This window comes from Xanthobacter albus (genome assembly GCF_043194895.2).
Lineage (GTDB): Bacteria > Pseudomonadota > Alphaproteobacteria > Rhizobiales > Xanthobacteraceae > Xanthobacter.
Genome location: NZ_CM195532.1, coordinates 3,574,124 through 3,686,888, shown reverse-complemented (window position 1 = coordinate 3,686,888; position 112,765 = coordinate 3,574,124). Strand labels below are relative to the sequence as shown.

Sequence of the window (112,765 nt, the reverse complement as noted above, 5' to 3'; positions counted from 1 at the left end):
GGGGCGCATGTCTCTCGCGCTGGTGGCGGCGCGCTTGCCCCATGAGGACGACGAGGGGGCCTCCATCCCGGCCTATCTCGCCGTGCTGCTCAAGGATGCCGAGGACGCCGGGAGCCCGGCGGACTTTGCCCAGGACATCGCCGATGCCGCGGCACGCCGCCAGCTCATTGCCCTCGCCGAATCCCTCCTCAAGGGGGTGAAGGCGGGCGAGAAGGGGCCCATGGACCTTGCCGCCGAGGCGAATGCCGGCCTCACCGATGTGATGCAGGTGGCAAGCCCCAAGCGCCCGCGCCGGCTCTCCGAGGTGGTGGCCAAGGTGGCGGGCGCGGCGAAGATGGCCAGTGAGCGCGACGTGCTGCCCGGCTTCGGCGCGGGGCTGCCCAGCCTGGATGAAATCCTCGGACGCATCCTGCCCGGCGATCTCATGTTCCTGATGGGCGCCCAGGGCGACGGCAAGTCGGCGCTCGCCATGCAGGTGGGCATGCACATTGCGCGCTCCGCTCCGGTGCTGGTGGTGCAGCTCGAAATGACGGCCGAGCAGGTGGGCGCTCGCGAGCTGGCGGCGGCCTCTGGCATCACGGTGGGCGACATCCAAGAGGGCGCGTTCGATTTCGCCCAGCGCGACGCGATCCTGGCGGCGCAGAAGCGCTTGGAGGTGCCCGAGCTGATGGTGCTGGACGACACCAAGCTCACCATTCGCCAGATCCGCTCCCATTGCATTGCCATGAAGCGGACGCGCGGGCTGGGTGCACTCATCATCGACCAGCTCGACAAGATCCGCCCCGAGGGCCGGCACAAGGACCGGTTCGAGCGCCTCGCCGAGGTGACCGGTGATCTGAAGGTGCTGGCCAAGGACCTGATGGTCCCGTTGATCGTGCTTGCCCAGCGCACCCGCGGCGGCCAGCGGCGAGAGGACCCGACGCCCCATCTCCTCGACGCCGATGCACCGAGCATCGAGCGCGACGCGGACATCGTGCTGGCGGTCTGGCGCCGGGAGACCTGGCTCCGGGCTAACCGGCCGAACGAGAAGGCCGGCGGCGAGGCCATGGACAAATGGGAAGCGGACATCCGGCGGTTCTCGGGTTCCGCCCAGATCATCACCCTGAAGCATCGGCGCCGGAAAACGTTCGAGGAGCGAACGCTGAAGTGGATCGGAGAACTCACGCGTTTCGAGGAACTGGAATGATGACCGAGAAGCTCATCGCGGATGCCCGCACAGCCCGCGCCCGAAAAGGCTACCAGAATAGCCTTGGTCAGCATCTGGAGCGGGAGCAGGCGCGGGCCGACATGTACGACATGCTCGATTTCGTGCTGGAGAAGGACACGAAGGGAGCGCGGCGCATCGCTGCCATCCAGGAGCGCGTTGCGGCCGCGCAGCTTGCTGCACGCCGCGCTGGCGATCCCTTGAACCTGACCGGTCACACCAAGCCGGCGAAGCCTTCGAAGGCAGAGCGCAAGGCCACAGCGAAGGTAGAGCGCCGGCAGACGGAGACGGTGGTCGATGCCGACGGCATCTTTCGGCGCGTCGAGGTGAAAGGCATCTCGCTCCGCGGACTCGATCAGCACCAGATCCGGGCGGCGGACGACTTCGAGCGAGATTGGAATTCCGCATTCAAGGGGCTCGGCTCCCGTGGGTTCGAACCGGCGGTGGATGGCGGCGGCCACGGGAGCAGGGAGCATCTCGCACGCGTGGAGGCTCAGGGCCGACTGCGGAAGCTTGAGGCCATCCTCGGGGGGCGGGACTGGGTCATCCTGAAGGCTGTGGTGCTATGCGGCGCCGGCCCGGCCGAGGCACACCGCAGGGGCGGCCCGCAGCATGTGGTTGTGAGCCATGAGATTAGGCGGGTGCTGAACCGGGTGGCCGGCTTCTATCGCCCCGGCGCACGGCACCGTGACGCCATGCTGGATGCATGCGCGAGCATCGTGAGGGAGATGGAGCGCGAGGTGTCGGTATGAGCCCTCGGGGTGGTGTGTCGACGCGCGCTCTGCATACGAGATGTTGACACAGGGACTCGGTTCGTGATTCGTTCTCTATATCGCCAACGAATCGCTCTTGCGCCGCCCCCGAGATGGCGCAACGCCCCGCCGCCGAGTTTGCGCCCTCTTTCGCGGCGGCGGGGCACCCAGGTTTCGCGCTCCGGCGCGTGAGTTCGACGCGGCCGGCGGACAAGGCTTTGGCCCGTGAGCAAGTAGGCCCTCCGGCGGGAGGCGTAGCGGGGAGATCGCGGCCCGCACCATGAGGCTGCGCCAGCGCCCGTCGAGTGACCGCCGCAGCCGAACGCAAGCCGGGGTGGGTAGCGAGTGGCCGAGTCCGCGTCGACCTCAAGACCATGGTTCCCCCAGGGCTGCCAGGGCTGACCTCCCGGCGCATCATTTCGCAAATGCCTTCGCTCTCGGGATGGCACACAAGAGCCCCGAGAGATGCTGGCATGCTCCACGGCCTCGGGTGGCAGCCCGAGGCCGTTTCATTTTCGGGATGTCACATGGACGACTTGGAGCGCAAAGCCGTGTTCCTTTCCACCCTACACCGCCTGCGCCAGACCATCGATGCTGAGCCCGGCGAGTTCGCATCCATGCTGATGGAAGCGGCGATGCTCTTGGCCCCTGAGATGTTCGATTTCGGGGATGACGATGATGACGACGCCATGTGTGAGGTCATGCAGTGACCTGTCTGCGCTGCCTCAAAGCGCGCCGGGCCCTCGCTGAGGCGGCCAAGGCCGGGGTGAAGGGTGACATGGAGACGGCTGCGTACCAGGCACGCGCCGCCGGCGTGCAGATCGCGGCGAAAGTGAAGGACGCTCTCGCGAAGCCGAAATGACCAGCAAACCGAAAGCAGACTGGGACGCCATCGAGCGGGAGTTCCGCGCCGGGCAACTTTCCAACCGTGAGATCGCGGCCCGCTTCGGTGTCACCGAAGGCGCCATCCGCAAGAAGGCGAAGGCGGCCGGGTGGGAGCGAGACCTCGCGGACAAGGTGCGCAATGAGGTGCGCGCCAAGCTGGTACGCATCGACGGTACGCAGTCGGGTACGCAGCAAGAACGTGCGAAGGCGGACAGGGAGATCGTGGAGATGGTCGCCCTGCGCGGGGTCGAGGTGCAACTCTCTCACCGGCGCGACCTTCAGAAGCTCCACGCGCTGAAGCGGATCATCGTCGAGCGGCTGGAGACGTATCTGTTGGGGGGCGTCCCGGACGGGCCGTGCATGGGGGACAAGGAGAGCCCCGGCGACCTCCTGGAGAAACTCTCCCGTGTCACCTCGCGGTTGATCCCCTTGGAGCGGCAGGCACACAGCCTCGATGATGACGCGGTTCGCGTTGAGCACACCGGCCGCGGCGGCGGCGTGATCGAAGTTGCCGCGTTGACCTCCGACGAACTGCGGGAGCGCTTGAAGGAACGTGGCCTCCCAACCCGGATTTTCGACCAGTGACCTCGATCTGCTGGAGCAGCTTGCCGTCCACGAGGCGCGAGATCGGTTCTGGGCCTACCGGCAATACCTGACCCCGAGCATCAAGATCGGGTGGTGGCAGCGGGAAGTCGCGGGTCATCTCCAGCAGTTCAAGGCGGACCTTCTGGCGGGCGCGGCGCCCATGCTGGTGATCCAGGCCCCGCCGCAGCACGGCAAGTCGTTCCAGGTGATCGAGTGGGTCTCATGGTTGGTGGGGCATGCCCCGGACCTGCGATGCATTTACGCCAGCTTTTCCGAGCGCCTGGGGGTGAGGGCGAACCTCCGGCTCCAGAGGATTTTCGACGGGGCGAAGTATAAAGGGTTATTCCCCGGTACGCGGATCAATTCCTCCAATGTCGTGACCCTCTCGGGTCAGCACCTGCGGAACCGAGAGATCCTCGAATTCGTGGACCGCGAAGGTTATTTTCGCAATACAACGGTGCGCGGCCCAATTACCGGCGAAGGGCTCGACCTCGGCATTATCGACGACCCCATCAAGGGCCGAGAGGAGGCGAACAGCCAGACCATCCGGGATAAGACCTGGGACTGGCTGATGGACGACTTCTTCACCCGCTTCTCGGAACACGCCGGGCTGCTGGTGATCCTCACCCGGTGGCACATCGACGACCCCATCGGGCGGCTGATCGAGCGCGAGCCCAAGGTGAAGGTGCTGCGCTATCCCGCCATCGCGGAGGTGGACGAGCCGAACCGCCGCGCCGGCGAGCCGCTGTTCCCGGAGCACAAGAGCCTCGACTTCCTGCTCCAGCGCAAGGCGCTGATGTCGGCCGGGAACTGGGAGGCCCTGTACCAGCAGAACCCCATGCTGGACGGGGGCAACCTGTTCAAGAGCGAGTGGTTCCTGGAGCACGACGAGCCGCCCCGGCTGAAGTGGCGCGCCATCTATGTGGACACCGCCCAGAAGACAAAGGAACGCAACGATTTCAGTGTCTTCCAGCACTGGGGGCAGGGGATCGACGGCAAGGCTTATTTGCTCGGCCTGACCCGTGGCCGGTTCGAGGCGCCCGAGCTGGAGGCGACGGCCCTGCGCCTGTGGAGCGAGGCGGCGAAGCTGGACCGGGATCGCTGGGGGGTGCTTCGGAAGATGGCGGTGGAGGACAAGGTGTCCGGCACCGGCCTCATCCAGGCTTTGAAGCGCAAAGCCATCCCCGTGTCACCCATCCAACGCGACCGCGACAAGTACACCCGGGCCCTGGACGTCGTTCCGTCCATCGCGGCCGGGCTGGTGAGCATTCCGAAATCGGCGCCGTGGAAGCGAGATTTCATGAGCGAAGTCCTGGCCTTCCCCGACGGCGCCCATGACGACCAGGTGGACCCCATGATGGATGCGGTGAGCGACATGTGCGGAAGTCCGCAACTGGTCATCCCCGACAGTGCCCTGGCGCGCTCGCGCGGGGTGCGCCTGTGACGGAGGCCCAGGACAAGCGCCGAGAGCGGAACCGGCGCTACTACGAGAGCCAGAAGGCCAAGAAGGAGGCGTCCCGCTCTGTGCGCATCGGCGACATGGCGCTGGCGCGCTCCCGGCAGAAGCCAAGGGCTGCTATCCCGAACATCTTCGCGCCAGCAGTGCCCCCCAGGAGCGTTGCGGCGGGCATGGCGCTCGACGGCGCCTACAACGAGACGCTCGGCTGGGCGCTCGGAGGACTGACCCAGGAGAGCGGCGTCACCGGGTTCCTGGGCTACCCCGTCCTGGCCGAGCTCGCCCAGCGCCCCGAATACCGGCGGATCTCCGAGATCATCGCCATGGAAATGACGCGCCGGTGGGTGCGCATGAAAGCGGATGGCGACGACGACAAGACGGACAAGATCAAGGCCATCGAGGAGGCCATGGCCCGCCTTTGCGTGCGCGATGTGTTCCGTGAGGCGGTGGAGCAGGACGGCTTCTTCGGGCGCGGTCACGTCTTCCTCGATTTCGGAGTGACGGACGATCGGGAAGAGCTGCGCCAATCCATGGGCGACGGCCAAGGCGATCTCAGCCGCCTGAAGGTGGCCAAGGGATCGCTGCGCCGGCTCAAGGCGGTGGAAGCCGTCTGGTGCTATCCGAACGATTACAACTCCTTCGACCCGTTGCGGCCGGATTGGTTCAAGCCCACGACGTGGATGGTGCAGGGCAAGGAGGTTCACGCCTCCCGGCTCCTGACCATCATCGGGCGCGAGGTGCCGGATCTGCTGAAGCCAGCCTACAGCTTCGGCGGGCTGTCGCTGTCGCAGATGGCGAAACCCTATGTCGACAATTGGTTGCGCACGCGCCAGTCAGTGGCGGACCTCATCTCGTCGTTCAGCGTCTTCATTTTGAAGACCAACCTCGCCGACAAGCTCACGATGGACCCGAACGGCGACGAGCTGTTCAAGCGCGCGGATTTCTTCAACAACCTCCGGGACAACCGTGGCCTCATGCTCACGGATAAGGAGCTGGAGGACTTCGCCAACGTCTCGACCAGCCTTGCCACATTGGACGCGCTCCAGGCCCAGACCCAGGAGCACATGGCCTCTGTGTCCGGCATTCCGTTGGTTAAGCTCCTCGGCATCCAGCCGGCCGGGCTCAATGCATCGTCCGAGGGCGAGCTGGAATGCTTCGAAGCCTGGATCCATGCGCTCCAGGAATCGATGCTGTCCGCACCGCTCCGCACCGTGCTGGGCTTCATCCAGCTCTCCCTGTTCGGCGCCGTGGACCCGGCCATCACCTTCGCCTGGGAACCGCTGAAGCAGGTCACCGAAAAGGACGCCGCGGAAATCCGCAAGATCAACGCGGAGACGGGGCAAGTCCTGATCGCCGGCAAGGTCATCTCGCCGGAGGAAGAGCGCCAGCGCATCGCCTCCGATGATGACTCGATCTACGACAGCATCGATGTGGCCGCGGCGCCGGGCGAGCGCCTGACGCCGGTGGAGAAAGCGACGATCGCGGCGGGCATCACCGGTGCCATCGTGCAGGCCGAAAGCTCCGGGCTGGTGGATACGCCGCTCGCTATGGAGGAGCTGCGCAAGCTCGGGCAGGCCACCGGCGTTTGGACCTCCGTCACTGAGGCGGACATCGTCGAGGCGAAGCTCGCCCCGCCGCCAGCTCCAGGGGGTTTTGGTGGGCCGGGCGCTCCTCCTTTTGGCCAGGACGAAGGCTTCAAGGAAGAGGACCACCCCAGGGGCGATGACGGGCAGTTCTCCGATGGGGCCGGTGAAGGCGGGCGCGATGGAGATGACGACGACGAGCGTGATCTCGACGATGACGGCGCGCCCCCGCCACCGTCCACGCTCTCGTCGTCGGAGCAAGCAGCATCCGTCGCCGCAGCGATTGGCGCCCGCGATGACCCTTATCAGGCCGTGGATGCGGAGCTCGGGGGGGTGATCGGACTGGGCGACCTCTTGTCGGACCATGAGCGCGACCTTCGGCGCGCCGCGCTGTTCGAGGCGAAGAACGCGGCGCTTGATGAAAAGGTGGCGCGTGGCACGACCATTGTCCTTGATGACCCCAGCGAACTGAGCGAACGCGATGCGGAGAAGATGGAGCGCTTCGTCGGCGCCCATTTCACACGCGACACGATGGGCGATGCCCTCGGCGCTCCCCTTGCCGCGGTCGCGAGCCGCCATGCTGATGACTTAACGGCTCTCGCGGGGTCCTTTCGGGATCGTGTCTCGTCGGAGGGGTTCGCAGGCAAGGACAGCCCTTGGAGCCCGGATGATTGGGAATCCGACCAATGGGCAAAACACGAAGACGATGAGGACTATGCCGGCCCGACGCCGGAAGAGACCGAAGCCGCGCGCCGCGAGGTGGAAGACCCCTGGATCGCCAAGACTTTCGGTGATGAGCTTTCGCTGGGACTGAAGGAGGCGATGACGCGCTTCGTCCGGCAAGACGAACTCGCCCCGGCAGCATTCACCGCGGACTTGCAGCGCTCCTTTTCTGGGCTCTCTGGCGGCGATGTGAAGGCGAGGATGGGATCGCCGTTCTTCGAGGCTCTCGCTGGGATGCGCAGCATCCGAGGGGCTGACTTTCAAAAGGTCGATTATTCCGGGGGCGATGACGACGAGTATTTCGCTCGGTACGCCGGCCTCGTGAAAGCTTCGCCTGAAGATGCCGCGCGTCTTGCCCCGAAGCTGACGGAGCGCATCGCCGCCTATCTGGAGCGGGCGCGCAAGGAGGGCACCTCCCGCCCTTTTGATGGTGGCATGGACGCGGGATGGGAAGAGGACGAACATCCGCGCGACGACGCGGGCAAGTTTACAGCCGGAGCAGGAAGCTCTGGCGGTGGAGGCAAGGTGAAGACGCAGGCTGAAGCCTCCGCAGCAAACCCGCGCACCGATGGCGTCCCGCGCGAGGCGGGAGAGGTGGTCGCATCCTTCACCAGCGATGCGGAGATGAAGGCCCATCCTGCTTATGCCGCGGCGAAGGCGGGCGACCAGGATGCGGCGCTCGACGTCGTGTCCGACCTCGTGAAGCCGGAGATGATCGAGCAGGCCCGCCAGCGCTTCGGCAGGGATGTGGTCTATGCGCCGGTCCACGCTGAGGAAGCGACTGGCAAGAACAGGTTGCCCACGGCGCTGGCGGCACTTTATGCCAGCGAGACTGGCGCGCATGCTGATGGCTCTATCGTCCAGGCAAACCGGGCCTTCCACACCGGCGCGAAGGCCATGGACCGCATGATCGCCCGCCCCCTATTCGAGGGTGAGGTAAAGCCCGGCGCCCGGTATGTGATCGTGGACGACGTGACGGTCATGGGGGCGACGGTCGCGGAGATGGCGCACCATATCCGCGCCGGCGGCGGAGAGGTGGCGGGCGTGGTCACGCTTGTGAATGCGGGCCGATCCGGTAGAATGGCCACCGCACCGCACCGCATCCGCGAGATCGAAAGGAGGTTCGGTGATGTCGTCCGACAAGAACTCCACATCGACCCCCGCGCTCTTACCGCGGACGAAGCCCAGTTCCTCCTCAACTTCCGAGATGCTGACGCCCTCCGAGATCGAATCTCTTCGGCGCGAGATGAGCGAGTCGCTCGACTATCTTCTAAAGAAGGTCGAGGCCCGGAAGGCGGAGCGGGAGAAGGCCGACAAGGCGGCCTGACCGGGAAGGGGGAGTGATGCTCCCCGCCCTGGAACTTGCCTTCGACAAGGCTAAGCCGAAGACCCCTGAGCAAAAGGCGTTCAAGCGGTCGAAGGCAACCGAGAAGCGCTATGCCAAGGCACTGCGCTTGGTGGCGCAGCACGTCCAATCCATCGTGGACGCCTTCGATCCGACGCCGGCCAACCCGGAGGATCCTGTTGATCCGGCCTTGTCAGCACAGATCGAAACGGCGCTGAACCGATACGCTCAGCAGTTGGACGATTGGGCCTTCGCTGTCGCCGATCGGATGGTGAAGGAAGTCGCAGCCCGAGACGAATCCTCGTGGTTCGAGGTGTCCCGCAAGATGGGGCGCGCCCTGCGCAAGGAGATCGCGGAGGCGCCCACGGGCCGGGTGATGCGGGAGCGCCTGGAAGCACAGACCGCGCTCATCACCTCCATCCCGAGGGAAGCGGCGGAGCGCGTTCGCAAGCTGACGCTTGAAGGGATCGTCCAGGGCACCCGGCCGGCGCAGATCGCCAAGGAGATCATGAGGTCGGGCGAGGTCGCCGAGAGCCGCGCCATGCTCATCGCACGGACCGAGGTGAGCCGGACAGCGACCGAGCTGACGCGGGCGCGGGCCGCATATATCGGCAGCACACATTTCATCTGGCGGACGGCCGGAGATTCTGACGTGCGGCCGACGCACCGCGCGCTGAACGGTAAGGTGTTCCGCTGGGACGACCCGCCGGAATGCGATCCGGGTCATCATGCTCTTCCGGGCGCGATCTGGAATTGCCGGTGCTATCCGGAGCCCGTCATTCCGGCCGAATACGACTGAGTTCCGCTTCCAGCTCCTCGATCCGCGCCACCAGTCGCTCGATACAGTCGGCCGCCCACCATTGTAGGTCGTCCTCGGCGAAGTGCTTCTTCATCAGGCCCAATTTGAACGCGGCCTCTGGCATGTCCTCGTTCAGTTCGTCGGTCTCTTCCTGAGCGGCTTCGCGGAGCATTTCCACCAACACATCCGGCGGAAGCGGCTCCAATCCATCGGTTGCAGGCTTTTGCATTCGTCCTCCTCGCGCGCCGGGGCGAGACGATAGCCCATTTCCTCATGAGGTCCAGAGCATGAAAGCCGAGGGTTTCGCCTTCGACCGGGCATCCGTGCGCGCCTACGACGCCGATGGGCGGCTCCATGTGCAACGGACCCCGATCAGCAAGGCCAACGTCTGTCCCTACTACGGGCGGGAGATCCCGGATTTCGATGGTCTCGGGCTCGATCCGGAGAAGGTTTATCAGCTCTACCGGGACCCCGACGAGCTGGCGCAGGCGGCGCCGACCTTCAACAACCTGCCGCTGCTGTCGCGGCATGTCCCGGTCACGGCCGACAGCCACCAGCCCGACCTGGTGGTCGGCTCCACCGGCACCGACGCCGTGTTCGATGCGCCGTTCTTGGCAAACAGCCTCGTCATCTGGGCCCGCGATGCCATCGGCGGCGTGGAGAGCAATGCCCAGAAGGAACTGTCGAGCGCCTACCGCTACCGCGCCGACATGACCCCCGGAGAGATCGACGGGGAGCCCTATGACGGGGTGATGCGGGACATCGTGGGCAATCACGTTGCCCTGGTGGTCGAGGGCCGCGCCGGGCCCGACGTTGTTGTCGGCGACTCCAAGGAGAACTCACCTATGGGCAAGACCGTGCTGTCGCGGAAAGCCGTGCTCGCGCAGGGGGCCGTGATGGCGTGCCTTGCGCCCAAGTTGGCCGCTGATGCGAAGATCGACATCACCCCGGCTTTTGCCGGCGTGACCGCGAAGAACTACGTGTCGAAGAAGCCGACCATCATCGCTGAGATCACCAAGCGGGTGTCCGGCAAGCTGGCGCAGGACGCCGACCTGGAGAACCTTCCGGGCGTGCTTGATGGGCTGGACGACATGACGCCGGACGAGCCGGTCCCGCTGCTGGCCGATCCCGTGAAGGATGCCGAGCCGGCGGACCCGCTGGCGGAGCTCAAGGCGCAGGTAGCGGCTCTCACCGAGGCCGTGGCGCGCATGCAGAAGGCCGATGCGCCGGCCCCGAAGGTCGCTCTTGGTGGCGATGAAGACCCCGATGAGGAGGAAGAGACGGTGGACAAGCCCGCCATGGATGCGGCCATCGCCGCCGCGGTGATGGCCGTGGAAGACCGTGCCAAGGCCGTCCGCGAGGCTGAGAAGGCGATCCGCCCCTATGTGGGCGAGCTGGCCGTGGCGCAGGACAGCGCTGATGGCGTGTATCGCGTCGCCCTGGAGATGCTGGGGGTCGATGTCACCGGCGTGCACCCCTCCGCCTATCCGGTGATCCTGAAGCACCAGCCGGTCCCTGGCGCTGCGGTGCGCAAGCAGGCCATCGCCCAGGATGCGGCGGCGGCCAAGGGCTTCGCTGATCGGTATCCCGACGCCAGCCGCATCCGCATCGCCTGAGCCCGGAGGAGCAAATACCCATGGCTAATTTCCAGACCCAGGTGAACACGGTTCCGGCGCCCGCCGTTGCCGGCGACTTCGCCACCACCAACCCCCGCTATTCCCTCCCCGCCGGGCCGGGCGGCCTCGTCGCCGGCGCCTCCGGTGTTACCGTGGGCCTGTTCGCGTGGCTCTCTTCGAGCACCGTGGATACTGATGGCGCCCCGGCTCTGGTGAATAACACCGGCTCTGGCGTCCCCGCAGGCATCGTGCCGCGAGAGCAGCAGGCACTCATCACCACCTACCTTCAGGAGGCCGGCAATCTGGTCCCCGCTGGTTTCCCGGTCTCGGTCCTGTCGGGCGCGGACCTGTGGGTGAAGAATGCCGGTGCCTCCGCGGTGACGGTGGGCATGGTGGCCTTCGCCAAGACTGCCGATGGCACCGCCTCCTTCGCCGCCGCCGGCGCGACCGTGTCCGGCAGCGTCGAGACGGCGTGGGTCGCGCGCTCGGCCGGGGCGGCCGGCGAGCTCATCAAGATCAGCCGCCTGCCCTGAGCCAGGAGACAAGCACCATGACTTTCCACAACATCCAGGACGCGAAAACTGCGTGGGCGGCTGACTCATCGATGCTTGAGCAGCTCGGTGCAGTCCTCCCCGACGTCGTGGCGTACACGACCGAGGCCGCGAAGCGAGACTTCTCCCTCGCGATGGACGCTCTGCCCGCGCTCTCCACCTCTCCGAACTCCGGCATCCCGGCGTTCCTCACCACCATGGTGGATCCCCAGGTCTTCAAGATCCTGTTCGCTCCCACCAATGCCGCGAAGATCCTAGGCGAAGTCCGCAAGGGCTCGTGGACGGATCAGACCGCCATGTTCCCCGTGGTCGAGCACACCGGTGAGGTGGCGAGCTACGGCGATCATTCGGATAACGGCCGGGCCGGCGCGAACACCGCCTTCCCTCAGCGGCAGAGCTACCTCTACCAGACCATCGTCGAGTACGGTGAGCTGGAACTGGAGCGCGCCGGCCTCGCGAAGATCAACTACGTGAGCGAGTTGGACGCCGCAGCGGCGACCACCATGAACCGCTTCCAGAACCTCACGTATTTCTACGGGGTTTCCGGGCTGCAGAACTATGGCCTCCTCAACGACCCGAATCTCTCGGCGTCGCTGAGCCCTGCCACGAAGGCGTCGCCGGCCTCCGGCAACACCTGGTTCAACTCCGGCGCTCCGAACTGCACCGCGAACGAGGTCTACAACGACATCCTCGCTCTCTTCACCGCACTGGTGGCGCAGACCGGCGGACTGGTGGATGCCGAGACGCCGATGGTTCTGGCGATGTCGCCGGCCTCCCATGTGGCTCTGAGCTTCACCAACAGCTTCGGCCTGACCTCGATGGACATGCTGAAGAAGTCCTATCCCAACATCAGGATCGAGACGGCTGTCCAGTATGGCGTGAAGTCGGCCTCCAATCCCCAGGGGGTGAGCGGCGGCAATCTGATGCAGCTCATCGCCACCAGCGTCGAGGGCCAGGAGACTGGCTACTGCTCGTTCAACGAGAAGATGCGCACGCATCCGATCATCCGGCAGCTCTCCGCCTTTCGGCAGAAGCGCACCGGCGGCACCTGGGGGGCGATCATCCGCCAGCCCTTCGCCATCACTTCCATGCTCGGCATCTGAGCCGGTCATTCCCCTCACAGCAGCCGGCCGGGCCCATCGCGCCGGCGTTTTTTATGGAGGCCACATGGCCGGAACTGTCTCCGTGGCGTGCAAGCTCCCCAATGGGCTTGCCCTGCGCGTCTTCAAGATGATCCCGCATTCCGAGCCCGTGATGGGCGGCGGCACGCGGGAAACTGAGATCGCAGTCCAGCTCGGCGAAACTGTCGTTCTCAAGGGCTATGCCGCGCCATTCGGCATGGCGCCCGACGCCCCGGTGGCGGGCGGCTATGCCGTCACCGTGGGGGTGGACGCCGACTTCTGGGCGACTTGGCTCGGGCAGAATGCGGAGCACCCCGCCGTGAAAAATGGCCTCATTTTCGCCGCCGAGCGTGTCGACTCCATCCAGAAGCAGGCGAAGGAGCAGGCGGAGATCAAGTGCGGACTGGAAGCCCTGGACCCCGAGAAGCCCATGCGGGGGGTTGCCAGGGCGGAAGCCAAGGCGGCCTGACATGGTCGATTACGCCACCTTCGTCGCGGTCTTCCCGGAGTTCGCGAGCCCCGCGACCTTTCCCGAGGCGCAGGTGGCGTTCTGGCTGGGGCAGGCGCCCAATCAGCTCAGCGCGCGGCGCTTCGGCGCCAACTTCGAACTGGCCTGCATGCTGTTCGCGGCGCACAACCTCGCGCTGGGCGCCAAGGACGCGAAGGCGGCGGCGTTCGGTGGCGTTGGCGGGGGCGCCTCGGGCGTGACGTCCTCCAAGACGGTGGACAAGGTGACGGTGTCCTATGACACCGGCGCCACCACCATCGCCGGCGCCGGCGCCTGGAACGCCACCAGCTACGGCACCCGCCTCTACAAGATGATCCAGGCGGCCAACACCGGCCCGTACTACATCCCCAACCGGCGGGCTCGGATCACCTGAGGCCTGTCGCTATCATGAAGATCCAGACAACCAAGAACAAAGTCTCCGGGGTTATCGCCAGCCTAAAGGGTCTGACAAAACAAGATGTTCTTGTTGGCATCCCGGATGAGAATGCCCCTCGAACCGAGGCCGAGGAAGAGGCCCGGAGGGGAGAGCCGATCAACAACGCGACCATCGGCTACATCAATGAGTTAGGGTCTCCCGCAGGGAACATCCCAGCCCGTCCCCACCTCATGCCCGGCATCGATCGCGCGAAGGACAAGATTGCCTCCCACCTGGTGACCGGCGCGAAAGGTACCCTCTCTGGGGTCGCAGACGCAGCATCCATCGCCCTCGAAAAGGTGGGCCTGGAAGCGACGTCTGCTGTGAAGATGGTCATCACCGAGGTCATCCCGCCCCCGCTCGCAGAGCGGACCCTTGCTGATCGAAAAGCCAGAGGCCGGACCGGTGAGACGCCGTTGATCGACACCGGACAATACCGCAACTCGATCACCTACGTCGTGCGGCCGAAAGGGAAATAATGCCATTTCTTGACGTCTCGGACGTGCTCGCCGATCCGATGTTCGCGGACGCTCTCGTGCTCTATCGGACGACAGAAGCCATCGGCTCCAATGGGCGGGTCACGTCAACCGAAGTACCCTCGAATATCTCGGCAGTGGTGACGTCGGCCAATGGCAAGGAGCTTGAGCGCTTGCCGGAGGCCGACAGGATCAAGGGCGGAATCATCGTCCACACGCAAGCGCGCCTGGTTGCCGGCGGTGGAGACCTTGCTCCGGACGAGTTGCTATACCTCGGGGATCGCTATGTCGTGGTGGGCGTCAACGACTACAGCCGTTACGGGACGGGGTTTGTTGCGGCGCTCTGTGTGCTCAAGCCGATGATCCCGGCATGAGCAACTCTTCGGCTACCGGTGGCTATCTGGCGCCATCAACCCCCGCGCCGCTCTATGACGATGCCCTTACCGATGCGCTGCAGGCCATGGTCGTCGGCATCACCGGCCTTCCGGGTACGCTTGTGCGTCCCCGGTGGCAGGCAACGCCGCCGAAGATGCCGGAGATCAACGTGGATTGGTGCGCCATCGGGGTCACCGGGTTCACCCCGGATGCCTACGGCGCACAGATCCATTCTCCGTCTGGGGATGGCTCTACCACCCTCTACCGGACCGAGGTCCTTGAGGTCCTCGCATCATTCTACGGCCCCAGCAGGTTCGGCAACGCAACGCTGTTCAGCGACGGGCTTCAGATCCCACAGAACTGGGAGATGGTCGCGCCCATCGGCATCGTCTTCGTCGAGGGCGGCGCTCCACGCGGTGTGGTCGATCTCCTCAACACAAAGTGGGTGCAGCGCGCGGACATCTCGGTTGTCTTCAGGCGCCAAGTGTCTCGCACCTATCCCATCCTCAACGTCCTATCCGGCGTCGGCTCCATTCAAAGCGACAGGCCGGATGACCAGAGTTTCGATACGGAGAACTGACCGATGGCGAAGGGCTTGCCCGTAACACAGGTCGTGAACGTCACGGTCACGATCTCCCCCACTGCCGCCCCCACTCGCAATTTTGGCGCGGGCCTCCTGATCGGGATCACAGACGTGATCGACGTGGCACAGCGCCTGAGGTCCTATGCGAGCCTCGAAGGCGTTGGGGGCGATTTCGGGGTGTCCGATCCCGAATATGCCGCTGCGGCCCAGTTCTTTTCGCAGGACCCGCAACCCTCTCTGCTCTACATCGGCCGTTGGGCCCAGACGGCAACAAGAGGCATCCTGGTCGGCGGGGTTCTTTCCACAGCGGAACAGCTGTTGCCGTCATGGACCTCGATCACCACCGGATCGATGAAGCTCGACATCGATGGATCGACGCGCACGCTGTCGAACCTGAACTTTTCGACCGCGCTGAACATGCCGGGCGTCGCCGCGATCATCGATACGGCCCTATCGTCCTGGGCGGATTGCATATGGGACTCGAACAGCAACCAGTTCATCATCAAGAGCCTATCGACCGGCACGAGTTCAACCGTCGGCTATGCCTCGTCGACGGGGACTGGGGTGGACATCTCCGCGAAATTGAAGATGCTCAGCGCGACGGCGGATCGAGCGGTGTCGGGGGTCGCGGCTGAAACGCTGGCGTCTGCCATCTCATCCTTCGCCGACACCTCTGGCGACTGGTATGCGGCAATCGTGTTGCCTCAGGTGACGACGGACGTTGCGCTCGCGGCCTCGGCCGTGGTGGAGGGGCTGGGTAAGAAGCGGGTCATCGGGTATACGATCACGTCGACCACGGCACTTTCGACATCGTCCACCACCGACCTTGCCTATCTACTCAGTTCGGTAAAATACAAGCGCTCGTGGACGCAGTACAGTTCTTCTGATGCCTACGCTGTCGCATCGTTCTTTGGTCGTGCGGCAACGGTGGACTTCACGGGGAGCAAGACCGCCCTCACCATGAAGTTCAAGCAGGAGCCCGGCGTCACTCCTGAAACGCTTACGGTCACGCAGGCGAGCGCGCTTGACGCCAAGCACTGTAACGTGTTCGTCAAATACGACAACTCGACCGCCATCATCCAGCAGGGCTGGATGGCGAACGGCTACTTCTTCGACGAAGTGCACGGCACCGACTGGCTGGAGAACTACATCCAGACCGAAGTCTGGAACCTGCTCTACACGTCGAGGACCAAGGTGCCGCAGACCGACGAGGGCATGGGCCTCATCAAAGCCCGGATCGAAAAGTGCTGCCAGCAGGCCGTGGAGAATGGCCTCGTCGCTCCTGGCATCTGGAATGCGGCCGGCTTCGGCACCCTGGCGCAGGGGGACAACCTCCCCGCAGGGTACTACGTCTACGCCCCTCCTGTCTCGTCCCAGTCCCAGGCTGACCGTGAGGCCCGCAAGTCGGTGCCGTTCCAGGTGGCGATCAAGCTCGCCGGGGCTGTGCACTTCGTCACCATCGCTGTCTACGTCAACCGCTGAGGCCCGTCATGGCGACTTACAGCTTCATGAGCGTGACCGCGTCCATTGATGGGCCCGGTGGCGCGTTCTCCCTCGGATACGGAGCGGGCTCCGCCGAAGAAGGCATTACCATCGCCCGCATCGAGGACAAAAACACGATGATGCTTGGGGCCGATGGGACCCCGATGCACTCGCTGCATGCGGGCGAGGGCGGGATCATCACCATCCGGCTGCTCAAGGTGTCGCCGGTCAACAACCTGCTGATGTCGATGTACAACTACCAGCGCTCCGGCCCGGCGTTCTGGGGGAACAATGTCATCTCCGTGCAGGACATCTTCCGAATGGACAGCTCCACGCTGAGTTCCGTCGCCTTCAAGAAGGTGCCCGATATCACCTACGCGAAGGATGGGAACACGCATGAGTGGACGTTCGATGTGGGCCGCATCGCCGGCTTCCTGGGCGCCGGAATCTGAGGACTGAGCCATGGATTTCGAGATCAACGGCGTCTCCTATCGCTCTGACCGCATGGATGCCTTCCGGCAGTTCCACGTGGCCCGCAAGCTCGCCCCGGTGGTGTCCGAGGTGGTGCCCTTCTTGGCGCGCGGCGTCTCGCTGGATAGCGGGCTGTCTGACCTGGAGCCGGTCATGAAGGCCATCGCAGCGATGCCGGAGGAGGATTGCAACTACGTTCTCCAGTCGTGCCTGTCTGTGGTGCGCCGGCAGCAGGGGCAGGGTTATGCGCCTGTCTGGAATGACGGAGCACAGCGCATGATGTTCGCGGATGTCGATCTGCCGGTCATGCTGCAGATCGCTGCGCGTGTGCTCCAGGACAACCTCTCCAGTTTTACCGGCGCCCTTCCGTCCGCTTCGACCGTGGCGGTGCGGTAGGGCCAGATGTCGAGTTGGTCAGCTTGCCCAACGGCGAGGACTGGCTGATGCGCCCCGTCCTTGAGCGCCTGTGCACGCTCAGGGAGCTGAGGGACGGAACATACGATCTGTGCGACGTGGCGACCCTGAATGACGCCATCGCAGTGCGCGACGAGAATATGCGGCGCGTGAATGCCGCCATGTCTCGGGGGTGATGATGACCGAGACGATCAAGGACTATCTCGTCACCCTTGGCTTCAAGGTGGAAAAAGGGGAAGAGGCGCGGTTCAAGGATATCCTGAGCGGCGTTGCCAAGACGGCCGCGGGCATCGCCGCGGCACTTTCGGCGGCCGGCGTCGCAATTACGGCGACCGTGCTGAAGGTCGCCTCTGACTTCGACAGCCTGTATTTCGCGGCCATGCGGTCAAATGCGACCGTCGCGAGCATCAAGTCCCTCTCCTATGCCCTGTCTCAGGTGGGCGGGTCGAGCGGGCAGGCGGCCGCAGCCATCGACGGGGTGGCGACTGCGATCCGCACAAGTCCCGGCATCGAGGGGCTTCTCAATTCGCTTGGAGTCGCCACCCGCGAGAACGGGCGGCTGAAGGACACGGCCGCAATCATCGACGGCATCGTCGAGACCCTTGGGAAGAAGCCTTACTACGTCTCGGCCCAGATCGCCGGCGTTCTGGGTATCGACGAGAAGTCGTTCCAGGTTCTCGTCACCCAGTGGCCGAAAATCAAGGCGTTCCAGGACGAGTACAACCGTCAGGCCGCCAGTCTTGGCGTTGATCCAGATAAGGCCGCGGAGAGCTCCAACCGGCTGATGACGTCGTTTCGCCAGCTGTCCACGACGGTCAGCTTGGTGATGGACAAAATCGTCACGGATCTCCAGCCCGTCCTATCTCAATATCTGAAGGAGTTCGGCGAGTGGGTCGCCTCTCATTCCGAAGAGATCAGATCCGCGATCCTCATGATCGTCGAGGCGGTCGTCGGCCTGGTGAAGGACCTCGCGGCGTTGGCGAAAGCGCTGTCTCCAGTCGTGGACAAGTTCATCGCCATGTCGGAGGCGCTTGTTGGGCCTAACGGGCTCAAGGCGGCGCTGGATGCGGTCATGATCTTCATGGTGGGGACGTGGCTCGTCCGTATGACGGCCGTTCTAGCCACACTCATGCGCCATCCTGCGTTTATCGCGTTAGCCGCCATTGCCGGGATCAGCTACGACATTTTCGGCATGACCGATCAGCAGAAGCTGGACGTCGGATCGGGGGTCAACGACGCGATCAACGGGAAGGCGGCGGATCCGGACAATTGGTGGACGCGCGGGCAAAATTGGGTGCGTGAAAAGTTCGGGATGGGGCCCGTCGATAACAAGGGCGCCCCCAAGCAGGGCGCAGATGGTAAGCAGGGGGCGGACAGTTCCGCTGATAGGCAGAAAGACGGGATAAATCCGGAGCTGCAACAACGCTTCCAGAAAATGTTGGATGGGGCACCCGACTACGTCAAGAATGGCGTTAGGGTCACATCAGGATATCGCTCTGAGGACCGGCAAAGGCAGTTGTGGGAAGAGGCGCTCAAGAAATACGGCTCTGCCGAAGAAGCAAGAAAGTGGGTGGCGCCGCCGGGGCGGTCACAGCACAACAAGGGAGAGGCGTACGACCTCCAGTTCGATAGCCCGGAAGCGAGGGCGTGGGTCCACGAGCACGCGAATGAGTATGGACTGAAGTTCCCGCTCCCAAATGAAAACTGGCACATGGAGCGCAGCGATGGGCGCGAGGGGAGGGGCAACGAGGCGGATCAGAAACGCGAGCAGCGCTCGGATGCTGGACCCGTTCCGGAGCAGAGAACTCAGGACGAGCGTCTCGCTGTGGCTGCCCCCGTCCTGAAGATTCCCGAGGGCTTCGGCGCCGATCTGATGCAAAAGCAGGCGCTTCTCATGGGCGGTAGCCTCCAGAGCGCCCTTGTCTCCCCTGTATCGCGGTCGGTCTCCATCTCTCAGGAAACGAAGGTGAACATCACGGGCAGTAAGGACCCGCAGGGCACGTCGGATGCCGTGACGAGCGCGCAGCAGCGGATCAACGCGGATCTCTTCTCCAACGGCCGCTCCGCATTCGCATGAACGACCTGCGCGAGTTCTTGGTCTCGATCGGCTGGGCTGTCGATGAGGCCGGCGAGAAGAAGTGGCTCCAGGCGATCCAGGGGATCGATAAGCTCGCTAAGGGCATCGCGGCCGCCCTTGCGGGCGCCGCCGCTGCGGTCACCGCCATTGTGGTCAGGACCGCCGACGCATATTCCGTACTCGCGTTCTCGGCAGAACGGACCCTGTCGGCGGCGTCCAATCTACAGGCTCTCACCTATGCGCTCAGGCAGCTTGGGATGGGATCTGGAGCGGCCGGGAGAGTCATGGATGGCTTCGCCAAGCGTCTCCGCACCCTACCCAGCACAGAAGGGGTGTTGCGCGCCATAGGCGTCCAGACGCGCGCCAATGGCGTGCTGCGGGACACGACCGATCTCTTGCTTGACGCCGTCGTGGCGCTTGACGGGCGCGACTATGTCCAGGCGGCCAATATCGCGGCCCAGCTGGGCATTTCGGAGAGCGACTACAGCCAGCTCAGGGGAAAGGCCAGTGAGATCCGCCGGCTGAAGGCTGAAGCGCTCGATATGAGCCAGGGGATCAACGGGCAGGGCGCTGTGGCCTTCATGGCGAGCTACCGCCTGCTCGTGGCTCAATTCGAGCTGACGGTGGATGCGCTTGTGACCTCGGTCGCACCCGCCGTCGCGCCGATCATTGATGACCTCGACGTGTGGATTAAGAGGCATGCCGAGCAGATCGTGGCTTTCAGCCGTTGGCTCGTGGAAGCGGCGGTGGCTCTGGCCCGAGAGTTGGCCAACGTCATTGCGAAATTGGCAGAGGTGTGGGGGGCGGCGCGGGACATGATCCGCTCCGCCACAGGGCGGGATGGACTGGTGTCCGCGATGGAGGCCGTCGGCGGGGCCTATCTGGCGGCAGTGGCACTGCGGATGGGCGGTCCGGTTGGCATGCTGGCGGCGGCCATCCTGGCGCTGGCAGGGATGATCCTGGCGACGACCTCCGCTGACGCGCAGACGGCGGCGCCGGCGAAGCCGCCACCGACGCCGCGCGGGTTTTGGCGCCGCATGCGGGATAAGGCGTCCGGATGGCTGGGTGGTTCTTCCGGCGGCAACGGAGGTCATGGCGGGGCCGGCGGTGGCAATTCTTCGGGTGGTGGAGCGAGCAGTGGCGGGGGTGGAAACTCGAATGGGTGGGGCGCAGGGGCGCCTGGAGATTTCGCACCGTCGTCTGACGCGGAATCCTCTGGCGTGCTTGCTGCGGATCGCCAGAAATTCGCGGATGAACTGAAAGATCCGGAGGTCGCCGCCCGTTTAGCCGCTTATGTGGAAGCAGAGGTCGGGGGGCAGGGCGAGAAGGCTCAGAGGGCCTTCATCGAAAGCATCATGAATCGCGCAGATGCGAGAGGGCAGACACTGCGTAAGACGTTGGATGGGTCCTACTTCCCGCGCGAAACCCACGAAAGAGCCAGACGGTATTCCAGAGATCCCAGGATTCAGGAGAAGCACAAAAAGGCAATCGAGGCTGTCCTCGGCGGCTCGAACAGCTCTGGCTACGCAACCGGCAACGCCTCGGGTAGCGTCGGCTTCGCTGGGGGGCCTCGCACCTCAAGCTATGGAGGTGAAAACTTCGGGATCGAAGGTCCAGACCTCAAATGGGCCCGCCGCAAGCGAGAACAGGTCGAGGGTGGAAAAGCGAGGAACAAAGACGGGCATCAGCAAGACCAAGGCGGTCGTGACGAGCCCAGGGACGACCTACCCAAGCCGAGGGACGACCGCCGATCCGCGCTTGGGGCTGATTCCCGTACCGACAATGTCAATGGCACGCCCTTCTCCCTACAGGACCGGTTCGCGGCCGCGCCCCTAACCGCCTCGCCTGAAGAGGCCTTCGACGGTCGCATCAAGCAGGTGACGGAAATCAACGTGGACGGCGATGCCGACCCGAACGAAACGGCGAGCTCTGTGGAGCGGGCGCAACGGCGCACCAATGACACGATGATTGATGCTGCCGGCAAGCAGCTGGTGTGAGGATGCATGGCGGAGATTGTCGAAACAATCATCGGCGGCCTGGGAGCACTGCTGATTGGGTCGCAGCGCATGATCGGCGGGATACGGCCCAACATCGTGCTGGAGGAGGTGGGGCGTGACACCACGTTCATTACCAACCACCCGGTCGAAAAGGGCGCGGCCATCTCCGACCATGCTTTCATGATGCCGGTCGAGGTCGAGATTCGTTGCGCGTGGTCGGATAGCTCCGGCGGCTACCAGGGCTATTCGCGCCAGATGTATGAGGCCCTTCAGGGGCTTCAGATCGCGCGAGAGCCATTCACGGTGGTCACCGGCAAGCGCATGTACAGCAACATGCTGATTGCAGGCCTTGAGATCACGACCAACGCCACGGCGGAATTCGCGCTGCTGGCCCGCATCTTCTGCCGGGAAGTCATCATTGTGTCCACGCAGACCGTCTCGGCCGGCACGGCGTCCGGCTCCGGTTCGCCTGGAACACAGGCCAATCCGGGTCGGACGAGCTCTAGCAGCAGCGGGGGTACGGTCCAGCCTAAGGAGGCCGGAGCCATCCCGGTGTCGTCAGGTGGCATGGCCGTCGCTTGAGGGCTATTGCGTGCACTTTGTCAGATCGAATGCCGAGAGCATCCCTCGTGTGAATTGGATGTGGACACGATCATCGTCCTTGAATGAAACGATCCCGCTTTCGTCTCCGCTCTGTCCCTTCACTTCGCAAGTGGCGCCGAACTTGTATTCCCCGGCTTTGGCCGGCTCCGATCTCGTGAATTGGCACTGCGCAGCCTGATATTTGATATCGAGGCGCCCGCTCCTGAACTCGACTACGCCAAAGCCCCGTAATGTGTGCATATTGAGAGCGGGGTTATCCAAGCTCCCGGAGCTGTAGAGTTGGCAAGCCTTGCGGTCACGAGCCCAGACGCCTTCAAGCCGGGCGCTGAGGCCTGTTCGCGGTGCTGGTGCAGTGCATTTCGTGAATGTCCCGTTCAGACCGTCGAAGTCGATTAAAATCTGCGTCGCACTTTTCATCACCAGAAGGATTTGCCCGGTGTTGACGTGCCCTTCGGTTGAACAGGCGACCGGAGAATGCCAGCCGACGCTCGTCTGCTTCCAGCTGACGAACTGACAATGCCGATCTGCGACTTGCACAGAAGTGGCGTCGAAGTGCAGGGTTTCGAGTGCGGGTAGCGAGGGGCAGCTTGTGGACCACGTGCCGCGGATCTCAGGGCCTTCGGCACGGCCGGCCTGGGGCCAAAACATCGGGAGGACTGCAATCGCAGCAGCGATCATCCAGGTTCTAGGCATCTGCTTTCCTTCGAGAGGGTATGGTCCGGGTGCTGGCTCTCCTATTGCGCCCCCGCCAACGGTGAGGCTGGCCAAACCCACCCCGAGTGCAATGATCTTTGTCATCGGCGACCACCTGCTATAGGGATGAGAGTTCGTCATGGTGAAGGAGGGCCACATCGTTGGTAGCCGCAAGTTGGCGCGCCGATGCGGTGAACCCGGACTTCGAGACAACAGCGGCCTGGGTGGCGCCGTAGTGGACGCGGGCGGCGGCCACCTCCTGGACAGCCTTATTCCCCACGGCTCCTGCATAGAATTTGCATTGGATCACGACGACTTCGGGGCCGCGCCGGGCGATCACGTCTGCTCCCTGGTCGCCGCTGGCCGGGGTTAAAGAAACGTCCCAGCCTTGGTCCTTCAGAAGGTCCCCCACGAAGACCTCGTATTCGAGGCCGTTTCGAACTGTCGCTTCCGTATGGCGGAGGGCGCCATTTGCGGTGATATCATCGCAGCGCTGTTCGATAATGCCACGTATATGTGGCGCATATTTAGGCTTGGTTGCGAGGTGTGGTATTGTCGGATTAACAAAATTTGTTATGAACTTGTCTAGTTCCTTGTTCCATTTTGTTGGGTTGACAAGGCCATATTCGTCTGGCGCTGTGAGCTTAACCTTGTTGCGGGCCAGTATTGCGTCTCGGTTTTGGTCGCATGCTTTCAGGATCGCGGCTTCGATGGTCCGATGCTCTTCGTTTTTTTTGGCTTTGCGCATCATCCAGATAACGAGGAGAAACGCGCCGACGCCGCCCGCCACGATGAGCCCCGCTCCGGCCTCACCTCCGCCCGTGATATCCTGAAGTCGCCCCCATAAGCGTTTGGCGAAATCCATCGCTCCGCCGAGCACGCTTCCGACCATAAAAATCACGAAGAGCACAACAAACCCTTCGGCTGAGCTGCCCTTGCGCCGCCGTCCCATCATGCCCCCCCAAAAAAATGCGGCACGCACCATAGTTCAAGCTCAATCGGAGGTGGAGTCAGTTTTAACTGGGGGCGCCAGCCAAGCAGCCACAGCTTCGCGAATGGCATCCGACCTCGCCATGCCGCGCCGAGCCGCCTCTTCCTCAAGAGCCGCGCGTGACCTTGACCGGCAGCCGCGCCGTGATGGTGGGGTCTGTGATGGCCAGGATGCCAGCAGACCAGCTTCCTCTCCGGTTCCCGCAGGGGCTGCGGGACCAAATCAAAAAAGCGGCGGCGACGAACCGCCGGAGCATGAACGCAGAAATCGTGATTGCGCTGGAAAAGATCTTCGGTGCGGTCGAATCCACTCCGCCGAACCAGAAATGAACATGCCGAACGGGTGTTACCAGCGCCCGCGCGGCCTCGCCAAGCTCATGGGCCCTCCCGTGGCGCGGGTGGCGTGACATGGCAGGGCGGATCTTCGGGGCCGCCAGCCTCATGTCGCCGCGTCACCACGGGGAGGGCATTTGCAATCGTGGCCCCTACTTTTCGCCATCATCAGCTGCCGTTTCCTTCGCCTCGCCCTTATCCACACAAGTGGCGGTCTTCTTCATGATCGCCTCAACCTGCTTCTTTGATTTGCACACGTTTTCGCACGGGATGCCGTCGTCATCGCGGTCGGCCGCAGTGTAGCCATCGCACCACATTTCGACGGCTTCAGCGCACGTCTTGGCGGACTTGCAGCTCTGAGCGAGCGCCCCGCCCGGCAAGGCAATAAGCGCCAGCGCTATAATCACTCGGTACATGCGCCCCTCCATTCCGCGAGAAGAGGAGCATGTTTCGCAACCAAAAGTCGAGTCGGCCCTAGTCGCGTTGCACGTGGCGGACGGCTCTCCATGCGGGGTATGACCGTTGGCAACCTTTGAAATCCCATTGCCCGGCGGGAACACGACTTTCACCGTGACCCTGGGCTCGACTGACTATCGTTTCAGCCTGACCTATCGGGACGCAAAGGAAGCAGGGTGGGTGCTGGATATTGCCGACCTCGAAGGGGCCGTCATCGCCGCCGGTATCCCGCTCGTGACGGGCGCGGACCTACTGGCGCAATACCCCTATCTCGGCATTGGAGGGCAGCTGGTGGTGGGAACGACTGGCGATCCCTATGCGATCCCGACGTGGGCCAACCTGGGTGACGCCTGCAAGCTCTATTGGATACCGAACGAATGACGCGCCAATGGATTCGCCGTGTCAATCTGACCGTCGGGAGCTCTGGATCTGCTACGGACTTGTCGGAAATGCGTATCCGGTTTTCCGTCCGTCAGGGCGATGTCGCTACGCCTAATAATGCCGAACTTATTATCACGAATTTGTCGCAGGCTACGGCGAATAAAATCAAAAAGGAATATAATTCAATCGTTCTTGATGCGGGATATGATGGGAACGTTGCGTCGATTTTCGAGGGCGAAATCGTACAAGTTCGTATCGGGCGCGAGAACCCAACAGATACCTACGTGAACATCATCGCCAAGGAAGGGCATCTGGCCTTCAACTATGGGTTCGTGCGCAAATCTCTGGCGGCGGGTCACACGTACAAGGATCAGGTGGACACTTGCCTGGAAGCTCTGAAGGAGCATGGCATCACCGCAGGGTACATCGCTGACCTCGGGATGATGAAGATGCCGCGTGGGAAAGTGCTGTTTGGTATGGTCCGCGATCAGTTGCGTGCGATTTGTCAGGCAACAGGAGCCTCTTGGAGCATCCAGGGTAAGAAGCTCCAGATCGTGAAGAACGATGCCTACAGGCCGGGAGATGTCATCGTCTTGAATTCCCGCACAGGCCTTATCGGTATGCCGGTGCAAACGCTTGGTGGCATTGAAGCTCGGTGCCTCCTGAACCCGCAAATCAGGCCGGGCCGGCGAATCCAGATCGACCAAGCCAGCATCCAAGAGGCTGCCTTCACGACGAACTACCAGAATGCGCAGAACTACCTAATCCCAGAGACTGCTGTGGACGGGATCTACAAGGTCATAACGGTTGACCATTCCGGGGACACCAGGGGTAACCCATACTATTCCGACATTGTTTGCGTTAGCGCGAGTGGAAAAATAATTCCGAAATCGCTTTCGGATCGCGGGGTAAATGTGTTCCCGGAGGACAAGTAGATGGACAATCGGGCACGTTTCGATGACTATCTTGAGGCTGTGACTACTCTTGTGGAAGGACGGCTTGCGAGCGTCCACACAGCCGTCCCGTGCACCATAGTCAGCGTGGACAGGGAAAAGCAGACAGCGGTCCTCCAGCCCACCATCAAAGCCCGGCGCATGAAACCGGACGGGTCACAAGAGTGGGTTTCCTATCCGCCGATCTCGGATGCGCCCATGCAGTTCCCTACTGGAGGCGGCGTCGCAATGACGTTCCCGGTGCGGGCGGGGGACGAATGCCTGGCCGTTGTGCCGTCCCGGTCACAGGATGGATGGCAGCAGTCTGGTGGCGAGCAGCAGCAGGTTGACCTGCGAATGCACGATATTTCCAATGCCTTTTGCCTGCTGGGTTTCAGGTCCAATCCCAACGCTCTCAAGAGCGTGCCGGATGATGCGGTGCAGATCCGCACCGATGACGGGAACACGGTCATCTCGTTGAAGGGAGATGAGGTGAGCGTGAAGGCATCGAGCAGCACCCACGTCGTCACGCCAAGCACCATTACGAGCACGGTCGGCTCCACGTCAGTCAAAGTGTCGGCCAGCCGGGTCGATCTCGGTGGAGAAGGGGGGCAGAAGGTGATGACCGAGGGTGGGCCGAGTTCGATTGTCTACGCGAAGGTTTGAGCCATGCGGTACCGCAAGCTCGACGGTGATCGGGACATGGTGTTCGGCCATGGGAGCGCGGACTACTGGCGAGATGTCGCCGAGGCGCCGGCTCAAGCGGTCATGACGCGGCTTCAGCTCCGGCTGAGGGAATGGATCATGGACACGTCCGCCGGCACCCCATGGGACACGGAAGTGCTGGGCAAATACACGACGGATACGCGTGATGGTGTGGTCCGCGCGCGCGTGCTCGGAACGCAGGGTGTGACGTCATTGCAGAGCTACTCAAGCGCGTTCGACCCGGATGCCAGGGCATGGAGCGCGATTGTGGAGCTCAATACCAAATACGGCGCGATTACGGTTAGATTTCCGCTGTAACCAAAAGCATAAGGCATGCGTAGTTCTGATCGGCACACGACGGCGCATGGATGAATCATGGCAATTGTCTGCACTGTAGACGCGACGGGCATTCATGCGCCGGAGCTAAATTCGATCCGTACGTATCTTGTTGGAAAATTCAAGGCGATCTACGGAGACGACGTCTATCTCGAAGCGGATAGCCAGGACGGGCAATGGATAGACATCATTGCATTAGCCCTTCATGATGCCAATGCGATGGCCGTATCGGTCTACAACGCATTCTCTCCGTCTACCGCTCAGGGCGCGGGCCTGTCGAGCGTTGTGAAGATCAACGGAATCGCCAGGAACGTCGCGAGCCGTTCGACGTGCGACGTCCTTATCGGGGGTACGGCAGGGACGACCATTTCAGACGGGCAAGTCCGCGACGAGAACGGAGTGTCGTGGGCTTTGCCGGGGGCGGTGGTGATCCCCGTGTCGGGGCAGATCACGGTAACTGCAAGCTGTCTCGTCCTTGGGGAAATTTCGGCGGCTCCTGGGGCTCTTGGCACGATCGCTACTCCAACGCGAGGATGGCAGACCGTCACGAACCTACTCGCCGCCACCGAAGGCGCGCCGATTGAATCGGATGCAGAGCTGCGCTTGCGCCAGCGCGTGTCCACGGCTCTTCCGTCGCGGTCAATCGGCGATGGTCTGCTGGGTGCGGTCCTGTCATTGCCCGGCGTGAAGCGGGCGAAGCTCTACGACAACGATCTGGACACCACGGATGCAAACGGCATCCCAGGCCACACGATAGCTCTGGTCGTAGACGGCGGCGACGCGGCGGAGGTCGCGCGTGAGATCCTGACGCGGAAGGGGCCTGGGTGCGGCACCTACGGCACGACGTCGGAGGCGGTCCTCGACGCATACGGGATGCTGCGGACGGTACGCTTCTTCCGGCCCTCTGACGTGCCGATCACGGTGTCTATCACGATAAAGGCAATCGCAGGGTACACGAGCGCGATCGGTCTGAAGATCGTCTCGCAGATTGCAGATTACATCAATGGCCTGGATATCGGAGAAGACCTCTATCTCGGCCGCCTCTACGTCCCCGCGAATTTGAGTGACGCCAGCTCCGCCTCCACTGAAACCTACAACGTGCTGTCGATCCTGATAGCGCGCGACGGCGCTGCCCTGTCCGGCAGTAACATCGTGATGACTTATAACGAGGCCGCGGTGTCGTCCTCAGCTCTCATCAATTTGACGGTGACCTGATATGGGGGCGCCATTCAACGACGAGGACTACACGGGCCTCATCACGTCCTATTTCCGCGGCAAACCGCGGTTCACGCAGACTGTCCAGTACAGTGTCCACCCATTGTCTGAGGTCCAGTCATTTCTGGATTTCCTTCCCGCGCAATTCGACCTCGACACCGCGATCGGCGTGCAACTCGATCAAGTCGGGGAGTGGGTTGGTCGCACACGCGCCGTGAATATCCCAATCGCCAGCGTGTGGTTCTCTTTTAATATCGACTGGCTCGGGATTAACCAAGGGGTCTGGAAGGGCAAATACGACCCCGATGTTGGGTTCTCGTCACTGGATGATGAGACATATCGGCGCCTCCTCAGAGCGAAAATAGCAGCAAATAGTTGGGATGGAACGGTCGAGAGCGCGAAGAGTGCGCTGGATCTCCTGTTCATTGATGACGGCACATACATGTTTATTGAGGACCGGCAGGACATGAGCATGGTCTTCGGGATCGCAGGCGCGATCCCCAATGCGGTTGTGCTGTCACTGTTCACGAATGGCTATGTGCCTCTCAAGCCCACTGGCGTCCGCGCCATCTATCGCGTGACCTCTCGCGAGGGGGCCGCGATCTTTGGCTTCAATGTCAATAATCAGTACGTGGCCGGAATCAATCAGGGCGCATGGGGTGTCCTCCCGGACCAAGCCCTTCGTGTCGCGCCGTTGTTGGGCACCCCGAATTATGCCTCGTCAACTAGCAACGACATTGTGCTGCCAATCAACACGATTGCGGGCGCCACCTATCGGATAACGAACCTCTCCGTTCGGGATGGTTCGACAATCGGCACCACTTACATCACGGCGACCGGGGGCACTTCCTATTTCACCTTCAGCGAGGCTGCGCAAATCGCAGCCTATGGCGCCATTGCGCAATCGGTGAACATCCTCGTGCGTCGCGCTATCGGTGCGGATTACAGCAATGCCGGCATTGTTCAATACGACATGCTGGCGCCTCAGGCCATCGGCGGGGTGGCGCCGACGCTTGCGCTCGATGTGCCGCGCAATCGGTGCTTTGTGAGCGGTTCTGGGGTGACTCTGGCCGCTGCGTTGATGCGAGTGGGCGCCGCGAAGGTTGTGGTGGGACCAGATGGCGCGCCCATGACGGTGTCGGCCAACACCCTCGCGTTCGATTATTCGAGCGGCCGGCGGCGGCTGCTGCTGGAGGGCGCAGCCACCAACCTCTTCGTGGGCTCTGCCGCCCCCGCAGCGGCGCAGGGCTTCACGGTGACGGCGCAGCCCTACACGGTCTCGTTCTCGGGCACCGGCGCCATCGCCTTGAGCGGGGCGGCGAGCGCCGCGGTGACGGGCACCGGTGCCAATGTCCGCACCACCTACACCTTCACGCCGACGGCTGGAGCCCTCACGCTCACGCCCTCCGGCAGCGTCACCAATGTGCAGGTGGAGGTGGGCACGCGGGCCAGCTCCTATATCGTCACCACCACGGCGGCGGTAACGCGGGGGGGCGATATCTGCCAGCTCACTCCGGCGGCGCTCGCGACGCTGTCTGTGGCAGGCCCGTGCACCGTGGCGTGGCGTGGAAGCTGCTCTCAGTCCAGCTATGCGGCGCTGATGTCGCTCTCTGGCCAAGCGCTGATCCGGCGCTCGACGGATGGCCTGCAGGTGCTCGCCCTGGTGCCGCTCGCGCTTGGCGCCGGCCTCGCGGTGACATCAATGGGCACCGCGCCCTTCGGCCTCGCGCTCGGTTGGGATGGGGCCGGCGGCCTCGCCAGCGTCAACGGCGGGGCGGCATCCGCCAATGCGCAGGTGCCGAGCGGGACGATCTCCTCCGGTCATATCGGCTGGTCGAGCGGCGTGAGCGGCTGGATCGAGCTGGACGAGCTTGTGATCTGGCCGGTGAAGGGTACCACGGCCGCCGTGCAGGCCCAGAGCCGCGTCTGGAGCTGATGTCGCCCGCTGACGCCATGCGTCTTCTTCGCGAAAATCGAAACAGGTGAAAAATGGCAATAAACCAATTTCTCCCGTTCGGAACGGGAGCGAATGCCGATGTTTTGAACTACGCCGACTACTCGGCGCTTGGCTTCCGCTTCAGCGGGTTTGGGACAGGCACTGCTATCTCGACCCAGCTGAACACTGTCTGGCGCCAAGGTGCCATGGGGGCGCATGTCCTTGCGCAGTTCACTGTGGACTCGTTGAATGCCGACGTGCCCGACAACGGGGTGAGCTATCTTCCGTCCTACAAGGCCGCGATCCGCTCTCAAGGTCTCAATTACGCAGTGGCCGCCGGGACGCCGAACGCCATCACTGTGACACTCAGCCCCGCGATATCTGTGGCGCCCGCAGCTGGCCTTATGCTGCGGCTGCTGATCGCAACGGCGAACACGGGCGGCGTGACTCTCAACGCCGGTTGGGGGGCTGCTGCAGTCGTCACACAGAAAGGGGCAGCGGTTGCTGCCGGCGACCTGCAAGCGGGCGCCATCGTCACCGTGATCTGGACCGGCACCGTATGGATGCTGGCGGGTATCGCTTATTCCGAGCCCGCTGCCGGCTCGCTGCTCACCGTGAGGATGATTACAGCCAGCGGCACCTACACCCCGACGGTGGGTACCCGTTGGATCATGGTCGAGGTCATCGGCGGGGGAGGTGCGGGCGCTGGAATTCCAACAATGGGCGCTGGACAGTATGGATGCGGCGCCGGCGGGTCCAGCGGCACCTATGCCAAGGCCATTTACACGTCTGGGTTCGGCTCTGTGGCTGTCACCATCGGATTTGGAGGAGGCGGATCTACCGGCCCGGGTGGCAGCGGCGGAACCACCTCCTTCGGATCATTATTGTCATGTCCGGGTGGGTACGGCGGCCAGCAGACGTCGACGACGACAGGATTCGTCTACGCATCTTATGGGGTTCCTTCGGGGCCTCCTTCCGGCAGCGGAATATTCTATTCGCTCTATGGAGGGGTGTCTCCCAACGATGCATGGGCCTCCGCCAGTGCTGGCGTTGCGCTCGCCGGCCACGGCGCAGCGTCGCCGCTGGGGTGCGGCGGCGGTGTAACCGCGCCAGCAAACGCGACCGGCTACGGCGCTGCCGGTGGTGGGAGGAGCGGAGCTAACACCGTCGGCGCGGCTGGTGGCGACGGTGCTCAGGGCTGTATCATCGTGTGGGAGTATAACTGATGGCTTTTGCACGCCTCTATGATGTGGACGGCCGGTCGGTCGTCGCGGAGATCATCGATCCGCCGGGCCCGGTGGGAGAGTATTACGCGGCCGAGTTCCTCGCGGGCCTGATGCCGGCACCGTCCGGGGCCTGCGAAGGGTGGGTGCTGGAGGGGGGCGAGCTTGTGCCGCCGCCTGCCCCCGAGCCTATGCCCGCCGCTGACCCGCTGGTGTCCGGCCGCGCGGCCAAGCTGGCGGAGATCGCCGCCGTCGCCGAGGCGCTCCTCGCCGCAGGCTATCCCACCGGCGGCCTGCATATCGCCGTGGATGACGGCGCCCGCGCCGATCTTACTGCCATGGCTGCGACCGCCCTCGGGGCCGCCGGTGGCGCCCTGCTGTGGCCCGCCGCCTATGCTGCCGGCTGGATTACCACCGAGAACGTCCGCATCCCCCTGCCGGCTCCGGCTGATGGGCTCAACCTCGCGGCAGCGGTCGGCGCCTGGTACGCCGCCCTTGTCCAGCATCGGCGCGACCTCAAGGACGACGCGCTTTCGGCACCCGATCTTGCCGCCCTAGCTGCCATCGACGCAGGCGCCGGCTGGCCGGACTGACAACCTCTCATTCTTTTCGCTTCACCACGCTGACCGCAGCCGCCTTTGGGCGGCTTTTTCTTTGCCCGAAAGGACCTGTCATGAATGACAATTTCGCACCGGCTCTCGTCTGCGTGCTCGTGCACGAGGGCGGCAAGGACGACGATCCGCGCGATCCTGGCGGCCGCACCGCCTACGGCATCATCCAGCGCCGCTACACCCAGTACCGCAAGGCCAAGGGCCTGCCGGCGCGCGACGTGTGGCTCATCACGCCGGACGAGCGCGAGGAGATCTATCGGACCTATTATTGGGATGTCTGCCGCGCCGCAGACCTTCCGGCCGGCCTCGACTATTGCGTCTTCGACGCCTGTGTGAACAGCGGAGATGGGCAAGCCGCGAAGTGGCTTCAGCGCGCGCTCAATGACGTGCGCGCGAAGAGCGGGCAGGGCGCCATCGCGGTGGATGGCCGGATCGGCGACGGCACGGTGCAGGCCGCCAATGCGATCGACGATGTGGATGCGGTCATCGCGGCGCTGTCGGATCGGCGGCTGGCCATGCTCCAGAACCTGAAGACGTGGAAATATTACGGCAAAGGCTGGGGCCGCCGCGTGGCTGAGGTGAAGAAGCTGTCCCAGGCCATCGCGCGCGGTAGCGTCGCGGCGCCCACGCCGGCCGGCTGGGTCACGGCGCCACAAGCGCCCATGACCACGTCGCCCAAGGCGATGCTGTCCGATGCGAAGCCGCTTCCGAGCCCAGACAAGGGCACCATCGCGGCGGCCGTTGGCGGTGCATCGTCGGCGGTGTCCACCACCACGACGGCCCTTCAGTCGGCTCAGGGCATCCACCCGACCATTGATGCCGCCCTGCATGTCCTCATCATCCTCGGCATCCTGGCGACGCTTGCGGGTGCGGCCTGGGCGGCGTGGGCCAATCGGCGCGCGAAGCAGATGGCCGATGCGCTCGACCTTACTGCGCCCGCGCCCGCGGCCGCCGTGAACGACAATGCCGAACCGGATCATCCCGCCGCGGCGCCGGGAGAAGCGGCGTGATCCAGCTTATTCTCTCCTTCGTGCCCTGGTGGCTCTACGCCGCCGGGGCTGTCGCGGCCTACATCGCCGCCCGGCGCTATCTCGGCGAGAAGATCGCTCTGCTCTATGCCATCGCCGCAGCGGCCTGGGTTGCCATGGACTATGGCGGCGACGCGCGCGAGGCATGGCTCCGCGCTGAGGGCCAGAAGGCCGCCGCGCAGGCCGATGCCACCATCTCAGCCGCTGCGAACAAGTCCGCGGCCGAGCTCCAATCCCATCTCGATGCCAAGGCGCGCCAGCTCAAGGAGGCGACCGATGCGCTGGAAACTCTCGCCGGCCGTCCCGGCTGCTCTGCTGACGATGTTCTTGACCGCCTGCCAGGATGGAGTGGCCGTCCTTAGGCGTGACCTGCCGCCGCTTCCGACGGTCTGCGCGTCGGTGCCCACGCCGGACATCCGCGGCGGCGAGGATGCAAGGGTGGCGCTGGCGAAAGTCGCCGCCGCCTTCTTGACGGCTAACGGGCACATCGCCGCGTGCCGGAATTGGTACGAGGATGTGCGCCGGAGCTACGCGGAGGGCCGCCTGTGACGACCGAACTCGACGCCGCCAGCGTGCAGATCGCCGAGGACGAAATGCGCCGGATCATCCGCGATGAGATGAGCGAGGGCCGGTCCCGCTCTTTGCGCTGGGACGGGACCATCAACCTCGGCCACCTGCTCACCATGGGAGCGATGATCGGCGGCATGCTGCTCACCTATTCGACCTTCGACAAACGGTTGGCGCTGGTGGAGGCGGGGATGACGCGGCAGACCGAAGTGCTGGACCGTACCATTCGTACGGACGAGCAGCTCCGCGCGATTCGGGAGCGTCTCGACAAGTTGGAACGCGGACGGTGAATGCACAGTCCCGCACCTACGTGCCCCTCAACTAGGAGGCCGCCGCCGACGGCGGCCTCTATCTGGTCATCCAAATGTTAAATTTTCATGCTTACGCCAGATATAGATAGCAATGTTCCCATTGCTACAAGTATCCAGAATGCTCCAGCGGCTATCGGAAGCGACATTGCAAATGTTCCGCCTTGATTCCGGGCGTCAATATCTCCGCCTCCAGATATATCGGGCAATTTATATTCATCTGCCTTAGCTTTATGACTCTGCGTAAATAGTTCGCGCATTTTCACTTGTGCAGTAATCGCGGTTCCTATTCCCTTGTGTGCCCAAAAAGCAACCGCGGTTCCTATTATACATAGTATAAATAAATAAGTCTGATACTTTGAATTAATATTTGACATTCTTTCAAGTGTAGATTTTGGGTCTGTAATTTCTGATAATTTTGCCATTACCTCAAAATATTTTTGTATGGAAAATCCAAAAGTCGCAATCAGAACTGATTGCATTGTAATAAACCACGATGTCCTGTGGTTTATTAGTGCATTTTCGTGCTCTTCATATGAGCGAAACGCCTTCCATATTTCCAGATAATTTTGATCCATGCTGGTGGTCCTAACGTGTTCGGCCGTAAGGAAATTGGCGCGATCGTCGTATGGAAGTGATTGCGCCTACCTCTCCGGTTATTGGTGCTTTGTCGGCGCGGGTGTGGCCATCAGAAAAACGGCGGCCGGATGCACAGTCTCACGCAGATCCTTGCGCATCTTTGTGTTGCTGAGCTTCGGCGGATCAGCGAAGCCGCTGCGGCGCGGCGTGGCCACATCATTCCTGTCCGGTGCAAGAGCGCCGAAAAAGCGGACGGGGTGCGGTATGACCTCGCCAGTTCGACCATGAGCCAAGGTGAGAGTGTTCTGCGCGATGAACGACCGGTAGGCGTCGCGCAGAAGGCAATGGGCGCGGATCTGGAGCTTCTCTCTCTTCTACAGGCCGCGGCCTTCTCCATGATGTCCCTGGTGCTCACCTCGCCCTTGCAGCCGCGGTATTCGATGCCGAACATACCGCCGATGATCGCATCGTCATCAGGCAGTGTCGGCGCGCCGTGATCGTCGGCATCGACTGCCGGGCCTGAGCGCATCGCTCCCGGAAAGGCTACAGTTCGGCGCCCCATTTGATCCCCCGCAACAGCCATCGGCTGTATCCCAAATGCCAAGGTTGCATGGGTGTGCGGGTGCGCGCAAGGAGGTCAGGAACCACTGGCCGCTGACGCGCTCATGCACTGGAGGCACGAGTCGAGCGGAGCGCAAGGCCCCACCCGACTCTGGCTCATTTCGATCAGGGCATGATGAGATGAGCGCGCACTTATAGGCCGTGGGCACTGCGCTTCGCAACTGCGTGCTCATTCCCTATCGTAATGTCAAAAATCTATGAGGCGCAGGAATATGGCACGTGCGACGGCATGCGTCTTGTTATTCGCATGTAATTTTTTCATGCAGGTGCGAATGTGTGTTTCGACGGTATCCGCTGATATCGACAGTATATCCGCCGTGTCCTGCACTGTCTTGCCCATTGCGGCCCAGCTCAGGACTTCCCGCTCTCGGTCCGTGAGCGTGGGTACTTCACTCCGTGCGCTGGCTCGCAAACGATCGGCGGCACCCTTGGCGACATCGGAAAGCTCGACAGCGCGCTGCGCCCAATAAATCAATATCATATGGAGATACGCGCGCTTCTCCTCAATCGATCGCCTGAAGTCCGATGGCTTCTCCGACCAAAATAGCGTGCACACGGAAGAATAGGGGCGCCCGACCTTATCGACATAATGAAATGGGATTACCAATCCTTCCTTATACCCGTGGTCGTGCGCGATATCGAACGTCTTCCTGGCGCCAGGTATCCGCCGACCCAGGCGAGGCGGCAGCGGCACGGCGCCCCACGTGAAGGGGGTATTGGTGCGACGAACTACAGGAAGGACGGGGTCCACGGCCAGCAATCCCTCGCTCCGATAGTCCGTGTCGAAGGCCGAGGTGATCGAGTTAACGACAGTCGGATTCAGGTCTCCGACCCGCAATGCGTCGACGAAGGAGAAAGCCGCGAATCCGCAATCCTCTGCGACTGATTGAAGGATTATCTTAAGCGCTTCCACACTCGTCGCTGTCTCGATGTCGCTGATGACATCCTCGATTGGTTGGGGCATTTGGAATCCCAAAACTCACGGTTTTCCGTGATACCGGCGACCATCTGTCTTTGCAATCCTCCGCGGCGCGGCGGGGGATTTCATATGCAGGATCGAAGACTAAGGGCTTTATTCTTTCGTTCTGGGCAAAATCCAGTTCTAACTGGACGGATACTGGAATTTCGAAAAGGCGTATTCGTCGATCGCCTGGGCTGGAAATTGAATGTCGTCGATGGTCTCGAACGCGATGAATTCGATCATTCGGGGACTCTCCACTGCGCACTTCTGAGAGGCGCTCAGGTGGTGGGTGCGTTTCGCGCGATCCGCTGCGATCGACCCTACTTGAGCGCGTTCGTGTTTCCGAAGCTCGCGCAGTCCGAACCCTATCCTTCGACGTGGGACGCCTGGGAGATCAGCAGGTTCGCGGTGGTGGATCGAGTGGCGAGCTGGCCGCTCTATGCCGCGATGCTGAACTTCGGCTGGGCACGCCAAGCGCGCGCCCTGGTCGCCCTAGTGGATCTCGGTCATGAGCGCATGCTCGGACGCCTCGGGATCAAGGTGCATCGATACGGCGATCCGGCATCCGTCGGAACCGATCGCGACGGGCGCCCCATCGTGGCCGTAGCAGGCGAAATTCCCCTTCGAGAGCAGAGCCCCGCGCTGCATGCCGCAGTAGCCCATGCCTTATCTAATTTGGAGCTGAACGATGAAACACTGGTTCTCGGACCTGATCGCGTTTCAGCGTGATCCCCTGGGCTTCTTCCTCGATCGGGGATGCAAGGCTCAAGATCCCCTCGTGCCGCTGTCCATGGGCCCCTATGCGGTCATGCTCGTTGCGGACCCGACCCTGATCAAGCCGATCATGAAGGCGCCCGAAGCGGAGATCGATAAGGGCCAGCTCATATACAAGCTACGGGAAATCATCGGGAAAAGCTCGATGACGCTTTCCGGGGAAGCACATCGCGAAAGACGGGCCGCTCTCCACGCGCAGCTCGCCCGCGGCCTTGCCTCGACGTATGTGCCGCAAATCTCGGCCCTGACCCGACACCAGGCAGCCGTGCTGGCGCGGGAGGAGGAGTTCGACGCGCATCACGTCACCTCGAGGCTGACCTTGCGGGTGATCTGCAACATCCTCTTCGGCCCCGACGTGTTGAGCGCCGCCGAGGAGAGCATCCTGGTCGAATCCATCAAGCTCGTGGAGGATGACCTAGCGGCGGACATCTTCAAGGTTCTCCCTGACCTGCCATGGGTTGGCAGGCGCAAGAAGGCCAGGATGCGGCATGGCCGAGCGATGATGATGCACGTTGTGCAGCGGGCGAAGGAGAGAGCTGGGGATGCCAGCGTCCTTCGCGCACTTGAGGACCTGAACCTCACCGAGGAAGAGATGGGCGACGAGGTCCTGCTGCTGCTGCTCGCCGGGCATCACACGACAGGAACGGCGGGCGCGTGGCTGCTCCATCATTTGGCGCGCGATCCGAAGGCCGCCGAGGCGATCGCGGAAGAAGCCATCTCCGTCAGCGATTCCGCAGGCGAGCTCGTGCCGGATCGACTGCCGCATGCTGCTCGTAGCCTGGCCTTCGTCCGCGAGGTCCTGCGTCTCTACCCATCGGCTTGGTGGCTGTCCCGGGAAGTGCGTCAGCCGCTGGAACTCGGCGGGCGGAAGCTGAAGGCCGGCACCTCGTTGCTGATCTCCCCATGGCACATGCACCGCGATCCACGGAACTGGGATGCTCCGAGCGAGTTCAGGCTCGACAGGAGCTTCGGAGGGCCGGCCTACCTACCATTCGGATCTGGTCCACGTGCGTGTGTCGGGATGGGTGTCGGATTGCTGGAGCTCCAGATCTTGGCCCTGGAGTTTGCCGCGGCTTATGAGCTCAAAGCCTTAGACGGAGAGGTTGGCGGCCCGAAGCCCTCCATCACGCTGGTGCCCCCCCCTCTTCGGCTGTCGCTCAAGCCGCGGGACACCCACTTTGCGATGGCGGCGGCACAATGACCATAGGCGACATTAGGTTTGATGCGGCGCTCCCATCGGAGCGAGATAGCGCGCGCGAACTGGCCGCATTTCTGGACTACGCGAAGTCGGACGTGCTGCGTATTGATCGCGAAGCCGCGGCGTTGCTGATACTCGCCATCTCCCGACTGCGCTCGATCGCTGACGGGAGCACCGAGCCTCTATCTCCAAAGCATTGAGGCGGTCGCGTAACCTATTGCCCGACCGCGTCCTTCACGCACTTTGTGGTGAAGCTGGTCTGCGCTGCGCCATGGAGCTTCTTGTCGGCCGCCTGGGTGTTGCAACTCGTTTTGGCGTCCTTCTGGCACTTGCCCAAAAAGCTGCTGCGGGCGGCGCCGGCGAGCTTTTTCGCATCGGCAGTGGTAACGCAGCTATCGGCCAGCGCCGATGTGGCGGTGAGGAATCCCAAGAGGGCGGCGAGAATGATGGTGCGCATGGCCTCGGTTCCGTCTTGATAGTGAGCGGACAATAACACGATCAGATCACGCGCCGAAGATGGCCCGCCAAAGCCTCATCAGCGGATCTGCGAGCACCAATGCCCATACCGCCGCGCCGGCCATTGTGAGGCCGCTCCAAGCGGCTACGCGTTGCCAGCGCGGCGCATCAGGCGATGTCCAAGGCTTGCGGTTCATCGCGCGTCTTGACGCTCAGCGACGCCAGGACGCGCATTTGCCGTTCGACTTCCTATAGCCCGGCCCGCCACGGGAGCCGCAAGCGACCTTTTCGGCAACGTCCGGAGCAGCCTTGGCAACCACACCGGCCGGGATCTGCGGGGCCGAGAGCACGCGGGCTTCTGCACCCAGCGTCATCCCGAACATCGCGACGGCGCCGACAATAAGAACTCGAGTCATGAGATCACCCCTGTTACCCGTCCCTATGGTTGCAGTGGCGCATGGTGATGTCCATAGGTGGTCATGACGTTTATCGGCGCGCTTGTTTCCGTAGGTATGCGCCCACACCACAGCGCTTCTGCTTGACACATGATTAGTGGCGTCGGGGGGCGCCTGCGTATGTTTCGAAATTGCCTGTAACCCATTGGGCGGCAATGTGCGTGAAACTGTCGCGATTTTTGAAATGAGGCGTTGAAATATAAGGCGAAAAAGGCGGATTTGCAGTCCGCTGCGTAACCACTCCGCCACGTGGCCTCACGAAGTGCGCTTCTTACGGTGCCGGATCGTCCGGCGCAAGGCCGGGCTGTGGATTTCCACGGGCTTTGGCGTGATCTGCGCTACGGGCGCGCCGGGCGCGCATCCAACCGGACCTCCGGGCGTGTGGACGACCCGCCTGCTCTGCCTGTGGTGTCCTTGCGTGGGCGCGGTTTCGGCAGTGAATTGAACACCTGCGAGGTATTGCGGACATGATGAATGACGTTCATTACCGCCCTGCAGAAGCTGGTGGTTGCCATGGAAATCGTGTAGTATGTATAATAATACCGTCTAAATCTGGTTGAGAGCTGACGCAGAGTTAGATAAATCGCCAGCAGTCAACTTCCGGTCAGTCTGCCCACCGTCGGGTATCCCATGCGTATTCGGTTTAGTTTTCCGCGTATCATCGCTGCCGTCATTGTATTTGTGCTATCGGTGGTGTGTTATTGGGGATACCTTGAATACTCATTCTTCCTGTCGCGGCAGGATGCAATGGAGTCTGGGCGGCTGCGGGCGCAGCAGATCAGCGAGGCGGCGCGGCAGCAACTTTCAGCCACGTTCCGTGGGGCTGACTATTTGTTGCAGAATGTGCGTAGGGACTACGCGCGTGCTTCTGAGAATTTTGGGCTTCTTACCACCCAGGCGCTCGCGCTGTTGCCGGCATCGGCCGAGGCGCAGATCGCGGTCTATGATGCCGGGGGGCGCCTCGTCGTCTCCAGCGGCGTCGCTCCGGTTTGGGCCGACATCTCCGCGATGCAGTTCTTCGAGGTGCTGCGGATGGAGCCCCTGGACGATCGCCTCGCCGTCGGGGAGGCGGCGCGCATGCCCGGAGCGACGCGCTGGGCGGTCCCGCTGGCCCGCCCGATCCTGACGGAGGAAGGACTCGCGGGCGTCGCCGTGATGACGGTCTCGCCGAAGTTCCTTTCCGACGAGCTGGCCCTTGTGATCCTGGGCAATGACGACACCGTGGGCGCGGTTCACATTCCGGACGGCACCTATCTCGCCCGCAGCAGCGAGATCGATGCGCTGATGGGGCGCGCGGTGAAGAGCTCGCGCCCCTATCTACGGCCGGACGCACCGGCGCAGGGGGTCTTCACGGGGGTGGCGACCCATGAGCCGATCGAGCGCATCTATGCCTGGGCACGGCTGCGGAACCTGCCGGTGGTGATCTTCGTGGGCCTCTCCACCGCCGATCTCCTGGCCCCTCTCGACGAAGCCATCACCGCCCATCGCTGGACCAACCTGATCGGGACACTGGCGCTGGTCGGTCTTGTCGCGGGTCTCGCCTTCCTCGCGTTTCGGGACATTCGCCAGCGCGCAGCCCTGGTGCGCCAGGAAGCGCTCTACCATGCGCTGTTCGACCAGAATCACTCGGTGAAGCTGCTTTCCGATCCTCGGGATGGTCGCATCCTGGCCGCGAATTCCGCGGCGGCGAGCTTCTACGGCTACAGCCGCGAGCGGCTGGCCAGCATGAACATCTCCGACATCAACTGCCTGTCGCGCGAGGAGATCGTGCACGCCATGTCGGAAGCCACGCTGGGCGAGCGGCCTTCCTTCGTCTTTCCGCACCGGCTCGCGTCCGGCGAGATCCGCATGGTGGAGGTCTTCTCGGGGCCCATCACGGTCGGTGGCACCACGGCGCTCTATTCCATCATCCACGACGTGACCGACCGCTTCGAGCTGGAGCGCAGCCTGCGCGAGAGCGAGGCGCGCTACCGCGGCATCTTCGAGGCCGTGCCGGCGGGCCTCATCCTGGTGGATGAGACCGGCGCCATCACCGCATGGAACGACCGGACACTCACCGTCCTGCGAACCGACGCACCCAGCCTGGTGGCGCGCAGCAGCGCGCTGCTGGATGCCCAGGGCGAGGTGGTGCCCCGCGAGCGGCGCCCCTCCGTGCGCTGCCTGTCCGAGGATATCTCGGAGGAGCTTTTCTCCATCCGCGACGACAAGAATCGCCTGTTCTGGCTCAGCGTCGAGAGCCGCCGCTTCAGTGCCGGCGGTGACGCGCCGAAGGGCGCCATCCTGGCGTTCTCCGACATCACCCGCGCCGTGCAGCTCGAAAGGGAAGCGCTCATCAGCGAGCGCGTGTTCGAGGCGGCGGCCGAAGGCATCATGGTTACCGACCGCCGGTGGGAGATCATCCGCGTCAACCCCGCCTTCCACGAGATCACGGGGTACCAGCCGGCGGAGGTGATCGGCCAGAAGCCGAAGATGCTGGCCTTCAGGCGGAACGGCCTCAGCTTCTACAGGCCGATCTTAAAGAGCCTCGCCGCCAAGCGCAGGTGGGAAGGCGACATCACGAACCGGCGCCGCGACGGCGGTGTTTCCGTGGAGCGCACCGTGGTCAGCGCCATCGTGCAGCCCGACGGCCGGCTCACCGGATATGTCACGCTGTTCTCGGATGTCACTGCCCGCAAGAAGCAGGAAGAGGAGATCTGGCTGCGCGCGAACTTCGACCCGCTCACCGGCTTGCCGAACCGCACCCTGCTCGCCGACAGGATCGAGCTGATCCTGGGCCGGAGCCGCCACGACGCGCGGCTGGTGGGCGTGCTGTTCGTCGATCTCGACCGCTTCAAGCCGGTGAACGATCGCTGGGGCCATGCCGCGGGCGACGAGCTGCTGCGTCTGGTGGCCCGCCGGCTCTCCGGCGCCGTGCGCGCCGAGGATACGGTGGCGCGGGTCGGCGGCGACGAGTTCGTGGTCTTCCTGCCGACGGTGGCGGGCGAGGCGGACGCCATGACGGTGGCGGGGAAGCTGCTCGACCTGCTGCAGGCGCCGTTCATGCTGGCGGAGGGCGAGGCGCGCATCTCGGCCTGCGTCGGCGTCGCGGTGGGGCGGGCCGGCGCGGTCAGCGCCGAGAGCCTGATCCGCCGCGCCGATGCGGCCATGTACCGTGGCAAGACCAGCGGACGCTCACGCGTGGTCGCCTTCGCCGAGCACGAGGACCTGCACGAAGCCTGATGCCGCGGCCTCAGGCCTCCTCGGGCAGCGGCGCGATGCGCGTGCTGTCCTCGCCCTTGTGCACGGCGATGCCCATGCGGAAGCTCATGGCCATGCGCTCGGCATGGGCGATGGCGCGCGATGCGGCCTCATGGTCCAGCACGCGCCGCGCCACCGGCCGGAACAGGCTGAGCCAGCGGGCGAAATGGGTGTCGCCCACGGGGCCGAGCATAAGGTGCGGCGGCAGGGGCCGCCCATCATACCTCTTGCTCCTGCGCAGCACCGAGGACCAGAAATCGCACATCTTGGCGAGGTGCGCCGGCCACGCGTCGGGCGCGATCTTCGCGTCGAACACGGGGCCGATGAGCGGGTCCGCGCGCACGGCATCATAAAAAGAGTACACGAGGTCCCGGATCGCCTCCTCGGAAGGAGCGTCCGGCGTAGGCTGGGCCAGGGGAATGCTGTCGGTCATGGCGGTCCTCTCCGGCGGAACTGAAGGTCACGCAGATGGTGCGTCGGAAATGCGCCGGCGCAAGGTCCGTGCGCCCGTGTGCGACGCGCTGCCACGGCGGGGCCCGCTGGCGCCTTGCAAAAGAGGCGGCAATGTGGCTCTTGAAGCCGAGCTGACCCGCCGGGCCGCATCGCCAAGGCGCCCGGGCATGGTGGTCCGGAGGGAAGACATGATCGATTTCGTCGAGCTTCGCCGCGGCATGGTGGACGGGCAGGTCCGCACCAACGACGTCACGGACCATCGCATCGTCGGCGCCATGCTCGATATTCCGCGCGAGAAGTTCGTGCCGCCGGCGCTGAAGTCCCTCGCCTATATCGACGATGATCTCGAGATCCGCCCTGCTTCCGGCTCGGCCCCCGCCCGCTACCTTCTGGAGCCCATGATCCTCGCGCGCCTCGTCCAGCTTGCGGACGTGGATGAGAAGGACCACGTGCTCGATGTCGGCGCCGGCACCGGCTACGGCGCCGCCCTGCTGTCGCGTCTCGCCCAGCAGGTGGTGGCGCTGGAGGAGGACGCGGAGCTGGCCGCAGCCGCCGACAAGACCCTGTCCGATCTGGGCGTCGGCAACGTGGCGGTGATGCAGGGGCCGCTGGCGGCCGGCTGGCCCGCGGAGGCCGACTATGACCTCATCGTCATCGAGGGCGCGGTGGAAGTGATTCCCGATCGCCTGTTCGCCCAGCTCAAGGAGGGTGGGCGCCTGGTCGCCGTGATCGGCGAAGGCGGGGCGGGGCGTGCCACGATTTTCACCAAGATCGCCGGCCACCCCAGCGAGCGCGTCGCCTTCAACGCGGCGGTGCCGCTTCTGCATGGCTTCAAGGCGGCTCCCCGCTTCGTTTTCTGAGCCACCTGTGGCGCGTTTGCCGCGGTAATCCGAAAAGCGACGGGGGAATCGAACCACTCGGTTTCGTCTCCCTCGCGGTGCAGATATCTTGCTGCTTCGTTACCGCGCGGCGGGTGCGCAGGGCGCATCGGGTGGCGTGCCGTGCCCGGTCCAGGAGATGTAGATGTCGGTTGCGACAAGCATTCGCCGAAACGTTGTCGCTTTCCTGGCGGGATTCGGGGGCATGGCGCTGTCGGTTGCGATGGCGCAGGCCCAGTCGCTCGATTCGGCGCTCGCTTCCGCCTATGTGAACAACCCCACGCTTAACTCCCAGCGCGCCGGAACCCGCGCCACCGACGAGAACGTGCCGAAGGCCCTCTCTGGCTATCGGCCCACCCTGTCGGGTTCGGTCGCCGCCGGCTTCGAATCGCAGCGCCAGAACGTCACCGGCAATGGCGTCTCGAGCGGAAATATCTGGGCGCGCCAGTTCGCGCTGACAGCGACACAGACCATCTTCAACGGCTTCGTCACCGGCAACTCGACCCGCTCGGCCGAAGCGCAGGTGCGCGGATCGCGCGAGACGCTGCGCAACACCGAGCAGTCGGTGCTGCTGAACGGCGCCACCGCTTACATGAACGTCATTCAGGCCATCGCCCTGCTGGACCTTCAGCGGCAGAATCTCGCCGCCCTGGAGCAGGAACTGCGCGCCACCCGCGACCGTTTCAACGTGGGCGAGGTGACCCGCACCGACGTCGCCCAGGCCGAGGCCCGTGTCGCGGACGCGCAGTATCAGGTCAGCCAGGCGATTGCCGACCTCTCCTCGGCCAAGGCCGTGTATCGCCAGGTGATCGGCGTGGAGCCCGGCACGCTGACGACTCCGAAATCCATCGAGTGGATGATTCCCGGCACCCTGGCGAAGGTGATTTCCTCCGGCCTCGGCACCCATCCCGCGGTCAAGGCGTCCGAGTTTGCGGTCGATACGGCGCTGTTCCAGGTGAAGGTGGCCGAGGGCGCGCTTGCGCCGACCCTGCAGCTTCAAGGGCAGCTCTCGCAGAGCTATGACACCTCGCTGTCGTTGCAGTCGCAGGGTACCGCCGCGGTGGGCCTCAACCTGAGTGTCCCGATCTATCAGGGCGGCCAGGAATACGCGAACATCCGCCAGGCCAAGGAACTGCTGAGCCAGGCCCGGATCGAGGTGGACGTGAACCGCGACGCCATCCGCTCCCAGGCGGTGCAGTACTGGGGCGCGCTGGAGGCCTCCAAGGCGCAGATCCAGGCGGCCCAGGCGGCGGTTGCCGCCAATACCCTGGCGCTCGAAGGCGTGCGCGAGGAGTGGCGGGTCGGCCAGCGCACCACCACCGACGTGCTGAATGCCCAGCGCGAGCTGACCAACTCCCGTTCGGCGCTGGTGACCGCGCAGCGCGACCGCGTGGTCGCCGCCTATTCGCTGATCTCCATCATCGGCCGCCTCGACGCCGTGTCGCTGAAGCTGAAGGTGAACGTCTACAATCCGGCGGTGCACTACGAGCAGGTGCGCGACAGCTGGGCCGGCGTGCGCACGCCCGACGGTCAGTAGGGGACAGGAGGCGTCGGCGCTGGCAAGGGGCCAAGCGCCGGTGTCATAATCCAGAAGCTGATGATTCTGGTCAGCGGGGCGTGAGGCCGTCCGGCCGGCGCCCGTCGTTTCCGGCCGAGGTCGCGACATGCCTGCAAATCCGAAGGCGCAAGAGCCGTCGATGGAGGAAATCCTCGACTCCATCCGTCGCATCATCGCCGACGACGACCCCGCCGAACTGGATTTGCCGCACCCGCAGCCGATGATGCCCGTGCGTCGCGGCACCATGGAGCACGGCCCGAGCCAGAATGGCGATTCCGGCGCTCGCCGGGGTTCCCCCACCCAGCCCCATCGTCTCTATGGGCGCGCGCCCGGCAGCGCCGCATCCGCGCAGCCGGAGGCGCCGCGCGGGGGCTATTCCCGGCAGGACATGGATGACACCCGGTTTGTGCCGGCACCGAACCGGGACGGGCGCTCGCCGTCCGCGGGTGCGCAGGCCGTGCGTGGCGCCGGCTTAGACGGGCGCGGGACCGTGAGGCCGGAGACGCCGTCCTGGGGCAATGTGGCGCGCGGAAATCCGCCACCGCCCCTCGTAGCTCAGCCGGCGGCGGCTGTCGCGGCCGAGCGCAGTGCCTGGAGCGGCGAGGTTGTCGCGCGCGGCGGCGGGCCGGGTGACGTCGTCCGCGAGGTGCGGCCGGCGGCCTTCGATGGCCGTGCGGGCACGCCTGCTGCGGCGGATGCGCGGCGTTCCACCGTCGCGGCTCCGGTGCGGGCGGCGTTCGATCTGCCGCCGGTCCGCCCACAGGCCAATGGCGAGAGCGCACCTGCGAGCACCCCCGCCGTGCACGTGCAGGCGGCTCCCGAAGCGCTGTCCGTGGAGCCGTCGCACCGGCCGATCCCCAATCCTGCGCCGATTCGGGCGGAGGGGCCGGCCCCGGAACGGCGCGCGCCGCTGCCCCGCAAGGATCTGCTCTCGCCGGCGGTGGATGCGGCTGTCGCTACGGCTTTCAAGTCGCTCGGCGATCTGGTGCTCCCGCAGCAGGAGCGCACGGTCGAGGATCTCGTGAAGGAGATCCTGCGGCCCATGCTCAAGGAATGGCTGGACCAGAATCTCGCCGGCATCGTCGAACGGCTGGTGCGGGCGGAGATCGAGCGCGTCACCAGCTCGCTGCGCTGAACGCGGGGCGCCCGCGCTCCGCCTTCTGCGCGGGTGCGCGGGGCTGGTCTGATGCGCTGCGCAGTTGACGTTTTCTTTCCCGTGCGGCTTTAACCCCCGACGAAACCCATCTCGTGCCGAGCGCGACGGATGCCGGTTCCCGTCTGGCCCAGGCCGGCGCGGACGGGGCGTCGCGGCCGTGGAGCTTCAGCCCATGCTCGAAAAAGTGTTCGATCCCGCATCCGTCGAGGCCCGCATCGCCGAGGCTTGGGAACAGGAGGGCGCCTTCCGCTGCGGTCGTCCTGAGCGCAAGGACAAGCCGGGCTTCTCCATCGTCATTCCGCCGCCGAACGTCACCGGCTCCCTGCACATGGGCCATGCGCTCAACAACACGCTGCAGGACATCCTGGCCCGCTTCGAGCGCATGCGCGGCAAGGACGTGCTGTGGCAGCCGGGCACCGACCATGCCGGCATCGCCACCCAGATGGTGGTGGAGCGCCAGCTCGCGGCGCAGAAGCTGCCCGGCCGCCGCGACATGGGCCGCGCCGCCTTCATCGAGAAGGTGTGGGCGTGGAAGGCCGAATCGGGCGGCACCATCGTCGGCCAGTTGAAGCGGCTCGGCGCCTCCTGCGACTGGTCGCGCGAGCGCTTCACAATGGACGAGGGGCTCTCCCGCGCCGTGCTGAAGGTGTTCGTGCAGCTCTACCGCGAGGGGCTGATCTACAAGGACAAGCGCCTCGTCAACTGGGACCCCAAGCTCATCACCGCCATCTCGGACCTCGAGGTGGTTCCGGTGGAGATGAAGGGCAACCTCTGGCACCTGCGCTATCCGGTGGAGGGCGAGAAGGGCCGCTTCATCGTGGTCGCCACCACGCGGCCGGAGACCATGCTGGGCGACACGGCGGTGGCGGTGCACCCGGATGACGAGCGCTATCGCGACCTCGTTGGCAAGAACGTCATCCTGCCGCTGGTGGGCCGGCGCATCCCCATCGTGGCCGACGAATATTCCGACCCCGAGAAGGGCTCGGGTGCCGTGAAGATCACGCCCGCCCACGATTTCAACGACTTCGAGGTGGGCAAGCGCCATGCGTTGCCCATGATCAACGTGCTCGACGCAGAGGCGCGCATCGACACCTCCGGCATCCGGGACGACCATTCGGCGCGGCCCGAGGTCTATGTGGAGACGCCGGACGCCGCCGGCATCCTGGCCCACCTCAATGGCCTCGACCGCTTCGCCGCGCGCAAGCAGATCGTGGAGCTGCTCACCAATCTGGAGCTCCTGGAGAAGATCGAGCCCCACACCCACATGGTGCCCCACGGCGACCGCTCCAACGTGGTCATCGAGCCCTGGCTCACGGACCAGTGGTATGTGGACGCCAAGACGCTGGCCCAACCGGCGCTTGCCGCCGTGCGCGAGGGGCGCACCGGCTTCGTGCCCAAGAACTGGGAGAAGACCTATTTCGAGTGGCTGGAGAACATCCAGCCCTGGTGCGTCTCCCGCCAGCTCTGGTGGGGCCACCAGATCCCGGCCTGGTACGACCCCTTCGGCAACGTGTTCGTGGCGCTCGACGAGGACGAGGCCTTCGAGCTGGCGCTGAAGCACAATGTGGGCAACGAGACGCTCTCGGCCGAGGAGGCGGAGGCGCTGATCCACGACGCGGACAGGCGCGCCCAGTTCCTCACCCGCGACGAGGACGTGCTCGACACCTGGTTCTCGTCCGCCCTGTGGCCTTTCTCCACCATGGGCTGGCCGGATGACACGGACGAGCTGAAGAAGTTCTACCCCACCAGCGTGCTGGTGACGGGCTTCGACATCATCTTCTTCTGGGTCGCCCGCATGATGATGATGGGCCTGTACTTCATGGACGGCGAGGTGCCGTTTAAGGACATCTACATCCACGCCCTCGTCCGTGACGAGAAGGGCGCCAAGATGTCGAAGTCCAAGGGCAACGTCATCGACCCGCTCGACCTCGTGGACAAGTATGGCGCCGACGCGCTGCGCTTCACGCTGGCGGCCATGGCGGCCCAGGGGCGCGACATCAAGCTCGCCACCTCGCGCGTGGAGGGCTACCGCAACTTCGCGACCAAGCTCTGGAACGCGGTGCGCTTCGCGCAGATGAACGGCTGCGTGCGGGCCGAGGGCTTCGATCCGGCGAAGGTGGAGGCCACCCTCAACCGCTGGATCATCGGCGAGGTGGCCCGCGCCGCCTCCGAGGTGAGCGAGGCCATCCTGGCCTATCGGTTCAACGATGCCGCGGGGGCGGTCTATCGCTTCCTCTGGAACGTGTTCTGCGACTGGCACCTGGAGCTGGCGAAGCCCGTTCTTTCCGGTCCCGACGGCGCCGCCAAGGACGAGACCCGCGCCGCCACGGCCTATGTGCTCGACGTGGCCATGGCGCTGCTCCACCCCTTCATGCCCTTCCTCACCGAGGAGCTGTGGGCAGAAACGGGCAAGGAAGGCCCAGTGCGGGAGAGCCTGCTGGCGCTGGCGCCGTGGCCGGACCTCGCCGGCCTTGAGGCGCCCGATGCGGAGGCCGAGGTGGGCTGGGTGGTGGATCTCGTTACCGAGATCCGCTCCGTGCGCGCGGAGATGAACGTCCCGGCCTCGGCCCAGGTTTCCCTGGTTCTGGTGCAGCCGGGCGCGGAGACGGCGGCGCGGGCTGCGCAGTGGGACGATGCCATCCGCCGGCTGGCGCGCCTCGGCTCCGTCACCGTCGCCGATGCCATGCCGGCGGAATCGGTGCAGATGGTGGTGCGCGGCGAGGTGGCCGCCCTGCCGCTGGCCGGCGTGGTGGACCTCGCCGCCGAGCTTTCCCGCCTGAAGAAGGAAGAGGGCAAGCTCGACCAGGAGATCGCCCGCATCGACGGCAAGCTCTCCAATGAGAGCTTCGTCGCCCGCGCGCCGGAAGAGGTGGTGGAGGCCGAGCGCGAGAAGCGCGCGGAATATGTGCTGCGCCAGGAGAAGGTGCGGGCCGCCATTCGGCAGCTTTCCGGGAACTGAACAGGGCAGGCCGGCGCGTTGCGCCGGCCGCGCCATGGGCGTTGCAGCCGCGCCACACCCGGCCCTCCGAGGGTAGAAAAACGGCGCGCCTCCTTATTTCATAAAGGTTAACCATTCCTTTCCGGGGGCGCTTCGTCTGTGACGGCAAAGTCACACCGCTCCCGTTTCCATCCGCGCGCCGCAGCCGCCGCCCCAAACGCCGCGATCCCGCCACAAAACGCCACGAAACCCGAGTGCGGGACGGGGCGGAAAGCGTAGCTCGGATAAGTATTCCGACCGCCGCGTTGAAGGTAGGGTCCGAATGCGCACGCATTGGATGGCAAAGAGGTTCGAAATGCGGAGCGCAGCGGGCGGGTGCCTCAGAGAGGTCGCGACCCGGCCTTCCCTCGGCCCCGATGTTGCCGCTGCCGCCAGCGATAACCTTCGCACTATGTATTCGGATCGTCTTTCCAGCTCGAAAGGCCGCCTTCGGGGCGCACGCCGGCTCCAGCTCGGGCCGGGTGAAGCGGCCATGCAGCCCGTGCGCCGGCTCGCACGCGGCGCAAAGCTGGCGGCGCGGGTGGGTGTCCGCGACGCTCTGGGTCCCTTTGCCAGCCGGGCGGCGGGCGTGCTTTTCGCCGGCATGGTGGGGCTCATGCTCGCCACGCCGGCGGCCCATGCCTTCGACGGCACCGCTCTCGACGGCTCGTCTTCCGCCGCGCGCAGCGCCCAGCCGCTGACGCCGCCGGCCGATGTGCCCCTGGCGCCGGCCGCGCGGCCCGTGGACGAGGCCTTCCGCACCGGCGCGCAGGCGCTGCGCTCGGGTCAGACGGCGAAGGGGCTCGACGCCCTCGGCTATGCCGCCGCCCAGGGCCATGCGGTGGCGCAGTGGAAGCTCGGGCGCATCTATGCCGACGGCGACGGCGTGAAGCGCGACGATGCCAAGGCCTTCAGCTATTTCAGCAAGATCGCCAATTCCCATGCCGACGACTATCCCGGCACCGCGCAGTCGCGTTTCGTGGCCAATGCCTTCGTGGCGCTCGGCGGCTATTATCTGGTGGGTATCCCGGCCGCCGGCGTGAAGCGCGACCCAATGCGCGCACGTGACATGTATTCCTACGCCGCCTCCTATTTCGGCGATGCGGACGCGCAATATCATCTCGGCAAGCTCTACCTCGATGGCGTCGGCGGACCGAAGGACGCGCGCAACGCCGGCCGGTGGCTGACGCTGGCGGCGCAGAAGGGGCAGTTCGAGGCGCAGGCCATGCTGGGCGAGCTGCTGTTCCGCGGCGAGGAGGGGGTGCCCCGGCAGGCGGCGCGCGGCCTCATGTGGCTGACCCTCGCGCGTGATGCCGCCGCCCGCCCGGAAGACCACTGGGTGGTGGAACTGCATGAGGAAGTGTTCGCCGAGGCGAACGCAGACGAGCGCGCCATGGCGCTCACCTATCTCGAAAACTGGCTGAAGACCGCCAAGCGCTGAGGCGCGGGCCGCAGGCGGATTTCCCTTCGGCGCAGGGCTTGGCGGCGTTCCCTGGCCCGCGATGGCGACGCCCCGTTGCGGGCGCTGCGCCGGCTCATGCCGACATCTTTTCTCTTTTGGTCGTCTGCCTCCCGCAAGGGGCTGAAATGCCGGCGTCGGCTGACGCCGGGCCTCGACGGTGGGCGTGATGTGGGTCAGGGAGCATGCGCGGCTTCCGCATATGGACCGCGCGTCCAGCGGGCCCACTGCGCCGCGCGCGCCGTGTCAGTCCGCCGGCTTTTCCGCCGGGTGGCGCGGCAGGTCCGGCCCCAGGCCCTCGCACATGAGGAGGGCGGTGGTGGTCCAGATGTGGTGGGTGGGCACCACGCTGTCGGGCGCATCGAGGGTGCCGAGGGTGACATCCACCCCCGCCTCCACGGCCATGTCGAACAGGATGGGGCTGCCGCAGGCACCGCAGAAGCCGCGCGTGACGCCGGGGGAAGAGGCGTAGGTCGCGAGTGCGCCGCGCGTGAGCTGGAAGTCCGCACGCGCCACCGTGGCCCAGGGCACGGCACCGGCGCCGGAGGCGCGCCGGCACATGGTGCAGTAGCACCAATAGGCGCTTTCGATGCGGCGCAGGCGATAGCGGATGGCGCCGCACAGGCAGCCGCCCTCATGCGGCGTGTCGGGCGATGCGCCGCTCACGGGGCGATGGCGAAATCGGCCCAGACGGGCACGTGGTCGGAAGGCTTCTCCCAGGCGCGCACGTGCTTGTCGATGCCGGTGGCGATGAGCCGGTCGGCCGCCTGGGGCGACAGCAGCAGGTGGTCGATGCGGATGCCGTTGTCGCGCTGCCATGCGCCGGCCTGGTAATCCCAGAAGGTATAGGTGCGCCCGGCGTCGGTGCTGGCGCGGATGGCATCGGTGAGGCCGAGGCTCAGCAGGCTGCGGAAGGCGGTGCGCGTGCGCGGCAGGAACAGCGCGTCGCCCACCCAGGCGGCAGGGTCGGCCGCGTCGGGCGGGGCGGGGATGACGTTGAAGTCGCCGGCCAGGATCAGGGGCTCCTCCAGCTTCAGCCGGTCCTCGGCGAAGGCGGCGAGCCGGTCCATGAAGCGCAGCTTGTAGGGATATTTCTCGGTGTCCGGCGGGTTGCCGTTGGGCAGGTAGATGCAGGCCACCCGCACCACGCCGCCCTTCACGGAGACCACAGCCTCGATGAAGCGGGCCTGCTCGTCGCCGTCGTCGCCGGCAAGGCCGTGGGTCACGTCCTCCAGAGGCAGCTTGGAAAGCAGGGCGACACCGTTGAAGGTCTTCTGCCCGTGCACGGAGACATTGTAGCCGAGCTGCTCGAAGGGCTCCTTCGGGAAGGCGTCGGTCTGGCACTTGATCTCCTGGAGGCAGACCACGTCGGGGCTCGCCTCTTTCAGCCAGGCGACGGCGTGGTCGAGCCGCTGGCGGATGGAGTTCACGTTCCAGGTGGCGATGCGCATGGGGTCCGCTCTCCTCGCGCCCGGCGATGCGGGCGAGGGGAGCATACTCCGGCGCGGCGCGGGGGCAACGGGGTGGGGCGAGCGCCTGAGGCGAAAGCAGGCGCCAACGGCAAGGTCAAGGGTTGCGGCGCCCGGCAAAGGGTGGCATGCACGGGGCTTGCCCCTGCACGGATGGCGGCCCCATGACGTTCGCGTCCATCGCGTTTCTGTTCTATTTTCTCCCGCTTTTCCTGGTCTGTTATTTCTCCGCGAAGACAATCCAGACGCGGAACTATATCTTTCTGGCCTTTTCTCTTGTCTTCTATGCGGTGGGCTATACGCCGCACATCCTCATCCTGCTGTTTTCCGTGAGCGTCAATTTCTTCCTCGCCCAGGCCATCGACCGGCGCGAGGGGGCCGCGCGCAAGCAGGTCCTGGCGCTCGGCGCCACGTTCAATCTGCTGCTGCTCGGCGTCTTCAAGTACACCGGCTTCCTGGTGGAAAACCTGAACGTGCTGCTGGAGCCCGCGCACGTGGCGCTGCCGGTGCCGCAGATCGCGCTGCCGCTCGGCATCTCCTTCTATTCCTTCCACGCCATCTCCTACCTCGCCGACATCTACAAACGGAAGGTGAGGGCCAATTCCGATCCGGCCCAGTTCGGCCTCTACATGTGCATGTTCCCTCAGCTCGTGGCGGGGCCCATCGTGCGGTATTCCACGGTGGCGCGTCAGCTCGGGAACCGGAGGGTCACATGGGGGCGCTTTTCGGCCGGCGCGCGCCTGTTCGCCATCGGGCTCGCCTGGAAGGTGCTGATCGCCGACGAGGTCTCGCGCCTGGTGGTGAGCGTGTTCGACGCCACCACCAACCCCACCTTGGTGGAAGCGTGGCTGGGGCTCTATGCCTATACGGTGCAGATCTATTTCGACTTCGCGGGCTATTCCACCATGGCGGTGGGCCTGGGCGTGATGGTGGGCTTCGCCCTGCCGCGCAACTTCCGCCTGCCCTATACGGCGCGCTCCATCTCGGATTTCTGGCGGCGCTGGCACATGAGCCTTTCCGCCTTCCTGCGCGACTATCTCTACATCCCCCTTGGCGGGAACCGGCGCGGCGAGCTGCGCACCTATTTCAATCTCTCCGCCGTGTTCCTGCTGTGCGGCCTGTGGCATGGGGCGAGCTGGAACTTCGTCATCTGGGGCGCCCACCACGGCGCTTTCCTCATCATCGAGCGCGCCTTCCTCGGCCGCTGGCTGAAGCGCCTGCCCGATGCCGTTTCCCACCTTTATGCGGTGGTAGTGGTGATGCTCGGCTGGGTGTGGTTCCGGGCCGACACCCTGCCCGGCGCGCTGGACATGTTCGCCGGCCTCGCCGGGGCGCACGGCTTCAGCCGCCCCTCCATGGCGCTGGGCTTCGGGCTGCACACCCTCTCCATCGCGGCGCTGGTGGCGGGCGGGCTCATCGGCTTCTTCCGCTGGCGGCGCTGGTCGATCCTGTCGGGCGAGGGAGGGGCGGCGCGCTTCGCCGATTTCGCCTTCATCGGGGCTCTGCTGCTGCTGAGCGTCGTGTGGGTGGGGGGCACGGTGCCCACGCCTTTCCTCTACTATCGCTTCTGAGGCGCCGGCCATGAACCTGCTCGCGCGTCACCGCCGCTATCTCGGAGCCCTCGTGGCCGGCTTCTTCGGCCTGCTGCTGCTGTCGAACATCATTCCCGATCCCGTGGGCGGATGGAAGGCGCGCACCCCCATCGATCCCGGCTGGAGCTTCCTGCAGAAGGCCGGGGCGGTTCTGCGCACCGCGCCCGCCTTCATGCAGGACAATTTCGGCTTCCGCGCCACCATGCCGACGCTGCGCCGCGCCATCCGCTCGGCCCTGGGCGCGCCGGATACCACGCCCATCTATGCCGGCCGCGACGGGCGGCTGTTCTGGGCCATGGAACTGACGCCCGAGCAATCCGCCGGCGCGGTGGTGCGGGCCTCAGCGGTGGCGCGCTTCGCCACCATGATCGGCGTGATGCAGCGCGAGCTTGCGCCCCTCGGCACCAAGGTGGTGGTGGCGCTGCCGCCCAACGCGCAGTCCGTGGAAGTGGAAGCGCTGCCGGCCTGGACCGACCTTCTGCGCTATCCGGTCACCGAATACGGCATGGCCCTCGACGCCCTGCGCGCGGAGGGCGTGGCGGCGGTGGACCTGCGCCCGGCGCTGCGGGAGGCGCCCGCGCCGCGCTACCTGCACACCGACACGCATTGGAACACCCGCAGCTCGGTGCTGGCGTTCAATGCGGTGATGGCGGCGGCGGGGCATCCGCTCTGGCGGGTGGACCCGGCCGAGGTGGTGGGCCCGCCCGAGCCCATGGCGCGCGGCGACCTGCTGCGCTCCATGCGCATGCCGCCGGATATCGACGACGAGAACTTCAAGATCCAATTGCCGCCTCGTGCCGGGAAGGGGCGGGCGGACCCCGCGCTGGCGCACCCGAACGTGCATCCGCTGTTCGCATCCCTGGCGTGGGACTATGCGCCCACGGGCGCGCGCGTGCTGATCCTGGGGGATTCCTTCACCAACGGCCTGTGGCCGCGGCTGTTCGTGAACGCCGAGGTGAGCGTGGTGGGCTGGATGCACGCCTCCCGCACGGTGATGGGCGCGTGCGACTTCAATTTCGACGATGTCCGCCGCTTCAAGCCGGACCTGCTCATCTATGCCCGCACGGAGCGCTATTTCGTGTGCCCGCCGAGCGCATGGCCGGTGGGCCTGCCCCAGCCGGACCCCGGCGCCATTCCGGCCGGTGCGGCGCCGTAATGGCGCACTTTTTCCGGAGCGCCTTGCCGCAGGCGCGCGAAAGCACGCGGCGGGGCTGAGCCCTGCCGCGCCTGACTGGCGAACCTCAACCGCGGCCTGTCAGACCGCGAAGCTGGAGCCGCAGCCGCACTTGGCCGTGGCCATGGGATTGTGGATCTTGAAGGCGGAGCCCATCAGGTCGGCCACGTAGTCGAGCTGGGAGCCCTTGACGTAGTCGAGCGAGATGCGATCGAGCACGATCTTGGCGCCTTCCTTCTCGATGACGAGGTCGTCCGGCTCCTGCACGGTCGTCATGTCGTACTTGTATGAGAAACCGGAGCAGCCGCCGCCTTCCACGGAAAGGCGCAGGAAGGTGCCCTCCGGCTCCGAGGACAGGATGTGGCGAATACGGCGGGCGGCCGCGTCGGTGACGGCGAAATCGGGAGCCTCGGCAGACGCGGGCTCCTGGGTCGGGGCGAGTGTGGCGTCCATGGTATCGACTTTATGAAATGAAGATGGCAATGCCCCAAGTTAAGCCCGGAACGCTTCGAATTAAAGGGCCGGGCACGTAAAAACGCGCGGGCGGGAGGAATCTCAAGATGGCTGTTTCCGGCGCAAGGCCGCGCGTTTCCTGGGCTTGTGATCCAGATACATCGCGCGGGCGGCTGGTGGACGAGGCCGAGATGCCGCCCCGCAGCGGCTTCCGGCGCGACTGCGATCGCATCATCCACTCCACCGCGTTCCGGCGTCTCCGGCACAAGACGCAGGTGTTCTCCTTCAACGAGGGCGACCACTACCGCACCCGCCTCACCCACACGCTGGAGGTAGTGCAGGTGGCGCGCTCCATCGCGCGGGCGCTGGGGCTCGACGAGGATCTGGCGGAGGCGCTGGCGCTGGCGCACGACCTCGGCCATCCGCCCTTCGCCCATGCCGGAGAGCGGGCGCTCGACGCCTGCATGGCGCAACATGGCGGCTTCGACCACAATGCCCAGTCGCTGCGGGTGGTGACGCGCATCGAGCGCCGCTATGCGGAGTTCGACGGCCTCAACCTGACCTGGGAGACGCTGGAAGGCATCGTCAAGCACAACGGGCCGCTCGCCGACCGGGAGGGCAGGGGCATCGGCCATTATGCGGGGGGCCTGCCCCACGCCATAACAGTGCATTCCGCCCAGCAGGACCTGGAGCTGTGGAGCCACGCCGGCCCCGAGGCCCAGGTGGCCGCGCTGGCGGACGACATCGCCTACGACGTGCACGATCTCGACGACGGCATCCGCGCCCGCATGTTCACCCTCGATGAACTGGAGCCGCTGCCGCTGGTGGGCGAGGCCATCCGCGAGGTGCGGGCGCGCTACCCGGACATCGAGATGCCCCGCGCGGTCAACGAGGTGCTGCGGCGGGTCATCACCCGCCTCATCCTGGACGTGGTGCGCCAGGGCGAGGCCGCGGCCGCCGCGGCCGGCGTCTCTTCTGCCGATGAGGTGCGGCGACTGGGGCGCACGCTCATCACCTTCTCGCCGGAGATGGCACGGGCGGAGAAGGCGCTGAAGGGCTTCCTCTACCCCCACATGTACCGCCACGAGCGGGTGAACCGCATCATGGCCGAGGCGCAGCGGGTGGTGCGCGAGCTCTTCGCCCACTTCATGGCCCACCCGCAGGACATGCCGCCCTCCTGGCACGCCGATCTCGAAAGCCTGGACGAGAACCGCCTCGCCCGTCGCGTGACCGACTACATCGCCGGCATGACCGACCGCTACGCCCTCGACCAGCACGCCCGTTTCTTTGACACGACGCCGGATCTGAGATAGGCGCCGCTGCGACCAACCCGATCGGACTTTTCCATGAACGTCTACGCGATCTTCGCCGATTTCGTCCGCGAAGCCGTCGCCGCCCTCGTTTCCGAGGGCCAGTTTGCCGAAGGGCGGGGCACCGGCCTCGACCTCTCCCGCGTGGTGGTGGAGCCTCCGCGAGACGCGAGCCACGGCGACCTTGCCACCAATGCCGCGCTGGTGCTGGCCAAGGACCTGGGGACGAAGCCCCGCGACCTCGCCGAGAAGATCGCCGGCAAGCTGAAGTCGCTCGCCCATGTGGCGAAGGTGGACGTGGCCGGGCCGGGCTTCATCAACCTCACGCTCGACCCCGCCTTCTGGCCGCGGGTGCTGGCGGCGGCTCTGGGGCAGGGCCCGCGCTTCGGCCGCTCCGCGCTGGGCACCGACGAGCCGGTGAACGTGGAATATGTCTCCGCCAACCCCACGGGCCCGATGCATGTGGGCCACTGCCGTGGCGCGGTGTTCGGCGACGCCATGGCGAACCTGCTGGCCTTCGCCGGCTACAAGGTGACCCGCGAATATTACATCAACGACGCCGGCGCCCAGGTGGACGTGCTCGGCCGCTCCGCCTACCTGCGCTATCGCGAGGCGGTGACCGGCGAGAAGGCGGAAATTCCCGACGGGCTCTACCCCGGCGACTATCTGGTGCCCGTCGGCAAGGAACTGGCGGAGATGCACGGGGCGGAATATCTCGCCGCCCCCGAGAGCGAGTGGCTGCCCATCTTCCGCAGCTTCGCCATCGGCGCCATGATGAACATGATCCGCGACGACCTGACGGCGCTGGGGATCGAGTTCGACGTGTTCTTCTCCGAGCGTTCGCTCGCGGCCGGCGCGGTGGACAGGGTGGGCGCCACCATCGAGGCGCTGCGCGCGTCCGGCGAGGTCTATGAAGGCCGCCTGCCGCCGCCCAAGGGCGCGCCCATCGAGGATTGGGAGGACCGCGAGCAGACCCTGTTCCGCTCCACCGAATTCGGCGACGACGTCGACCGGCCGCTCAAGAAGTCCGACGGCAGCTATACTTATTTCGCCGGCGACATCGCCTACCACAAGGACAAGGTGGCGCGCGGCTTCTTCACGATGATCGACGTATGGGGCGCCGACCACGGCGGCTATGTCAAGCGCATGCAGGCGGCGGTGAAGGCCGTCTCCGGCGGCAGGGCAAGCCTGGACGTGGAGCTGATCCAGCTCGTGCGCCTGTTCCGCAACGGCGAGCCGGTGCGCATGTCGAAGCGGGCGGGCTCCTTCGTCACCCTGCGGGATGTTGTGGACGAAGTGGGGCGCGACGCGGTGCGCTTCATGATGCTGTTCCGCAAGAACGACGCGCCGCTCGATTTCGATCTCGCCAAGGTGATCGAGCAGTCGCGCGAGAACCCCGTGTTCTATGTGCAGTATGCGCACGCGCGGGCGAAATCCATTCTGCGCAACGCCGCCGCCGCGCTGGCCGACCTGCCGGCGGAAGCCTCCGCTTTCGCGGATGCGCAATTGAGCCGGCTCGATGACGAGGGTGAGCTCGGCCTCATGAAGCGCATCGCCTCCTGGCCGCGTCTGGTGGAGCAGGCGGCGAGCGCCCGCGAGCCCCACCGTGTGGCCTTCTATCTCCATGAATTGGCAAGCGATTTCCATGCCCAGTGGAACCGCGGAAAAGACCTGCCACATTTACGCTTCATTATCGAGAATGATCGAGATTTGACCTCGGCCCGCTTGGCCCTGGTGCACGGCGTGGCCACGGTGCTCGCCTCGGGTCTGAAGGTGCTGGGGGTGGAGGCCGTCGACGAGATGAAATGAGCTCGTCCGGCGCAGCCAATCGGCTCCCTTGCGGCCTCCTTTGGCCGGAAAGCAGATCCGTCTGGGGCGGGGCGGACGAGAAGACATCGAGGCGACATGGTCGACGAAAGCAGGTTCCGCTACCGGCGTGACGGGGGCTCCAGGGAGGAAGGTGACGCCGGCGCGCGGACACCTTCCGCGCGCGATGCCTCCGCGCGCGAGGGCGCACCCCATGCGCAGGAGCCGCGCCAGGCGCCGCCGCGCCAGGCCCCCCCGGTTTCCACGCGGCAGGAGGGCCTGCGCCAGGGCGCCGCGAGCCAGGGCGCCGCTGGACAGATGCCGTCCCGAACCGATGCCGCCCGCCCGGATGCGGCGCGCGCCGAGCCCGGTCGTCTGGCGTCGCCGCGCCAGGGGCAGCCGCAGGCTCCTGCCCGCGAGCCCGCCGCCGGCCTTCGTCAGGCGGCTCCGCCGCGCGCGCCCCAGCCTCCCCGTGATCTCCCCCCGCAGGGCGCGCCCGCAGCGCGTCCCGCTCCCACTCGTTCGGCGCCGGCCGCGGCCCGTCCCGCTGCGCGCCCTCAGGCGGACGGTGGCGTCGACCCCCTTGCCGAGCTCGCCCGCCTGATCGGCGAGCAGGACCCCTTTGTCGATTTCGCGGATCTTCAGCCGGAGGCAACCGCCGCCCGTGCTCCGGCCGTTCCCGTCTCGCGCGCCGACCCGCGAACGGCCCCGCGCGCGGATGCCCGTGTTCAGGATGCCCGCCAGCAGGACCCTCGTTTGCAGGATCCGCGTCTTCAGGACCCCCGCACCCAGGACCCCCGCACCCAGGCCCTCCGCGCCGATGTCGCGCGGGGCCAGGACCCGCGGCTTGCCCGGCGCCAGCCCGAGGCGGGGCAGGCCCTGCCGGAGGGCGAGGTGCCTGCCCAGCGCGTGCCGGTGCGGCCCGCGGCGCCGCGGCAGGCCATCGCCCGCTTGGGGCAGGACCCGACCCAGGTTCGCGCGCCGGCTCCCGATTCCCAGGCTGTCCGCCAGGATCCGTCGAACGCTCGCGCCGCCGCTCCGGCCCCCCAGGCCCGGCGGCCGGATGTCGGCTTCGGCGAGGCGGACTTCGCCGATTCGACCCGCCGCCCGCCGCCGCGCCCGGCGGCCGCGCCCGATCTGCCGCAGCGGCAGGCGTCGCTGGCCGCGCCGCCGCAGCGTGCCGCCCTTCTGCCGCCGCGCGGCGACGGCGAGCCGGTGGACCGCAGCGCCACTTCCGTGCGCCTCGGCTACGGTTCCCTCGCCCATCAGGCTCAGGTGGCGGCCCAGGCGGCATCCCAGGTGCCTCCCAACGGCCGCAGGGCGCCCGATCCGCGCGTGCTGCCCGAAGACGGCGACGACTATGAGGCGATGACACCGCGTCCCGCGCCTTCGGCGGAAGCGCGGCGTGCCGCCGCTCCGGTGCAGCCGCAACAGGCCTACGCCCAGCCTCCTCAGCAGGAGGCCAGCGCGGCCTACGCCTATTCCGCGCCCCGCCGCGCCGAAGGCGAGGACGACTACGAGGAATATGACGAGGCCTACGACCCCCAATACGGCGAGGACGGCTACATGCCGCCCCACGGCGAGGAGGTCTTCGATGGCGAGGCGCGGCGCCGGAAGGGCCGTACCGCCCTGCTGATGGTGGCCTCCGTGCTCGGCATCATCATCGCCGGAACGGCGGGGGTGTTCGCCTACCGCATGGCGGTGCATGGCGGCCCCGCCGGCACCAGCGGCGGGGCACCCGTGATCCGCGCCGATACCGCGCCGAGCAAGATCGTGCCTCCGCCGAACAGCGCCCCCCAGGACGCCCAGCAGAAGCTGATCTACGACCGTGTTGGTGGCGCCGCGCCTGGCAGCGAAAAGATGCTGCCCCGCGAGGAGCAGCCGGTGGACGTGAACACGGCCGCCGTCCGCGGCACCCAGCCGGCGGCCACCGATCCGGTCATCAATTCCCTCGCCACGGAGCCGAAGCGCGTGCGCACCCTCACCGTGCGCTCCGACGGCACCATCTCGCCCGAGGGCGCGCCCGCGGCTCCCGCTGCCGCGCCGGCGGCGGGCTCGCAGGCGCTCGCCGCCTACACCGCGACCCAGATGCCAGGCGCGCCGCCGCCCATGCTTCACGCGCCCAGCACCTCCGCCAAGATCGACGCCCCGCCGGTGAGCCGCACGGGTGACTTCGTGGTGCAGGTGGCCTCCCAGCGCTCGGAGGCGGATGCCCTCGGGTCCTGGAAGGCGCTGCAGACGCGCTATCCGAACCTCCTTGGCAACTATGCGGCATCGGTGAAGAAGGCGGACCTGGGCGACCGGGGCATCTACTACCGTGCCCAGGTGGGCCCCTTCGCTTCCAAGGATCAGGCCAACGAGCTGTGCCAGGCGCTGCGCGCCCAGGGCGGCGACTGCATGGTGACGAAGAACTGAAGGTCGTCCGGTTCCCGGAAAGCGGCGGGCTTGAATGCGAGAAGGCCCCGGATGCACGCATCCGGGGCCTTCTGCTTTTCTCGGGCTGCCCGCCGCTCAGGCGGGCTTCAGGGGCGCGCCGATGCGGCCGGCGAGATCCTGGATGTACTGATAGGCGGTGCGGCCCGAGCGGGCGCCGCGCGTGGTGGCCCATTCCAGCGCCTCGGGCCGCCATTGCGCCTCGGCCACCGGCAGGGCGTGGTGCGCCACATAGGCCGCGACCATGGCGAGGTATTCCTCCTGGCTGCACTTGTGGAAGCCCAGCCACAGGCCGAACCGGTCGGAGAGCGAGACCTTCTCTTCCACCGCCTCGCCGGGGTTGATGGCGGTGGAGCGCTCGTTCTCCATCATGTCGCGCGGCAGCAGGTGGCGGCGGTTGGAGGTGGCGTAGAAGATGACGTTGTCCGGCCGCCCCTCGATGCCGCCTTCCAGCACCGCCTTCAGTGACTTATAGGAGGTGTCGTCGGCATCGAACGAGAGATCGTCGCAGAAGACGATGAAGCGGTGCGGCGAGCCGCGCACCAGCCCCATGAGCGCGGGCAGGGTCTCGATGTCCTCGCGGTGGATCTCCACCAGCTTGAGCCGGCCGGGCTGCTCCGGCGGCAGGCTGCGCTCCACGGCGGCGTGAGCGGCCTTCACCAGGGAGCTCTTGCCCATGCCGCGCGCGCCCCAGAGCAGCGCGTTGTTGGCCGGCAGGCCGGTGGCGAAGCGGCGCGTGTTGTCCACGAGCTGGTCGCGCATCCGGTCGATGCCCTGCAGCAGGTCCATCTCGACGCGGTTCACCCGCGGCACCGGCTCGAAGCGCGGCGGCTCGGTCTGCCACACGAAGGCGTCGGCGGTGTCGAAGCCGGGCGCCGGCACCGGCGGCGGCGCAAGGCGGTCGAGGGCGGCGGCGATGCGCTCGAGGAGCGCGAGCGTGGCGGAAGTGGCGGTCGTATCCGTCTGTTCAGGCATGTTTTCCTCCCCAATGACCGGATAGAGCGCACCCGCCGGGCGGGCAAGGCAGCGGGCGCGGGGCTGGCCACCAAGCCATGTTCACATCGCATGGGAACGGCCTGCGCCACGTCATCTGTGGCCCTGCCGCATCAGCGTGGGGATGGAATGTGCAATGCGGCAATCCTGCCTTAACTTTTCCGCATCAGGCTGAGAGCACTGGGGTGATCGGGGCGAGCCGAACCCCTCGGGGCACGCGAAGGCAAAAGCCTGCGCGAGCGCCGGAGGCGGGGGATCGGTTTAACGCGAAGGGCGATGCCGTGGTGATCCGTCACCATCGGTGACGCCCTTTCTGAGAGCAATTGCCGGAGAGGCCGATGCGACCCAAACGACATGCGCGCGCCGCTGTCCTCACTTCCGCGGTTCTGCTGGCGGGCGGAGCCCATGCGCAGGACGCCGTGACCGCCAAGACCACGCTGAACGCGGACGGCACCACGTCCATGACCTACGCGAACAGCCTGTCGGACCTCTCCACCCAGGTGGGGCTCGACATGTCCGCGGCCCGCACCAGCGTGGCCCCGGCGCAGGCGGCCGGCACCGACACGGTGAGCGGGAAGGCCTTCGCCAAGGTGACCCTGGATGCCTTGCCGGACTGGCTGTTGTGGCAGAAGGGCTCGGTGAACGTGGCGGTGAGCCCCACCGAGGAGGAAAGCAAGCTCGGCACCACCCTCTCGCGCAGCTGGACGGTCAACGACGGCCTGAAGGCCGAGCTTTCCGACAGCTACCAGGTGGGCCGCACCGGCACCGCCAACGGCTGGCAGATGGACAAGAAGCTGAGCGTCACCGGCGTTGCCACCGACACGACCCTCTCCCTCGGCGCGCGGATGACCGACGAGGCCCAGCGGCTGCTGCCGAGCCTCAGCGCCCAGCAGAAGGTGTTCGGTGGCCTCAATGTCACCACCACGGTGGCGGACACGGGCAGCGACATCAACAAGAGCATCACCGCCGGCTTCTCCCACCGCTGGTGAGAGCCCGGCCGGCGGGCGCATGGCTTCCGGCAGATGCCGGTTCGCCGGAAACGCTTGCAACTCCCACCCGGCGGCGATTGAGGACCTGGGATTGCGGCGCGCCCCGCCGGAACCGACCTAGCGCCAGAGGATGGCCACGAGGAACCGCCCGGCCACCAGCAGCAGGAAGGCGCCGAAGCCGATCTCCAGGTGCCGGCGGCTCAGCCGGTGCGCCAGCCGCGCGCCCACCGGGGCGAACACCGCCGCCAGCGGCGCCATCAGCACGAAGCCCAGCACCGAGACATAGCCGAGCGACAGCGGCGGCAGCGCCGAAAGGTGCGGCCAGCCCGCCACCGCATAGCCGATGACGCCGGGCAGGGGGATGAAGATGCCGATGCCGGCCGAGGTGCCCACCGCCGCGTGGATCGGCACGCCATAGAGCAGCAGGATGTTGGTGGCGATGCCGCCGCCCGAGATGCCCACCAGGGACGAGGCGAGGCCGATTCCGAAGCCGTAGGCGCCCATGGCGCGCGCATCCGGCAGCGTGTCGGCGACGCGGATATCGTTGCGCCCCAGGAGGCTTTTCAGCCCCAGCATGCCCACCACCAGCACGAATACCGCCTGCAGCACCCAGCCCGGCACCCAGGCGGCGATGGCGCTGCCCGTGAGGATGCCGATGATAGCCGGCAGCCGCCAGCGCTTCACCACGCCCGGCAGCACCGCGCCCTTCTTCTGGTGCGCGCGATAGGAGGTGATGGCGGTGGGAATGATGATGGCGAGGGAGGTGCCCACGCAGAGCTGCATGCGGATGCTCTCCTCCACCCCCATCACCCCGAACACCTCGTAGAGCACGGGCACCATGACGCCGCCGCCGCCCACGCCGAACAGGCCGGCGATGATGCCGGTGAGGACGCCGCCCGCAAGCAGGGCGAGGCACAGGGTGGCGAGTTCGCCCCAGGGGATGGACGAGAGCACGCGAAACCTCCTTGGCGCGTCGGCGGGCAGGGCGCGGGCCGGATCGCGCGGAACCATCGGGACACCGGATGGCCGGAGCGCTTCGTCGTCCCGGCGCCCTAGGGGGCTTCGCCGGGGCGGGGAAGGAAGGTCCCGGCCGGGGGGAAGGACCGCGCTTCGGGATATGGGGATTCCACGGGCGCGGCAGGTGGAAGAGGGCTTGTGTGCGCCAGTTCGGCGAGCCTGTCCAGGGCCCCGGCGGCGCGGGCTCACGCCATCGGTTCAGCTCCTTGGCCAGCGCCAAACCGCGTTCTCCCAAGCGCCGCGTGGTCCCGGCCAGAGACCCGTGGGGCAGGCGCAGGGGGTTTCGGGATTCAAGCCGCGGCGAGGTCCCGGCGCCGGACATGGTCCACGGCGTCGCGCAGCACGTCGAGGCCCGCGCCCGGCTTCACGGATTCGGTCGCGAGATGCCGGCGAAAGAGGCGCGAGCCCCGCCGGCCGCCGAACAGCCCCAGCATGTGGCGGGTGATGTCGGACAGGCGGCCGCCGGCTTCGAGGTGCGCCGCCACGTAGGGCTCGAACGTGTCGAGGGCGGCATAGGTGTCGGCCGCCGGGGCAGGGGTGCCGTAGAGGCGCGGATCCACCTCGTGCAGCAGCTCCGGCTCGTGGTAGGCGGCGCGCCCGAGCATGATGCCGTCGAGCCCGGTGGCTGCGGCAAGGCCGGCCTCGATGCCGCCGATGCCGCCGTTGAGGACCATGGGCACATGGGGCAGGCGCTGCTTGAGCCGGCGCACGCGGTCGTAGTCCAGGGGCGGGATGTCGCGGTTCTCGCGCGGGGAGAGGCCCTTCAGCCACGCCTTGCGGGCATGGACGACGAGGGCGTCCGTGCCCGCCGCGATCACCGCATCGGCGAGCTGGTCCAGGGCTTCCTCGGGGTCCTGCTCGTCCACGCCGATGCGACACTTGACGGTGATGGGAATGGCGACGGCCGCCTTCATGGCGGCGACGCATTCGCCCACCAGGGTCGGCGCGCGCATGAGGCAGGCGCCGAAATTGCCGCCCTGCACGCGGTCCGAGGGGCAGCCCACGTTGAGGTTGATCTCGTCATAGCCGAAATCGGCGCAGATGCGCGCCGCCTGCGCGAGCTGGGCGGGGTCGCTGCCGCCGAGCTGCACCGCCACAGGGTGCTCCGGGGCATTGAAGCCGAGCAGCCGCTCGCGGTCACCGTGAATGATGGCGGGCGCCGTCACCATCTCCGTATAGAGCCGCGCGTGGCGCGAGAAGCTGCGGTGGAAGGCGCGACAATGCCTGTCCGTCCAGTCCAGCATGGGCGCAACGGAGAAGCGCAGGCTCTTGGGATCCAAAGGCAAAATCGGGATGCTCCGCTTCGGGGCCGGCGCGTCTCGTCGCGCCGTTGCCCTTGAAAGTCCGCCGTCCAGGAGGCCGGCACCGCGCGACCGCGCCGTGTCGAGGAATGGTGATTATCCCCGTCATCCTATCAGCCGGCGGGGATGCGGCTCAACCAGCTGCGCCGGGCGCTTTCCCCGCGCCTCAATCCGCCGGCGAGGGCTCCTCGACGGCGGCGGACGCGGCGGCGTTGGGGTCTCCGGGCTCCGTCTCCCAGGCGAGGCCGGGGATGGCGACGATGCGCCGTCCGCGCCCATCCTGCCGGCAGACGATCACCTGGCGCTCTTCCATGTAGGCGATGAGGCGCCGCGCCCGGCCCGGCGAGCGGCTGCCGTAGGCGCGGGCCACCTCGGCGTCGGAAGGGCAGGGGCGGTGGTCGAATGCCGCGCGGGCGAGGGAGAGGAACACGCCCTGCATGTCTTCCGGCAGGGCAGCGGCCATGCCCAGGACCTCGGCCCAGGGGGAATCCTCCGCTTCCGCCTCGGCGAGGTCGATGCCCGCATGGGCCACCGCCAGCCGCCGGCGGAAGGCGGAGAGGGAGAGCGCATCGCTCCCCAGGCGGCGGATGCGGCAGCGCACCAGGAAGTCCTGGTAGAGCACGGCGATGGAGCGGAAGCCGGAATCGCTTTCGGCCAGGATCTCGCGGAGCGCCGAGTCGATGGCCGCCTCGCGCTGCTCGGGCGTCAGGGCCGGCGCCACATGGGCGGGCGCCACCTGCTGGGCTCCGGAGTGAGCGGGCGCGCCGTGGCCCGGCGGCTCCGAAGCGGACGGCTGCCCGGCGGGCATGCCGCGGGCGAGCTGGGCCAGCACATCCGCCGTGGCGGCCACGGCCGGCGCCCGGCGGGGGATCAAGGTGCGGATCTCGTCGGCGCCCGGGGTGAAGATGAGGTCGTGGGCGTCCTCGGCGGCGGCGGGCTCGGGCAGGGGCAGCAGCCGGGGGCTGGTGGAGCGCGCCTGCGTCTCCACCGCGCCGATGCGCACCGGCAGCGGGCGCCGCGCCAGCGCCGGGCCCAGGGCCACGAAATTGCCGCTCTCCAGATCGCGGAACATCTCGGCCTGCCGTCGCTCCATGCCCAGAAGGTCGGCGGCGCGGGCCATGTCGATGTCGAGGAAGGTGCGGCCCATGAGGAAGTTGGAGGCTTCCGCCGCCACGTTCTTCGCCAGCTTGGCGAGGCGCTGGGTGGCGATGACGCCGGCAAGGCCGCGCTTTCGGCCGCGGCACATGAGGTTGGTCATGGCGCCGAGGGAGACCTTGCGCGCCTCGTCGGAAACCTCGCCGGCGGCGGCGGGCGCGAACAGCTGCGCCTCGTCCACCACCACCAGCAGCGGGTACCACATGTCGCGCTCGGCATCGAACAGGCCGCCCAGGAAGGCGGCGGCGGCGCGCATCTGCTGCTCGCTGTCCAGCCCTTCGAGGTTCAGCACCACGGAAACGCGATGCTGCCGCACGCGGGCGGCGATGCGCTGCAGGTCCGCCTCGCCCCGCTGGGCATCCACCACCACATGGCCGTAGCGGTCCGCCAGGGTGACGAAGTCGCCCTCGGGGTCGATGACGGCCTGCTGCACCCAGGGCGCGCTCTGTTCCAGGAGCCGGCGCAGCAGGTGCGATTTTCCGGAGCCGGAATTGCCCTGCACCAGCAGGCGCGTGGCCAGCAGTTCCTCGAGGTCCATCACGGCCGTGCCCCCGCCGGAGCGGGTGCCGAGGTCGATGGACACCTTCGTGGGCGTCGTCATCGCGGCGCCCACCCAGTGTGGACAGGGCAGGAAATCATGGCCGCACTCATATCAATTCGCGGCGCGAGTTCAACCACGCCACGCCGCCGGTGGATAGCGCGCCCGGCGCCGGGCGGCCATGCCTCACCCGAAGGTGAGAATCCGCATACGCACATATGATTGTCCGCCGCGGAGGGCCGGAACACCATTCGCGCGGGCCACGAGGCCGGGCGCCCGCCGGTCCATCTCAACGGAGACGCACCATGAAAAGATCAGGTTCCGCCGTCTGGACGGGAGGCTTCGCCCAGGGCTCCGGCACCATCTCCACCATCAGCGGCGCGCTCGCCGCCGCGCCCTACAGCGTCAGCAGCCGGTTCGAGGACCGCCCCGGCACCAATCCCGAGGAGCTGATCGGCGCCGCGCACGCGGGCTGCTTCTCCATGGCGTTCGCGCTCATCCTCGGCGAGGCGGGCTTCACGCCCGAGCGCATCGAGACCGAGGCGGACGTCACCCTCACCAAGGGGGCCGAGGGCTTCTCCATTTCCGCCGTCCACCTCACCCTGCGCGCGAAGATCGCGAATCTCGACGAGGCACGCTTCCGCGAGCTGGCGGACAAGGCCAAGGCCTCCTGCCCGGTTTCCAAGGTGCTCAACGCCCGGATCAGCCTCGACGCCGCGCTGGCGGCCTGAACGGGGGAGGCGGCGCGCCCGCCGCCGCGGCGGCGGGCATTCAGGCGAGCATGCCCTGTGCGCGCAGCCAGGCTTCATACCAGGCGGGCCACTGCGCGGTGGCGGTGCCCGGCCGACCCATGCCGAAGCCGTGGCCGCCGCCCGGCAGCTGGCGCAGCTCGGCCGGCACGCCGGCGCGGGCGCAGGCCTCGGCCATGATGACCGTGTTCTGCGGACTGGAGATGGGATCGTCCTTCGCCTGGACCAGGAAGAAGGGCGGGTCGCCCCGCGCCACATGGGTCTGCACCGACCATTCCGCGCTTTGTTGGCGGGAGGGATGGTCGCCGATCAGCATCCGCCGGGTCGACGTGTGGTCATAGGGCGGCTCAAGGGTGATGACGGGATAGATGAGCGCGGCGGCCGCGGGACGCACCGGCTCGCCATCCTGCGCGTCCACCGGCGCGTAGGATTGGAAGCCGAAGCGCGTGGCGGCAAGGCCCAGCAGGTGTCCGCCCGCCGAGAAGCCCAGCACGCCGATGCGGGGCGGATCGCGCCCGCTTCCGGCTGCCTCGGCACGGATGAGGCGCAGGGCCCGCTGGGCGTCCTGAAGCGGGGCGAGGGGGCCATCGCGCCATCCCTCCCCGGGCAGCCTGTAGACGAGGATGAAGGCCGTGATGCCCCGCGCAGCCAGCCAGCGGGCAGCCGGGCGCGCCTCCTTGTCCATCTGGATCTGGCGGTAGCCGCCGCCGGCAGCCACCAGCACGGCGCAGCCGACGGGCCGCGCCGGCCGGTGAACCTCCAGCATCGGCACCGCGATGTTGCTCAGCGCGCCGCTCCGGCCCACCTTCGGCGCCCCGGCCGGTCCGCCCCCGCCCGGCGGCGTGCCGGGCCAGAGCAGAATAGTGCCGGCGGCATCGGGCGCCGCACGGGTGCCTTCTGGCGGGGACGCCCCCGCGCGGCCCGAAGCCAGGGCCGCTGCAGCCATCATCAGGGCCCGGCGGTGGATCAACCGCGTATCTCCTCTATCCGCGACCGACCGTGCGGAAGGGCGGCGCTCACGCGAGGCCGCGTGTCTGGATCCGAGAGTCATACGCCGGTTTGCCCGACTCCATCATGAAACGGAACGACGGTCATGCTTCGCCGGCAGCCGGCTCCGGGAGGCCCGGCCGCAATCGGGCGATTCTGGCGTGCGTGCCATGGGAAACCGTCGGCTGCGGCGTGCCCGTGGCGCCTGCGCGTCAGCCGCGTTGCCGGCAAAGGGTTGTTAACGTTAAGTTTCGGTAACCGGGGAGCCGCGTGCGTCGCGGCTGGACAGAGGGACGCGGCTCGTCCAATCACAAATGTCTTGCAATCGCCGGGCGACCGCCTAAAAAAATGATCCAACCCGGATTGGTCGGGCTGGCGGGAGCAGGTGATGCAAAACCGGATATTGCCGTATGCGCACCTCATGGACGAGATCCAGAAGAAGGAGCTCGGCCCGTTCAGCCATTTTCTCGATGGCATCTGGCGGCATTTCTCGGCCTCGGCGGCGAGCACGCTGGCTATCGCGGGCCTGTGGGCGCTGATCGAGGGTGGCTTCGCCGTCTACATGATGCCCGTCAGCGTGCTGGTGACTCAGATGGCGAGCGGCCTCTACGGCCTGCGCGCCTGGAGGGATGCCGAGCGGCGCAAGCGCATCTATGACAGCAACTCCTGCCAGGATTACCTGCGTGCACTGGAGCAGCGCGCCCGCGGCGTGGTCGCCTCTCAGCGTGGCTCGGTGTGGATCGTCATGGACCCCGACAGCCTGGACAACGTCTCCCAGATCCGCGTGATGAGCGATCGGGAGTATCAGCTGTTCCGTGCCCAGGGCATCGCCTCCGGTCGGCCGCTGGATGAGGTGCGTATCCGCCAGGGTTCGCTTGGCCTCACCCAGGTGCGTGACGGGCGTGAGCACGCGCCGCAGGAAGTCGATATCCTCACCGGCCGCATCAAGATGCGTCCGAGCTCCGGGCGAATCGAGCGCTGGAGCAAGGAGAGCGAGGAGTATGCCCGTGGCCTGCAGCGCGCCCCTCAGCGGCGTGCCGCCAGCGCGGAGGGGGCAAAGTCCGTCGGGGCGTCCTCGGCGGGCCTTTAGCCTTCGGCTGGGCGGTTGGCCAAGGGGCGTGATCGCCCGTTGGGTGTGACTTTCGGGTAGGGGCATTGCCTTAACTTTTGAGCCGGCCGCGGGCCCCGTCGCCACGGGGCCTTTTCGCGTTTTCCGGCGGTGCGGCTGAATGGCGGTCGCCGCGCGTCAATCGGCGTTGTCCCCAGAACGGATACATCTGTCTGGCTGGCGCTCGTTCCTTTTCGGATGGGCCTTCGCGCGCGGGTTTCCGCCAGCCTGGACCGGCCGGCCTCGCGAGATGCAGCGCTCTGGCCCGGCGTCGGGCGCGGGTGTCGGCAGAATGTCGTTTGCGAAGCGGCGCCCGGTGCAGGAAAATAGCGGAGCACGTCGCATCGGCGGCACAGCCAACGGGTCCCGTCACGTGAGCATACGTCTCCTTTCCGTCCTCCTGCTGGCGGCCTGCGCGCTGGTGGGCGCCGTCGCGCCACGGCCGGCATCGGCCCAGAGCGCGTTCCAGACCCATGTGCCCGCCGCCATACTGGTGGATTTCGAGACCGGGACCATCCTCTATGAGAAGGATGCCGACCGGCAGTTCCAGCCCGCGAGCCTCGTCAAGGTGATGACGGTGGCGGTGGTGTTCGGCCAGATCAAGGCGGGCAAGATCACGCCTGACACGCCCTTCGTCGTCAGCGTCAACGCCTGGCGCCGGGGTGGCGGCCCTTCGGGCGGGGCGGCCATGTTCGCGGAGGTGAACAAGCCGGTGCGGGTGGAGGATCTGGTGGCGGGCGCGGTGGTCGTTTCGGGCAACGACGCCGCCATCGCCCTGGCCGAGGGCATCTCCGGCACGGAAGGCCAGTTCGCCGTGCTCATGAACGAGACGGCCAAGGCCATCGGCATGACGAACAGCGATTTCCGCAACGCCACGGGCTTCGCCGACCCCGCCCAGCTCAGCACCGCGCGCGATCTCGCGACCCTGGCGCAGCACCTGATCCGCACCTATCCCCAGCAGTATGCGGTGTTTGCTCTGCCGGGCATCGACTGGAGCAAGATCAAGCAGCGCAACCGCAACCCGCTGCTGAACGCCGGTGTGGGGGCGGACGGCCTGCAGGTGGGTTGGCTGAAGGATGTGGGCTACAACCTGCTCGGCTCGGCCGTTCAAAATGGGCAGCGCCTGGTGGTGGTGGTGCTTGGCGCCAAGACCGAGAAGGAGCGGATGGACGAGGCGCGCAAGCTGCTGGAATGGGGGTTCCAGTCGTTCCAGCAGCGCGAGATCTTCGCCGATGGGTTGGAGGTGGGCCGGGCCCAGGTGTTCGGCGGGGCGGGCGGCTCCGTGGGGCTGGTGGCGAAGGGGCCGGTGCGCCTGCTCACCTCCCGTCGCGGGGGCGAGAAGATCACTGCCCGCGTCACTTATGTCGGGCCGCTGCGGGCGCCGGTCGCGCAAGGCGCGCAGGTGGGGCAGCTGGAGGTGACGCGCGGCGACATCAAGGTGCTGGACGTGCCGCTCTATACCGCCGCGGACGTGCAGGTGGGCACGCTCTGGGACCGGGCGCTCGACGGCGGCGTGACCTTCCTCGGGGATTCCGCGCGGGATCTCGTGGCGAAGGCGGTCGCGAAGCTGCATAAGTGACGGCCCGAAGCCTGGAGCCTTTCCCTGTTCCAGGGAATCGGGGAACCGCTCCGGATTCTCGCGTTGACGCGTTTTCTTTCCGCGAACCGGTTCCCACGTCGCTCGAAAACGCTCTAAGGGACCGCCCCATGCTCCATTCTCCCCGCCCGCGCGGCTGGTTCATCACCCTGGAAGGCGGGGAGGGCACCGGCAAGTCGACCCAGGCGCGCCTCCTCGCGGAACATCTGCGCGCGCGCGGTCGCCGGGTGGTGGAAACACGCGAGCCGGGTGGCTCCGCCGGGGCGGAGGCGGTGCGCCATGTCCTGCTCTCCGGCGCCGCGGAGCCCCTGGGCCCGCGGGTGGAGGCGCTGCTGTTCGCGGCGGCGCGGGCCGACCATGTGGATACCCTCATCGCGCCCGCGCTGGCCGAGGGGGCGGTGGTGGTGTGCGATCGCTTCATTGATTCGACCCGCGTCTACCAGGGTGCCGTCGGCCGGGTGGAGGAGGACCTGCTGCGCGCGCTGGAGCGCGTGTGCGTCCGCGCCCGGCCCGACCTGACCCTGGTGCTCGACGTGCCGCCGGACGTCGGGCTGGCGCGGGCCTCCGCGCGCGGCAAGGGCGCGGTGGCCGACCGGTTCGAGAAGGAGGGCCTCGCCTACCACACGGCGGTGCGCGACGCGTTCCTCGCCCTCGCCGCCGCCGATCCGGCGCGCTGCGCAGTGGTGGATGCCACCCCGGCGGCGGAGGCGGTGGCCGCGCGCGTCGCCGCACTGGTGGACGCGCGCCTCGCCGCGGCGCCGGTGCCGGAGGCGCGGCGATGAGCGAGGGGCCGGCGGGAGACGTTCTGCCCGAGGCGCCGCACCCGCGCAGCCAGGATCGCCTGTTCGGCCATGCCGTGGTGGCGGCGGACCTCGCCGCCGACTGGCGCGCCGGGCGCCTGCCCCATGCGCTGCTGCTGGGCGGGCCGGAGGGCGTGGGCAAGGCGACGCTGGCCTATCGGCTCGCCCGCGCGGTGCTCGCCGGGCCGGAGGCGGCGGGGGGGCCGCTGGCGCTCGATGTGCCGCCCAATCATCCGGTGTTCCGGCAGGTGGCGTCCTTCACCCACCCCGACCTGCTGGTGCTGCGCCGCGTGCCCGAGGCTGGGGAGGAGAAGATCCCCACCGTGATTCCGGCGGAGATGGTGCGCCGGGTGCGCGCCTTCTTCGGCGCCACGGCGGCGGGCGGGGGCTGGCGCGTCTGCATCGTGGACACGGTGGACGAGCTGAACGCCTTCGGCGCCAACGCGCTGCTGAAGACGCTGGAGGAGCCGCCGCCGCGCGCGCTGTTCCTCCTCATTTCCCACGCGCCGGGGCGGGTTCTGCCCACCATCCGCTCGCGCACGCGGCTGGTGCGGCTGCGCCCGCTGGCGACCGAGGAGGTGCTGGCGGCGCTGGATCATCTGCGCGGCCAGGGGGTGGAGATGGACCCCGCGCTGCTGCCCTCGGCGGCGGAGGCGAGCCAGGGCAGCGTGCGGCGCGCCGTGGTGCTGGCGCGGGGCGAGGGCATGGAGGTGCGCGCGGCCACCCTGCGCGCCCTCGACCAGCTTCCCGCACCCAAGGCCGAGGAGCTGCACGCCCTCGGCGCGCGCCTTCAGGGCGACAGGGGCGACGGGCTTGCCCTGTTTTCCGAGGCGGTCAGTGACTACATCGCCGCCCGTGCCACCGGTGGGGGCGAGGCGCCGCATCGCCTTGTCCGGCTGGGCGAGGTGTGGGAGAAGGTAAGGCGCAGCGTGATCGAGGCGGATGTGTTCAATCTCGATCGCAAGGCGCTGGTGTTCCGCATCTTTGCCGACCTCTCCGAAGCCGTGCGCTGAGACTGGCGCCTCGGCCGGATCGTGGCCGGCATCTCCGTTCGAGCCGCCTCCGAGCCGTCAAAGAGCCGCCCATGCCGACGAAGCCGCCGTTCTACATCACCACCGCCATCGCCTATCCCAATGGCGTGCCGCACATGGGCCACGCCTATGAGGCGATCGCGAGCGACTGCATCGCGCGCTTTATGCGGCTCGACGGCTATGACGTGCGCTTCCTCACCGGCACCGACGAGCACGGCATCAAGATGCTCCAGACCGCGCAGAAAGCCGGCCTGACCCCGCGCGAGCTGGTGGAGCGCAATGTGCCGCGCTTCCAGGCCATGGTGGAAACCTTCGGTCTCTCCAACGACGATTTCATCCGCACCACCCAGGAGCGGCACCATGCGTCGGCCCAGGCCATCTGGGCGAAGATGGAAGCCAACGGCGACATCTACAAATCCACCTATTCCGGCTGGTACTCGGTCCGTGACGAGGCCTATTACGCCGAGGCTGAGACCCTGCTGAACGCTGATGGCGTGCGCCTCGGCCCCCAGGGCACGCCGGTGGAATGGGTGGAGGAGGAAAGCTATTTCTTCCGCCTCTCGGCCTACCAGGACCGCCTGCTCGCCTATTACGCGGAAAACCCCGGCTTCATCATGCCGGAGGCGCGCCGCAACGAGGTGGTGAGCTTCGTTTCCGGCGGCCTGCAGGATCTCTCCATCTCGCGCACCACGTTCGACTGGGGCATCCCGGTTCCGGGCGATCCCAAGCACATCATGTACGTGTGGGTGGACGCGCTCACCAACTACATCACCGCGCTCGGCTATCCCGACACGGAGGATGAGCTTTTCAAGCGCTACTGGCCGGCGAACCTGCACGTCATCGGCAAAGATATTATCCGCTTCCATGCGGTCTACTGGCCGGCGTTCCTGTGGTCGGCGGGGCTGGAGGCGCCGCGGCGCGTGTTCGGCCACGGTTTTCTCTTCAACCGCGGGGAGAAGATGTCGAAGTCGGTGGGCAACGTCATCGACCCGTTCGACCTCGCGAGCACCTACGGCGTGGATGCCATCCGCTATTTCTTCCTGCGCGAGGTGTCGTTCGGCCAGGACGGCTCCTATAGCCATGAGGCGATCGTGGCGCGCATGAACGCGGATCTCGCCAACGACCTCGGCAACCTCGCCCAGCGCTCCCTGTCCATGATCGCCAAGAATCTCGACGGCGTGGTGCCGGAGCCGGGGCCGCTGCTGCCCGATGACGAGGTGATCCTCGCGGCGGCGGACGGCATTCTGGAAAAAGCCCGCGAGGCCATGGGCGTGCAGGCGGTCCACCAATATCTCAATGCCGTGTGGGCGGTGGTGGCGGACGCCAACCGCTATTTCGCCGCCCAGGCCCCCTGGGCCCTGCGCAAGACCGATCCCGCCCGCATGGCCACCGTTCTGTGGGTGACGGCGGAGGTGATCCGCGAGGTGGGGCTCCTGGTGCAGCCGGTGATGCCGGAGAGCGCCGCCAGGCTGCTCGACCTCGTGGCCGTGCCGGCGGAGGAGCGTGGCTTCGACCGGCTGGGCCCGGAGAGCCGCCTTCCGGCGGGCCGCAGCCTGCCGACCCCCGTGGGCGTCTTCCCCCGTTATGTGGAGCCCGAGGCCGCGCAGTCCTGAGGCAAAAGGGCCCTTCTGCCGAACGCACGGCACGGACTTCTGGCGAAGCCCGTCCGGCGCCGGTCGTGGGCCGGTGCCGCGCCCGGCCGCGGGGCCGGGCCTTCGCTGGCCTGACGCCGCGCGCTTTCAGCGCGTCAGCCGGTCGATGACCTCCGTCAGCCGCTCGTCGGTGGCGCCATAGGCGGCGATGGCGCCTTCGATATCGCTCGCCTGCAGCTTGCGCCCCAGCTCGCGGGCGGAGGTGCGGATGGCGGCGAGGGCGGGCGCGACGGCATCGCGCAGGCCCGGCGGCAGGTCGCGCTCGGCGCCGAGGGGCGGGTTGTCGTAGGCGCGGTCGGCGCGTGCGCCGACCAAGCACTGGGCGAGCGCGCCGCGCCATGCGGAAAGCTCTGCGGCGAAGGTGCGCGGGGTGTTGGCGTGGCTGCCGTCGGCGTCGAGCTCGCCCAGCACGGTCATGGCGGCGTCCTGCGCCTTGGCCAGCAGCGCGCCGGACGAATCGCCGTCCGCCTTGTTCTGGGCGGCGAGCCGCGCCACCTCGGACAGGGAGGCGGCGATGGAGTTGGTCGCCGTCTTCTGCTCGCCCAAGGCCTGACTGATGCTCTCGATGCGCTCGGTGGCGGAGCCCACGCGCTCGGAGACGAGATCCATGTTGCGGGAAACCTCGTTGAAGGCGCGGGTGCCGCTTTCCACCCGTCCGCCGCCCGCCACGACCGCCTGCGACACGGCGGCGAGCACCTGGTTCAGCTCCGCGAGCTTGGCGGCGATGCCCGCGGTGGTGCGGGCGGTCTGCTCCGAGAGCGCCTTCACCTCGGATGCCACCACGCCGAAGCCGAGCCCCGCCGCGCCGGCGCGGGCGGCCTCGATGGTAGCGTTGAGCGAGAGCAGCTTGGTCTGCTTGGAGATGGTGTCGATGTCGCGCGCCATCTCGCCGATGGCGCGGATGGCGCCGGTGAGCTGCTCGGTGCGGGACTGGATATCGGTGAAGGCGGAGGCGATCTCGCCGATGGCGCCGGCCGCCTGGGCCGCCTGGGAGACCGTCTGCGAGACGATGCGGGCCGCGTCGGTGGACTGGTCCTGGGTCACGGCGGCGGCCTGGGCGATGTTGTCGGTGGTGCGCGCCAGCTCCTCCACCGCGCTGGAGATGGCGACGCTCTCACCCGAAAGGCGCTGGGCATTGCCGCTGCCCCAGGCCAGCAGGCAGCTCAGGTCCCCCAGCAGCCGCGCGGCGTCGGCGATGCCGGTGGCAAGGGGCGAGGGGCGCCGGATGCCGGCTTCCGCCAGCAGCCCGGCCGCCGCGGCGGTCATCGTGATCGGCTCATCCCTGTAGGCTTCCATGTGCGGCCTCTCCTGCGGGCAATGCATTTCTTCCCAGGAATGAAGTTTTCCGTCAATTCTCGACTGTTGCTCATTCCTGCCGCCAGCTTGCTTCGGCAGGCGGCGCCCTGTCCATTGCCGTGTGCGCCGAAACGGCGGGACGCTGGCGGCATCGTCGGCGCATGCGAGGCATTTTCGCAATTCAATCAGAGGCGAAAATGCTCTACGGTGCCCCGGCCCGGCCAGACGGTGCCAGGGCACTCAGGGGAGGCTCCGGGAGCAGTGCCGATGACGAGGCTGAAAGGGTTATGTGGACTCGCGGCAGTGCTGCTGTTGACGGCCTGTTCTGGCGACCGCGGCGGCCAGCCGCAGGCGACCTATGACCCCATCCCCCCCATGATGCCGGCCGAGGCGCCGCCTCCGGCCGCCCCCGAGGTGCCGCGCATCGAGGTGCGGCTGCAGGGCGCGGATGCGACCCTGGTGCGCGGGCGGCTCGCCACCGCGCGGCGCGCGCGCGGCTACGCCATCACCGTGGACCAGCCCTCGCAGCTCGTGGCCGAGAAGCGCCTGCCGCCGGACGAGGCCCTGAAGCGCACCAACGGCGCCTCCTCCAACGCCGCCTTCCGCCTCGATTACATCTTCAACACCTCGGGCGGGGCGGTGACGGTCTCGCTGGAAGCCTCCATCGTCACCAACCCGGGCAGCCCTGGCGAGGTGGTGCGGGCCATCGCCATGCCGGGCCCGGATGCCGACGCGCTCAAGAAGGAAATTTCCGAATCGGTCTGAGCGGATGAGCCCCGGCCTCAGCGCCGGGGCGTTCCCGCGAGGCGCTCCGCCACGATCACCGTGGCGAGCGCCGCGATGGACTTCAGCACCGCGCCCAGGATGAAGGGCAGGAACGCGTTCTGGAGCGCCGGCACGATTCCGCTCCTGATGGCGATCCAGCCGGCTCCCATCGCCATCAGTGCCAGATGGCCGAGAGCGATGGCCGCGAACAGCGGCAGCGGCCGCAGCCGGGCCCAGTATTGCTGGGCGGCGCCCACGCCCACCGCCACCACCACGAAGCCCACGATGAAGCCGCCGGACGCCCCGGAGAGCACCTGCCATCCGCTGGCGCCATTGGCGAATACCGGCACGCCGGCGACCCCGAGCCCCACATAGGCCACCGCGACCAGGGCCGAGAGCTGCCAGCCCAGCAGCGCCGCAAGCGACAGCACCACATAGCTCTGCAGGGTGATGGGTACCGGCTGGACGGGCAGGGTGAGCTGCGCGCTCCAGGCCAGCAGTGCCACCGAAATGACCGCCAGCGCCAGCGCCCAGGGCGGGGAGGCTTCCGCGAGGCGCAGGAAGGCGGGGCGGAAGGGCGGCACGGCGGGGCTCCTGGCAGGCGAATCGCGGCCGGCATCGTGGCATGAGGCCCGGCACCTGTCGCGGCTGCTCGACGGCGCGCGGCGATGGGCTTAAGGGAGGGGCAGCTTACCGATATTCGTGACCTCGCCATGCTCGTCGACAGCCATTGCCACCTCGATTTCCCCGATTTTTCCGCCGAGCTGCCCGATGTGGTGGCGCGGGCGCAGGCGGCCGGGGTGGGCCATCTCGTCACCATCTGCACGCGGGTGCGCGCCTTCGAGGCCGTGCGCGCCATCGCCGAGCGGTTCGATGCGGTGAGCTGCTCCGTGGGCACCCATCCGCACAATGCCGCCGACGAGCCCGAGGTGACCACCGCCGACCTGGTGGCGCTCGCCGCCCATCCCAAGGTGGTGGCCATCGGTGAGGTGGGGCTCGACTATTTCTACGACACCTGCCCGCGCGAGGCGCAGGCCCTTGGCTTCCGCACCCATATCGCGGCGGCGCGCGAGACCGGCCTGCCGCTCGTGATCCACGCCCGCGACGCGGACGAGGACACCGCCGCCATCCTGGAGGAAGAGAGCGCCAAGGGGGCCTTTCCCTTCCTGCTGCACTGCTTCACCGCCGGGCCGGAGCTTGCGCGGCGGGCGCTGGCGCTCGGCGGCTACGTGTCCTTCTCCGGTGTCATCACCTTCAAGAAGAGCGCGGACCTGCGCGCCATCGCGGCGACCATCCCGGAGGATCGTCTCCTGGTGGAGACGGATTCGCCCTATCTCGCGCCCGTGCCCCATCGCGGCCACCGCAACGAGCCCTCGTTCGTGGTGGAAACGGCGCGGGTGCTGGCCGAGGCGCGGGGTGTGAGCGCGGCGCAGGTGGCGGAAGCCACCACGCGCAATTTCCGGCGCCTCTTCACCAAGGCGCGCGTGTGAGCGGGCCGGCGCCGGTGACATGAACGGGAGGACGCCATGAACCATGATCACTACGCCGACAGCTATATCCGCGGCATCCTGGAGGAGGTGCGGACCATCGCCATCGTCGGCGCCAGCGCCAACAGCGCGCGGCCGTCCTATTTCGTCATGAAGTATCTCGCCGAGCGCGGCTACCGGGTGTTTCCGGTCAATCCGGGGCAGGCGGGCAAGGTGGTGGCGGGGCTCACCTTCGTCGGCACCCTCGCCGACGTGCCGGAACCCATCGACATGGTGGACGTGTTCCGCGCGCCCGAGCACCTGCCGGCGGTGTGGGCCGAGGTTTCCGCGCTCTCGCCCTTGCCGAAGGTGCTCTGGATGCAGCTCGGCGTGCGCCATGACGACGTGGCCGCGCAGGCGGAGGCGGCCGGCCTCAAGGTGGTGATGAACCGGTGCCCGAAGATCGAATATGCGCGCCTCTCCGGCGAGATCGGCTGGACGGGGGTGAACTCGCGCACCCTGTCGTCGCGGCGGCCGAAGCGGCTGGGTGAGGGCGTGCAGCGCCTCTCCATCGCCGCGCGCAAGCCACAGGGGCCCACGTCGCGCTGAGGCATCTTCTTCATGCGCATGGCCCCCCGTTTCGCCTGAAAATGCCTTGAACACGAAAAAAATGTATTTTCTGATAAATTACATCGGAATATATAACTTAACGGCGGCCCTCTGAGGCCGGCACCATGGGAGAGAGCCCCCGATGACCGACGAGATCCGCCCCGAGGCCCCCGTGCACGAGCCCGGTTTCGCGACGCTGGCGATCCATGCCGGCGCCCAGCCGGACCCCACCACCGGCGCCCGCGCGACCCCCATCTACCAGACCACCTCCTTCGTGTTCGATGATGTGGACCACGCGGCGGCGCTGTTCGGCCTGCAGACCTTCGGCAACATCTATACCCGCCTCGGCAACCCCACCAATGCGGTGCTGGAGGAGCGGGTGGCGGCGCTTGAAGGCGGCACGGCGGCGCTTGCGGTCGCGTCCGGCCACGCGGCCCAGCACATCGTGTTCCATACCCTGCTGACGCCGGGCGACGAATTCATCGCCTCGCGCAAGCTCTATGGCGGGTCCATCAACCAGTTCAGCCACGCCTTCAAGAGCTTCGGCTGGAACGTGAAGTGGGCGGACCCGGACGACCTCTCCACCTTCGAGGCGGCCCTTTCCGACAAGACCAAGGCCATCTTCGTGGAGAGCGTGGCCAATCCGGGCGGCGTGGTGGTGGATATCGCGGCCATCTCCGCCATCGCGAAGAAGGCGGGCGTTCCCCTCATCGTGGACAACACCCTCGCCACGCCCTACCTGTGGCAGCCCATCAAGCACGGTGCCGACATCGTCGTGCACTCGGCCACCAAGTTCCTGGGCGGCCACGGCAATTCGCTTGGCGGCGTGATCGTCGACGCCGGCACCTTCGACTGGTCGGCCTCCGGCCGCTACCCGTTCCTCTCGGCACCGCGGCCCGAGTACCAGGGCATGGTGCTGCACGAGACCTTCGGCAACTTCGCCTTCGCCATCGCCGCGCGGGCGCTGGGGCTGCGCGATCTCGGGCCGTCGCTGTCGCCCTTCAACGCCTTCCTCATTCTCACCGGCATCGAGACCCTGGGCCTGCGCATGCAGCGCCACAGCGACAATGCCCTGGCGGTGGCGAAGTATCTGGCCGCCCACCCCAAGGTGGAGTGGGTGAGTTATCCCGGCCTCGAGAACGACCGCTACCACGCCCTGGCGCAGAAGTACCTGCCGAAGGGCGCGGGCGCGGTATTCACCTTCGGGCTCAAGGGCGGCTACGAGGCCGGTGTGCAGCTGGTCTCGAACGTGGAGCTGTTCTCGCACCTCGCCAACATCGGCGACACGCGCTCGCTCATCATCCATCCCGCCTCCACCACCCACCGCCAGCTCACGGACGAGGCGAAGGTGATCGCCGGGGCGGGGCCGGAGGTGGTGCGCCTGTCGGTGGGCATCGAGGATGTGGCGGACATCATCGCCGATCTCGACCAGGCGCTCGCGGAAGTCTGAGATCCGCCGGGCGGGGAGGGGCCGGCATCATGCCCGGTTCCCTCCGCCCGGTTATCCGAGTGCGCGAGGCCCTCCGGCGGCCTCGTGACCGGGCGAAGGAATCGGTCCAGTGATGGTCCAGCCTCAAAGGGGGAGGGCCCATGGCATCCGCTTTCTTCCATCCCGTTGTCGTGGTCTTCCTGGGGGCGGGCCTCGGCGGGGTGCTGCGCCATCTCGTGAACCTCACCATTCCCAGGCTGCTCGGCGTCGGCTTTCCCTTCGCCACGCTGCTCATCAACGTCAGCGGCAGCCTGCTGATGGGCCTCATCACCGGCTATCTCGCCTTCAGGGATGGCGAGGCCTGGAGCCAGAGCCTGCGGCTGTTCCTCACCACCGGCGTGCTCGGCGGCTACACCACCTTTTCCACATTCTCCCTGGACTTCCTGTTCCTGATGGAGCGTGGCGACACCGGCCTCGCGCTGCTCTACGCGTCGGCCTCGGTGGTGTTCGGCTTCCTGGGCGTGTTCGCGGGCATCTGGGCGGTGCGCATCCTCACGTGATGCGCCATTTCCCGCGCGAGACGTGACGGCGCGCCCGCCATGCACTATTGCCAGACGGAAAGGCGGAACGCCGCCGCGCGAGGATGGGTCCAAGATGGCAGTGGAGCTGAAGACGGTGAGTGAGGACGAGGCGGGCATGCGCCTCGACCGCTGGTTCAAGCTGCATTACCCGGACCTGTCCTTTGGCCACCTCCAGAAGCTGGTGCGGACCGGGCAGGTGCGGGTGGACGGCGGGCGCGTGAAGACCTCCACCCGCGTCGATCCCGGCCAGAGCGTGCGCGTGCCGCCCCTCGCCGAGGGCGCGCCGACGGAAGGGGCCGACCCCACGGACGGCGTCAACGACTCTTCCGAGGGGTCCGCGCCGCGCGCGGCGGCCAAGGGCGCGGGGGCTGCCAAGGGCGGCGCCAAGGGAAGCGCCAAGGGCAATGACGACCTGACTTTCCTCCGCTCCCTGATCCTCTACGAGGACAAGGACGTGATGGTGCTCAACAAGCCGTTCGGCCTCGCCGTGCAGGGCGGTTCCGGCACCTACCGCCACGTGGACGGCCTGCTGGAGACCATGCGCGACAAGGACGGCCAGCGCCCGCGCCTCGTCCACCGCATCGACAAGGACACCTCCGGCTGCCTGCTGGTGGCGAAGACCCGGCTTGCCGCCTCGGTGCTGGCCAAGAGCTTCCGCTCGCGCGAGGCGCGCAAGGTCTATTGGGCGCTCGTGCCCGGCGTGCCCAAGCCGCGCCAGGGGCGCATCTCCACCTATCTCGCGCGTGACGAGGAGGAGGAGAAGATGCGTGTTGCCCGCCACGGCGAGGACGAGGCGAGCCATGCCATAACCTATTATGCGGTGGTGGATCAGGCCGCGCAGAAGATGAGCTGGCTCTCCCTCAAGCCGGTGACGGGCCGCACCCACCAGCTGCGCGCCCATCTCGCCCACATCGGCCATCCCATCGTGGGTGATCCCAAGTATTTCAACATCGAGAACTGGGAATTGCCCGGCGGGCTCCAGAACAAGCTGCACCTGCTGGCGCGGCGGCTGGTCATTCCCCATCCGCGCGGGCAGGGGGTGATCGACGTTTCCGCGCCGCTGCCGCCGCACATGGCGCAGTCCTTCGCCGTGCTCGGCTTCGACGCCAGCCAGTACGACCCCATCCTGGAGGCGCCGGAGGGATGAGGCGCCGGGGGCGCTTGCCCGTGCTCCTCGCGGCGGCCCTGGCGGGGGTGCTGGCGGCGACTGTGCCGGCGTGGGCGCAGGAGCTGGACATCCTGTCCATCTACCGCGAGCTGCAGGTGGCGCAGCCCAACGGTTTCCCGGCCTACGAGATCGCCGTTTCGCCCGATGGCGGCGCGCGCATCGATGAGGGGCCGCCGGGGGCCTCCCGTGGCCATCCCGCGCTGCTGCTCGACGCCCTGGGCGCCTTCATGCGCATCACCGGTGGCGGCGGGGCGGGCGACGACACCATTGTGACCGAGCTGGCGGCCTGGATCGACCCCGAGGGTTTCCCCCTGGTCGCGCTCAGCGAGCGCGGGGGGCGGCAGGGCGCTCCCTTCGGCGGGCGGCTGCGCTTCTACTCCCGCGCCTCCGGCCGCTGGAACCTCGTGACCGAGCGGGTATGGCCGACGGACCTCGACTTTGCCCTGTGCCGGACGCGAGGCGAGGAGGCCACCGAGGAAACCGCCGGCTGGGATGCGCTGGGCCCCGTGGCGGCGCTGCTGCCGCGCGCGGGGACGGATATCGCCGCCTGGTGCGTGGGCGCGAGCCCCGTCGCGGGCACCGGGGCCGCCATCGTCTGGGACCGAGCGAAGGGCGTCTTCACGCGCGGGCCGGCGCTGAAGGGGCCGGCACCGTGGGTGGCTGCCGGTCGCGACTGATCCTGCCGCCTGATCTTGTCGCGCCGCAACGAAAGCATCGTTTCGCCACTCGCGGCGCAATATTGGAAATTTCATTCGACTTTTGTCGCGCTTCTGCTCCACTCTTGCCATACCGGTGGCCATTCCTGGGCGATTTGAGGCCCGCTGCACTTGAAGTGCGCTTCTCTTCGCCTATGGTGCCCGCCCAATGGGTAGCCCGCAGCGTCAATGGGGGCGGCCCGCGATAACAGTCGCCCGAGGGACACGCACCCATGACACCCTTGCTCGCGCTCGCCCGCGGCATCGATGCGATCAACATGCGCATCGGCAAGATCGCCGCCTGGCTCATCGTCGTCGCCATCTTCGTTTCGGCGCTGAATGCCATCGTGCGCAAGCTGTTCGATGTCAGCTCCAACTCCTGGCTGGAGCTGCAATGGGTGCTGTTCGCGGCCGTGTTTCTCCTGTGTGCCTCCTGGACGCTGCTCGACAACGAGCACATCCGCATCGATATCGTGAACTCCCACCTTTCCAAGCGCATGCGGGACGGCATCGATATCTTCGGCCACCTGTTCTTCCTGCTGCCCTTCTCCATCCTGCTGCTGTGGACCTCGGTGCCCTTCTTCCTCACCTCCTATGCCATCGACGAGCAGTCGCTGAACGCCGGCGGCCTGCCGCAGTGGCCGGCGAAAGCGCTGGTGCCGCTCGGCTTCTTCTTCCTCACGCTGCAGGGCATCTCCGAGCTCATCAAGCGCGTGGCCATCTTCACAGGCCGCATGGAGGACCCCAACGAGGGCACGGGCGGCAGCCATGCGGCGCTCGCCGCCGAGGCGGAGCGCCTGATGGACGGGCAGGCGGACGCCAATGGGCAGAGCGGGGCGCCGGGCGCCTCTTCGCAGACCCAGCGCTGAGGAACGGGACCATGGCCATCGCTTCCTTCGCGGCCCTGCGCCGCCTCCGCCTCGCGCACATCGGCGTGGTGCTGCTCGCAGCCTTCGCACTCGTCGCCTTCCTGCCGGATGTCGCCTTCGCGGCCGAGCCCGGCTTCCGCGGCTGGTTCATCCACAACATGGCGCCGATCATGTTCGTGGCGCTGGTGGTGTTCCTGCTGCTGGGCTACCCGGTCGCCTTCTCGCTGGCGGCCAACGGCCTCATCTTCGGCGTCGTCGGCATCTGGCTCGGCCTGTTCCGGCCCGACTTCCTCCAGGCGCTGCCCGAGCGCGTCTACGGCACCATGAACAACGAGGTGCTGCTCGCGGTGCCGTTCTTCACCTTCATGGGGCTCATCCTCGAGCGGTCCGGCATGGCGGAGGACCTGCTGGACACCATCGGGCAGGTGTTCGGCTCCATCCGCGGCGGCCTTGCCTATGCGGTCATCTTCGTGGGCGCGCTGCTGGCCGCCACCACCGGCGTGGTGGCGGCTTCCGTGATCTCCATGGGCCTCATCTCCCTGCCCATCATGCTGCGCTACGGCTACGACCGTCGCGTGGCCTCGGGCGTTATCGCCGCCTCCGGCACGCTGGCGCAGATCATCCCCCCCTCCCTCGTGCTCATCGTCATGGCCGACCAGCTCAACCGCTCGGTGGGCGACATGTACGAGGGCGCCTTTGTGCCCGGCCTGCTGCTGGCGGGCCTCTACGCCCTCTATATCTTCATCATCTCCTCCATCTTCCCGCAGGCGGCGCCGGGCCTGCCTCTGGAGGCGCAGACCCTGCGCGTGCAGGGCGAGAAGACCGGCTTCGCCAGCCTGCTCGGCGCGCTGACTGCGGCCGGCTTCGCGGTGCTGATCGCCACCGGCAGCCTGCCGGGCCTCACCGCCGGCACGCTGCCGGGCCTCGCCAATACGGTCGTCTGGGGCATCGGTGCGTTCGCGGTGCTCTATTTCATCCTCTCGGGCACCGCGCGGCTGCTCACCGCCTCGCTTTATCTCGTGATGGCGCTCGCCATCGGCCTCTCCATCGCGCTGATGGAGGAGTGGGGGCTGAAGTTCGGCTCCGACTACGTGGTGCTCACCATGTCGGCGACGGTGGCGCTCGCCTTCGTCATCGCGGTGGTGAACCGCCTGTTCCGCCTGGGCCTGCTTTCCAGGCTGGCGGAGCAGGTGGTGTTCGTGATGGTGCCGCCGCTGGCGCTCATCTTCCTGGTGCTCGGCACCATCTTCATCGGCGTCGCCACCCCCACGGAGGGTGGCGCCATGGGCTCGGTGGGCGCGCTGGCGCTCGCCGCCGCCCGCGGGCGCCTCAAGTTCGACCTGATGCGCCAGGCCACCTATTCCACCGCCAAGCTCTCGGCCTTCGTGCTGTTCATCCTGCTCGGCGCGCGCGTGTTCTCGCTCACTTTCTACGGCGTCGACGGTCACAAGTGGGTGGAGGAGCTGCTGGTGTCGCTGCCCGGCGGCCAGACCGGCTTCCTGATCGCGGTGAACCTGCTGGTGTTCGTGCTGGCCTTCTTCCTCGATTATTTCGAGCTCGCCTTCATCATCATCCCGCTGCTGGGGCCTGCGGCGGACAAGCTCGGCATCGACCTCATCTGGTTCGGCGTCATGCTGGCGGTGAACATGCAGACCTCCTTCATGCACCCGCCGTTCGGCTTCGCCTTGTTCTTCCTGCGCTCGGTGGCGGCGAAGACGCCCTACATCGACCGCGTGACGGGCAAGCTCACCCAGCCGGTCACCACGGGGCAGATCTATTGGGGCGCGGTGCCGTTCGTGCTGATCCAGCTGCTGATGGTGGCGCTCATCGTCCTGTTCCCGCAGATGGTGACGCACTACAAGGCGGCGGGCGTCCAGCTCGACCAGTCGCAGATCCAGCAGCAGTTCGACAGCCTGTCGCCGGGGCTCGACGCGCCGCCGCCTCCGCCGCTGGATTTCGGCAATCCCAATTAGGCACCGCCACATTGCTCTGCTAGAGCGGTTCATCAGGGCGCTGCCCCGGCAGGGCCGATAGGCCGGTTTCTCCTGCTACCTTCCGGGAAACGGAAGGGTGCGCCGGCCGATTCGGTCGGCGCGGCAGATCCGGCCGGAACCCGGCCGGCGGCCAGCGGAGACGGTGAGGCATGAACACGAAGCACGACTTCTGCCCCGGCTGCGGGGCGCAGGTCTATCCGGAAGAGACCCAGTGCCCCTTCTGCGGGCGCTCCCTGCGCTCCAGCATCCTGACGCCGGTGGTGGCGGGCGTCGCGGGCACGGCGGTGGCGCTGGTGGCCGGGGCGCTCGTGTGGTGGGTGCTCTCCTCTCCCGCGCCACGCCCTGCGGCGCCCGCCGCCGAGGCTCCGCCTGCGCAGACGCCGCCGGTGGTGGCAGTTGCGCCAGCGGTTGCGCCGCCGGCTCCGCCGCCACCGGTCGCACCTGCGATGCAGAATGGCGCTGCGGCACCCGCCGATGCTCCGCGTCCGACGCAGCCTGATACTGCCGCCTCGCCCATGGGCGAGACTGCGCCTTGGGCCTTCGCGCCGCCGCCCGAGCGCGCCGGGGGCGAGACCTCGCCCACCGTCGCGGTGGCGCCGCCGTCGGCGCCGGCCGCCGCGCCCGAGGAGATTCCCGAAGGCGACCCGGAATCGCGCCGCGCCTTCGCCCGCAGCAAGCAGGACAGCTTCGCCCAGAACGGGCTCGACCTGCAGGTGAGCACCTCCGGCCCGAAGGACACGGTGCTCGTCATCAAGTTCAATTTCGCGGCGAAGACGGCGGCGGAGCTGATCGTGGCCGGGCCTTTCCCCAAGCAGTGCCTGCAGCGCGGCTTCCGGGAGATCTTGTTCCAGGACCCCTCCGGCGCCACATGGGTCTATGACATCGCGACCCAGAAGATGACCCAGAAATGACGCCGCCCGATGGCCGCACCGCCGGCCCAGATACGCCCTCCGCGCCCCTGGCCCTGGTGCTGTTCGATTGCGACGGCACGCTGGTGGACAGCCAGCACATGATCGTCGCCGCAATGCATGACGCCCATACCGCGGCGGGGCTCGCCGTTCCTTCCCGTGGGCGCCTGCTCTCGGTGGTGGGGCTTTCCCTGCCCGAGGCGTTCACCGTGCTGGCGGAGGGAGACCCGGCCTATCCTGTCGCGTCCATGACCGAAGCCTATCGCAGCGCCTTCATGCGCCTGCGCGACAGCCGGCCGCCCGAGCCGATGTTCCCCGGCGCGCGGGAGGTGCTGGCGGCGCTCCGGGCGCGTGAGGACGTGGTGCTCGGCATGGTCACCGGCAAGGCCCGGCGTGGGGTGGGGCGGGTGCTCCAGGCCCATGACATGGAGGGCTGGTTCTCCACCATCCAGACCGCCGACGACGCACCCTCCAAGCCCCATCCGGCCATGGTGCAGCAGGCGATGATGGAGACTGGAATCGGCCCCGCCCACACCGTGGTGGTGGGCGATACCTCGTTCGACATGGCCATGGCGCGTGCCGCCGGCGCCGCCGCGCTCGGTGTCGCCTGGGGCTACCACGCCACCGAGGAGCTCTGGCACGCGGGCGCCCAGCGGGTGGTGGAGCGGTTCGAGGACGTTCCGGCGGCGCTGGCCGAGCTGCTCGGCACCGAAGCGGGCGAGGGGAGGGTGGAATGCGCGAGCTGCTGACGGACCTGGAGACCGAAGGCGCCGACGCGGCCGGCGGGCCGGCCAATCCCATGGCCCGTGCCCAGGCCGCTCAGCGCCCCCAGCAGATGAAGCGCTTCTACAAGAACGTGGCCGTGGGCGAGGCGGAAGGCGGCTTCACGGTGCTGCTGGACGGACGCCCCGTGCGCACACCCGCGCGCGGCTTGCTGCAGGTGCCCACCCGTGCCCTGGCCGAGGCGCTGGTGAAGGAGTGGGAGGCCCAGGAGAGCGAGATCGATCCCCTCTCCATGCCGCTGACGCGGCTCGTGAATGTCGCGCTCGACCGGGTGGCGGCGGAAGCGGGCGCGGTGCGCGAGGAGGTGGCGCGCTACGTGGGCTCCGACATGCTGTTCTATCGCGCCGAGGGCCCGGACGGGCTGGTCGAGCGTCAGGCGCGGCATTGGGATCCGGTGCTGGCCTGGGCGCGCGAGGCCCATGGCGCGCCCTTCTTCCTGGCCGAGGGCATATGCCATGTGGCCCAGCCGGAGGAATCCCTGGCGCGGGTGCACGCCCTGGTGCCGCAGGAGGCGCTGCCGCTGGCGGCCATGCACGTGATGACCACCCTCACCGGCTCGGCCCTGCTGGCGCTGGCTGTGGCGGGCGGCGTGATCGAGGCCGACGCCGCTTGGCAGGCCGCCCACGTGGACGAGGACTGGAACCGCGAGCTGTGGGGCGAGGATGAGGCCGCCACCGCCCGCCGCGCCGCCCGCCGCCTGGAGATGGACGCCGCCGTGGCGCTGCTGCGCCTGGGCGCGCGGGCCGGCTGACGCAGCCGCGCTTTCCCTCGGGGGATAGTGTCATTCCTTCCTGCCGCATGGCGCCGGGATGCCGTGAAGGGCGCAGCGCCGGTGCTGGCGCCTTCCGTTTGCATTGGCTCGCAGTGGTCGCTCCAGGTTATTGAAGATACGCGTTTTATTGACGCGAGCCAGGAGCCCCTTCTCTTGGGATGCCCTGGCGTGGGCAGAGGGTAGCCGGGGGGGGGCTTGTTCACGCCTTCCGTCTTCGCGCGCATCATCCTGCATCCATCCAGGGCGAATGAGCATTTGGTCTGGGGAGGTTCCTGCGGCGCGCTTCGGCGTTCGCGCCAGCCCCTTGGCGCGCGGCGACGGAGGGGCTTGCCTTCCAATAGGGACCGGACGGGCCCGGTGCAGGTCCGACAGCAGGGTGCGACCGGAACAGCGCCTGCGTCCTCAGTGACGCAGGATCGTGCGTTCAGCGGCGTCTTCAAGTCGTGTGGATACCGGCTCGCGTTCGGACGCCGCGTCGATGCGAAGACTTGCGGCGCCTTCCGCCGGTCGGGGCGCTTGGAAAGCGCTGCCACGCCCAAGGGCTATGGGCTTTTCTCACGGGCCTTTGGCCACGCCCGCGCAGCATTTGAGCCAAACTGAAGCGGCGCCGCCAGGAGGCGGGCTCGAGCGTGAGGCGGGCGCGCATTCGTGCCGCCTCCGCTGCCTGTCATCGCGCCCGGCCGGCGCCGCCCGCCGAAGAATCGGCTTGTCACGGCCGGGCCTGCTACACTGCGGCGCAGGAATGCGGCCCACCTGCCGTCTTCGCGCAGCGGGCCGGTCGCCGGGGGACCGTGCAGCATGACCGCCGATACCAGCCGCTCCGCGCAGCGCGCCGAGGCGCCCGCTCCCTTTTCCGATTTCGTCGGGCCCGTGCCCCCGCGTTCGGCGCTGCGGCGGGCGGTGACGGCCGCCACCCGGCGCCCCGAGCCTGAATGCCTTGCGCCCCTGCTTCAGGCGGCGACCTTGCCTTCGGGCTTGCGGACGGAGATCGCCGCGACCGCCGTCCATCTGGCGCGGGCGCTGCGCGCGCGGCCGCGTGGCGCGATGGTGGACGAGCTGTTGCGGGAGTTCCCCCTGTCGAGCCCGGAGGGCACGGCCCTCATGGGCCTCGCCGAGGCGCTGATGCGCATTCCCGACCCGGCGACACGGGACGCGCTGATCCGCGATGCCCTCGGTCGCGGCGATTGGCGCGCGCACTTGCGGCGGCGCGAGGGACGCTCTCTTCTCGCCGGAGCAGCGATGCGGGGGCTCGCGGCGGCAGGCGTTCTGGCGCGCGCGGAGCATGCGGAAGGCTTCCCGGCGGCGCTCGCGCGGCTTGCCGGCCGGTGCGCCGCGCCCCTGGTGCGCGCGGTGCTGGCGCTGGCGGTGCGGCGGATGGGCGAGCGGTTCGTGATGGGCGAGACCATCGAGGATGCGCTCGCCCGTGCCCGCGGGCCGGAGGCGCGGGGCTTCCTCTATTCCTACGACATGCTGGGCGAGGCGGCGGTGACCGCCGGCGATGCCGAGCGCTACCATCACGCCTATGAGGAGGCCATCCACGCCATCGGCAAGGCGGCGGCCGGGCGCGGGGCCTATGCCGGGCCGGGCATCTCCATCAAGCTCTCGGCGCTGCATCCGCGCTATGGCCGCGCCCAGGCGGGGCGCGTCATGGCCGAGCTGGTGCCGCGCCTCTCCGCGCTTTCGGCGCTGGCGAAGGGCTACGGCATCGGCCTCACCATCGATGCCGAGGAGCAGGACCGGCTGGAGCTTTCCCTGGATGTGCTGGAGGCGCTGTGCGCCAACCCCGCGCTCGCCGGCTGGAATGGCCTCGGCCTCGCGGTGCAGGCTTACGGCCGGCGCTGTCCGTTCGTGCTGGACTGGGTCGTGGATCTCGCGCGGCGCGGCGGGCGGCGCATCATGGTGCGGCTGGTGAAGGGAGCCTATTGGGACGCCGAGATCAAGCGCGCGCAGGTGGACGGGCTCGCCGATTTTCCGGTCTTCACGCGCAAGGCGCATGCGGACGTCTCCTACATCGCGTGCGCGCGCCGGCTGCTGGCGGCGCGGGATGCGGTGTTTCCCCAGTTCGCCACCCACAATGCGCAGACGGTCGCCTCCATCCACCATCTGGCAGGCGGCCAGTTCTCGCCGGGCTCCTATGAGTTCCAGTGCCTCCATGGCATGGGCGAGCCGCTCTACGAGGCGGTGGTGGGCGCGGGCGGGCTGAACCGGCCCTGCCGCATCTATGCGCCTGTCGGCGGCCACGCCACGCTGCTCGCCTATCTCGCGCGGCGGCTGCTGGAGAATGGCGCCAACTCCTCCTTCGTCCACCGCCTCGCAGATCCCTCCGTGCCGGTGGAGGAACTGGCGGCCGATCCCGCTGCCGCCGTGCGGGCCATGGCGGAGCCGGGCGCCCCGCATCCGCGCATCGCGCGGCCGGGCGGGCTGTTCGCGGATCGGCCCAATTCGTCCGGGCTCGACCTTTCGGATGAATATGTCCTCGAACATCTTTCGGAGGCTCTCGCCGCCGGCACCGCCCGAAGCTGGAGCGCCGCCCCGCCTTCGGGCGCGGGACCGGCACGGCCGGTGCTCGACCCCGCCGACGGACGGAACGTGGTGGGGATGGTTTCCGAATGCGGGCCGGGCGAAGTGGAGGCGGCCATGGGCCACGCCGCCGCGGCCGCACCCGGCTGGGCCGGGGCGCCGGTGGCGCGCCGGGTGGCGCCGCTGCGCGCGGCGGCCGACGAGATGCAGGCGCGCATGGGCGAGCTGACGGGCCTGATGATGCGCGAGGCCGGAAAATCCGCCGCGGACGCCATCGCGGAGGTGCGCGAGGCCGTCGATTTCCTGCGCTATTACGCGTGCGCGGCCGAGGGCCTGCGCGCCGACCAGAGGGGGCTCGGCCCCATGGTCTGCATCAGCCCCTGGAATTTCCCGCTGTCCATCTTCACCGGGCAGGTTGCGGCCGCCCTCGCCGCCGGCAACAGCGTGCTCGCGAAGCCGGCGGAAGAGACGCCGCTGATCGCCGCCGAGGCGGTGCGCATCCTCCGTCGGGCCGGCGTGCCGCAGGATGTGCTCCAGCTTCTGCCGGGCGACGGCACGGTGGGCGCGGCCCTGGTGGCGGCTCCACAGGTGGCGGGGGTGCTGTTCACTGGTTCCACCCCGGTGGCGCGGCTGATCCAGGCCAGCCTCGCCGGCCGGCTTTCGCCGGAGGGACGGCCGCTGCCGCTGATCGCGGAGACCGGTGGGCAGAACGCCATGGTGGTGGACAGCTCCGCTTTGCCGGAGCAGGTGGTGGCGGATGTGATCTCCTCCGCCTTCGACAGCGCCGGCCAGCGCTGCTCGGCGCTCAGGGTGCTCTGCGTACAGGAGGAGGTGGCGGACCATATCCTCGCGCTCATCCGCGGCGCCATGGCCGAGCTGCGCGTGGCGCCCACCGGGCGGCTTTGCGCGGATGTGGGGCCGGTCATCCGCCCCGCCGCGCGGGAGGCGATCGAGGCCCATGTGGCGCGGATGGCCGCGCGCGGCCACAAGGTTCATCGCGCGCCGCTGTCGCCCGAGGCCGACCACGGCACCTTCGTGGCGCCGGCGCTGATCGAGATTGCCGCCCTGGCGGAGCTGGAAGGGGAGGTGTTCGGCCCGGTGCTGCATGTGCTGCGCTATCGGCGGCGGGACCTTCGGCGCGTGATCGAGGCGGTGAACGCCACCGGCTACGGCCTCACCTTCGGTCTCCACACGAGGCTTGATTCCACCATCGCGGACGTCACGGCGCGGGTGCGGGCCGGCAACATCTATGTGAATCGCAACATCATCGGCGCCGTGGTGGGCGTGCAGCCGTTCGGCGGGCACGGTCTTTCCGGCACCGGGCCGAAGGCCGGCGGGCCGCTCTACCTCCAGCGCCTGGTGCGCGGCGCGCCGGGCCTGCCCGTGGCCAATGCCGGGGAGAAGCCCGATGGCGCGGCGCTCGCCTTCGCCGGCTGGCTCGAAGCGCAGGGTCTCGCGGGGCTGGCCCACCGCGCGCGGGGCTGGGCGGCCATGGCGCCCCTCGGTGTCGCCGCCACGCTTCCCGGACCGGTCGGCGAGAGCAATCTCTATGCCCTGGTGCCGCGCGGCCGGGTGCTGGTGTCGGCCGAGACGCGCGGGAGCCTGCTCACGCTGGCGGCCGCTGCCCTCGCCACCGGCAATCATGTGGTGGCGGAGGTGCCCGGCGATCTGGCGGAGCTTTCATCCGCATGGCGCCGGACGCTGCCGCGCGCGGTGCGGCGGCGGATGTCCTGGATAAGGACGGGGGAGGACACGGGACCGGTGGACGCGGCTCTGGCGGAAGGGGACGCGGTGCGGATCTCGGTACTTTCACAGCGCTTCGCCGCGCGCGAGGGACCGCTCGTGCCGCTTCATACCGTGTCGTTCGAGGAGGAGGCGGAGGTGCCGCTGGCGTGGCTGATGCGGGAGGTCTCGACCTCCGTCAACACGACCGCTGCCGGTGGCAATGCCACCCTCATGGCAACGGCGTGACGCACAACGCCGAAAGGCGCGCCCCCGGCCGGGCTTTCCTGCCGGAGGCGCCTGTCTGCGGGCAGCGCCCGCAGGTCACGCCGCGCGCGCGAGCGGCGCCTTTTCAGCCTCGGCGGTGGGAGCCGCGGAGGACAGGAGCTTGCTCTGCACCAGCTCGGCCAGCTCCATCATCTCGGCGTTCCAGGCGAGCGCAGCCTGCTGCGCGAACGCGCTCTGGCGGGTGATGGCATTGGTCGGGTTGGGGTCCCGCGCCAGCTCGGCGAAAACCTGCATCTGATCCTGCGCCTGACGCATCATGAAGCGCTGAAGATGAGAGGTGACGGCCACCGGGCATTCGAAGAAATAGTTCTTCCACGCGGTGGTGGGCCAAGCCATGGGCGGAGTTCCGGTATCCCACACACGGTTCAGGCCCTGGAAGATGTTCGCGTCACTCATGGCATTACTCCTTCTGGTGGCGATCACTCCCTCCGCCCCCGATCCGTTGAACCGGCGAGGGGAAGGGAAATATCGCGGAAGAACGCTTCCCGCGCGTTGCGACAGGTCAAAGGCTGCCTTCGGCGCCTTCATCTCCGCGGCCTGGGCCTGGTCAGGTCCACACCTTCAACGTGCGCTGCCGCATTCTGGTTCCTGCCGGGCGGCCATGAGTATCCCGTTGCGTGCATGCGAATGGCAAGCTGTCTTCCCATTGTGCGCCAAATCGCCTCGCGGGCAAGGGTGGCAGGCGGCTTGGCCGGGGGCGTTGGGGCCGCGGGCTCGCGAATCGCCGTCGATCTTCTAGAGTGGCGGCGCAACCGGGAGGCGGCGCGGGGCCGCCGAACGACGCGGAGCGACGCGCGCCGCCCGGAAACCGAGAGACGGTGGGAGAAAACGATGACGCAGCTTCCGCACGGCCTGCACAAGATCCGCATGGAGCTGGCCCGCGAGAAGGGCTTCCCGGAAGGGTCGCGAAACTTCGGCTACACCTTCGTGGCGCCGCTCGCGGCCGATGGGAAGATCGACCCCGAGCTGTGGACGCGCCAGCGCGAGCACTGCCGCGTGGTGCGCTTCCGCCCCGACGAGGCGGACGAGGTGGGCCACCTGGTCCGCCGCCCCGGCGGGAGCTGGGCCTTCCGCTACGATGTGGCCGGCGCCGATGACGACGAGGCCGGCTACCGCTTCGGAGACGAAAAGTTCGAGGTGGGCGAGTACATTTCCGTCCGCGAGGACGATGAGATGCACACCTACCGCGTGGTCTCGGTCGAGGCGGCCTGATCATCTTGCATGATGCCCCCGGCCTTCCGGCCGGGGGCGGCGCGTCAGTAGCTCTTGTACTCGGTGGTGCCCTTGGACATGGCGAACTCTTCCTCCGGCGAGAGGACGAGCTTGTGCCGGCCGAAGGCCGCGAAATAGGCGATGCCCACCGCGAACCAGATGGCGACCCCGATCACGCCCGAGCGGTAGACCGGGTCGGAGAGCTGGTAGTAGATGGTGACGAGGGCGATGACGATGGTGGCCACCGCTCCCGGAATGCCGAACGGGCTCTTATAGGGTCGGGCGATGTGGCCCATGTTCTTCCGCAGCAGGATGAACGAGATGGCCTGCATGACGTAGGAGAGCATGGCGCCGAACACGGCCATGTTGAGCAGCGTGCCGCCGATGGCCGCCGCGCCCGCATCCGCCCCCAGGGCGAACCAGATCACCAGCATGATGACGAGGCCGACCGCCGCGCCGGCCATCATGGCCACGTGCGGCGTCTTGCGCCCGCCGTGGGTGATGGAGAGGCTGCGCGGGAAGTAGCCGGCCCGCGAGAGCGAGTAGATCTGCCGCCCCTGCGCATAGATGATGGTGTGGAAGGAGGCGATGAGGCCGATCACCGCCACGCCGGCGAGCAGCTTGGCGAGGCCGGTGCCGTAGATGGCCTTGAAGCCGTCCAGCAGCGGCTCCAGCGAGGTGGAAAGGCCGAACGCGCCGTTTGCCACCGAGGAGTTCAGCCACAGGATCATGAAGGCGGAGACGATGAGCGTCGCCATGCCGGCCATGATGCCCTTGGGCATGTCGGTCTTCGGGTCCACCGATTCCTCGGCCGCCAGGGGAAGCTGCTCGATGGCGAGGAACAGCCACACCGCGAACGGCAGGGCCGCGAACGCGCCGCCGAGGCCGAACGGCAGGAACGGGCCGCCGCCGTTGGGCAGCTCCACGGCGGTGCCGTCCGGCCCCACGCCGATGTTGAGCGCCCAGCGGGAGAAGTCCGCCACCGGCAGCGCGCTGACCCAGAAGGCCACGAGGCAGGCGAGGGCCGCCAACGTCACCACCAGCGTGACGCGGAAGGAGAGCTCCACGCCCACCACGTTCAGCCCTACGAAGAGGATGTAGCCGAAGATCCAGTAGACTGGCTGAAATTCAGGCGGCGTGCCGAAAATGGAGCCCATGTACGAGCCGATGAAGGACACCACCACCGCTGGCGTGATGACATATTCCACGTTCTCGCACAGGCCGGTGACGAAGCCGCCCCACGGCCCCATGGTGGTGCGGGCGAAGGAATAGGCCGCGCCGGTGTGGGGCAGGGCGGGCGACATCTCGGCGATGGAGAAGGTGAGGCCGAGATACATGATGGCGATGATGACCGCGGCGATGAACATGCCGCCCCAGCCGCCCGAGGCGATGCCGAGATTCCAGCCCGAGAAGTGGCCCGAGATCACCGCGCCGACCCCGAGCGCCCACAGCGACCACACGCGGGCATGGCGCTTCAGCGCCCGTTGCTCGAAATAGGCGACATCCACGGTGGTGTAGGTCACACCACTCCCCTTGCCGTCAGTCGTCTTGACGTCAGCCATGACACCCTCATGCAGCTAGCCGGCGATGCGGCCGCTGCCGGCCCCCGCCCACCTGACGTAAGGCAAATTTTATGCCCTTCCAGAAACTTACGTAAGGTCAGGAAGAGCCGCGGGCGGTGCTCCGTTCACGAGCAGCAGGTCGCTCTCGTCCTTCAGACCCACGCCGGTAAGGCCGAGCCGCAGCGCCGCGCGGATGTGCCAGGCGAGCTTGAAGGCCGCAAGCCCATGGCTCAGCCCCTCCGCGCGCACATTGGAGATGCAGTTGCGCTCGGCGTCTGAGCGGCCGGCTTTCGGTCCGAGGGTGAGGTAGAGCCCCAGGCTGTCCGGAGAGGAGAGGCCCGGCCGCTCGCCCACCAGCACCACCAGGGCACGGGCCTTCAGCAGTGCGCCCACCTCGTCGCCCAGCGCCACGCGGGCCTGGGCGGCGACCGCCACCGGAGCGACGCTCCAGCCTTCCTTCTCGATCCACGGCTTGAAGGCGGCGAGGAAAGGGGTGGTCTGGGCGTGGATGGCGGCGGCGGAGAGGCCATCCGCCACCACGATGGCGAGGTCGACGGGCGCGGCATCGCGGGCCGCCAGCTTCTCCCGGCTCGCCGCGCTGAGCCGGCGGCCGAGATCGGGGCGGCGCAGGTAGATGTCGCGGGCGGGGGCGGCGCTCTCCACGCGAAGGGTCTTGAAGCCCAGCGCCTGGATTTCGCCCTCCACGGTGTCGGCATCGAAGGGCATGTGCACCGCGTCGCGCGCCTGGGCGTGGGCGAGCGAAAAGCGCAAAACCTCCTCCGTCGGCAGGCTGGCGCCGGTGCGGCCCAGCGCGATGCGCGCCGGGGTGTGGCGGGCGAAGGACTGCCAGGGATCGCGCGCGATCATGCCGCCTGCTCCTGAACGAAGCCGAGAAGGGGGTGGGCGCCGCTGGCCGGCAGCAGCCTGCCCGCGGCATCCGTGATGCCCATGCGCTCCAGCCACGCCTCGAACTCCGGCGCCCGCTTCAGGCCCAGCACCTCGCGGATGTAGAGGGCGTCGTGGAAGGAGGTGGACTGGTAGTTCAGCATCACGTCGTCGGCGCCGGGAATGCCCATCACATAGGTGACCCCCGCCGCGCCGAGCAGGGTGAGCAGGGTGTCCATGTCGTCTTGGTCCGCCTCGGCATGGTTGGTGTAGCACACGTCCACCCCCAGCGGCACGCCCAGCAGCTTGCCGCAGAAGTGGTCCTCCAGCCCGGCGCGGATGATCTGCTTGCCGTCATAAAGGTATTCAGGGCCGATGAAGCCGACCACGGTATTCACCAGCAACGGCTCGTATTTGCGGGCGACCGCATAGGCGCGGGCCTCCAGGGTCTGCTGGTCCACCCCGTGATGGGCGCCGGCGGAGAGGGCGGAGCCCTGGCCGGTCTCGAAATACATGGCGTTCTGCCCCACGGTGCCGCGCTTCAGCGCGCGGGCGGCCTCATAGCCCTCCTGCAGCACCTTGAGATCGACGCCGAAGGAGCGGTTCGCCCCCTCGGTGCCGGCGATGGACTGGAACACGAGGTCCACCGGCGCGCCCCGGTTCATCAACTCGATGGAACTGGTCACATGGGTGAGCACGCAGCTCTGGGTGGGGATCTCGAAGCGGCGGATCACCTCGTCCATCAGCCTCAGGAGGCGGTCGATGCCCGGCAGGCTGTCCGAGGCGGGGTTGATGCCGATGACGGCGTCGCCGCAGCCGTAGAGCAGGCCGTCGAGGATGGTGGCGGAAATACCGGCGGCATCGTCCGTGGGGTGGTTGGGCTGGAGGCGCACCGCCATGGTGCCGGGCAGGCCGATGGTGTTGCGGAAGCGCGTCACCACCCGGCACTTCTTCGCAACCAGTATGAGGTCCTGGTTGCGCATGATCTTGGAGACGGCGGCCACCATCTCCGGCGTCAGGCCGCGGGCGAGGCCGGCGAGCACTTCCGGAGTTGCCTGTTCGGAGAGCAGGAAGTCGCGGAAATCGCCTACGGTCATGGCAGAGACCGGGGCGAAGGCGGCGGCATCGTGCTCGTCGAGGATCAGGCGGGTCACCTCATCCTCCTCGTAAGGCACCAGCGCCTCGGAGAGGAACGCCTTCAGCGGTACCTCCGCGAGGCACATCTTGGCCGCCACGTTCTCCTCCGCCGAGGCGGCGGCGATGCCGGCGAGCATGTCGCCGGAGCGGGGCGGGGTCGCCTTGGCCATCAGGTCCTTCAGGTCTGCGAAGGCGTGGGACCGGGCGCCGATGCGGTGGACGAAGGCCATAGGCTGCTCCTCGTTCGAATTCTCCCGCACTATAAACAATAATCGTGCCATTTTGTGGAGATATGTGGTTTTCCCCGCGCACCTCCACAGGCTTCCGCAGGCGCCGTGTCCGCTACTCCACCGCCAGCAGGCGCGCGGCGGCGGCAACGACTTCCGCCAGCCCCTCGGTTGCCGGGAGGCGGGCGATCTCGGCGGGGCGGAACCAGCCCACCTCCGTCGCCTCCGCACTCGCATGCGGTTCGCCCGCGCGCCAGCGGGCGGCGTGCGCTACCACCACGAAATGGGCGATGAGCCGGCCTTCGCCGTCGCGGCGGATGATCTCGCGCGTTGCCGCCACGCCCGCCATCTCGGCCTCCACGTCCACCTCCTCCCGCAGTTCGCGGCGAGCGGCTTCCTCAAGCGTCTCTCCGGGCTCGACCCTCCCGCCCGGCAGGCTCCAGAGGCCGGCGGCGGGGGTGCCGGGCGGCCCCGCGCGGCGCGCCAGCAGCACCAGCGGCCCGCGGAACACCGCCGCGCTCGCCGCGAGGGTGGGCCGGACATCGATGGGCATGGGGCTCGGGGCTGTACTCACGGCGCCTCTCCTGCGGTGGTTATCCCCCGGTCGCGGATGCGGCGTCGGCCTCACCTTCACCGGGATCGTCTATGACCATCCTACGATAACGGAGCACCCGATTCGTGACCGCCCGATCCTCCACCCCGCCCGCAGACGCTCCCGCTTCCGCCGCGGCTCGCCCGGCGCGAGCAAAGCGCGGCGCGCCGCCGCGGGCGTGGCAGCGGATGCTTTCCGGCCGCCGGCTCGACCTGCTCGATCCCTCCCCCCTCGACGTGGAGATCGAGGACATCGCCCACGGCCTCGCCCGCGTCGCCCGCTGGAACGGCCAGACGCGGGGCACCCACATCTTCTCCGTGGCCCAGCACTCGCTGCTGACCGAGCGCCTCTCGCGCGTGACCCATCCCGATCTCGATCCGCGCTGGCGGCTGTGCGTGCTGCTGCACGATGCGCCGGAATATGTGATCGGCGACATGATCTCGCCCTTCAAGGCGGTGCTGGGGGGTGACTACAAGGTGATCGAGGCGCGCCTGCTCGCCGCCATCTCCCTGCGCTTTTCCCTGCCCGCGGCATGGCCGGCAGCGCTGGTGAAGGTCGTGAAGGCGGCCGATTGCGCCTCTGCCTATCTGGAGGCGACCCGCCTTGCCGGCTTCTCGGCGGAGGAAGCGCGGCATTTCTTCGGCCGCCCGGTGCACCTCGACGCCCTTGAGGAAAGTGACTATCTCACGCCCTGGGAGGCGGAGACCGCGAAAAGGCGGCTCCTGCAACGCTTCGAGGAGCTTGAGACATGATCCACGTATGCTCGCTCGCCAAGCTGCATGAAACCGTGGCCGCCACCGGCGCGCGCCACGTGATCTCGCTCATCAACGGCAGCACCGTGTTCACCCGCCCGAGCAACGTGGACCCCACCAACCATCTCTTCCTCGGCATCAACGACATCGTGGAGGAGATGGAGGGCATGGTGGCCCCGGCCGAGCGCCACATGCACGATCTGTTCGACTTCGTGCAGGCCTGGCCGCGCCAGACTCCCCTGGTCATCCACTGCTTCGCCGGCATCTCGCGCTCCACCGCGGCGGCCTACGCCTCCGTGTGCGCCCTGGTGCCGGAGCAGGACGAGATGGAGCTGGCGCTGCGCCTGCGCCGCGCTTCGCCCACAGCCACGCCCAACGCTCGCATCATCGCTTTGGCCGATGCCGCCCTCGGCCGTGAGGGGCGGATGGTGGCGGCCATCGCCGCCATCGGGCGCGGGCGCGACGCCTTCGAGGGCGAGCCCTTCGCGCTGCCGGTAAGCGCCGTCGAGGCCTGATGCCAAAAAAGCCCATGAGTTTGCCTCACGGGCCTTTGGTCAAGCCCGCGCGGCGCTTGAGCGGACCCACTTGGCGCCGGTCAAAGACCGGGGCCGATGGTGTGAGCCCGCCCGCGCGCCTCAGGCGCGCGCCAGCACGGCCACGAGGCCCGGCACCGGCGCCCCCTTTTCATTGCGCGTGGAGGCTTCTTCCAGAAGCCGCACGGCGAGCCCGGCCGAAGCCGCCGCCGCCCGCACGGTGGCGGCCGGGTGCGCGTAGCGCAGCGTCTCCCGCAGCAGCACCTCGGTGCCGGAATGGGTCTCCACCGTGAAGGCGAAGAGGCCGCCCGGCACCAGCGCCCGCGCCGCTACGGCGAACAGGGGCGGCAGCGCCGCGAGGTAGCACAGGGCGTCGGCCGCCACGATGAGGTCGAAGCCTGCCGCCGGCGCGGCGGCCAGCGCCTCGCCCATGTCGCCCGCCTGCAGGGTGCGGTAGAGGCCGAGCTTTTCCGCCCGCGCCAGCATGGCGGGGGAAAGGTCCACGCCGTCCAGCGCCTCCACCTGCGGCGCGAACAGGGGCGCCGCCAGCCCGGTGCCGCAGCCGAGGTCGAGCCCGTGGCGGAAACGCCGGCCCGGGCCAGCCACGCGCGCAAGGGCGGCGTGCAGCAGCTCCGGCCCGCGATAGGCGAGCTTGTCGCGAAGGGCGCTGTCGAAGCGGTCGGCATATTGATCGAACAGGGTGCGCACATAAGCGGCGGACATGGCGCTTTCCGCCGGCGCATGGCCGAGGCGCGCCAGCCGCAGTCCTGCGCCCAGCACATCGCGCGGGTCCGCCGCGCGCGCGGCGGAGAATGCCTCGGCGGCGGCCGCCGCATCCCCTTCCGCCTCCCGCGTCTCGCCCAGCAGGAACCACGCGGCGGCGAAGCCGGGCGCGGCGGCGACGGTGTCGGCAAGCAATTCGGCCGCGGCTGCGCGGTCGCCTTCCTCCAAAAGGGCGCGGGCCCAGTCGAGGCGGCGGTCGAGGGCGGGATCGCCCGAGCTTGCGGAGTGGGGAAGGGCGGCCACGGGACCTCGCAGGTTCAGCTCTCCTCCCCATATATAGGGTGTTCGCGAGAGACCAGCCGTGCGCCCGGAAGACCTGCTCTGTCCTTCGCCCAAGGGGCTTCTTTGCCTGCCGGGCGACTTCCATGTGGACCCGGTGCGGGCCGTGCCGCGCGCCATCATCACCCACGCCCATTCCGATCACGCCCGCGCAGGCCACGGCCATGTGCTCGCCACCCGCGAGACGCTGGACCTGATGGCGCTGCGTCTCGGCCCCGGCTTCGCCGGCACGCGCCAGGCGCTGGCCTATGGCGAGCGGGTGATGGTGAACGGCGTCACCGTGAGCCTTCATCCGGCCGGCCATGTGCTGGGCTCGGCCCAGGTGCGGCTGGAGAAGGACGGCCTCGTGATCGTGGTGTCGGGCGACTATAAGGACGCGGCCGACCCCACCTGCGCGCCGTTCGAGCCGGTGCGCTGCCACGTGTTCGTCTCCGAGGCGACCTTCGGCCTGCCGGTGTTCCGCCATCCGCCCGCTGAAGGGGAGGTGGGGCGGCTGCTGGCCTCGGTGGCCCTTTTCCCAGAGCGCACCCACCTGCTGGGCGCTTACTCCCTGGGCAAGGCACAGCGGCTGATGGCGCTCATCCGGGGGCAGGGCTATGCGGCGCCGCTGCACCTCCATGGCGCGCTGGCGCCCGTCACCTCCTATTACGCACAGCAGGGCCTGGACTTCGGAGCACTGGAGCCGGTGACGGAAGCGCAGCGCAAGGTGCTGGCCGGCGCCATCGTCATCGCTCCCCCCATGGCGATGACCGACCTGTGGGCGCGGCGGTTCGCCGAGCCCCTCACCTGCTTCGCCTCGGGCTGGATGCGCGTGCGCGCCCGTGCGCGCCAGCGCGGCGTGGAACTGCCCCTGGTGGTTTCCGACCATGCGGACTGGGAGGGGCTCACGGCCAGCATCCTGGCCACCGACTGCGAGGAATTGTGGGTGACCCATGGCGCCGAGGAGGCCCTGGTGCACTGGGCGGCGACCCGCCAGCTCCGCGCCCGCCCCCTGCGCCTCGTGGGTTATGGGGACGAGGACGCCGGAGCCTGAACGGCGGAAAACGCCCGAACGACGGCGCCGCCTTCACGAATCCCGAGGTCTCCCCCGGCGCCGGTGCATTTCGAGTCATTTCGAAACGGTGAATCGCCCGTTTTGTGGCAAGCCCCTTCCGATCTGCGCCTCCGAAGACCCTCCGGCGGGGCTGGGGACGGCCAAAAGAGTAGCCGGCAAACGCGCTGATCGAGGCCGGTAAACACGTCCCGCCTCCGGCACCGATAAGGGCAATAAATCATTTATTATGAATATGTTGATTTGCCATGCCCTGAGCGTCGGAGTGGTATTATGATGGCGATCTCGGGGTCGTGATCTTCTTGCAACACTCATGGGAAAACGGGCCGGCGGAGTGCCTGTTTCGAGTGCTTCTGATTGAACACGCTTCCGCCTTTTGTATGTTGGCTTTGCGACGAAGGGGGGCAGTCCCCGGTCGACCTGATCGCTGCTGACGCTTCGGATTCGAACGCGGCGCAGTGGGATGGGAATCGGGGCAAGAACCTCTCAAACGTGCAAACGCACCGGCGAAGCGGCGCTCGCTCCCTCGGAACCAAACTTGGAGGTCACAATGACGATGGTGAAGAGCCTTCTTCTTGGCAGCGCGGCGGGTCTCGTCGCGGTGGCCGGAGCCCAGGCCGCCGATCTGCCGGTCAAGGCGAAGGCGGTGGAGTACGTGAAGGTGTGCTCCGCTTACGGCGCGGGTTATTTCTACATCCCCGGCACCGACACCTGCCTGAAGATCGGTGGCTACGCTCGCGTTGACGCGATCGTCGGCGCCGCCCCGACCTTCCGCCCGGCCATCGCTTCCAGCGCCAGCGCCGCTTTCTCCGGCCCGAACGCCGGCGTGTACAGCTACCCCTTCCGTGATGACGGCGACGCCGACTACCTGACCCGCGTTCGCGGCGTGGTGGACCTCGACGCCCGCACCCAGACCGATTACGGCACCCTGCGCTCCTACGTCCGCTTCGGCGGCCAGTGGGACTCCCAGGCCGGCGCCGGTTCGGGCCCGAACAGCAGCTTCTATTTCGAGCGCGCGTTCATCCAGTTCTCCGGCTTCACGTTCGGCTACACCCAGTCGTTCTTCGAGCTGGGCACCAACTACATGATGACCACGCCGTATGCGGGCTCCAACACCTGGACGAGCCTGATCGGTTACACCGCCCAGTTCGGTAACGGCTTCTCCGCCAGCATCGCCCTGGAAGACGCGGCCAACCGCACCACCGGCGTGCAGGCTGCCACCGCTACCGGCACCGCGTTCTTCTACTCGAACAACCCGTTCGACACCCAGGTGAACACCGCCAGCAGCGGCGGCCTCGCCTACAAGAACTACCAGGCCGGCCAGACCGTCCCGGATATCGTCGCGAACATTCGCCTCGATCAGGCTTGGGGTTCGTTCCTGCTTTCGGGTGCCCTGCACCAGGTGAACGCCCTCGACTACACCAACAACACCTTCTTCAACGCTGCTTATGCCGGTGCGTCCTCCACGGACAACTGGGGCTGGGCGATTGGCGCTCAGGCGGAGTTCAAGCTGCCGTTCCTCGCGGCCGGCGACAGCCTCCTCCTGCAGGCCAACTACTCTGACGGCGCGCTCAATTATGTTGGCGCCTCTGCCAACAGCCAGGGCGTTGCCACCTCCTGGGGCCGCATCAAGGTCGACTCTGCCGGCTACCTGTCCGGCGCGTTCATCCCGCTGGCTGACGCCGTGCGCGTGAACGATTTCGGCGACTACTCGACCGTCCAGGCCTGGGCGATCCAGGGTCAGCTCCGTCACTACTGGACCCCGGGCCTGCGCTCGGTCGTGTACGGTGGTTACGTGAACGTCGACATGCCGACCTCGACTGTCGTGGCCGTCACCAGCGCCAACCTGTGGCAGGTCGGCACCGACCTTGTGTGGTCGCCGGTCAAGAACCTCGACCTCGGCCTCGAGGCCGTCTACACCAAGGTTGAGAGCTCTGATCCGCTGCAGAACGTCTACAACGCGCGTGGCACGGCCGTCACCAGCGTGATCGGCGGTTCGGCTGACGTGTGGTCGGGTGGTTTCCGCGCTCAGCGGAACTTCTGATCGCAGTTTAAGCGATGTCAGGAAGAACCCCAGTGGGCAACCACTGGGGTTTTTCTTTGCGCGTAAGGTCCCGGTCTGCGCAGCTATGCAATTTGGAATAATCCCATAGTTGTCCTCCAGCTATTCCCTTTTTTGAGATCTAATCGCAAAGTTCATAGGCTTTGATTGTCGTCGCGAATGGCTGATTCTGCATTGACGGCTTTGGGCTTTGGGGCGTGCCTGGTCGTCGGTTTTGCTCGCGGGTGGCTGCGGCGATTGGTTTGCTCACGGAAGTCTGTTCCCGACTTGTCAATGCAGATGCCATGTGGCATGGGTTATTGATACAATGTATCGCTGGGGGTTCTGATGAAAATTGCTCTGCATCTTCCGAGGCTGAAGGCGCGGAGCGCCTCGGGCGCGGTCGCTGCCGCGATGACCGGTGCTGGTCTGCTCGTGACGCCCGCCATCGCTGCGGATCTTCTCCAGACGAAGGCTCAGCCTACGTACATGAAGCAGTGCCTCTCGCAGGGGGAGGGGTTCTTCTACATTCCCGGCACTGACACCTGCCTTCGCGTCGGCGGCTATCTCTGGGCGGAAGGCTATTACAACAGCTATTCCAATTACCCCTCGGAGAATGACAAGACCTACTCGATCGCCACCGCCGGCCTGATCCTGGATGCGCGGACGGAAACCGAGTACGGCACCCTGCGCTCCTATTTGGAGACGCGCTTCAAGTGGCGGACGGCGGACCCGTGGTCGGACGGGCCGAACGGCAGCGAGATCGAGGTGTGGAACGCCTACATCCAGTTCGCGGGCTTCACCTTCGGCCATGCGCAGTCGTTCTTCGATTTCTATGCGAATGCGAACGTGCTCGGCACCGATCCGGCGACCATCGGCGACGACGTGCGTCTCAATCTCGTCGCCTACACCGCTGAGCTCGGAAAGGGCTTCAGCGCGACCTTGTCCTTGGAAGATCAGGCGGATCGCCAGTCCGGGGTCAAGGCGCAGAACCCGCTTCCGCCGGATGTGCTCGACAATTACGAGGCCGGCATTCAGGTTCCCGACATCGTCGGTCACCTGAACTACACCGGGGAGTGGGGTCAGGCGCAGATTTCCGGCGCGCTTCATCAGGTGCGCGCGGTCGATCTCTACAACACGCTCGCGGGCACGCAGGACACCTGGGGCTACGCCCTGCAGGCGGGCCTGATGTTCAACCTGCCCATGCTGGGCGAGGGCGATACCCTCTATCTCCAAAGCGCTTATGTGGATGGCGCGGTCAGCTATCTCGGCCTGGTCGATCCCACGGGTGAATATGCTCCGGCGGATGCCTTCCTCGGCTACGGCGGCCTCAGCAAGGTCAGCGGCTGGAACGTGACGGCCTCGCTGCTGCACAATTGGAACGCCAAGTGGAGCACCGCCGTGTTCGGCGGCTACGCGGCTTACGATTTCAACAATACCATTGCCGAATCCCTCTATGGCGCCACCGGCGGCGAGAATGGCAACGTCGGCGGCTACATCGGCTTCACGCCGGTCAAGAGCCTGCTGATCGCCCTGCAGTACGACTGGAACTACAACAAGGCGAACAACTACGTGGACACGGGCTATGGCCCGACCCGCAGTTCGGTCAACGCCAGCCAGGTGCTGCTGTTCGCCCAGCGGGAGTTCTGAGGACCGGCTTTCGCCGGCACCTGACGACGGGCCGCCCCGGGGAAGATTCCCCTGGGCGGCCTTTTTGCGTTTTGTCGGGCGGTGGCCTTGGGCGTTTTGGCGGGAGGTGGGCTTTCGGAGGGGTGCGCAAATGTGCTGAAGTCCCGCCCGGAATCTTGCAGCGAGTGGGAGAGGCCGGTTCATGGCGGTGGAAGCACCGGAGGGTGCGGGTGCGCGCCCGGCGGCGGCGGAAGGAGCGGGGGGGCAGCATGCGCCAGTCGGCGCGGGGCGCTGGCGGCCCTGGGTTCTCGCGCTCGGCCTCCTGGCGTTGTCCGTGCTCGCGGTGGCCACGCTGATGTTGGCGCGCCGGCCCATAGAGGAGGATCTTAGCCGCAGTGCCGAGGCGGTGCTGGCGCGCAGCGGCGAATCCTGGGCCACCGCTCAATTCGAAGGGCGGGACGCGACACTCGAGGGCGAATCCCTGGCCGAGGAGGCGCGGGCCAAGGTGCGGGCCTCTTTGGAGAACATGTTCGGCGTGCGTACGGTGCGCGACGCCACCACGCTGCTGCCGGAGCGGCGTCCCTTCACGTTCAGCGCCGTGAAGGACGGGCGAATGATCTCACTCGACGGCTATGTGCCCTCGCGCTACGCGCTGGCGCGCATCGTCGCGGCGGTGAAGGCTTCAGGCAATGGCATTACCGGGCAGGACCGGCTGGTGCGCGCGCGGGGGGCGCCGGCGGGGGATTTCGCGAGCCTGGTGGAGTTCGCCCTGGGGCAACTCGTTCGGCTGCCTTCCGGGCGGATTACCCTTTCAGACGGCGCCCTCGCCATCGAAGGGCGCGCGCCCGATCTTTCGCTCTACGCGTCCATCGCGCAGACGGTGCGGGGCCCTCTGCCCTATGGGATGACGCTTGCGCGCTTCGCGGTGCGCCCCCCTGTGGCCTCGCCCTTCGTCTGGTCGGCCAGCCGGGAGGGCGAAACCCTGCGCGTTTCGGGTTTCGTGCCATCGGACGCGGCGCGAGACGAGGTTACCAAGGTGCTGAAGGCGGCCTTGCCCGGCGTGACGGTGCGCGACGACACGCGCCTCGCGGATGGCGCGCCGAGCGCCGATTTGTGGCTGAAGGCGGTTGCCTATGCGGCCCGCATGTTGGCGGCTGTCCCCCAGCTCCAGGTCACGCTGTCGGACAGCGCCATCGCGGTCGAGGGCATGGCGCCCACCTTCGATGCGTTCGAGGTCCTGGCCGCCGCGCGGAAGGCACCGCCTGAGGGCTTCCAGGTGACGCGCTTCGCCGTGGAGCCGCCGCGGGCGGTGCCCTTCACCTGGGAGCTGGTGCGCACGGCCGATGGGGTTCGCATGAGCGGCTACGTGCCTTCCGAAGAGGCGCGCCGCCTGCTGCTGGAGGCGTTGCGCAGCGCCTTTCCCGGGGTGCCCGTAGAAGATGGCATGCGCCTCGCCTCGGGCGGGCCTGCGGCGGAGATCTGGGGCGCGGGCGCGAATTTCGCGGTGGCGCAGCTTGCGCGTCTGCGCGCCGGGCGGGTGAAGGCGAGCGGCGCCGCGCTCGTGCTCAGCGGTGAGGCTCTGGATTCCGCTACCTATCAGGCGCTCACCCAGGCCATGAAGGCGCTGCCGGCCGGGCTTTCCGCCACTGCCGATGCGGTGGAGCCGCCGCGCATTTCTCCTTACGTTTTCGCCGTGCGGAGGGATGGCGACGGTCTCACCGTTTCCGGCTTCTTTCCAGACGAGAAGGCGCACCAGGCGCTGCTGCAGGCCCTGGAGCGTGATTTCCTGAAGGAGAAGGTGAACGACCTGACGGCCATCGGCGGCGGGGCGCCCGCGGGTTTCCTGCAGGCGGCGCTGGCGGGGCTGGGCCAGCTCGCGCGTGTCGCGAACGGTGAGCTGACGCTCACCGATACGCAGCTTCGCCTGGCGGGTGCGGCGCTGCGCGGCAGTGTCGCGGGGGAGGTCGAGGATGAGCTGAAGCGGGCGCTCAAGCCTCCATTCGTGGCGGAAACGGCGCTGGAGGTGGCCGCGCCCGGGGCGCTCGTTGGCGCGCAGGAATGCCAGGGGCTGATTTCCGATCTCCTGGGGCGCGGAACCATCCTGTTCGACACCGGCAGCGCGCGCATCGATCGCCATTCGCTCGGCCTGCTCGACCGGCTGGCGTTCGTGCTGCAGCGCTGCCCCTCGGCGGTGGTGGAGGTGGCGGGCCACACCGATGCCGTGGGTGACGCGTCCGTGAACCAGAAGCTTTCGGAGGCGCGGGCGGCAGCGGTCGCCGCCTTCCTGGCCGAGGCGGGCATCGCGCGGGAGCGGCTCTCCACTGTCGGCCACGGCGCCGCCCAGCCGGTGGCGGAGAATGACACGGAGGCCGGCCGCGCGCTGAACCGGCGCATCGTGTTCACGGTGAAGGAGGGGCGGGGGCCATGATCTATCTTGCGCTTTCGCTTTGGCTCTATCTGCTGGCGGCATTCGCCATCGGCATCATCACCGGCTATTTTCTCAAGGGGGAGCGGACGGGAGGCACGCCGTGACGGCTTTCAACGTGGAAGTCCTGCTGCTGCTGGTGGCAGCGTTCGCGCTCGGTGTGGCGGTGGGCCTGTGGCTGCGCCGGTCGCGGCGCAGCGCGGGCGAGGAAGAGGTGATGGTGCCGGTGCCGTCGAGCCTGCCGGCCCAGCGTGAGCCGGAGGAGCCCGCGCCGGTCGTGGAGGCTGTGCCACCGGAAGCGCAGACGACCCCATCGCCTTCGGAGGCCGAGGCAGATGCCCGGCCGTCGCCGTCACCATCAGCGGAGCGCGCGTTGCCGCCCCTGCGTGAGCCCGTCGCGGACCTGTTCGGGCATCTGCTGAATGTGCCGCCCGGTGCCTTTGCCGATGAGCCGGCTCTCCCGCGCCGCGGCGCGGCCGCGCGCGAGGGGGAAAATCATCCGGGGGTGCAGCCGCCGGTTCTGGCCGCGCCGGAAGGGGGCGTCGCCGACGACTTGAAGGAACTCAAGGGCATCGGCCCGCAGAACGAGCAGCGCCTCCATGCCCTGGGCATTTTCCATTTCCGGCAGATCGCGGCCTGGACACCGGATGAGGCGGCCTGGGTCGGCAGCTATCTCGCCTTTCCAGGGCGGATCGAGCGGGAGGACTGGATCGGTCAGGCGCGAGCCCTGGCGGCAGGGGCACGGCGGCCGCAAGGCTGAGGCCGCACGCGGGGCTTCAGACGGGCGTGTGCGCGCATCCCAACGACCTGTGCGCCTGTGGCGTCTCTCATGTCATCGGCTGGTCGCTGACCCGCCGCCATACGCGGTTTTGCGCGGGCGCCATCTGGAGGGCCGCCTGGACATAGGTAAAAGCCCATGGGTCTGGCTCATGGGCTTTTGGGCGTCGAGGGTGCGCGGCCCTGCCCTGAAGCCGGGGACGCGCCCGGCGCTCAGCGCGTGCCGCGCAGGTCCGCTTCCATCTGCAGCTTGTTGGGGCTGTTGAAGCGCACCTTGTAGGCCTGATAGTTCTCCATCACGCGCTGCACGTAGTTGCGGGTCTCCGCGAAGGGGATCAGCTCCACCCAATCCACCACGTCCACCTTGGGGTCGCGCGGGTCGCCGTAGCGCTCGATCCATTTGCGCACGTTGCCGCGCCCGGCGTTGTAGGCCGCGAACACCAGCACGTAGTTGCCGTCGTAATTCTGCACCAGCTCGCCCAGCTCGGCCGCGCCGAACTGCACATTGTAGGACTGGTCGCTCATCAGCCGGGCTTCGTTATAGGGCACGCCGGTCTGCTTCGAGACCTCGCGGCCGGCGGCCGGCGTCACCTGCATGAGGCCCATGGCCTTGGCGCTGGAGAGGGTGCGGGCGTTGAACTGGCTTTCCTGCCGCGCCACCGCGTAGACAGCCGCCTTCTCCACCGGGAAGCCGATGGAGGTATAGCCCGGCAGCCCGAAGGTGGGGAACGCCTCCTGCTCCAGGGGGTGGCCCTCGGCCATGCCTTCCTTGCCCACCACCAGGGCGCCGCGGGCGTCGCCGTTGGATTCGGCCAGATTGGCGAGGAGGGCGAGCTGGCCGGGGCTCTCCATGCGCCACGCGAGGTCGTAATAGATGGTCAACGGAATGTCCCGCTCGCCGATGGCGTAGAGCAGGCGGATCGCCTTCACCGGCTCCACGCGCGGGAAGTCGTTGCGATCCTGGAACGAGACCTGGGCCGTGCGCAGCACCACCGGGCTCATGCCGAGCTGGGTGCGGGCGAGTTGGCCGTAATAGGTGGCCGGATACTGCGCGGCCTGCTGGTAGGCGGCGCGGGCGCGGCCGCTGTCACCCATGGCCTCGGCGGCGCGGGCCTGCCAGTAGGCCGCGCGGGAGAGGGTGATGGGGTGCTTCTGGCCTTGTGTCACGCGGGCGAAATGAGCGGCCGCGGTGCGCGAATCCCTGAGAAAGCTCAGGGCGATCCACCCGGCGGTGAACTGCTGCTCGGCGCGGTAGTTGTCCGCCTTGGGCGCGACGCCGGTGGCGGCCACCTTGTAGGCGGTCTGCGGGTCGCCGGCGTCGAGCAGCTCGCGGGACACGAGCCGGCGCTCGATCCACCATTCGTCGGCGTCGGCATTGGCTGCGTCATCGGAGGAGCCGGCCAGCAGGGCGCGCGCGGCCTCCTGCGGCTTGTCCGCCCGGCGCAGGAGCTGGGCCTTGGCGAACAGATAGGCGGGATCATTGGCGAGGGTGAAGGGCACCGCGGCCAAGAGGGCGCTGCCGTTGGGCTCCTTGCGGGCGATGGCGAGCCGCGCCTTGGTGAGCGCCACCACGTCCGATCCCGCGCGCGAGGCGGCGCGCAGGGCCCGTTCGCTGTCCGGCTTGTAGCTGAAGCGGTCGGCGCGCAGCTTGTGGTCGGTGCGGGTGAGCACCGAGCCGAACTCGTCCATGATCTTGGCTTCGAAGCTCTCGTTGAGCTGGTCCTCGCGCCAAGCCTCGCGCACCCAGTCCACGGCGTCCTTGCGGTCGCCGCTGGCGATGAGCGCGCGGGCGAGCGCCACCTTGCCCTCGCCGGTGATGGGCGGGCGCTCGGCGAAGAACGCGCGGGTGCGGCCGGGGTCCCGATTCTCCTGGAACAGCACGCGCTCGGCACGCTGGCGCAGGGTGGAGGGGGTCGGCCAGTCGGGCTCCTCCTTGAGGAACTCGGAGATGTTCTCGAAGCCGAGGTCGTTGGGCGCGTGGCGGATGACGAGCCAGGTCACCAGCTTGCGCGCCACCGGGTCGTCGAGCTGGCGGGCGGCGGCCATGGCCTCGGCCGCGCGCCCGTTCCGCGCGGCGGAGACCGCGCTCCTGAGCGTGCTCATCTCCCCGGAAGGCAGGGACACGGGGGCGACGCGCGCCGGCGCGGCGAGGGAGGCGGATTTCGCCGCCGGGGCGGGCTTGGCGGACGCGGTGCTCTTGGGAGCCGGCTTGGTTTCGGCCTTCTGGTGAGCGCCGGGCTTGTCCTTGGAAGGCTTGGCGCTGCTCGACTTCGTGTCCTTCGCGGACTTGCCGGAACTCTTGGCGTCCTTTGCATCCTTGGCCGGGGTGGCCTTGGAGGACTTGGCGGCGGCGGGCTTCGAGGCGGGTGCCGGCGTCGCTTCCGTGGCTGCGTTCGCGACGCCGGCCAGGGCGATCGTGATCGCCAGGGCGCTCGCGGAAATCAGGCTCGAAAAGGGCGACATCAGAATTCCTCGCTTTGCGGGGCGCTCTCAAATGGTGGCCGCCATGTTGGGCGAGGCGTCTTGACGAAACCCTAACCAGATCCTCCGATCCGGCTTGCGCGTGATCCGCGCGCCTCACCCAGGCGTTGCAACCTGTCGGGCGAACGCGGCAAAAGCACGACCGCGCGGCTGCTTGCGCCGAGCCTCTTCCCGGAAGGCCCGCGACAGGCTATGGGAACCTTTCCGCGCCGTCCCGGCCGGCGGCTCCGCACGGCACCGTCGGCGTCATCACAATGCCGTCATCCGGGACTTGTGTCCGCAACCCCACCCAGCTTTCCAGGAACCAAGGCGCTCGCCATGTCGCCCATCCCGTCCCCGTCGCCGTTTCGCGGCTCCTTCACCGCCCTTGTCACTCCGTTCCGCGACGGGGCGCTGGACGAAAAAGCGTTTCGCGCGTTCGTGGACTGGCAGATCGCCGAGGGCACCCACGGCCTCGTCCCGGTGGGCACCACCGGCGAGAGCCCGACCCTGACCCACGATGAGCACAACAAGGTGGTGGCCTGGGCGGTGGAGCAGGCGGCCGGCCGCGTGCCCGTCATCGCCGGCGCCGGCTCCAACAATACCGCCGAGGCGGTCGACCTCGCCGTGCACGCCCAGAAGGTGGGCGCGAGCGCCCTGCTGGTGGTGACGCCCTATTACAACAAGCCTACCCAGGAAGGGCTCTACCGCCACTTCAAGGCCATCGCCGAGGCGGTGGACCTGCCCATCTTCATCTACAACATCCCCGGCCGGTCGGTGATCGACATGTCGGTGGAGACCATGGCCCGCCTGTTCGAGATCCCGAACATCGTGGGCGTGAAGGATGCCACCGCCTCCATGACGCGGGTGTCGCTGCAACGGCAGGTGCTGGGGCCGGACTTCATCCAGCTCTCGGGCGAGGATGCGACCGCGCTCGGCTTCATGGCGCACGGCGGCGTGGGCTGCATCTCCGTCACCTCCAATGTGGCGCCGCGCCTGTGCTCCCAGTTCCAGACGGCATGCCTGAAGGGCGATTTCGCCGCCGCGCTGTCGATCCAGGATAAGCTGATGCCGCTCCACACGGCGCTGTTCGTGGAGACCAACCCGACGCCCACCAAATATGCCCTCTCCCTGCTCGGCAAGATGGGCGAGGAGGTGCGCCTGCCGCTGGTCCCGGTTTCCGAGGCCACCCGCGCCGTGGTGCGCGCGGCCATGGAGCACGCCGGTCTCCTGGGCTGATCCCTCCCGGTATGGAGGGGCCCGCTTTTCGCAGCGGGCCCCCTTGTCTGCGAGAGCCGCAGGCGTCAGGTTCCGAGCATGAGCGACAAGAAGAAAGACGCCCCCCGCAAGGTGGCCGCGGAGAACCGGCGGGCCAGGTTCGACTATTCCATCGAGGAGGTGTTCGAGGCCGGCGTCGCCCTCACCGGCACCGAGGTGAAGAGCCTGCGCACCGGCAAGGCCACCATCGGCGAGAGCTACGCCGCGCAGAAGAACGGCGAGATGTGGCTCTACAACGCCTACATCCCCGAATATCTCGAAGCCAACCGCTTCAACCACGAGACCCGCCGGCCCCGCAAGCTGCTGCTCCACAAGCGGCAGATCGCCAAGCTCGGCAATGCCGTGGAGCGGGAGGGCATGACCGTGGTGCCGCTGAAGATCTATTTCAACGATCGCGGCCGTGCCAAGGTGGAGATCGCCCTCGCCAAGGGTCGCCAGGCCCACGACAAGCGCGAGGCGTTGAAGGAGCGCTCGTGGGCGCGCGACAAGGCGCGCCTCATGCGCGAGCGGGGCTAGCTGGGGGGGGGAGGACGGAGGATGAGCGAAGGCGCGCCGTTGCCGGTGGCACTCGATCACTGCGTGCTGCATGTGAGCGACTTCGCCGTCTCGAACGCCTTCTACGCCGC

The 112,765-nt window shown here is 67.3% G+C and carries 107 protein-coding genes (2 of these 107 cut by a window edge); 81 read left to right on the top strand and 26 right to left on the bottom strand.

Annotation, left to right across the window (positions count from 1 at the left end):
• The 8 genes from V5F75_RS16565 to V5F75_RS16530 all read left to right on the top strand — a co-directional run.
• Positions 1-1,186 carry the 3' portion of a replicative DNA helicase gene (locus V5F75_RS16565; RefSeq protein WP_394033884.1) on the top strand. Its footprint begins 173 nt before the window's first position, so 1,186 of the gene's 1,359 nt are visible here — the last part of the coding sequence; its start codon lies off the left edge, out of view; its stop codon occupies positions 1,184-1,186.
• Positions 1,183-1,956: a hypothetical protein gene (locus V5F75_RS16560; protein WP_394033883.1), complete on the top strand. Its 774-nt coding sequence runs from the start codon at positions 1,183-1,185 to the stop codon at positions 1,954-1,956. The genes V5F75_RS16565 and V5F75_RS16560 overlap by 4 nt, the downstream gene beginning before the upstream one ends.
• 527 nt (positions 1,957-2,483) lie before the next feature.
• A complete protein-coding gene (locus V5F75_RS16555) occupies positions 2,484-2,666 on the top strand; it encodes a hypothetical protein (protein ID WP_394033882.1) in 183 nt (60 codons plus the stop codon).
• Entirely contained in the window at positions 2,663-2,818 is a 156-nt protein-coding gene (locus V5F75_RS16550; protein WP_394033881.1) for a hypothetical protein, read from the top strand. Before V5F75_RS16555 ends, V5F75_RS16550 begins: the two co-directional genes overlap by 4 nt.
• Positions 2,815-3,426, top strand: coding sequence for a hypothetical protein (locus tag V5F75_RS16545; RefSeq protein ID WP_394033880.1), 612 nt, complete (start codon positions 2,815-2,817; stop codon positions 3,424-3,426). The genes V5F75_RS16550 and V5F75_RS16545 overlap by 4 nt, the downstream gene beginning before the upstream one ends.
• Complete coding sequence (gene terL, locus V5F75_RS16540) at positions 3,395-4,870, top strand: phage terminase large subunit (protein WP_394033879.1); 1,476 nt, start codon at positions 3,395-3,397, stop codon at positions 4,868-4,870. The genes V5F75_RS16545 and terL overlap by 32 nt, the downstream gene beginning before the upstream one ends.
• Positions 4,867-8,532 carry an anti-CBASS protein Acb1 family protein gene (locus V5F75_RS16535; protein WP_394033878.1) on the top strand — a complete coding sequence of 1,222 codons (3,666 nt, stop codon included), beginning with the start codon at positions 4,867-4,869 and terminating at the stop codon, positions 8,530-8,532. Before terL ends, V5F75_RS16535 begins: the two co-directional genes overlap by 4 nt.
• Positions 8,532-9,332 (top strand): phage head morphogenesis protein, encoded by an 801-nt coding sequence (locus tag V5F75_RS16530; protein WP_394033877.1) that lies wholly within the window; start codon positions 8,532-8,534, stop codon positions 9,330-9,332. The genes V5F75_RS16535 and V5F75_RS16530 overlap by 1 nt, the downstream gene beginning before the upstream one ends.
• Here V5F75_RS16530 and V5F75_RS16525 read toward each other — a convergent pair.
• Positions 9,310-9,561 carry a hypothetical protein gene (locus V5F75_RS16525; RefSeq protein WP_394033876.1) on the bottom strand — a complete coding sequence of 84 codons (252 nt, stop codon included), beginning with the start codon at positions 9,559-9,561 and terminating at the stop codon, positions 9,310-9,312. The genes V5F75_RS16530 and V5F75_RS16525 overlap by 23 nt on opposite strands.
• Before the next feature lie 58 nt (positions 9,562-9,619).
• Between V5F75_RS16525 and V5F75_RS16520 the strand changes: the two genes are divergently transcribed.
• From V5F75_RS16520 to V5F75_RS16450, 15 genes are all read left to right on the top strand, one after another.
• Positions 9,620-10,948 carry a DUF2213 domain-containing protein gene (locus V5F75_RS16520; RefSeq protein WP_394033875.1) on the top strand — a complete coding sequence of 443 codons (1,329 nt, stop codon included), beginning with the start codon at positions 9,620-9,622 and terminating at the stop codon, positions 10,946-10,948.
• A gap of 20 nt (positions 10,949-10,968) precedes the next feature.
• Entirely contained in the window at positions 10,969-11,481 is a 513-nt protein-coding gene (locus tag V5F75_RS16515; protein WP_394033874.1) for a structural cement protein Gp24, read from the top strand.
• Positions 11,482-11,498: 17 nt separating this feature from the next.
• Positions 11,499-12,602 (top strand): major capsid family protein, encoded by a 1,104-nt coding sequence (locus V5F75_RS16510; protein WP_394033873.1) that lies wholly within the window; start codon positions 11,499-11,501, stop codon positions 12,600-12,602.
• 64 nt (positions 12,603-12,666) lie between these two features.
• On the top strand, positions 12,667-13,089 hold the full coding sequence (locus V5F75_RS16505; RefSeq protein ID WP_394033872.1) for a hypothetical protein: 423 nt from the start codon (positions 12,667-12,669) through the stop codon (positions 13,087-13,089).
• 1 nt (position 13,090) lies between these two features.
• Positions 13,091-13,501, top strand: a complete 411-nt coding sequence (locus V5F75_RS16500; protein ID WP_394033871.1) for a DUF4054 domain-containing protein — start codon at positions 13,091-13,093, stop codon at positions 13,499-13,501.
• A 14-nt stretch (positions 13,502-13,515) separates the two neighbouring features.
• Positions 13,516-14,022 (top strand): hypothetical protein, encoded by a 507-nt coding sequence (locus V5F75_RS16495; protein WP_394033870.1) that lies wholly within the window; start codon positions 13,516-13,518, stop codon positions 14,020-14,022.
• Positions 14,022-14,393 (top strand): hypothetical protein, encoded by a 372-nt coding sequence (locus V5F75_RS16490; protein ID WP_394033869.1) that lies wholly within the window; start codon positions 14,022-14,024, stop codon positions 14,391-14,393. Before V5F75_RS16495 ends, V5F75_RS16490 begins: the two co-directional genes overlap by 1 nt.
• Positions 14,390-14,974, top strand: coding sequence for a phage neck terminator protein (locus V5F75_RS16485; RefSeq protein WP_394033868.1), 585 nt, complete (start codon positions 14,390-14,392; stop codon positions 14,972-14,974). Before V5F75_RS16490 ends, V5F75_RS16485 begins: the two co-directional genes overlap by 4 nt.
• Positions 14,975-14,977: 3 nt before the next feature.
• On the top strand, positions 14,978-16,459 hold the full coding sequence (locus V5F75_RS16480) for a DUF3383 domain-containing protein (protein ID WP_394033867.1): 1,482 nt from the start codon (positions 14,978-14,980) through the stop codon (positions 16,457-16,459).
• Between the two features lie 8 nt (positions 16,460-16,467).
• Positions 16,468-16,911 (top strand): tail tube family protein, encoded by a 444-nt coding sequence (locus V5F75_RS16475; protein ID WP_394033866.1) that lies wholly within the window; start codon positions 16,468-16,470, stop codon positions 16,909-16,911.
• A 10-nt stretch (positions 16,912-16,921) separates the two neighbouring features.
• Positions 16,922-17,326, top strand: a complete 405-nt coding sequence (locus tag V5F75_RS16470) for a phage tail assembly chaperone (RefSeq protein ID WP_394033865.1) — start codon at positions 16,922-16,924, stop codon at positions 17,324-17,326.
• A gap of 47 nt (positions 17,327-17,373) precedes the next feature.
• Entirely contained in the window at positions 17,374-17,520 is a 147-nt protein-coding gene (locus V5F75_RS16465) for a DUF6889 family protein (protein ID WP_394033864.1), read from the top strand.
• A gap of 2 nt (positions 17,521-17,522) precedes the next feature.
• Complete coding sequence (locus tag V5F75_RS16460) at positions 17,523-19,421, top strand: D-alanyl-D-alanine carboxypeptidase family protein (protein WP_394033863.1); 1,899 nt, start codon at positions 17,523-17,525, stop codon at positions 19,419-19,421.
• Positions 19,418-21,418, top strand: coding sequence for a hypothetical protein (locus V5F75_RS16455; RefSeq protein ID WP_394033862.1), 2,001 nt, complete (start codon positions 19,418-19,420; stop codon positions 21,416-21,418). Before V5F75_RS16460 ends, V5F75_RS16455 begins: the two co-directional genes overlap by 4 nt.
• A 6-nt stretch (positions 21,419-21,424) precedes the next feature.
• Positions 21,425-22,000, top strand: coding sequence for a phage baseplate protein (locus V5F75_RS16450; RefSeq protein ID WP_394033861.1), 576 nt, complete (start codon positions 21,425-21,427; stop codon positions 21,998-22,000).
• Positions 22,001-22,003: 3 nt separating this feature from the next.
• Here the strand turns inward: V5F75_RS16450 and V5F75_RS16445 are convergent, their stop codons facing one another.
• The gene (locus V5F75_RS16445; protein ID WP_394033860.1) at positions 22,004-22,714 is read right to left on the bottom strand and encodes a hypothetical protein; all 711 of its coding nucleotides are present in this window, start codon (positions 22,712-22,714) and stop codon (positions 22,004-22,006) included.
• Between the two features lie 118 nt (positions 22,715-22,832).
• Positions 22,833-23,699 carry a restriction endonuclease gene (locus V5F75_RS16440; protein ID WP_394033859.1) on the bottom strand — a complete coding sequence of 289 codons (867 nt, stop codon included), beginning with the start codon at positions 23,697-23,699 and terminating at the stop codon, positions 22,833-22,835.
• A 125-nt stretch (positions 23,700-23,824) separates the two neighbouring features.
• On the opposite strand from V5F75_RS16440, the gene V5F75_RS16435 reads away from it, so the two are divergent.
• Positions 23,825-24,034: an Arc family DNA-binding protein gene (locus V5F75_RS16435; RefSeq protein WP_394033858.1), complete on the top strand. Its 210-nt coding sequence runs from the start codon at positions 23,825-23,827 to the stop codon at positions 24,032-24,034.
• Between the two features lie 155 nt (positions 24,035-24,189).
• Here V5F75_RS16435 and V5F75_RS16430 read toward each other — a convergent pair whose 3' ends face one another.
• Positions 24,190-24,453, bottom strand: a complete 264-nt coding sequence (locus V5F75_RS16430) for a hypothetical protein (RefSeq protein WP_394033857.1) — start codon at positions 24,451-24,453, stop codon at positions 24,190-24,192.
• 106 nt (positions 24,454-24,559) lie between these two features.
• On the opposite strand from V5F75_RS16430, the gene V5F75_RS16425 reads away from it, so the two are divergent.
• From V5F75_RS16425 to V5F75_RS16375, 11 genes are all read left to right on the top strand, one after another.
• On the top strand, positions 24,560-24,874 hold the full coding sequence (locus V5F75_RS16425) for a phage baseplate plug family protein (RefSeq protein WP_394033856.1): 315 nt from the start codon (positions 24,560-24,562) through the stop codon (positions 24,872-24,874).
• The gene (locus V5F75_RS16420; RefSeq protein ID WP_394033855.1) at positions 24,871-25,809 is read left to right on the top strand and encodes a phage protein; all 939 of its coding nucleotides are present in this window, start codon (positions 24,871-24,873) and stop codon (positions 25,807-25,809) included. The genes V5F75_RS16425 and V5F75_RS16420 overlap by 4 nt, the downstream gene beginning before the upstream one ends.
• Positions 25,810-26,472, top strand: a complete 663-nt coding sequence (locus tag V5F75_RS16415) for a Gp138 family membrane-puncturing spike protein (protein WP_394033854.1) — start codon at positions 25,810-25,812, stop codon at positions 26,470-26,472.
• 3 nt (positions 26,473-26,475) lie between these two features.
• The gene (locus V5F75_RS16410) at positions 26,476-26,829 is read left to right on the top strand and encodes a contractile injection system sheath initiator (RefSeq protein WP_394033853.1); all 354 of its coding nucleotides are present in this window, start codon (positions 26,476-26,478) and stop codon (positions 26,827-26,829) included.
• 57 nt (positions 26,830-26,886) lie between these two features.
• Complete coding sequence (locus V5F75_RS16405) at positions 26,887-28,062, top strand: baseplate J/gp47 family protein (RefSeq protein WP_394033852.1); 1,176 nt, start codon at positions 26,887-26,889, stop codon at positions 28,060-28,062.
• Position 28,063: 1 nt separating this feature from the next.
• Entirely contained in the window at positions 28,064-29,998 is a 1,935-nt protein-coding gene (locus V5F75_RS16400; RefSeq protein ID WP_394033851.1) for a baseplate wedge 1 family protein, read from the top strand.
• Positions 29,999-30,102: 104 nt separating this feature from the next.
• Positions 30,103-31,224 (top strand): hypothetical protein, encoded by a 1,122-nt coding sequence (locus tag V5F75_RS16395; RefSeq protein ID WP_394033850.1) that lies wholly within the window; start codon positions 30,103-30,105, stop codon positions 31,222-31,224.
• On the top strand, positions 31,224-31,814 hold the full coding sequence (locus V5F75_RS16390; RefSeq protein ID WP_394033849.1) for a DUF4376 domain-containing protein: 591 nt from the start codon (positions 31,224-31,226) through the stop codon (positions 31,812-31,814). The genes V5F75_RS16395 and V5F75_RS16390 overlap by 1 nt, the downstream gene beginning before the upstream one ends.
• Before the next feature lie 80 nt (positions 31,815-31,894).
• Entirely contained in the window at positions 31,895-32,842 is a 948-nt protein-coding gene (locus V5F75_RS16385) for a glycoside hydrolase family 108 protein (protein WP_394033848.1), read from the top strand.
• Positions 32,839-33,222 carry a hypothetical protein gene (locus tag V5F75_RS16380; protein WP_394033847.1) on the top strand — a complete coding sequence of 128 codons (384 nt, stop codon included), beginning with the start codon at positions 32,839-32,841 and terminating at the stop codon, positions 33,220-33,222. The genes V5F75_RS16385 and V5F75_RS16380 overlap by 4 nt, the downstream gene beginning before the upstream one ends.
• A gap of 183 nt (positions 33,223-33,405) precedes the next feature.
• Positions 33,406-33,717: a hypothetical protein gene (locus V5F75_RS16375; protein ID WP_394033846.1), complete on the top strand. Its 312-nt coding sequence runs from the start codon at positions 33,406-33,408 to the stop codon at positions 33,715-33,717.
• 77 nt (positions 33,718-33,794) lie between these two features.
• On the opposite strand, the gene V5F75_RS16370 is transcribed toward V5F75_RS16375, so the two are convergent.
• A complete protein-coding gene (locus tag V5F75_RS16370; RefSeq protein WP_394033845.1) occupies positions 33,795-34,313 on the bottom strand; it encodes a hypothetical protein in 519 nt (172 codons plus the stop codon).
• Between the two features lie 129 nt (positions 34,314-34,442).
• Between V5F75_RS16370 and V5F75_RS16365 the strand changes: the two genes are divergently transcribed.
• The gene (locus V5F75_RS16365; protein WP_394033844.1) at positions 34,443-34,811 is read left to right on the top strand and encodes a hypothetical protein; all 369 of its coding nucleotides are present in this window, start codon (positions 34,443-34,445) and stop codon (positions 34,809-34,811) included.
• Positions 34,812-35,122: 311 nt separating this feature from the next.
• Here V5F75_RS16365 and V5F75_RS16360 read toward each other — a convergent pair whose 3' ends face one another.
• On the bottom strand, positions 35,123-35,899 hold the full coding sequence (locus V5F75_RS16360; protein ID WP_394033843.1) for a LuxR C-terminal-related transcriptional regulator: 777 nt from the start codon (positions 35,897-35,899) through the stop codon (positions 35,123-35,125).
• A gap of 84 nt (positions 35,900-35,983) precedes the next feature.
• Between V5F75_RS16360 and V5F75_RS16355 the strand changes: the two genes are divergently transcribed.
• From V5F75_RS16355 to V5F75_RS16345, 3 genes are read left to right on the top strand one after another with little or no spacing between them, the layout of a single operon-like run.
• The gene (locus V5F75_RS16355; RefSeq protein WP_394033842.1) at positions 35,984-36,625 is read left to right on the top strand and encodes an acyl-homoserine-lactone synthase; all 642 of its coding nucleotides are present in this window, start codon (positions 35,984-35,986) and stop codon (positions 36,623-36,625) included.
• The gene (locus tag V5F75_RS16350; protein ID WP_394033841.1) at positions 36,585-37,871 is read left to right on the top strand and encodes a cytochrome P450; all 1,287 of its coding nucleotides are present in this window, start codon (positions 36,585-36,587) and stop codon (positions 37,869-37,871) included. Before V5F75_RS16355 ends, V5F75_RS16350 begins: the two co-directional genes overlap by 41 nt.
• Positions 37,868-38,068 carry a hypothetical protein gene (locus tag V5F75_RS16345; RefSeq protein ID WP_394033840.1) on the top strand — a complete coding sequence of 67 codons (201 nt, stop codon included), beginning with the start codon at positions 37,868-37,870 and terminating at the stop codon, positions 38,066-38,068. The genes V5F75_RS16350 and V5F75_RS16345 overlap by 4 nt, the downstream gene beginning before the upstream one ends.
• Before the next feature lie 14 nt (positions 38,069-38,082).
• On the opposite strand, the gene V5F75_RS16340 is transcribed toward V5F75_RS16345, so the two are convergent.
• The gene (locus V5F75_RS16340; RefSeq protein WP_394033839.1) at positions 38,083-38,325 is read right to left on the bottom strand and encodes a hypothetical protein; all 243 of its coding nucleotides are present in this window, start codon (positions 38,323-38,325) and stop codon (positions 38,083-38,085) included.
• A gap of 211 nt (positions 38,326-38,536) precedes the next feature.
• Positions 38,537-38,740 carry a hypothetical protein gene (locus V5F75_RS16335; protein ID WP_394033838.1) on the bottom strand — a complete coding sequence of 68 codons (204 nt, stop codon included), beginning with the start codon at positions 38,738-38,740 and terminating at the stop codon, positions 38,537-38,539.
• Positions 38,741-39,688: 948 nt separating this feature from the next.
• Here V5F75_RS16335 and V5F75_RS16330 point away from each other — a divergent pair.
• Positions 39,689-41,998 carry a PAS domain S-box protein gene (locus V5F75_RS16330; protein WP_394033837.1) on the top strand — a complete coding sequence of 770 codons (2,310 nt, stop codon included), beginning with the start codon at positions 39,689-39,691 and terminating at the stop codon, positions 41,996-41,998.
• 10 nt (positions 41,999-42,008) lie between these two features.
• Here the strand turns inward: V5F75_RS16330 and V5F75_RS16325 are convergent, their stop codons facing one another.
• On the bottom strand, positions 42,009-42,449 hold the full coding sequence (locus V5F75_RS16325) for a group III truncated hemoglobin (protein ID WP_394033836.1): 441 nt from the start codon (positions 42,447-42,449) through the stop codon (positions 42,009-42,011).
• Between the two features lie 208 nt (positions 42,450-42,657).
• Here V5F75_RS16325 and V5F75_RS16320 point away from each other — a divergent pair, with 208 nt between their 5' ends.
• From V5F75_RS16320 to V5F75_RS16300, 5 genes are all read left to right on the top strand, one after another.
• Positions 42,658-43,329: a protein-L-isoaspartate O-methyltransferase family protein gene (locus tag V5F75_RS16320; protein WP_394033835.1), complete on the top strand. Its 672-nt coding sequence runs from the start codon at positions 42,658-42,660 to the stop codon at positions 43,327-43,329.
• Positions 43,330-43,552: 223 nt separating this feature from the next.
• Positions 43,553-44,884, top strand: a complete 1,332-nt coding sequence (locus V5F75_RS16315) for a TolC family outer membrane protein (protein ID WP_394033834.1) — start codon at positions 43,553-43,555, stop codon at positions 44,882-44,884.
• A 127-nt stretch (positions 44,885-45,011) separates the two neighbouring features.
• Entirely contained in the window at positions 45,012-46,040 is a 1,029-nt protein-coding gene (locus tag V5F75_RS16310) for a DUF2497 domain-containing protein (protein WP_509212100.1), read from the top strand.
• A 193-nt stretch (positions 46,041-46,233) separates the two neighbouring features.
• A complete protein-coding gene (locus V5F75_RS16305) occupies positions 46,234-49,020 on the top strand; it encodes a valine--tRNA ligase (protein WP_394033832.1) in 2,787 nt (928 codons plus the stop codon).
• A gap of 634 nt (positions 49,021-49,654) precedes the next feature.
• Entirely contained in the window at positions 49,655-50,479 is an 825-nt protein-coding gene (locus V5F75_RS16300) for a tetratricopeptide repeat protein (protein WP_394034088.1), read from the top strand.
• A 264-nt stretch (positions 50,480-50,743) separates the two neighbouring features.
• On the opposite strand, the gene V5F75_RS16295 is transcribed toward V5F75_RS16300, so the two are convergent.
• Together V5F75_RS16295 and xth are read right to left on the bottom strand one after the other, a co-directional pair.
• Positions 50,744-51,163, bottom strand: coding sequence for a GFA family protein (locus tag V5F75_RS16295; protein ID WP_394033831.1), 420 nt, complete (start codon positions 51,161-51,163; stop codon positions 50,744-50,746).
• Positions 51,160-51,948 (bottom strand): exodeoxyribonuclease III, encoded by a 789-nt coding sequence (xth, locus tag V5F75_RS16290; protein WP_394033830.1) that lies wholly within the window; start codon positions 51,946-51,948, stop codon positions 51,160-51,162. Before xth ends, V5F75_RS16295 begins: the two co-directional genes overlap by 4 nt.
• Positions 51,949-52,130: 182 nt before the next feature.
• Here xth and V5F75_RS16285 point away from each other — a divergent pair, with 182 nt between their 5' ends.
• Positions 52,131-53,537: an MBOAT family O-acyltransferase gene (locus V5F75_RS16285; protein ID WP_394033829.1), complete on the top strand. Its 1,407-nt coding sequence runs from the start codon at positions 52,131-52,133 to the stop codon at positions 53,535-53,537.
• A 10-nt stretch (positions 53,538-53,547) separates the two neighbouring features.
• Positions 53,548-54,714, top strand: a complete 1,167-nt coding sequence (locus V5F75_RS16280; protein ID WP_394033828.1) for an alginate O-acetyltransferase AlgX-related protein — start codon at positions 53,548-53,550, stop codon at positions 54,712-54,714.
• A 99-nt stretch (positions 54,715-54,813) separates the two neighbouring features.
• Here V5F75_RS16280 and V5F75_RS16275 read toward each other — a convergent pair whose 3' ends face one another.
• Complete coding sequence (locus V5F75_RS16275; RefSeq protein ID WP_393987051.1) at positions 54,814-55,185, bottom strand: HesB/IscA family protein; 372 nt, start codon at positions 55,183-55,185, stop codon at positions 54,814-54,816.
• Between the two features lie 107 nt (positions 55,186-55,292).
• Here V5F75_RS16275 and V5F75_RS16270 point away from each other — a divergent pair, with 107 nt between their 5' ends.
• From V5F75_RS16270 to V5F75_RS16260, 3 genes are all read left to right on the top strand, one after another.
• Complete coding sequence (locus tag V5F75_RS16270; protein WP_394033827.1) at positions 55,293-56,498, top strand: deoxyguanosinetriphosphate triphosphohydrolase; 1,206 nt, start codon at positions 55,293-55,295, stop codon at positions 56,496-56,498.
• Between the two features lie 33 nt (positions 56,499-56,531).
• Positions 56,532-58,304, top strand: coding sequence for an arginine--tRNA ligase (gene argS / locus V5F75_RS16265; RefSeq protein WP_394033826.1), 1,773 nt, complete (start codon positions 56,532-56,534; stop codon positions 58,302-58,304).
• Positions 58,305-59,057: 753 nt separating this feature from the next.
• Positions 59,058-60,716 carry an SPOR domain-containing protein gene (locus V5F75_RS16260; RefSeq protein WP_394033825.1) on the top strand — a complete coding sequence of 553 codons (1,659 nt, stop codon included), beginning with the start codon at positions 59,058-59,060 and terminating at the stop codon, positions 60,714-60,716.
• A gap of 96 nt (positions 60,717-60,812) precedes the next feature.
• Here V5F75_RS16260 and V5F75_RS16255 read toward each other — a convergent pair whose 3' ends face one another.
• On the bottom strand, positions 60,813-61,709 hold the full coding sequence (locus V5F75_RS16255) for an ATP-binding protein (protein WP_394033824.1): 897 nt from the start codon (positions 61,707-61,709) through the stop codon (positions 60,813-60,815).
• A 356-nt stretch (positions 61,710-62,065) separates the two neighbouring features.
• On the opposite strand from V5F75_RS16255, the gene V5F75_RS16250 reads away from it, so the two are divergent.
• Positions 62,066-62,716 carry a hypothetical protein gene (locus V5F75_RS16250; protein ID WP_394033823.1) on the top strand — a complete coding sequence of 217 codons (651 nt, stop codon included), beginning with the start codon at positions 62,066-62,068 and terminating at the stop codon, positions 62,714-62,716.
• Between the two features lie 117 nt (positions 62,717-62,833).
• Here the strand turns inward: V5F75_RS16250 and V5F75_RS16245 are convergent, their stop codons facing one another.
• The 3 genes from V5F75_RS16245 to V5F75_RS16235 all read right to left on the bottom strand — a co-directional run bounded on the left by V5F75_RS16245 (position 62,834) and on the right by V5F75_RS16235 (position 66,790).
• Positions 62,834-63,670, bottom strand: coding sequence for a sulfite exporter TauE/SafE family protein (locus tag V5F75_RS16245; RefSeq protein ID WP_394033822.1), 837 nt, complete (start codon positions 63,668-63,670; stop codon positions 62,834-62,836).
• A 353-nt stretch (positions 63,671-64,023) separates the two neighbouring features.
• Positions 64,024-64,977 carry a tRNA dihydrouridine(20/20a) synthase DusA gene (gene dusA / locus V5F75_RS16240; RefSeq protein ID WP_509212178.1) on the bottom strand — a complete coding sequence of 318 codons (954 nt, stop codon included), beginning with the start codon at positions 64,975-64,977 and terminating at the stop codon, positions 64,024-64,026.
• 223 nt (positions 64,978-65,200) lie between these two features.
• Positions 65,201-66,790, bottom strand: a complete 1,590-nt coding sequence (locus tag V5F75_RS16235; RefSeq protein ID WP_394033820.1) for an ATP-binding protein — start codon at positions 66,788-66,790, stop codon at positions 65,201-65,203.
• Between the two features lie 242 nt (positions 66,791-67,032).
• Here V5F75_RS16235 and V5F75_RS16230 point away from each other — a divergent pair, with 242 nt between their 5' ends.
• On the top strand, positions 67,033-67,458 hold the full coding sequence (locus V5F75_RS16230) for an OsmC family protein (RefSeq protein WP_394033819.1): 426 nt from the start codon (positions 67,033-67,035) through the stop codon (positions 67,456-67,458).
• Between the two features lie 40 nt (positions 67,459-67,498).
• Here the strand turns inward: V5F75_RS16230 and V5F75_RS16225 are convergent, their stop codons facing one another.
• Positions 67,499-68,446 carry an alpha/beta hydrolase gene (locus V5F75_RS16225; RefSeq protein WP_394033818.1) on the bottom strand — a complete coding sequence of 316 codons (948 nt, stop codon included), beginning with the start codon at positions 68,444-68,446 and terminating at the stop codon, positions 67,499-67,501.
• 438 nt (positions 68,447-68,884) lie between these two features.
• Between V5F75_RS16225 and V5F75_RS16220 the strand changes: the two genes are divergently transcribed.
• From V5F75_RS16220 to metG, 5 genes are all read left to right on the top strand, one after another.
• A complete protein-coding gene (locus V5F75_RS16220; protein WP_394033817.1) occupies positions 68,885-69,553 on the top strand; it encodes a hypothetical protein in 669 nt (222 codons plus the stop codon).
• Positions 69,554-69,944: 391 nt separating this feature from the next.
• Positions 69,945-71,150, top strand: coding sequence for a D-alanyl-D-alanine carboxypeptidase family protein (locus tag V5F75_RS16215; protein WP_394033816.1), 1,206 nt, complete (start codon positions 69,945-69,947; stop codon positions 71,148-71,150).
• 128 nt (positions 71,151-71,278) lie between these two features.
• A complete protein-coding gene (gene tmk / locus V5F75_RS16210; protein ID WP_394033815.1) occupies positions 71,279-71,950 on the top strand; it encodes a dTMP kinase in 672 nt (223 codons plus the stop codon).
• Positions 71,947-72,981, top strand: a complete 1,035-nt coding sequence (locus tag V5F75_RS16205; protein WP_394033814.1) for a DNA polymerase III subunit delta' — start codon at positions 71,947-71,949, stop codon at positions 72,979-72,981. The genes tmk and V5F75_RS16205 overlap by 4 nt, the downstream gene beginning before the upstream one ends.
• Before the next feature lie 71 nt (positions 72,982-73,052).
• Positions 73,053-74,612 (top strand): methionine--tRNA ligase, encoded by a 1,560-nt coding sequence (gene metG, locus V5F75_RS16200; protein WP_394033813.1) that lies wholly within the window; start codon positions 73,053-73,055, stop codon positions 74,610-74,612.
• 126 nt (positions 74,613-74,738) lie between these two features.
• Here metG and V5F75_RS16195 read toward each other — a convergent pair whose 3' ends face one another.
• On the bottom strand, positions 74,739-75,947 hold the full coding sequence (locus V5F75_RS16195) for a methyl-accepting chemotaxis protein (protein WP_394033812.1): 1,209 nt from the start codon (positions 75,945-75,947) through the stop codon (positions 74,739-74,741).
• 303 nt (positions 75,948-76,250) lie between these two features.
• On the opposite strand from V5F75_RS16195, the gene V5F75_RS16190 reads away from it, so the two are divergent.
• Positions 76,251-76,712, top strand: coding sequence for a hypothetical protein (locus V5F75_RS16190; RefSeq protein ID WP_394033811.1), 462 nt, complete (start codon positions 76,251-76,253; stop codon positions 76,710-76,712).
• Positions 76,713-76,729: 17 nt separating this feature from the next.
• On the opposite strand, the gene V5F75_RS16185 is transcribed toward V5F75_RS16190, so the two are convergent.
• Positions 76,730-77,296: a biotin transporter BioY gene (locus V5F75_RS16185; protein ID WP_394033810.1), complete on the bottom strand. Its 567-nt coding sequence runs from the start codon at positions 77,294-77,296 to the stop codon at positions 76,730-76,732.
• A gap of 129 nt (positions 77,297-77,425) precedes the next feature.
• On the opposite strand from V5F75_RS16185, the gene V5F75_RS16180 reads away from it, so the two are divergent.
• The 12 genes from V5F75_RS16180 (at position 77,426) to putA (ending at position 92,477) form a co-directional block, all read left to right on the top strand.
• On the top strand, positions 77,426-78,202 hold the full coding sequence (locus tag V5F75_RS16180) for a TatD family hydrolase (RefSeq protein WP_394033809.1): 777 nt from the start codon (positions 77,426-77,428) through the stop codon (positions 78,200-78,202).
• 36 nt (positions 78,203-78,238) lie between these two features.
• On the top strand, positions 78,239-78,787 hold the full coding sequence (locus V5F75_RS16175) for a CoA-binding protein (RefSeq protein ID WP_394033808.1): 549 nt from the start codon (positions 78,239-78,241) through the stop codon (positions 78,785-78,787).
• A 142-nt stretch (positions 78,788-78,929) separates the two neighbouring features.
• Positions 78,930-80,237, top strand: a complete 1,308-nt coding sequence (locus tag V5F75_RS16170; RefSeq protein WP_394033807.1) for an O-acetylhomoserine aminocarboxypropyltransferase — start codon at positions 78,930-78,932, stop codon at positions 80,235-80,237.
• A 140-nt stretch (positions 80,238-80,377) separates the two neighbouring features.
• Positions 80,378-80,776, top strand: coding sequence for a fluoride efflux transporter CrcB (gene crcB / locus V5F75_RS16165; protein ID WP_394033806.1), 399 nt, complete (start codon positions 80,378-80,380; stop codon positions 80,774-80,776).
• A 94-nt stretch (positions 80,777-80,870) separates the two neighbouring features.
• Entirely contained in the window at positions 80,871-81,944 is a 1,074-nt protein-coding gene (locus tag V5F75_RS16160) for an RluA family pseudouridine synthase (protein ID WP_394033805.1), read from the top strand.
• Positions 81,945-81,958: 14 nt separating this feature from the next.
• Positions 81,959-82,642: a hypothetical protein gene (locus tag V5F75_RS16155; protein WP_394033804.1), complete on the top strand. Its 684-nt coding sequence runs from the start codon at positions 81,959-81,961 to the stop codon at positions 82,640-82,642.
• A gap of 251 nt (positions 82,643-82,893) precedes the next feature.
• On the top strand, positions 82,894-83,529 hold the full coding sequence (locus V5F75_RS16150) for a TRAP transporter small permease subunit (protein WP_394033803.1): 636 nt from the start codon (positions 82,894-82,896) through the stop codon (positions 83,527-83,529).
• 158 nt (positions 83,530-83,687) lie between these two features.
• On the top strand, positions 83,688-85,502 hold the full coding sequence (locus V5F75_RS16145) for a TRAP transporter large permease (protein ID WP_394034087.1): 1,815 nt from the start codon (positions 83,688-83,690) through the stop codon (positions 85,500-85,502).
• A gap of 170 nt (positions 85,503-85,672) precedes the next feature.
• Entirely contained in the window at positions 85,673-86,434 is a 762-nt protein-coding gene (locus tag V5F75_RS16140) for a zinc ribbon domain-containing protein (RefSeq protein WP_394033802.1), read from the top strand.
• The gene (locus V5F75_RS16135) at positions 86,431-87,180 is read left to right on the top strand and encodes an HAD-IA family hydrolase (protein WP_394033801.1); all 750 of its coding nucleotides are present in this window, start codon (positions 86,431-86,433) and stop codon (positions 87,178-87,180) included. Before V5F75_RS16140 ends, V5F75_RS16135 begins: the two co-directional genes overlap by 4 nt.
• Positions 87,165-87,965: an ATP12 family chaperone protein gene (locus tag V5F75_RS16130; RefSeq protein WP_394033800.1), complete on the top strand. Its 801-nt coding sequence runs from the start codon at positions 87,165-87,167 to the stop codon at positions 87,963-87,965. Before V5F75_RS16135 ends, V5F75_RS16130 begins: the two co-directional genes overlap by 16 nt.
• 819 nt (positions 87,966-88,784) lie before the next feature.
• Entirely contained in the window at positions 88,785-92,477 is a 3,693-nt protein-coding gene (gene putA, locus V5F75_RS16125) for a bifunctional proline dehydrogenase/L-glutamate gamma-semialdehyde dehydrogenase PutA (RefSeq protein WP_394033799.1), read from the top strand.
• Between the two features lie 75 nt (positions 92,478-92,552).
• On the opposite strand, the gene V5F75_RS16120 is transcribed toward putA, so the two are convergent.
• Positions 92,553-92,912, bottom strand: coding sequence for a hypothetical protein (locus V5F75_RS16120; RefSeq protein WP_394033798.1), 360 nt, complete (start codon positions 92,910-92,912; stop codon positions 92,553-92,555).
• A gap of 435 nt (positions 92,913-93,347) precedes the next feature.
• Here V5F75_RS16120 and V5F75_RS16115 point away from each other — a divergent pair, with 435 nt between their 5' ends.
• Positions 93,348-93,728, top strand: a complete 381-nt coding sequence (locus V5F75_RS16115; protein WP_394033797.1) for a hypothetical protein — start codon at positions 93,348-93,350, stop codon at positions 93,726-93,728.
• A gap of 44 nt (positions 93,729-93,772) precedes the next feature.
• On the opposite strand, the gene V5F75_RS16110 is transcribed toward V5F75_RS16115, so the two are convergent.
• The 4 genes from V5F75_RS16110 to V5F75_RS16095 all read right to left on the bottom strand — a co-directional run bounded on the left by V5F75_RS16110 (position 93,773) and on the right by V5F75_RS16095 (position 98,113).
• Positions 93,773-95,290, bottom strand: a complete 1,518-nt coding sequence (locus V5F75_RS16110) for an amino acid permease (protein ID WP_394033796.1) — start codon at positions 95,288-95,290, stop codon at positions 93,773-93,775.
• A gap of 87 nt (positions 95,291-95,377) precedes the next feature.
• Positions 95,378-96,157 (bottom strand): ethanolamine ammonia-lyase subunit EutC, encoded by a 780-nt coding sequence (gene eutC / locus V5F75_RS16105; RefSeq protein ID WP_394033795.1) that lies wholly within the window; start codon positions 96,155-96,157, stop codon positions 95,378-95,380.
• Entirely contained in the window at positions 96,154-97,542 is a 1,389-nt protein-coding gene (locus V5F75_RS16100) for an ethanolamine ammonia-lyase subunit EutB (protein ID WP_394033794.1), read from the bottom strand. The genes eutC and V5F75_RS16100 overlap by 4 nt, the downstream gene beginning before the upstream one ends.
• Before the next feature lie 112 nt (positions 97,543-97,654).
• Positions 97,655-98,113: an NUDIX hydrolase gene (locus V5F75_RS16095; RefSeq protein ID WP_394033793.1), complete on the bottom strand. Its 459-nt coding sequence runs from the start codon at positions 98,111-98,113 to the stop codon at positions 97,655-97,657.
• 206 nt (positions 98,114-98,319) lie between these two features.
• Here V5F75_RS16095 and V5F75_RS16090 point away from each other — a divergent pair, with 206 nt between their 5' ends.
• Both V5F75_RS16090 and V5F75_RS16085 read left to right on the top strand, forming a co-directional pair.
• A complete protein-coding gene (locus tag V5F75_RS16090) occupies positions 98,320-98,883 on the top strand; it encodes an HD domain-containing protein (RefSeq protein ID WP_394033792.1) in 564 nt (187 codons plus the stop codon).
• Positions 98,880-99,398: a tyrosine phosphatase family protein gene (locus V5F75_RS16085; protein WP_394033791.1), complete on the top strand. Its 519-nt coding sequence runs from the start codon at positions 98,880-98,882 to the stop codon at positions 99,396-99,398. Before V5F75_RS16090 ends, V5F75_RS16085 begins: the two co-directional genes overlap by 4 nt.
• Before the next feature lie 120 nt (positions 99,399-99,518).
• Here V5F75_RS16085 and V5F75_RS16080 read toward each other — a convergent pair whose 3' ends face one another.
• Positions 99,519-100,442, bottom strand: a complete 924-nt coding sequence (locus tag V5F75_RS16080) for a class I SAM-dependent DNA methyltransferase (protein WP_394033790.1) — start codon at positions 100,440-100,442, stop codon at positions 99,519-99,521.
• Positions 100,443-100,500: 58 nt separating this feature from the next.
• On the opposite strand from V5F75_RS16080, the gene V5F75_RS16075 reads away from it, so the two are divergent.
• The 5 genes from V5F75_RS16075 to V5F75_RS16055 all read left to right on the top strand — a co-directional run bounded on the left by V5F75_RS16075 (position 100,501) and on the right by V5F75_RS16055 (position 108,384).
• Positions 100,501-101,511, top strand: coding sequence for a ligase-associated DNA damage response exonuclease (locus V5F75_RS16075; RefSeq protein ID WP_394033789.1), 1,011 nt, complete (start codon positions 100,501-100,503; stop codon positions 101,509-101,511).
• 568 nt (positions 101,512-102,079) lie between these two features.
• Positions 102,080-103,573, top strand: coding sequence for a porin (locus V5F75_RS16070; protein WP_394033788.1), 1,494 nt, complete (start codon positions 102,080-102,082; stop codon positions 103,571-103,573).
• 345 nt (positions 103,574-103,918) lie between these two features.
• Positions 103,919-105,220 carry a porin gene (locus tag V5F75_RS16065; RefSeq protein WP_394033787.1) on the top strand — a complete coding sequence of 434 codons (1,302 nt, stop codon included), beginning with the start codon at positions 103,919-103,921 and terminating at the stop codon, positions 105,218-105,220.
• A gap of 181 nt (positions 105,221-105,401) precedes the next feature.
• A complete protein-coding gene (locus V5F75_RS16060) occupies positions 105,402-107,627 on the top strand; it encodes an OmpA family protein (RefSeq protein WP_394033786.1) in 2,226 nt (741 codons plus the stop codon).
• Positions 107,628-107,727: 100 nt separating this feature from the next.
• Entirely contained in the window at positions 107,728-108,384 is a 657-nt protein-coding gene (locus tag V5F75_RS16055) for a helix-hairpin-helix domain-containing protein (protein ID WP_394033785.1), read from the top strand.
• Between the two features lie 230 nt (positions 108,385-108,614).
• Here V5F75_RS16055 and V5F75_RS16050 read toward each other — a convergent pair whose 3' ends face one another.
• Positions 108,615-110,864, bottom strand: a complete 2,250-nt coding sequence (locus V5F75_RS16050) for a lytic transglycosylase domain-containing protein (RefSeq protein ID WP_394033784.1) — start codon at positions 110,862-110,864, stop codon at positions 108,615-108,617.
• Positions 110,865-111,200: 336 nt separating this feature from the next.
• Here V5F75_RS16050 and dapA point away from each other — a divergent pair, with 336 nt between their 5' ends.
• The 3 genes from dapA to V5F75_RS16035 all read left to right on the top strand — a co-directional run.
• On the top strand, positions 111,201-112,100 hold the full coding sequence (gene dapA, locus V5F75_RS16045) for a 4-hydroxy-tetrahydrodipicolinate synthase (protein ID WP_394033783.1): 900 nt from the start codon (positions 111,201-111,203) through the stop codon (positions 112,098-112,100).
• Positions 112,101-112,178: 78 nt separating this feature from the next.
• Positions 112,179-112,655 carry an SsrA-binding protein SmpB gene (gene smpB / locus V5F75_RS16040; protein ID WP_394033782.1) on the top strand — a complete coding sequence of 159 codons (477 nt, stop codon included), beginning with the start codon at positions 112,179-112,181 and terminating at the stop codon, positions 112,653-112,655.
• A gap of 21 nt (positions 112,656-112,676) precedes the next feature.
• A protein-coding gene (locus V5F75_RS16035) for a VOC family protein (protein ID WP_394033781.1) crosses the window boundary here: on the top strand, positions 112,677-112,765 show its 5' end (the start). It continues 316 nt past the right edge of the window; the window shows 89 of its 405 coding nt (coding positions 1-89); it begins with the start codon at positions 112,677-112,679; its stop codon lies beyond the right edge, outside the window.

Excerpts from the sequence above, each read along its gene's own strand:
- eutC (WP_394033795.1), bottom strand. The coding sequence starts at position 96,157 with ATGATCGCGCGCGATCCCTGGCAGTCCTTCGCCCGCCACACCCCGGCG.
- V5F75_RS16350 (WP_394033841.1), top strand. The coding sequence starts at position 36,585 with ATGAAACACTGGTTCTCGGACCTGATCGCGTTTCAGCGTGATCCCCTG.
- metG (WP_394033813.1), top strand. The coding sequence starts at position 73,053 with ATGCCGACGAAGCCGCCGTTCTACATCACCACCGCCATCGCCTATCCC.
- V5F75_RS16390 (WP_394033849.1), top strand. The coding sequence starts at position 31,224 with ATGGCTTTTGCACGCCTCTATGATGTGGACGGCCGGTCGGTCGTCGCG.
- V5F75_RS16345 (WP_394033840.1), top strand. The coding sequence starts at position 37,868 with ATGACCATAGGCGACATTAGGTTTGATGCGGCGCTCCCATCGGAGCGA.
- V5F75_RS16465 (WP_394033864.1), top strand. The coding sequence starts at position 17,374 with ATGCGCCCCGTCCTTGAGCGCCTGTGCACGCTCAGGGAGCTGAGGGAC.
- V5F75_RS16170 (WP_394033807.1), top strand. The coding sequence starts at position 78,930 with ATGACCGACGAGATCCGCCCCGAGGCCCCCGTGCACGAGCCCGGTTTC.
- V5F75_RS16280 (WP_394033828.1), top strand. The coding sequence starts at position 53,548 with ATGAACCTGCTCGCGCGTCACCGCCGCTATCTCGGAGCCCTCGTGGCC.
- V5F75_RS16410 (WP_394033853.1), top strand. The coding sequence starts at position 26,476 with ATGCGGTACCGCAAGCTCGACGGTGATCGGGACATGGTGTTCGGCCAT.
- tmk (WP_394033815.1), top strand. The coding sequence starts at position 71,279 with ATGCTCCATTCTCCCCGCCCGCGCGGCTGGTTCATCACCCTGGAAGGC.
- V5F75_RS16250 (WP_394033823.1), top strand. The coding sequence starts at position 62,066 with ATGCGACCCAAACGACATGCGCGCGCCGCTGTCCTCACTTCCGCGGTT.
- V5F75_RS16525 (WP_394033876.1), bottom strand. The coding sequence starts at position 9,561 with ATGCAAAAGCCTGCAACCGATGGATTGGAGCCGCTTCCGCCGGATGTG.
- V5F75_RS16305 (WP_394033832.1), top strand. The coding sequence starts at position 46,234 with ATGCTCGAAAAAGTGTTCGATCCCGCATCCGTCGAGGCCCGCATCGCC.
- V5F75_RS16100 (WP_394033794.1), bottom strand. The coding sequence starts at position 97,542 with ATGGCCTTCGTCCACCGCATCGGCGCCCGGTCCCACGCCTTCGCAGAC.
- V5F75_RS16515 (WP_394033874.1), top strand. The coding sequence starts at position 10,969 with ATGGCTAATTTCCAGACCCAGGTGAACACGGTTCCGGCGCCCGCCGTT.
- V5F75_RS16150 (WP_394033803.1), top strand. The coding sequence starts at position 82,894 with ATGACACCCTTGCTCGCGCTCGCCCGCGGCATCGATGCGATCAACATG.
- V5F75_RS16220 (WP_394033817.1), top strand. The coding sequence starts at position 68,885 with ATGGACGAGATCCAGAAGAAGGAGCTCGGCCCGTTCAGCCATTTTCTC.
- V5F75_RS16335 (WP_394033838.1), bottom strand. The coding sequence starts at position 38,740 with ATGACTCGAGTTCTTATTGTCGGCGCCGTCGCGATGTTCGGGATGACG.
- dusA (WP_509212178.1), bottom strand. The coding sequence starts at position 64,977 with ATGCTGGACTGGACGGACAGGCATTGTCGCGCCTTCCACCGCAGCTTC.
- V5F75_RS16475 (WP_394033866.1), top strand. The coding sequence starts at position 16,468 with ATGGCGACTTACAGCTTCATGAGCGTGACCGCGTCCATTGATGGGCCC.
- V5F75_RS16230 (WP_394033819.1), top strand. The coding sequence starts at position 67,033 with ATGAAAAGATCAGGTTCCGCCGTCTGGACGGGAGGCTTCGCCCAGGGC.
- V5F75_RS16175 (WP_394033808.1), top strand. The coding sequence starts at position 78,239 with ATGAACCATGATCACTACGCCGACAGCTATATCCGCGGCATCCTGGAG.
- V5F75_RS16135 (WP_394033801.1), top strand. The coding sequence starts at position 86,431 with ATGACGCCGCCCGATGGCCGCACCGCCGGCCCAGATACGCCCTCCGCG.
- V5F75_RS16555 (WP_394033882.1), top strand. The coding sequence starts at position 2,484 with ATGGACGACTTGGAGCGCAAAGCCGTGTTCCTTTCCACCCTACACCGC.
- V5F75_RS16445 (WP_394033860.1), bottom strand. The coding sequence starts at position 22,714 with ATGCCTAGAACCTGGATGATCGCTGCTGCGATTGCAGTCCTCCCGATG.
- V5F75_RS16325 (WP_394033836.1), bottom strand. The coding sequence starts at position 42,449 with ATGACCGACAGCATTCCCCTGGCCCAGCCTACGCCGGACGCTCCTTCC.
- putA (WP_394033799.1), top strand. The coding sequence starts at position 88,785 with ATGACCGCCGATACCAGCCGCTCCGCGCAGCGCGCCGAGGCGCCCGCT.
- V5F75_RS16420 (WP_394033855.1), top strand. The coding sequence starts at position 24,871 with ATGACGCGCCAATGGATTCGCCGTGTCAATCTGACCGTCGGGAGCTCT.
- V5F75_RS16485 (WP_394033868.1), top strand. The coding sequence starts at position 14,390 with ATGAGCAACTCTTCGGCTACCGGTGGCTATCTGGCGCCATCAACCCCC.
- V5F75_RS16560 (WP_394033883.1), top strand. The coding sequence starts at position 1,183 with ATGATGACCGAGAAGCTCATCGCGGATGCCCGCACAGCCCGCGCCCGA.
- V5F75_RS16505 (WP_394033872.1), top strand. The coding sequence starts at position 12,667 with ATGGCCGGAACTGTCTCCGTGGCGTGCAAGCTCCCCAATGGGCTTGCC.
- V5F75_RS16195 (WP_394033812.1), bottom strand. The coding sequence starts at position 75,947 with ATGGAAGCCTACAGGGATGAGCCGATCACGATGACCGCCGCGGCGGCC.
- V5F75_RS16050 (WP_394033784.1), bottom strand. The coding sequence starts at position 110,864 with ATGTCGCCCTTTTCGAGCCTGATTTCCGCGAGCGCCCTGGCGATCACG.
- V5F75_RS16430 (WP_394033857.1), bottom strand. The coding sequence starts at position 24,453 with ATGTACCGAGTGATTATAGCGCTGGCGCTTATTGCCTTGCCGGGCGGG.
- V5F75_RS16360 (WP_394033843.1), bottom strand. The coding sequence starts at position 35,899 with ATGCCCCAACCAATCGAGGATGTCATCAGCGACATCGAGACAGCGACG.
- V5F75_RS16415 (WP_394033854.1), top strand. The coding sequence starts at position 25,810 with ATGGACAATCGGGCACGTTTCGATGACTATCTTGAGGCTGTGACTACT.
- V5F75_RS16120 (WP_394033798.1), bottom strand. The coding sequence starts at position 92,912 with ATGAGTGACGCGAACATCTTCCAGGGCCTGAACCGTGTGTGGGATACC.
- V5F75_RS16545 (WP_394033880.1), top strand. The coding sequence starts at position 2,815 with ATGACCAGCAAACCGAAAGCAGACTGGGACGCCATCGAGCGGGAGTTC.
- V5F75_RS16315 (WP_394033834.1), top strand. The coding sequence starts at position 43,553 with ATGGCGCTGTCGGTTGCGATGGCGCAGGCCCAGTCGCTCGATTCGGCG.
- xth (WP_394033830.1), bottom strand. The coding sequence starts at position 51,948 with ATGCGCATCGCCACCTGGAACGTGAACTCCATCCGCCAGCGGCTCGAC.
- V5F75_RS16520 (WP_394033875.1), top strand. The coding sequence starts at position 9,620 with ATGAAAGCCGAGGGTTTCGCCTTCGACCGGGCATCCGTGCGCGCCTAC.
- V5F75_RS16405 (WP_394033852.1), top strand. The coding sequence starts at position 26,887 with ATGGCAATTGTCTGCACTGTAGACGCGACGGGCATTCATGCGCCGGAG.
- V5F75_RS16205 (WP_394033814.1), top strand. The coding sequence starts at position 71,947 with ATGAGCGAGGGGCCGGCGGGAGACGTTCTGCCCGAGGCGCCGCACCCG.
- smpB (WP_394033782.1), top strand. The coding sequence starts at position 112,179 with ATGAGCGACAAGAAGAAAGACGCCCCCCGCAAGGTGGCCGCGGAGAAC.
- V5F75_RS16370 (WP_394033845.1), bottom strand. The coding sequence starts at position 34,313 with ATGGATCAAAATTATCTGGAAATATGGAAGGCGTTTCGCTCATATGAA.
- V5F75_RS16480 (WP_394033867.1), top strand. The coding sequence starts at position 14,978 with ATGGCGAAGGGCTTGCCCGTAACACAGGTCGTGAACGTCACGGTCACG.
- V5F75_RS16470 (WP_394033865.1), top strand. The coding sequence starts at position 16,922 with ATGGATTTCGAGATCAACGGCGTCTCCTATCGCTCTGACCGCATGGAT.
- V5F75_RS16440 (WP_394033859.1), bottom strand. The coding sequence starts at position 23,699 with ATGGTGCGTGCCGCATTTTTTTGGGGGGGCATGATGGGACGGCGGCGC.
- dapA (WP_394033783.1), top strand. The coding sequence starts at position 111,201 with ATGTCGCCCATCCCGTCCCCGTCGCCGTTTCGCGGCTCCTTCACCGCC.
- V5F75_RS16500 (WP_394033871.1), top strand. The coding sequence starts at position 13,091 with ATGGTCGATTACGCCACCTTCGTCGCGGTCTTCCCGGAGTTCGCGAGC.
- V5F75_RS16110 (WP_394033796.1), bottom strand. The coding sequence starts at position 95,290 with ATGGCTGACGTCAAGACGACTGACGGCAAGGGGAGTGGTGTGACCTAC.
- V5F75_RS16145 (WP_394034087.1), top strand. The coding sequence starts at position 83,688 with ATGGCGCCGATCATGTTCGTGGCGCTGGTGGTGTTCCTGCTGCTGGGC.
- crcB (WP_394033806.1), top strand. The coding sequence starts at position 80,378 with ATGGCATCCGCTTTCTTCCATCCCGTTGTCGTGGTCTTCCTGGGGGCG.
- V5F75_RS16400 (WP_394033851.1), top strand. The coding sequence starts at position 28,064 with ATGGGGGCGCCATTCAACGACGAGGACTACACGGGCCTCATCACGTCC.
- V5F75_RS16065 (WP_394033787.1), top strand. The coding sequence starts at position 103,919 with ATGAAAATTGCTCTGCATCTTCCGAGGCTGAAGGCGCGGAGCGCCTCG.
- V5F75_RS16310 (WP_509212100.1), top strand. The coding sequence starts at position 45,012 with ATGCCTGCAAATCCGAAGGCGCAAGAGCCGTCGATGGAGGAAATCCTC.
- V5F75_RS16460 (WP_394033863.1), top strand. The coding sequence starts at position 17,523 with ATGACCGAGACGATCAAGGACTATCTCGTCACCCTTGGCTTCAAGGTG.
- V5F75_RS16070 (WP_394033788.1), top strand. The coding sequence starts at position 102,080 with ATGACGATGGTGAAGAGCCTTCTTCTTGGCAGCGCGGCGGGTCTCGTC.
- V5F75_RS16450 (WP_394033861.1), top strand. The coding sequence starts at position 21,425 with ATGGCGGAGATTGTCGAAACAATCATCGGCGGCCTGGGAGCACTGCTG.
- V5F75_RS16285 (WP_394033829.1), top strand. The coding sequence starts at position 52,131 with ATGACGTTCGCGTCCATCGCGTTTCTGTTCTATTTTCTCCCGCTTTTC.
- V5F75_RS16275 (WP_393987051.1), bottom strand. The coding sequence starts at position 55,185 with ATGGACGCCACACTCGCCCCGACCCAGGAGCCCGCGTCTGCCGAGGCT.
- V5F75_RS16255 (WP_394033824.1), bottom strand. The coding sequence starts at position 61,709 with ATGCCTGAACAGACGGATACGACCGCCACTTCCGCCACGCTCGCGCTC.
- V5F75_RS16115 (WP_394033797.1), top strand. The coding sequence starts at position 93,348 with ATGACGCAGCTTCCGCACGGCCTGCACAAGATCCGCATGGAGCTGGCC.
- V5F75_RS16385 (WP_394033848.1), top strand. The coding sequence starts at position 31,895 with ATGAATGACAATTTCGCACCGGCTCTCGTCTGCGTGCTCGTGCACGAG.
- V5F75_RS16090 (WP_394033792.1), top strand. The coding sequence starts at position 98,320 with ATGCTTTCCGGCCGCCGGCTCGACCTGCTCGATCCCTCCCCCCTCGAC.
- argS (WP_394033826.1), top strand. The coding sequence starts at position 56,532 with ATGAACGTCTACGCGATCTTCGCCGATTTCGTCCGCGAAGCCGTCGCC.
- V5F75_RS16490 (WP_394033869.1), top strand. The coding sequence starts at position 14,022 with ATGCCATTTCTTGACGTCTCGGACGTGCTCGCCGATCCGATGTTCGCG.
- V5F75_RS16060 (WP_394033786.1), top strand. The coding sequence starts at position 105,402 with ATGGCGGTGGAAGCACCGGAGGGTGCGGGTGCGCGCCCGGCGGCGGCG.
- V5F75_RS16530 (WP_394033877.1), top strand. The coding sequence starts at position 8,532 with ATGCTCCCCGCCCTGGAACTTGCCTTCGACAAGGCTAAGCCGAAGACC.
- V5F75_RS16140 (WP_394033802.1), top strand. The coding sequence starts at position 85,673 with ATGAACACGAAGCACGACTTCTGCCCCGGCTGCGGGGCGCAGGTCTAT.
- V5F75_RS16270 (WP_394033827.1), top strand. The coding sequence starts at position 55,293 with ATGGCTGTTTCCGGCGCAAGGCCGCGCGTTTCCTGGGCTTGTGATCCA.
- V5F75_RS16455 (WP_394033862.1), top strand. The coding sequence starts at position 19,418 with ATGAACGACCTGCGCGAGTTCTTGGTCTCGATCGGCTGGGCTGTCGAT.
- V5F75_RS16340 (WP_394033839.1), bottom strand. The coding sequence starts at position 38,325 with ATGCGCACCATCATTCTCGCCGCCCTCTTGGGATTCCTCACCGCCACA.
- V5F75_RS16160 (WP_394033805.1), top strand. The coding sequence starts at position 80,871 with ATGGCAGTGGAGCTGAAGACGGTGAGTGAGGACGAGGCGGGCATGCGC.
- V5F75_RS16495 (WP_394033870.1), top strand. The coding sequence starts at position 13,516 with ATGAAGATCCAGACAACCAAGAACAAAGTCTCCGGGGTTATCGCCAGC.
- V5F75_RS16365 (WP_394033844.1), top strand. The coding sequence starts at position 34,443 with ATGCACAGTCTCACGCAGATCCTTGCGCATCTTTGTGTTGCTGAGCTT.
- V5F75_RS16235 (WP_394033820.1), bottom strand. The coding sequence starts at position 66,790 with ATGACGACGCCCACGAAGGTGTCCATCGACCTCGGCACCCGCTCCGGC.
- V5F75_RS16355 (WP_394033842.1), top strand. The coding sequence starts at position 35,984 with ATGCAGGATCGAAGACTAAGGGCTTTATTCTTTCGTTCTGGGCAAAAT.
- V5F75_RS16320 (WP_394033835.1), top strand. The coding sequence starts at position 42,658 with ATGATCGATTTCGTCGAGCTTCGCCGCGGCATGGTGGACGGGCAGGTC.
- V5F75_RS16085 (WP_394033791.1), top strand. The coding sequence starts at position 98,880 with ATGATCCACGTATGCTCGCTCGCCAAGCTGCATGAAACCGTGGCCGCC.
- V5F75_RS16510 (WP_394033873.1), top strand. The coding sequence starts at position 11,499 with ATGACTTTCCACAACATCCAGGACGCGAAAACTGCGTGGGCGGCTGAC.
- V5F75_RS16130 (WP_394033800.1), top strand. The coding sequence starts at position 87,165 with ATGCGCGAGCTGCTGACGGACCTGGAGACCGAAGGCGCCGACGCGGCC.
- V5F75_RS16300 (WP_394034088.1), top strand. The coding sequence starts at position 49,655 with ATGCTCGCCACGCCGGCGGCCCATGCCTTCGACGGCACCGCTCTCGAC.
- V5F75_RS16180 (WP_394033809.1), top strand. The coding sequence starts at position 77,426 with ATGCTCGTCGACAGCCATTGCCACCTCGATTTCCCCGATTTTTCCGCC.